The organism is Flaviflexus sp. (assembly GCF_052087705.1).
Classification (GTDB): Bacteria; Actinomycetota; Actinomycetes; order Actinomycetales; family Actinomycetaceae; genus Flaviflexus; species Flaviflexus ciconiae.
The window spans coordinates 1-114,143 of sequence record NZ_JBQCYC010000007.1 but is presented as its reverse complement, the minus strand read 5'-3'; the positions used below and the strand labels follow the sequence as shown (position 1 = coordinate 114,143).

107 protein-coding genes, 2 tRNA genes and 3 pseudogenes are annotated in these 114,143 nt (G+C 59.6%); 43 read left to right on the top strand and 69 right to left on the bottom strand.

Annotated features, from left to right (window positions below; translation table 11 throughout):
- Nucleotides 1-65: 65 nt before the first annotated feature.
- From ACTHUY_RS05540 to ACTHUY_RS05500, 9 genes and pseudogenes are all read right to left on the bottom strand, one after another.
- Entirely contained in the window at nt 66-329 is a 264-nt protein-coding gene (locus ACTHUY_RS05540; RefSeq protein ID WP_441678034.1) for a HepT-like ribonuclease domain-containing protein, read from the bottom strand.
- A gap of 86 nt (nt 330-415) precedes the next feature.
- Nucleotides 416-574, bottom strand: coding sequence for a hypothetical protein (locus tag ACTHUY_RS05535; RefSeq protein ID WP_441678058.1), 159 nt, complete (start codon nt 572-574; stop codon nt 416-418).
- Nucleotides 501-839, bottom strand: coding sequence for a helix-turn-helix domain-containing protein (locus ACTHUY_RS05530; protein WP_441678032.1), 339 nt, complete (start codon nt 837-839; stop codon nt 501-503). The genes ACTHUY_RS05535 and ACTHUY_RS05530 overlap by 74 nt, the downstream gene beginning before the upstream one ends.
- A 748-nt stretch (nt 840-1,587) precedes the next feature.
- Nucleotides 1,588-2,376: an AraC family transcriptional regulator gene (locus ACTHUY_RS05525; protein ID WP_441678031.1), complete on the bottom strand. Its 789-nt coding sequence runs from the start codon at nt 2,374-2,376 to the stop codon at nt 1,588-1,590.
- 750 nt (nt 2,377-3,126) lie between these two features.
- The gene (locus ACTHUY_RS05520) at nt 3,127-3,381 is read right to left on the bottom strand and encodes a HigA family addiction module antitoxin (protein ID WP_441678052.1); all 255 of its coding nucleotides are present in this window, start codon (nt 3,379-3,381) and stop codon (nt 3,127-3,129) included.
- A 203-nt stretch (nt 3,382-3,584) separates the two neighbouring features.
- A complete protein-coding gene (locus ACTHUY_RS05515; RefSeq protein ID WP_441678029.1) occupies nt 3,585-4,064 on the bottom strand; it encodes a type II toxin-antitoxin system prevent-host-death family antitoxin in 480 nt (159 codons plus the stop codon).
- 217 nt (nt 4,065-4,281) lie between these two features.
- Nucleotides 4,282-4,485 (bottom strand): HepT-like ribonuclease domain-containing protein, encoded by a 204-nt coding sequence (locus ACTHUY_RS05510; protein ID WP_441678028.1) that lies wholly within the window; start codon nt 4,483-4,485, stop codon nt 4,282-4,284.
- A gap of 152 nt (nt 4,486-4,637) precedes the next feature.
- Nucleotides 4,638-4,967 (bottom strand): nucleotidyltransferase family protein, encoded by a 330-nt coding sequence (locus ACTHUY_RS05505; protein ID WP_441678027.1) that lies wholly within the window; start codon nt 4,965-4,967, stop codon nt 4,638-4,640.
- 135 nt (nt 4,968-5,102) lie between these two features.
- A pseudogene (locus ACTHUY_RS05500) lies at nt 5,103-5,238 on the bottom strand (IS3 family transposase); the annotation flags it as partial.
- A gap of 266 nt (nt 5,239-5,504) precedes the next feature.
- On the opposite strand from ACTHUY_RS05500, the gene ACTHUY_RS05495 reads away from it, so the two are divergent.
- Both ACTHUY_RS05495 and ACTHUY_RS05490 read left to right on the top strand, forming a co-directional pair.
- A complete protein-coding gene (locus ACTHUY_RS05495; RefSeq protein ID WP_013161556.1) occupies nt 5,505-6,062 on the top strand; it encodes a winged helix-turn-helix domain-containing protein in 558 nt (185 codons plus the stop codon).
- The gene (locus ACTHUY_RS05490) at nt 6,059-6,931 is read left to right on the top strand and encodes a M23 family metallopeptidase (protein ID WP_441678024.1); all 873 of its coding nucleotides are present in this window, start codon (nt 6,059-6,061) and stop codon (nt 6,929-6,931) included. Before ACTHUY_RS05495 ends, ACTHUY_RS05490 begins: the two co-directional genes overlap by 4 nt.
- 105 nt (nt 6,932-7,036) lie before the next feature.
- On the opposite strand, the gene ACTHUY_RS05485 is transcribed toward ACTHUY_RS05490, so the two are convergent.
- The 3 genes from ACTHUY_RS05485 to ACTHUY_RS05475 all read right to left on the bottom strand — a co-directional run bounded on the left by ACTHUY_RS05485 (nt 7,037) and on the right by ACTHUY_RS05475 (nt 9,772).
- Nucleotides 7,037-7,555 (bottom strand): hypothetical protein, encoded by a 519-nt coding sequence (locus tag ACTHUY_RS05485; RefSeq protein ID WP_013161559.1) that lies wholly within the window; start codon nt 7,553-7,555, stop codon nt 7,037-7,039.
- A gap of 34 nt (nt 7,556-7,589) precedes the next feature.
- Nucleotides 7,590-8,669, bottom strand: a complete 1,080-nt coding sequence (gene ychF, locus ACTHUY_RS05480) for a redox-regulated ATPase YchF (RefSeq protein ID WP_441678022.1) — start codon at nt 8,667-8,669, stop codon at nt 7,590-7,592.
- A 131-nt stretch (nt 8,670-8,800) separates the two neighbouring features.
- Nucleotides 8,801-9,772: a hypothetical protein gene (locus ACTHUY_RS05475; protein ID WP_441678020.1), complete on the bottom strand. Its 972-nt coding sequence runs from the start codon at nt 9,770-9,772 to the stop codon at nt 8,801-8,803.
- A 142-nt stretch (nt 9,773-9,914) separates the two neighbouring features.
- On the opposite strand from ACTHUY_RS05475, the gene ACTHUY_RS05470 reads away from it, so the two are divergent.
- On the top strand, nt 9,915-11,123 hold the full coding sequence (locus tag ACTHUY_RS05470) for a DNA recombination protein RmuC (protein WP_441678018.1): 1,209 nt from the start codon (nt 9,915-9,917) through the stop codon (nt 11,121-11,123).
- Between the two features lie 183 nt (nt 11,124-11,306).
- Here the strand turns inward: ACTHUY_RS05470 and ACTHUY_RS05465 are convergent, their stop codons facing one another.
- A complete protein-coding gene (locus tag ACTHUY_RS05465) occupies nt 11,307-12,344 on the bottom strand; it encodes a 4-hydroxy-3-methylbut-2-enyl diphosphate reductase (RefSeq protein WP_441678050.1) in 1,038 nt (345 codons plus the stop codon).
- Between the two features lie 237 nt (nt 12,345-12,581).
- On the opposite strand from ACTHUY_RS05465, the gene xseA reads away from it, so the two are divergent.
- From xseA to ACTHUY_RS05450, 3 genes are read left to right on the top strand one after another with little or no spacing between them, the layout of a single operon-like run.
- The gene (gene xseA / locus ACTHUY_RS05460; protein WP_441675703.1) at nt 12,582-13,847 is read left to right on the top strand and encodes an exodeoxyribonuclease VII large subunit; all 1,266 of its coding nucleotides are present in this window, start codon (nt 12,582-12,584) and stop codon (nt 13,845-13,847) included.
- Complete coding sequence (locus ACTHUY_RS05455) at nt 13,828-14,079, top strand: exodeoxyribonuclease VII small subunit (protein WP_126704813.1); 252 nt, start codon at nt 13,828-13,830, stop codon at nt 14,077-14,079. The genes xseA and ACTHUY_RS05455 overlap by 20 nt, the downstream gene beginning before the upstream one ends.
- Nucleotides 14,076-15,032, top strand: a complete 957-nt coding sequence (locus ACTHUY_RS05450) for a PfkB family carbohydrate kinase (protein WP_441678017.1) — start codon at nt 14,076-14,078, stop codon at nt 15,030-15,032. The genes ACTHUY_RS05455 and ACTHUY_RS05450 overlap by 4 nt, the downstream gene beginning before the upstream one ends.
- A gap of 280 nt (nt 15,033-15,312) precedes the next feature.
- Here the strand turns inward: ACTHUY_RS05450 and ACTHUY_RS05445 are convergent, their stop codons facing one another.
- Nucleotides 15,313-16,116 carry an isoprenyl transferase gene (locus tag ACTHUY_RS05445; protein WP_441655025.1) on the bottom strand — a complete coding sequence of 268 codons (804 nt, stop codon included), beginning with the start codon at nt 16,114-16,116 and terminating at the stop codon, nt 15,313-15,315.
- A gap of 35 nt (nt 16,117-16,151) precedes the next feature.
- Here ACTHUY_RS05445 and trhA point away from each other — a divergent pair, with 35 nt between their 5' ends.
- Both trhA and ACTHUY_RS05435 read left to right on the top strand, forming a co-directional pair.
- Entirely contained in the window at nt 16,152-16,865 is a 714-nt protein-coding gene (gene trhA / locus ACTHUY_RS05440; RefSeq protein ID WP_441678016.1) for a PAQR family membrane homeostasis protein TrhA, read from the top strand.
- 221 nt (nt 16,866-17,086) lie between these two features.
- Complete coding sequence (locus ACTHUY_RS05435) at nt 17,087-18,274, top strand: PPK2 family polyphosphate kinase (protein WP_441678014.1); 1,188 nt, start codon at nt 17,087-17,089, stop codon at nt 18,272-18,274.
- Nucleotides 18,275-18,389: 115 nt separating this feature from the next.
- Here the strand turns inward: ACTHUY_RS05435 and ACTHUY_RS05430 are convergent, their stop codons facing one another.
- A complete protein-coding gene (locus ACTHUY_RS05430; RefSeq protein ID WP_441678013.1) occupies nt 18,390-18,731 on the bottom strand; it encodes a hypothetical protein in 342 nt (113 codons plus the stop codon).
- The gene (gene mca / locus ACTHUY_RS05425) at nt 18,731-19,594 is read right to left on the bottom strand and encodes a mycothiol conjugate amidase Mca (RefSeq protein WP_441678011.1); all 864 of its coding nucleotides are present in this window, start codon (nt 19,592-19,594) and stop codon (nt 18,731-18,733) included. Before mca ends, ACTHUY_RS05430 begins: the two co-directional genes overlap by 1 nt.
- A 97-nt stretch (nt 19,595-19,691) precedes the next feature.
- Here mca and ACTHUY_RS05420 point away from each other — a divergent pair, with 97 nt between their 5' ends.
- The 3 genes from ACTHUY_RS05420 to ACTHUY_RS05410 all read left to right on the top strand — a co-directional run bounded on the left by ACTHUY_RS05420 (nt 19,692) and on the right by ACTHUY_RS05410 (nt 21,179).
- Nucleotides 19,692-20,084: a DUF4307 domain-containing protein gene (locus tag ACTHUY_RS05420; protein ID WP_441655033.1), complete on the top strand. Its 393-nt coding sequence runs from the start codon at nt 19,692-19,694 to the stop codon at nt 20,082-20,084.
- A gap of 92 nt (nt 20,085-20,176) precedes the next feature.
- Complete coding sequence (greA, locus tag ACTHUY_RS05415) at nt 20,177-20,659, top strand: transcription elongation factor GreA (RefSeq protein WP_126704805.1); 483 nt, start codon at nt 20,177-20,179, stop codon at nt 20,657-20,659.
- A gap of 196 nt (nt 20,660-20,855) precedes the next feature.
- A complete protein-coding gene (locus ACTHUY_RS05410) occupies nt 20,856-21,179 on the top strand; it encodes a hypothetical protein (RefSeq protein WP_126704804.1) in 324 nt (107 codons plus the stop codon).
- Between the two features lie 109 nt (nt 21,180-21,288).
- Here the strand turns inward: ACTHUY_RS05410 and ACTHUY_RS05405 are convergent, their stop codons facing one another.
- Entirely contained in the window at nt 21,289-22,710 is a 1,422-nt protein-coding gene (locus tag ACTHUY_RS05405) for an AI-2E family transporter (protein WP_441678010.1), read from the bottom strand.
- A 284-nt stretch (nt 22,711-22,994) separates the two neighbouring features.
- Between ACTHUY_RS05405 and msrA the strand changes: the two genes are divergently transcribed.
- Complete coding sequence (gene msrA / locus ACTHUY_RS05400; RefSeq protein WP_441678009.1) at nt 22,995-23,642, top strand: peptide-methionine (S)-S-oxide reductase MsrA; 648 nt, start codon at nt 22,995-22,997, stop codon at nt 23,640-23,642.
- Between the two features lie 81 nt (nt 23,643-23,723).
- The gene (locus ACTHUY_RS05395) at nt 23,724-24,128 is read left to right on the top strand and encodes an FKBP-type peptidyl-prolyl cis-trans isomerase (protein WP_126704801.1); all 405 of its coding nucleotides are present in this window, start codon (nt 23,724-23,726) and stop codon (nt 24,126-24,128) included.
- A gap of 173 nt (nt 24,129-24,301) precedes the next feature.
- Here the strand turns inward: ACTHUY_RS05395 and ACTHUY_RS05390 are convergent, their stop codons facing one another.
- Nucleotides 24,302-25,273, bottom strand: coding sequence for a Bax inhibitor-1/YccA family protein (locus ACTHUY_RS05390; protein ID WP_441655017.1), 972 nt, complete (start codon nt 25,271-25,273; stop codon nt 24,302-24,304).
- Between the two features lie 409 nt (nt 25,274-25,682).
- Here ACTHUY_RS05390 and ACTHUY_RS05385 point away from each other — a divergent pair, with 409 nt between their 5' ends.
- The 3 genes from ACTHUY_RS05385 to ACTHUY_RS05375 all read left to right on the top strand — a co-directional run bounded on the left by ACTHUY_RS05385 (nt 25,683) and on the right by ACTHUY_RS05375 (nt 28,112).
- Complete coding sequence (locus ACTHUY_RS05385; protein ID WP_441678007.1) at nt 25,683-26,180, top strand: copper chaperone PCu(A)C; 498 nt, start codon at nt 25,683-25,685, stop codon at nt 26,178-26,180.
- Complete coding sequence (locus ACTHUY_RS05380) at nt 26,177-27,391, top strand: Dyp-type peroxidase (protein WP_441678006.1); 1,215 nt, start codon at nt 26,177-26,179, stop codon at nt 27,389-27,391. The genes ACTHUY_RS05385 and ACTHUY_RS05380 overlap by 4 nt, the downstream gene beginning before the upstream one ends.
- A gap of 232 nt (nt 27,392-27,623) precedes the next feature.
- Nucleotides 27,624-28,112, top strand: a complete 489-nt coding sequence (locus ACTHUY_RS05375; protein WP_441655014.1) for a VOC family protein — start codon at nt 27,624-27,626, stop codon at nt 28,110-28,112.
- 171 nt (nt 28,113-28,283) lie between these two features.
- Here ACTHUY_RS05375 and ACTHUY_RS05370 read toward each other — a convergent pair.
- Nucleotides 28,284-28,357, bottom strand: a tRNA-Leu gene (locus ACTHUY_RS05370).
- A 111-nt stretch (nt 28,358-28,468) separates the two neighbouring features.
- Between ACTHUY_RS05370 and nhaA the strand changes: the two genes are divergently transcribed.
- The 3 genes from nhaA to ACTHUY_RS05355 all read left to right on the top strand — a co-directional run bounded on the left by nhaA (nt 28,469) and on the right by ACTHUY_RS05355 (nt 32,461).
- A complete protein-coding gene (gene nhaA / locus ACTHUY_RS05365) occupies nt 28,469-29,830 on the top strand; it encodes a Na+/H+ antiporter NhaA (RefSeq protein ID WP_441678004.1) in 1,362 nt (453 codons plus the stop codon).
- A gap of 247 nt (nt 29,831-30,077) precedes the next feature.
- A complete protein-coding gene (locus ACTHUY_RS05360) occupies nt 30,078-30,314 on the top strand; it encodes a heavy-metal-associated domain-containing protein (RefSeq protein ID WP_441655012.1) in 237 nt (78 codons plus the stop codon).
- Nucleotides 30,315-30,556: 242 nt separating this feature from the next.
- A complete protein-coding gene (locus ACTHUY_RS05355) occupies nt 30,557-32,461 on the top strand; it encodes a heavy metal translocating P-type ATPase (protein WP_441678001.1) in 1,905 nt (634 codons plus the stop codon).
- Nucleotides 32,462-32,672: 211 nt separating this feature from the next.
- On the opposite strand, the gene ACTHUY_RS05350 is transcribed toward ACTHUY_RS05355, so the two are convergent.
- The 11 genes from ACTHUY_RS05350 to ACTHUY_RS05300 all read right to left on the bottom strand — a co-directional run bounded on the left by ACTHUY_RS05350 (nt 32,673) and on the right by ACTHUY_RS05300 (nt 44,816).
- A complete protein-coding gene (locus ACTHUY_RS05350; protein WP_441675685.1) occupies nt 32,673-33,614 on the bottom strand; it encodes a Ppx/GppA phosphatase family protein in 942 nt (313 codons plus the stop codon).
- A gap of 153 nt (nt 33,615-33,767) precedes the next feature.
- Entirely contained in the window at nt 33,768-34,274 is a 507-nt protein-coding gene (locus ACTHUY_RS05345) for a DUF501 domain-containing protein (RefSeq protein ID WP_126704794.1), read from the bottom strand.
- Nucleotides 34,271-34,960, bottom strand: coding sequence for an FtsB family cell division protein (locus ACTHUY_RS05340; protein ID WP_441677999.1), 690 nt, complete (start codon nt 34,958-34,960; stop codon nt 34,271-34,273). The genes ACTHUY_RS05345 and ACTHUY_RS05340 overlap by 4 nt, the downstream gene beginning before the upstream one ends.
- A 92-nt stretch (nt 34,961-35,052) precedes the next feature.
- Nucleotides 35,053-36,333, bottom strand: coding sequence for a phosphopyruvate hydratase (gene eno, locus ACTHUY_RS05335; protein ID WP_441677997.1), 1,281 nt, complete (start codon nt 36,331-36,333; stop codon nt 35,053-35,055).
- Between the two features lie 539 nt (nt 36,334-36,872).
- Nucleotides 36,873-37,388, bottom strand: coding sequence for a hypothetical protein (locus ACTHUY_RS05330; protein WP_441677995.1), 516 nt, complete (start codon nt 37,386-37,388; stop codon nt 36,873-36,875).
- A gap of 50 nt (nt 37,389-37,438) precedes the next feature.
- The gene (gene mfd / locus ACTHUY_RS05325) at nt 37,439-41,008 is read right to left on the bottom strand and encodes a transcription-repair coupling factor (protein ID WP_441677994.1); all 3,570 of its coding nucleotides are present in this window, start codon (nt 41,006-41,008) and stop codon (nt 37,439-37,441) included.
- Entirely contained in the window at nt 41,008-41,586 is a 579-nt protein-coding gene (gene pth, locus ACTHUY_RS05320; RefSeq protein ID WP_441655006.1) for an aminoacyl-tRNA hydrolase, read from the bottom strand. Before pth ends, mfd begins: the two co-directional genes overlap by 1 nt.
- A gap of 54 nt (nt 41,587-41,640) precedes the next feature.
- Nucleotides 41,641-42,285, bottom strand: coding sequence for a 50S ribosomal protein L25/general stress protein Ctc (locus ACTHUY_RS05315; RefSeq protein WP_441677992.1), 645 nt, complete (start codon nt 42,283-42,285; stop codon nt 41,641-41,643).
- 400 nt (nt 42,286-42,685) lie between these two features.
- Nucleotides 42,686-43,666, bottom strand: a complete 981-nt coding sequence (locus ACTHUY_RS05310) for a ribose-phosphate diphosphokinase (RefSeq protein ID WP_441677990.1) — start codon at nt 43,664-43,666, stop codon at nt 42,686-42,688.
- A 12-nt stretch (nt 43,667-43,678) separates the two neighbouring features.
- On the bottom strand, nt 43,679-44,686 hold the full coding sequence (locus ACTHUY_RS05305; RefSeq protein ID WP_441678048.1) for an NTP transferase domain-containing protein: 1,008 nt from the start codon (nt 44,684-44,686) through the stop codon (nt 43,679-43,681).
- Nucleotides 44,687-44,742: 56 nt separating this feature from the next.
- Nucleotides 44,743-44,816, bottom strand: a tRNA-Gln gene (locus ACTHUY_RS05300).
- Nucleotides 44,817-44,895: 79 nt separating this feature from the next.
- Here ACTHUY_RS05300 and ACTHUY_RS05295 point away from each other — a divergent pair.
- The 3 genes from ACTHUY_RS05295 to ACTHUY_RS05285 all read left to right on the top strand — a co-directional run bounded on the left by ACTHUY_RS05295 (nt 44,896) and on the right by ACTHUY_RS05285 (nt 47,811).
- Nucleotides 44,896-45,591: a TetR/AcrR family transcriptional regulator gene (locus ACTHUY_RS05295; RefSeq protein ID WP_228201511.1), complete on the top strand. Its 696-nt coding sequence runs from the start codon at nt 44,896-44,898 to the stop codon at nt 45,589-45,591.
- A 133-nt stretch (nt 45,592-45,724) separates the two neighbouring features.
- Nucleotides 45,725-46,648, top strand: a complete 924-nt coding sequence (locus ACTHUY_RS05290) for an ABC transporter ATP-binding protein (RefSeq protein ID WP_441677988.1) — start codon at nt 45,725-45,727, stop codon at nt 46,646-46,648.
- Complete coding sequence (locus tag ACTHUY_RS05285) at nt 46,645-47,811, top strand: ABC transporter permease (RefSeq protein WP_441677986.1); 1,167 nt, start codon at nt 46,645-46,647, stop codon at nt 47,809-47,811. The genes ACTHUY_RS05290 and ACTHUY_RS05285 overlap by 4 nt, the downstream gene beginning before the upstream one ends.
- A 145-nt stretch (nt 47,812-47,956) precedes the next feature.
- Here ACTHUY_RS05285 and ACTHUY_RS05280 read toward each other — a convergent pair whose 3' ends face one another.
- The 10 genes from ACTHUY_RS05280 to metG all read right to left on the bottom strand — a co-directional run bounded on the left by ACTHUY_RS05280 (nt 47,957) and on the right by metG (nt 59,407).
- Nucleotides 47,957-48,337 carry a hypothetical protein gene (locus ACTHUY_RS05280; protein ID WP_441677984.1) on the bottom strand — a complete coding sequence of 127 codons (381 nt, stop codon included), beginning with the start codon at nt 48,335-48,337 and terminating at the stop codon, nt 47,957-47,959.
- 202 nt (nt 48,338-48,539) lie between these two features.
- On the bottom strand, nt 48,540-49,055 hold the full coding sequence (locus ACTHUY_RS05275; protein ID WP_441677982.1) for a MarR family winged helix-turn-helix transcriptional regulator: 516 nt from the start codon (nt 49,053-49,055) through the stop codon (nt 48,540-48,542).
- Between the two features lie 135 nt (nt 49,056-49,190).
- Nucleotides 49,191-50,438, bottom strand: a complete 1,248-nt coding sequence (locus ACTHUY_RS05270) for an arginine deiminase (RefSeq protein ID WP_441677980.1) — start codon at nt 50,436-50,438, stop codon at nt 49,191-49,193.
- Between the two features lie 177 nt (nt 50,439-50,615).
- The gene (locus tag ACTHUY_RS05265; protein ID WP_441677978.1) at nt 50,616-51,566 is read right to left on the bottom strand and encodes a hypothetical protein; all 951 of its coding nucleotides are present in this window, start codon (nt 51,564-51,566) and stop codon (nt 50,616-50,618) included.
- A 115-nt stretch (nt 51,567-51,681) separates the two neighbouring features.
- On the bottom strand, nt 51,682-53,484 hold the full coding sequence (locus ACTHUY_RS05260; RefSeq protein ID WP_441677976.1) for an ABC-F family ATP-binding cassette domain-containing protein: 1,803 nt from the start codon (nt 53,482-53,484) through the stop codon (nt 51,682-51,684).
- Nucleotides 53,484-54,368, bottom strand: a complete 885-nt coding sequence (locus ACTHUY_RS05255) for a 4-(cytidine 5'-diphospho)-2-C-methyl-D-erythritol kinase (RefSeq protein WP_441677974.1) — start codon at nt 54,366-54,368, stop codon at nt 53,484-53,486. The genes ACTHUY_RS05260 and ACTHUY_RS05255 overlap by 1 nt, the downstream gene beginning before the upstream one ends.
- A gap of 159 nt (nt 54,369-54,527) precedes the next feature.
- Nucleotides 54,528-55,394, bottom strand: a complete 867-nt coding sequence (gene rsmA, locus ACTHUY_RS05250) for a 16S rRNA (adenine(1518)-N(6)/adenine(1519)-N(6))-dimethyltransferase RsmA (RefSeq protein ID WP_441654996.1) — start codon at nt 55,392-55,394, stop codon at nt 54,528-54,530.
- Nucleotides 55,381-56,529 carry a G5 domain-containing protein gene (locus ACTHUY_RS05245; RefSeq protein WP_441677971.1) on the bottom strand — a complete coding sequence of 383 codons (1,149 nt, stop codon included), beginning with the start codon at nt 56,527-56,529 and terminating at the stop codon, nt 55,381-55,383. Before ACTHUY_RS05245 ends, rsmA begins: the two co-directional genes overlap by 14 nt.
- Nucleotides 56,530-56,690: 161 nt before the next feature.
- The gene (locus ACTHUY_RS05240) at nt 56,691-57,620 is read right to left on the bottom strand and encodes a TatD family hydrolase (protein WP_441677969.1); all 930 of its coding nucleotides are present in this window, start codon (nt 57,618-57,620) and stop codon (nt 56,691-56,693) included.
- Nucleotides 57,617-59,407, bottom strand: coding sequence for a methionine--tRNA ligase (gene metG / locus ACTHUY_RS05235; RefSeq protein WP_441677967.1), 1,791 nt, complete (start codon nt 59,405-59,407; stop codon nt 57,617-57,619). The genes ACTHUY_RS05240 and metG overlap by 4 nt, the downstream gene beginning before the upstream one ends.
- Nucleotides 59,408-59,499: 92 nt before the next feature.
- On the opposite strand from metG, the gene ACTHUY_RS05230 reads away from it, so the two are divergent.
- Entirely contained in the window at nt 59,500-60,129 is a 630-nt protein-coding gene (locus ACTHUY_RS05230; protein ID WP_126705068.1) for an isochorismatase family protein, read from the top strand.
- A 759-nt stretch (nt 60,130-60,888) separates the two neighbouring features.
- On the opposite strand, the gene rsmI is transcribed toward ACTHUY_RS05230, so the two are convergent.
- Nucleotides 60,889-61,731: a 16S rRNA (cytidine(1402)-2'-O)-methyltransferase gene (gene rsmI, locus ACTHUY_RS05225; RefSeq protein ID WP_441677965.1), complete on the bottom strand. Its 843-nt coding sequence runs from the start codon at nt 61,729-61,731 to the stop codon at nt 60,889-60,891.
- A gap of 119 nt (nt 61,732-61,850) precedes the next feature.
- Between rsmI and ACTHUY_RS05220 the strand changes: the two genes are divergently transcribed.
- Nucleotides 61,851-64,031 carry a dolichyl-phosphate-mannose--protein mannosyltransferase gene (locus ACTHUY_RS05220; RefSeq protein WP_441677963.1) on the top strand — a complete coding sequence of 727 codons (2,181 nt, stop codon included), beginning with the start codon at nt 61,851-61,853 and terminating at the stop codon, nt 64,029-64,031.
- A 180-nt stretch (nt 64,032-64,211) separates the two neighbouring features.
- Here the strand turns inward: ACTHUY_RS05220 and ACTHUY_RS05215 are convergent, their stop codons facing one another.
- The 7 genes from ACTHUY_RS05215 to ACTHUY_RS05185 form a co-directional block, all read right to left on the bottom strand.
- The gene (locus ACTHUY_RS05215) at nt 64,212-64,907 is read right to left on the bottom strand and encodes a molybdopterin dinucleotide binding domain-containing protein (RefSeq protein ID WP_441677961.1); all 696 of its coding nucleotides are present in this window, start codon (nt 64,905-64,907) and stop codon (nt 64,212-64,214) included.
- Nucleotides 64,908-64,910: 3 nt separating this feature from the next.
- Nucleotides 64,911-65,768, bottom strand: coding sequence for a molybdopterin-dependent oxidoreductase (locus ACTHUY_RS05210; RefSeq protein ID WP_441677960.1), 858 nt, complete (start codon nt 65,766-65,768; stop codon nt 64,911-64,913).
- A 340-nt stretch (nt 65,769-66,108) separates the two neighbouring features.
- Nucleotides 66,109-66,945: an SDR family oxidoreductase gene (locus ACTHUY_RS05205; RefSeq protein WP_441654987.1), complete on the bottom strand. Its 837-nt coding sequence runs from the start codon at nt 66,943-66,945 to the stop codon at nt 66,109-66,111.
- 4 nt (nt 66,946-66,949) lie between these two features.
- Nucleotides 66,950-68,488 carry a succinic semialdehyde dehydrogenase gene (locus tag ACTHUY_RS05200; protein WP_441654986.1) on the bottom strand — a complete coding sequence of 513 codons (1,539 nt, stop codon included), beginning with the start codon at nt 68,486-68,488 and terminating at the stop codon, nt 66,950-66,952.
- A gap of 135 nt (nt 68,489-68,623) precedes the next feature.
- Nucleotides 68,624-69,040, bottom strand: coding sequence for a VOC family protein (locus ACTHUY_RS05195; protein ID WP_441677958.1), 417 nt, complete (start codon nt 69,038-69,040; stop codon nt 68,624-68,626).
- Nucleotides 69,041-69,201: 161 nt separating this feature from the next.
- Nucleotides 69,202-69,630 carry a VOC family protein gene (locus tag ACTHUY_RS05190; RefSeq protein ID WP_441677956.1) on the bottom strand — a complete coding sequence of 143 codons (429 nt, stop codon included), beginning with the start codon at nt 69,628-69,630 and terminating at the stop codon, nt 69,202-69,204.
- 234 nt (nt 69,631-69,864) lie between these two features.
- A complete protein-coding gene (locus ACTHUY_RS05185; RefSeq protein ID WP_441675539.1) occupies nt 69,865-71,682 on the bottom strand; it encodes an ABC transporter ATP-binding protein in 1,818 nt (605 codons plus the stop codon).
- 72 nt (nt 71,683-71,754) lie between these two features.
- Here ACTHUY_RS05185 and ACTHUY_RS05180 point away from each other — a divergent pair, with 72 nt between their 5' ends.
- Complete coding sequence (locus ACTHUY_RS05180; RefSeq protein ID WP_126704770.1) at nt 71,755-72,177, top strand: MarR family winged helix-turn-helix transcriptional regulator; 423 nt, start codon at nt 71,755-71,757, stop codon at nt 72,175-72,177.
- Between the two features lie 252 nt (nt 72,178-72,429).
- Here ACTHUY_RS05180 and ACTHUY_RS05175 read toward each other — a convergent pair whose 3' ends face one another.
- Nucleotides 72,430-73,635 carry an amidohydrolase gene (locus tag ACTHUY_RS05175; protein WP_441677953.1) on the bottom strand — a complete coding sequence of 402 codons (1,206 nt, stop codon included), beginning with the start codon at nt 73,633-73,635 and terminating at the stop codon, nt 72,430-72,432.
- Between the two features lie 362 nt (nt 73,636-73,997).
- Between ACTHUY_RS05175 and ACTHUY_RS05170 the strand changes: the two genes are divergently transcribed.
- The 3 genes from ACTHUY_RS05170 to brnQ all read left to right on the top strand — a co-directional run bounded on the left by ACTHUY_RS05170 (nt 73,998) and on the right by brnQ (nt 77,149).
- Entirely contained in the window at nt 73,998-74,258 is a 261-nt protein-coding gene (locus ACTHUY_RS05170) for a DUF2249 domain-containing protein (RefSeq protein WP_441677951.1), read from the top strand.
- 42 nt (nt 74,259-74,300) lie between these two features.
- The gene (locus ACTHUY_RS05165) at nt 74,301-75,410 is read left to right on the top strand and encodes a cytochrome P450 (RefSeq protein WP_441654980.1); all 1,110 of its coding nucleotides are present in this window, start codon (nt 74,301-74,303) and stop codon (nt 75,408-75,410) included.
- 371 nt (nt 75,411-75,781) lie between these two features.
- The gene (gene brnQ / locus ACTHUY_RS05160) at nt 75,782-77,149 is read left to right on the top strand and encodes a branched-chain amino acid transport system II carrier protein (RefSeq protein ID WP_441677949.1); all 1,368 of its coding nucleotides are present in this window, start codon (nt 75,782-75,784) and stop codon (nt 77,147-77,149) included.
- A 131-nt stretch (nt 77,150-77,280) separates the two neighbouring features.
- Here the strand turns inward: brnQ and ACTHUY_RS05155 are convergent, their stop codons facing one another.
- Nucleotides 77,281-78,024 carry a PIG-L deacetylase family protein gene (locus tag ACTHUY_RS05155; RefSeq protein WP_441677947.1) on the bottom strand — a complete coding sequence of 248 codons (744 nt, stop codon included), beginning with the start codon at nt 78,022-78,024 and terminating at the stop codon, nt 77,281-77,283.
- Complete coding sequence (locus ACTHUY_RS05150; protein ID WP_441677945.1) at nt 78,021-79,277, bottom strand: glycosyltransferase; 1,257 nt, start codon at nt 79,275-79,277, stop codon at nt 78,021-78,023. Before ACTHUY_RS05150 ends, ACTHUY_RS05155 begins: the two co-directional genes overlap by 4 nt.
- 472 nt (nt 79,278-79,749) lie before the next feature.
- On the opposite strand from ACTHUY_RS05150, the gene ACTHUY_RS05145 reads away from it, so the two are divergent.
- From ACTHUY_RS05145 to ACTHUY_RS05135, 3 genes are all read left to right on the top strand, one after another.
- The gene (locus ACTHUY_RS05145; protein WP_441677943.1) at nt 79,750-80,400 is read left to right on the top strand and encodes an SDR family oxidoreductase; all 651 of its coding nucleotides are present in this window, start codon (nt 79,750-79,752) and stop codon (nt 80,398-80,400) included.
- 194 nt (nt 80,401-80,594) lie between these two features.
- Nucleotides 80,595-81,845: an FUSC family protein gene (locus tag ACTHUY_RS05140; protein ID WP_441677941.1), complete on the top strand. Its 1,251-nt coding sequence runs from the start codon at nt 80,595-80,597 to the stop codon at nt 81,843-81,845.
- An 81-nt stretch (nt 81,846-81,926) separates the two neighbouring features.
- Nucleotides 81,927-82,352 carry a hypothetical protein gene (locus ACTHUY_RS05135; RefSeq protein WP_441677939.1) on the top strand — a complete coding sequence of 142 codons (426 nt, stop codon included), beginning with the start codon at nt 81,927-81,929 and terminating at the stop codon, nt 82,350-82,352.
- Between the two features lie 395 nt (nt 82,353-82,747).
- Here the strand turns inward: ACTHUY_RS05135 and ACTHUY_RS05130 are convergent, their stop codons facing one another.
- A complete protein-coding gene (locus ACTHUY_RS05130) occupies nt 82,748-83,413 on the bottom strand; it encodes a DUF1801 domain-containing protein (protein ID WP_441677937.1) in 666 nt (221 codons plus the stop codon).
- A 24-nt stretch (nt 83,414-83,437) separates the two neighbouring features.
- Nucleotides 83,438-84,361 carry a VOC family protein gene (locus ACTHUY_RS05125; protein ID WP_441677935.1) on the bottom strand — a complete coding sequence of 308 codons (924 nt, stop codon included), beginning with the start codon at nt 84,359-84,361 and terminating at the stop codon, nt 83,438-83,440.
- A gap of 509 nt (nt 84,362-84,870) precedes the next feature.
- Between ACTHUY_RS05125 and ACTHUY_RS05120 the strand changes: the two genes are divergently transcribed.
- From ACTHUY_RS05120 to ACTHUY_RS05080, 9 genes and pseudogenes are all read left to right on the top strand, one after another.
- Complete coding sequence (locus tag ACTHUY_RS05120) at nt 84,871-85,302, top strand: Fur family transcriptional regulator (RefSeq protein WP_126704760.1); 432 nt, start codon at nt 84,871-84,873, stop codon at nt 85,300-85,302.
- Between the two features lie 26 nt (nt 85,303-85,328).
- Nucleotides 85,329-86,422: pseudogene (locus ACTHUY_RS05115) on the top strand (catalase); the annotation flags it as partial.
- Between the two features lie 9 nt (nt 86,423-86,431).
- The gene (locus ACTHUY_RS05110) at nt 86,432-86,830 is read left to right on the top strand and encodes a catalase-related domain-containing protein (RefSeq protein WP_441678047.1); all 399 of its coding nucleotides are present in this window, start codon (nt 86,432-86,434) and stop codon (nt 86,828-86,830) included.
- A 615-nt stretch (nt 86,831-87,445) separates the two neighbouring features.
- A pseudogene (locus ACTHUY_RS05105) lies at nt 87,446-87,742 on the top strand (transposase); the annotation flags it as partial.
- Complete coding sequence (locus ACTHUY_RS05100; RefSeq protein WP_441677933.1) at nt 87,672-88,502, top strand: AI-2E family transporter; 831 nt, start codon at nt 87,672-87,674, stop codon at nt 88,500-88,502. The pseudogene ACTHUY_RS05105 and the gene ACTHUY_RS05100, both read left to right, overlap by 71 nt.
- A gap of 201 nt (nt 88,503-88,703) precedes the next feature.
- Nucleotides 88,704-89,441 (top strand): ribose-5-phosphate isomerase RpiA, encoded by a 738-nt coding sequence (gene rpiA / locus ACTHUY_RS05095; protein ID WP_441677931.1) that lies wholly within the window; start codon nt 88,704-88,706, stop codon nt 89,439-89,441.
- Nucleotides 89,442-89,856: 415 nt separating this feature from the next.
- A complete protein-coding gene (locus ACTHUY_RS05090) occupies nt 89,857-90,537 on the top strand; it encodes an AIM24 family protein (RefSeq protein WP_126704756.1) in 681 nt (226 codons plus the stop codon).
- A 180-nt stretch (nt 90,538-90,717) separates the two neighbouring features.
- Nucleotides 90,718-90,840, top strand: a complete 123-nt coding sequence (locus tag ACTHUY_RS05085; protein WP_441677929.1) for a hypothetical protein — start codon at nt 90,718-90,720, stop codon at nt 90,838-90,840.
- A 280-nt stretch (nt 90,841-91,120) separates the two neighbouring features.
- Nucleotides 91,121-92,119: an NAD-dependent epimerase/dehydratase family protein gene (locus ACTHUY_RS05080; protein ID WP_441677927.1), complete on the top strand. Its 999-nt coding sequence runs from the start codon at nt 91,121-91,123 to the stop codon at nt 92,117-92,119.
- On the opposite strand, the gene ACTHUY_RS05075 is transcribed toward ACTHUY_RS05080, so the two are convergent.
- The 8 genes from ACTHUY_RS05075 to mvk all read right to left on the bottom strand — a co-directional run bounded on the left by ACTHUY_RS05075 (nt 92,094) and on the right by mvk (nt 101,673).
- On the bottom strand, nt 92,094-92,975 hold the full coding sequence (locus ACTHUY_RS05075) for an SDR family oxidoreductase (RefSeq protein ID WP_126704754.1): 882 nt from the start codon (nt 92,973-92,975) through the stop codon (nt 92,094-92,096). The genes ACTHUY_RS05080 and ACTHUY_RS05075 overlap by 26 nt on opposite strands.
- Nucleotides 92,976-93,191: 216 nt before the next feature.
- Nucleotides 93,192-94,904: a ubiquinone-dependent pyruvate dehydrogenase gene (gene poxB / locus ACTHUY_RS05070; protein ID WP_441677925.1), complete on the bottom strand. Its 1,713-nt coding sequence runs from the start codon at nt 94,902-94,904 to the stop codon at nt 93,192-93,194.
- A 293-nt stretch (nt 94,905-95,197) separates the two neighbouring features.
- Nucleotides 95,198-96,346: a hydroxymethylglutaryl-CoA synthase gene (locus ACTHUY_RS05065; protein ID WP_441677923.1), complete on the bottom strand. Its 1,149-nt coding sequence runs from the start codon at nt 96,344-96,346 to the stop codon at nt 95,198-95,200.
- Nucleotides 96,347-96,382: 36 nt separating this feature from the next.
- A complete protein-coding gene (locus tag ACTHUY_RS05060) occupies nt 96,383-97,438 on the bottom strand; it encodes a hydroxymethylglutaryl-CoA reductase (RefSeq protein WP_441677921.1) in 1,056 nt (351 codons plus the stop codon).
- A complete protein-coding gene (fni, locus tag ACTHUY_RS05055; RefSeq protein WP_441677919.1) occupies nt 97,435-98,532 on the bottom strand; it encodes a type 2 isopentenyl-diphosphate Delta-isomerase in 1,098 nt (365 codons plus the stop codon). The genes ACTHUY_RS05060 and fni overlap by 4 nt, the downstream gene beginning before the upstream one ends.
- Complete coding sequence (locus tag ACTHUY_RS05050; RefSeq protein WP_441677917.1) at nt 98,529-99,596, bottom strand: phosphomevalonate kinase; 1,068 nt, start codon at nt 99,594-99,596, stop codon at nt 98,529-98,531. The genes fni and ACTHUY_RS05050 overlap by 4 nt, the downstream gene beginning before the upstream one ends.
- A complete protein-coding gene (gene mvaD / locus ACTHUY_RS05045) occupies nt 99,593-100,576 on the bottom strand; it encodes a diphosphomevalonate decarboxylase (RefSeq protein ID WP_441677915.1) in 984 nt (327 codons plus the stop codon). The genes ACTHUY_RS05050 and mvaD overlap by 4 nt, the downstream gene beginning before the upstream one ends.
- Nucleotides 100,573-101,673, bottom strand: coding sequence for a mevalonate kinase (mvk, locus tag ACTHUY_RS05040; RefSeq protein ID WP_441677913.1), 1,101 nt, complete (start codon nt 101,671-101,673; stop codon nt 100,573-100,575). Before mvk ends, mvaD begins: the two co-directional genes overlap by 4 nt.
- 429 nt (nt 101,674-102,102) lie before the next feature.
- Between mvk and ACTHUY_RS05035 the strand changes: the two genes are divergently transcribed.
- Nucleotides 102,103-102,900: a trimeric intracellular cation channel family protein gene (locus ACTHUY_RS05035; RefSeq protein WP_441654961.1), complete on the top strand. Its 798-nt coding sequence runs from the start codon at nt 102,103-102,105 to the stop codon at nt 102,898-102,900.
- A gap of 177 nt (nt 102,901-103,077) precedes the next feature.
- Nucleotides 103,078-104,304, top strand: coding sequence for a winged helix-turn-helix domain-containing protein (locus ACTHUY_RS05030; protein WP_441677911.1), 1,227 nt, complete (start codon nt 103,078-103,080; stop codon nt 104,302-104,304).
- Here the strand turns inward: ACTHUY_RS05030 and ACTHUY_RS05025 are convergent.
- The gene (locus tag ACTHUY_RS05025) at nt 104,289-105,677 is read right to left on the bottom strand and encodes a hypothetical protein (RefSeq protein WP_441675545.1); all 1,389 of its coding nucleotides are present in this window, start codon (nt 105,675-105,677) and stop codon (nt 104,289-104,291) included. The genes ACTHUY_RS05030 and ACTHUY_RS05025 overlap by 16 nt on opposite strands.
- A 93-nt stretch (nt 105,678-105,770) precedes the next feature.
- Between ACTHUY_RS05025 and ACTHUY_RS05020 the strand changes: the two genes are divergently transcribed.
- The gene (locus ACTHUY_RS05020; RefSeq protein ID WP_441675547.1) at nt 105,771-106,301 is read left to right on the top strand and encodes a dihydrofolate reductase family protein; all 531 of its coding nucleotides are present in this window, start codon (nt 105,771-105,773) and stop codon (nt 106,299-106,301) included.
- A 178-nt stretch (nt 106,302-106,479) separates the two neighbouring features.
- On the opposite strand, the gene ACTHUY_RS05015 is transcribed toward ACTHUY_RS05020, so the two are convergent.
- From ACTHUY_RS05015 to ACTHUY_RS04985, 7 genes are all read right to left on the bottom strand, one after another.
- Nucleotides 106,480-107,532: an aldo/keto reductase gene (locus ACTHUY_RS05015; protein ID WP_441654957.1), complete on the bottom strand. Its 1,053-nt coding sequence runs from the start codon at nt 107,530-107,532 to the stop codon at nt 106,480-106,482.
- 151 nt (nt 107,533-107,683) lie between these two features.
- The gene (locus tag ACTHUY_RS05010; protein WP_441654956.1) at nt 107,684-108,202 is read right to left on the bottom strand and encodes an O-acetyl-ADP-ribose deacetylase; all 519 of its coding nucleotides are present in this window, start codon (nt 108,200-108,202) and stop codon (nt 107,684-107,686) included.
- A gap of 258 nt (nt 108,203-108,460) precedes the next feature.
- Entirely contained in the window at nt 108,461-110,194 is a 1,734-nt protein-coding gene (locus tag ACTHUY_RS05005; RefSeq protein WP_441654955.1) for a carbohydrate-binding domain-containing protein, read from the bottom strand.
- Complete coding sequence (locus ACTHUY_RS05000) at nt 110,191-110,946, bottom strand: VTC domain-containing protein (protein WP_441654954.1); 756 nt, start codon at nt 110,944-110,946, stop codon at nt 110,191-110,193. Before ACTHUY_RS05000 ends, ACTHUY_RS05005 begins: the two co-directional genes overlap by 4 nt.
- The gene (locus ACTHUY_RS04995; protein ID WP_441677909.1) at nt 110,943-111,533 is read right to left on the bottom strand and encodes a DUF4956 domain-containing protein; all 591 of its coding nucleotides are present in this window, start codon (nt 111,531-111,533) and stop codon (nt 110,943-110,945) included. The genes ACTHUY_RS05000 and ACTHUY_RS04995 overlap by 4 nt, the downstream gene beginning before the upstream one ends.
- A gap of 383 nt (nt 111,534-111,916) precedes the next feature.
- Nucleotides 111,917-112,618, bottom strand: coding sequence for a response regulator transcription factor (locus tag ACTHUY_RS04990; protein WP_441654952.1), 702 nt, complete (start codon nt 112,616-112,618; stop codon nt 111,917-111,919).
- Between the two features lie 11 nt (nt 112,619-112,629).
- Nucleotides 112,630-114,143: histidine kinase (locus tag ACTHUY_RS04985; protein WP_441677907.1), on the bottom strand; the 1,514-nt coding region annotated here is incomplete at its 5' end.

Here is a 114,143-nt window from a genome sequence, read left to right as displayed (position 1 = left end):
TCATCCGAATGGATTGGCGAGATACGATTATCGTCAGCCATCGCAACCAGAATATTCCTCTCCCATCAATTTCCACTTCGCCCCTTGGCCAACACTGACTGGATGTATTTCTGAATGGTCGGCAGGTCTACAACCATGGTGTCCCAGACCGCCTCATGGTCCGTGGCTCCGTAACGATGACCTACCCCGGCACTCATTCGTTTTATGAGAAACCACGGCACATTCGGATGCGCTTCCAACACTTCACTACTCAGCCGGGCCACATTATCTCCGATTTTGATGATCAGTGACTCCGCGGCAAGCCCCGGAACATTCGATACGTCATTCACATACCAATCGTGACCGCGGGAGACGAGTTCAGCACCGACCTGGCAGAGACGAACTATTTCCCGTAGCGCATATTCATCTCGATCTCTCATATTGCAACAGCCGTAGCGAGTATCTCGTGACCCTCGGGCAGGCCACCGTCAGAAACCACGTCCACCTCAACACCCAGCAGTTCACTGGCCTCTTCCGCGAACGCAGCAAGTGTCAGCAAGCCGATGCCATCGGCTCTGGTAATCAATAGATCCAAGTCGCTTCCCGGACTGTCGGCCCCCCCGAGCAGTTGAACCAAATATCCGGAGGTTACTGAGCCCAAATCGGTTGGCAAGCAACTCGAGTTCATCGTGATGAGAAGCCAGTACCTCACTCGGACGTGGTCGGGCTGCGGCACGCAGCCTCTCGATCATGTCGGCAGAAGCTCGTCGCCGCCCAGTTTCATAAGCTGCGATATTCGGCTGAGCGACGCCAGAACGCAATGACAATTCAACTTGACTGAGGCCAGCAGCCTCACGCAATTCACGAACCTCGTTACTCTTGACAGAAACATATCACGCGATATACACCAGCTGGCCAGAGGTTTTATTGAACGTCAAGCCGGCACTGATCCGCATTCACGCAGGCACCTGCCGCGAAACCTGTCAGAACAATGACGCCGGGTTCAGCGAGAAATACGTAGCTCTTCCATCAGGCCATTGAAGAGAATACAAGGACCCTTGCGAGCCTCCGCCACCCCGGATATCACCCTGATCCTCCAGCGCCTGAACATCGAGGGCGAAGAACTTGGGCGCCGCGATAACCGCGCGACGGCCAGCCCCGTGCGACGTCATCTCGACAGGGCCTCGCTACGCAACAGCGATATAGTCGCTCTGGTTACTACGGAGCTGGGACAAGCTTACGGAAGCCACACACCATGAGTAAGTCTTGTAAACTTTTGCACTGAAGCGGTCACCGAACAAGACGCACCCACCAATAGTTAAGCCGCGACATGGACGTTGAATTGGAACTCCATCAGCTGCCGGTAGTTATGCCCACGTCGGTGAACACACAACCAGTACCAGAACACCCACGCGTGGCAGTAGCATCTCGGAGGATGACAGAGCCACCTTGATCAACCGAACCTGCGCATCGCGACAAGTAGGCCGGTGACATGCGTGCCTTACGAGCGCTCGATCGGGAACCAAAGGTCACACGTGGCCGTACTGAGGTCCTCAGCACGCTCGAGAACAGCCACGATCGAATGGCCCGGCCGCAGTCGCCACGGGTTCAATGGCCCGGCCGCAGTCGCCACGGGTTCGACGGGAACCACTCAGTCGCGGACGTCGCGTGGGCCGCTTGGAGCGCAGCGGGATGCTCACCGGAGGTGCGGAAAACGACCCACGATCCCTCCTCTACCTCGATCGCATCAAGGTCATCTGGCACGTGCGAGCCAGCATTGACTGCGACACCGTGCAGGTATGTCAGTTCACTTCCCTCCGCGTAGTCAGGATCGACATCGGCACTCACCTGCAATAGACCTGCGGGCTCAGTATCACTGAGTTGCTTGAGGCGCTCGTGCTCAGTGGCAGGCAAGGAAGCGATGTGCTGTTGTATCCGGGGATTTACACCTTCGTGGATTAGCGGCACGCGCACAGCGTGACCAACCAGGAGGAAGGCGGGCTTTTCGACGATTCCGGCGTCCATTGGAATACTCCCTTCGATGGTCAGGTGGAACCTGATTTGCGGATAGTTACGAAGAGGGCCGCCGTTTCGACGAACCACGCCATGGCTCACGCCATGCACGGAGCGGAACGCTCGACCGAACGCCTCGGTTGATCCGTATCCATAGCGTACGGAGATCGTGAGAAAGTCGTCGTCACCGACCACGTCGGCAGCAGCGACTGTCATGCGCCGACGACGCACGTATTCTGACAACGGGATGCCAGCAAGTGACGCAAACATGCGACGAGTGTGATAGCTCGTCATTCCCATTGTCGACGCAAACGTTTCAATGTCGACGTCTTCTCCGATGCGCTCCTCGATCACATCGATGAGTCGGTTCAGGATTTCAATCAAGGTTGCTCCCTTCGCTTACCATCCTTCACTGTGCAGGAGTTCCGTGCATGATTACTCCGGTCATTTTCGATCGGATCCGCCACCCCATCCACTCAGAGAATTGGGGTGCAGAGTCAGCAATTAGACTCCTTGCGGTTCGGGATGTAAGAGGTGGTCGGCACTATACGCGGAGGCGGAGTTCGTCGCCTGATCACACCTAACGCGCGGACAGGCGGATACTGCTTCGCTTCGCGAACCACACCCACCAACTCAGGATCACGTTGCACAAACTTGTCGATCCTGCCAAGCGGTTGGCCGATGAAGAAGTGGAAAGCGGCCTCGATCGCGCTGAGCACGTCGCCGAGCCGGGTGCGAAGCTTGTGATCGCACTCGTAGAGAGCCACAACATGCGAGAGAGACACCCGCCGTTCGCGCCGCGTCGGCCTGGGTCAGGTCGAGTTCGACACGTCGATCACTTCGCTTACTCATGACACAAACAAACTGAGTACTCAGCAAGCAGTCAATAAATAAGTACCTGCGCGGCCTCAACGAATGGACCTCCCGACCTGACGATCAAGCGGGAATCTGCCCTCGATCGATTTTCGACACACAACTATCGCGGGGTGGTCAATTCATTCGTCTCGATGTGCGTCAAATCCGCGCCCCACGGCCAGTGATCATCGAACGACTCCAGCTAAAACAGCAAACACAGCCGGTGCATCATCTGACCGTTCTCGTCAGCACGGGCAACAACACCGATCATGACGGACGTCATTCAACTTCCAGCGGCGTGATCGTAACGATCTGCTCCCCCGCGAGATCTTCCGCGCATTCCAACTCGTAGCGGCTCTGCAGGTTCATCCAGAACTCCGCGGAAGTTCCAAAGTACTTCGAAAGGCGCAACGCAGTGTCTGCCGTGATGCCCCGCTTGCCGTGCACAATCTCGTTGATCTGACGCGGAGGCACACCGATCGACACGGCGAGCTTGTTCTGAGTGATCCCGAAGCCCTTGATGAAGTCCTCCATCAGGACCTCTCCCGGATGGATCGGGGGAATCTTGTCCGTGGCGGTCACCGATCTCTACCTCCCTGGTCCAGCATCGGCCCACACGAAGCAGACCGGCCACTTGCCATTTACGCTGATACTATGTTGCCCGGCCCGAGTACTGCCTGACCTTCGCCGAAACGCGCTCGAGCGTAACCGGCTGACCTCTCGGTGATGGCCGATCTTCAGCACAGGACGACAAGCCCATCATCTTGAATTTCATAGACGATCCGATAGTCACAGGCACGAATACGAAGCTCGCCGTCACCAACGCTCAGTCGCAGGCTTCCCGCCGGACGGGGATCCTCGGCAAGGCCTTGGGTGGCTACCTTCAGGCGTACGGCAACCTTGGGCTGAAGGGCGCGAAAGGCCCTCGCGGCTCCCCGCGTGATAACGATGCGATAGGTCACGTCAGCGTCGAAGCAGAGATCCAGATCTTCCATCAGGTCCTCGAACGGAATGCGTGGTTCCTTGCGCGCTTCCGCCGCCGCACGGATGTCAGCCTGATCCTCTAGCGTTTGCACAGCGCGGTCGAAGAACTCGGGCGACACGACAACAGCGCGGCGGCCAGTCCCACGCGACGTAATCTCGACGGGCTCGCGCTGCGCAACGGCGATGTAGTCACTCTGGTTGTTGCGGAACTGGGACAAGGTCACGGAAGTCATGCATCAAGAGTGCAACTTGTACAAGTTGTACTCTTGCAGGCTCCGAATAGCACGCACCCACCAATGGTAGAGCCGCGAACTACACGTTGAAGCGGAACTCGGGAATCGCCACATCACGCATCTTGCCTCCCCTTCGTAACCAGCACAGATGGTGACCGAAAGCACCAGATGCTACAGATCAGCACCTTCGGAACTCTCGAGGAACCCGGCAGCAAGGTCACGAATTTGCACCCGATGCCAGTCCGTCCTGATATCGTTCCAGCACGTCGATGAGCGGTGGAAGGTGTAGCTCGACCACTTCCCGGACGACGGAGATGTCGACGCCGAAGTGCTGGTGGACGAGAATGTTCCGGAAGCCGCGGATCTGTACCCAAGGGATCTCGGGGTGCGCCTCGGTGATCTCCGCGGGCAGATGATTCACCGCTTCTCAGATGATCTGCAGGTTCCGCTCGATCGCGTCCTCAGCCATGTCGACGATGTCTCGAGCGTCCGAGTCCCCAACTGCGGCGATGTAGCGATATCACCGTCGAACGGCATCCATAATGTCGACGATCCGTTGCTCAGTGCTCCGACTCATAGCGGAATCGCGTCGTCCAGCGCGGTCTGCGAGACCGAGTCCTTCAGCAACTGCACCGGGAAGACGTCGAGGCCGGAGCGACCGAACAGCGCACGGCTCTCCTCCATGAGTCCCGATGCCCGCATGAGGAGATTCCCGTCGTCGGGGTCCATCTCGACCAGGATATCGATGTCGCTGTCGGCATCGGCGGTGCCGCGGGCCACGGAGCCGAAGAGTCTCGGGCGCGATGCGCCATACTTCGTCAGCAACTCCTCGAACTCCGCCCGGCGCATCTCGATGAGCTCGCGCAGGGCGAGCGTCTCCGGAGTCGCCGCAGCATCCGTCATGGGTCAATGATACCGAGAGACTCCCTAATCACCAGGTCAGATATTGAAGCGGAACTCCACCGCGTTCCGATGGATAGAACCATCTGGGTGCACATCGGCGCGACGGGACCAATGAACGGGCAAGCGCAGCTGGGTCTAGGCCACTAGGTTGAGGCTCGGGTTCATGAGGGGCTCGTACTCGATGGGCCAACCGACCCAGGCGGGCCCGCCGGCGGCGTCGGTAGGTCCGCTCGATCCAGGTGATGATCGCGGTTCGCAGCTCTTCACGAGTTTCCCCGCCGCCCGCAAGGCCGACCCGACAGACCCCCTGTGGATCACCGCCATGACCCAGGCCAGCAATGCGCGGGAGCGAAATCCCGGTCAAGCACTGCCTACGAGAACGTCCTCGCCCTTCATGCCCGCCCTGGGGCGCAGAGGGACCTTCGCACGTTGAAGCGGACTCCACCGAAATCCGTCACCCAGAGGTCGCCTACTCGCCCCCGCGGCAGGTCCGTAGTGCGATTTTACAGTATTCCGTAATTCTGGAACTATGTATCCATGACGACACCGGACGCACCTGACTCACTGGCCAGTCGAGTAGCTGCACTCGAGAAGCGGATGGTCGCGGTCGAGGCACACGCCACCCCCGCCGCTGGTGACACTGGAAATACGAACGGCGCGCAAGGCAGTTCACCAAGCACACAAGATCACCTCTGGGCCCTTCGCGGCCTGAAGCAGTACGAGGATGACAGCGAGGGCGGCACCGTCATGCTCGTGGGCTCCGTCGAGCTTCCGGGCAGCGGCCCCGTCTCCTGGCAGATCGGAGCGCACGCCGACGAGCTCCTTTCCGACGAGTGGGACACGGTCACTGCTGTGCTGGACGCACTGGCGCACCCCATCCGCCTGCGCATCCTCAAAGAGGTGCTCACCGGGGAGAACAGCACCGCACGCGAACTTGCAGAACTGGAGTCCATGGGGTCGACCGGGCAGGTCTATCACCACCTTCGCGCCCTCACCTCGGCCGGGTGGTTGAGGCCGGGCTCCGGGGGCAGACACACGGTGCCGGCCGAACGAGTCGTCCCCCTGCTCACCACCCTTCTGGGGGCGCGCCGATGATGCGCATGCTCAAGGCGGCTTCCCCCTGGCTCCTTCGAGCCTTCGTCCTGCTCGTGGCGCTGAGCGTCGTCATCGAGGTCCCCGTGTGGCTCGTGTTCGCGCCGCTGGGCCTGGCGATCGCAGTCCCTTCTCCACGTGCAGACGACGAGTCTCCCCAGACCATGCATGCTCCCGTGACGGGCCGCTGGGTCGCCATCAACAGCCCGGCGACGAAGGTCCCCAGCCACGGCGTTCGCACGCTCGGTCAGGCATTCGCAGTCGACATCCTGCAGGCATCAGACTCTCCCCGCGAAAGCGCCCCCGGCTGGCAATGGAGACAGGCCGAGCCCCAGGAGTTCCCAAGCTTCGGGGAGCCTGTCCTGGCAGCGGGCTCCGGCACCGTGATCGCTGCCCATGACGGCAAGCGTGACCATCGCGCCCGGAACACCTGGCCCGGCCTGATCTACATGATGTCGCTCGAGGCCTTCGGTCGAGAGTTGGCCGGGCACCGCTCCATCATCGGCAATCACGTGATCCTCGACCATAGCGACGGCACGTTCAGCATGTACGCCCACCTCAAGCACGGATCTGCAGCCGTGTGCGTCGGGCAGAAAGTCCGGGCCGGCGATGTCCTGGGAGCGGTCGGGAACACCGGGAATACCAGCGAACCCCATCTCCACTTCCAGCTGATGGACCGGCCCCAAGCGGCCATGGCCGCCGGCCTGCCGTTCCGGTGGTCCCCGCTCACGATCGAGCCGGATCCCGATCCCCACTGGGCTCCGAAGAAACCTGTCGCAGAGACGGTCGAGGGTCTCCCCGCGACAGGGCAGATCTTCCGCACCCCGGAGTCCGGCGTCATGCCCCAACCCAAGCGCGAGGCCAGTTGTTGACGCGAACACTCCCCCATGCCGCCCGACCAGCTCGCGCCCAACAGCTCTGACCAGCTCTTCTACAAATTGAATCTCCATTCGACCTCATTGCGTTGGGAATAGGCGTCACAGATCGATCGCAACGAAGCCTGGGTCACGCCGCCACTGAGGCCCGGTCGGAGCTGGCGGACGTTGCCTCGCGAGCAGCCGCTCCCCCACGGCGCGGAGTGTCTCGTCATAGGACGCCGCTTGGAAGGTGAATTCCAAGGGGTCCCCGATGGCGTCGTACGGCTCATCACTGAGGCTGTCATCCCATCCGAACTCGCTCCATCGCACCACTGACCCGGATCGTTCGATGTTGACCGTCAGCGCCCCACAGCCCAGGTCGCCGCACTCGCGACACACGTACAGCTCCACCCGGCCACCAGGAAGACTGTCCTGTAGCCCTAGGGACAAGGACGCTATCCAGCCAATCCCGGCTTCCAGATCCCATCCAGACCGCAACGGAGTGGAAGTCCACCCCAGCAAATCTTCACCGATCGAAGCGCGCAGGGATGAGCCGTTCACGACGAGGTCGAGATACTGGGAACGAGGCCGATTCCCGTCCAGCGGCAGCGTCGACTCGACGAAGTTCAGATGGTCCACGAGACAACGATAGGCATCTGAAATCCCTAGTCAACTAATTATTGAAGCGGAATTCCACCACGTCGCCGTCTTGCATAACGTATTCCTTGCCCTCCATGCGGACCTTACCTGCAGCCTTGGCTTCCTGCATGGATCCGAGCTCGACGAGATCGTCGTAGGACACGATTTCGGCCTTGATGAAGCCTCGTTCGAAGTCGGTGTGGATAACGCCTGCGGCCTGAGGAGCGGTCCAGCCCTTCTTGATGGTCCAGGCCCTGGTCTCTTTCTCGCCTGCCGTCAGGTAGGTCTGAAGGCCAAGGGTTTCGAAGCCGACGCGGGCCAGCTTGTCGAGACCGGCTTCTTCCTGGCCGGTTTCTTCGAGCATTTCTGCTGCTTCCTCTTCTGAAAGTTCAACAAGCTCGGACTCGAACTTCGCATCGAGGAAGATCGCTTCGGCGGGGGCAACCAGATCGCTGAGATCCTTCTGCATCTTCTCATCAGCCAGACCTTCATCGTCGGTGTTGAAGACGTAAATGAAGGGCTTAGCTGTCATGAGCTGGAAGCTCTTGATGATCTCGGGATCAAAACGGTCCATGACCGAGTTGATGGTCTTGCCCTCTTCAAGAAACTTGAGGGCCTCCTGGGCGGTGTCCAGGTACTCCTTCGGGGTCTTCTTGCCCTTAACTTCTTTGTCGAGGCGAGGGATCTGCTTCTCCAGCGTCTGCATGTCCGCAAGCAGGAGCTCGGTCGTGATGGTCTCGATGTCAGAGGCCGGATCGACCTTGCCATCGACGTGAGTGACATCGGGGTCGGAGAAGGCGCGGGTCACCTGGCAGATAGCATCCGCTTCGCGAATGTTTGCGAGGAACTGGTTGCCGAGGCCTTCACCTTCGGATGCTCCGCGGACGATGCCGGCAATGTCAACGAAGGAGACGGTGGCAGGAATGATCTTACGAGCATTGAAGATCTCGGAAAGAACATTGAGTCGCGGGTCCGGGAGCGGAACGACTCCCACGTTGGGCTCGATCGTCGCGAACGGGTAGTTCGCCGCGAGAACGGTCGCGCGAGTCAGCGCGTTGAACAGGGTCGACTTGCCGACATTAGGGAGACCGGCGATTCCAATTGTTAGTGCCACGGTTGACCATTCTAGTAGATGAGACGCTTCCTCACCGTAGCGGTCCCGTCACACATCCCACAGTCGTAGCCAAAGCAGGCCCTTCCGGCGACCCAGCCCGTTACTTGCTCCGAGCTACGACCGGTCTTTGTCTAAGACCTGTCATGTGGATAGTGCTGGGTACCTTGCGGGGGATGGTAGTTCGCAGTGTGTTCCTGACCCGGGTGGCGCTGACCTGGGCTCCCCTGCGCAGTTTGCTCGTGAACACCGAATCGAGGATCGGCATTCGGATCGTACCGGTGGTAGTTGAGTGCCGCCTGACTGTTCGGGACAACCTGGTAGGAGGCAACGTGGCTGTACGGGATCGTTGTGCTCGTGCCGGTCATCAGTGCTTTGAGGCGACCTATTCCCCAGAGAACGTAGCCTGCGATAAGGAAACCGGCAAGGAGCATGAGGACCGTCTGGAGGAAATCGGAGCTGGCGGGGTTGAGGAAGTTGTACATGGGGCCACCGCCACCTTCGCGTTCAGCATCCCACCAGTAGACAGCGAGGTAGGGAAGGATAAGCGCGGCCCACAGGAACGGAGTGGCCGGATGAAGTTTCTCTTGGTTCCGGCCCAGAAACACCCAGTCGATGGCGACCAGGATGGGAACAAGGAGATGTGCAAAGAGCCCTCGAAGATCCGGGTAGGTGCCATCAAGTAGGGCCGCGAAGATGATGCCGGTCATGACGGACATGAGGACCGCGAGGCCCCGGAACCACCCGTAGTTGCCCTCGGTCTTTCTTCTCAAGGAGCCCGGCAAGATAACCCTTAGAACCGACAGCCCGTAGGCAAGGGCAACGATCACCACCGAGAATGTGGTGAAGTAGATGGCCTGATCAAACGCGGATTCCCACGAGCCTCCCCCACGGTTGTAGGCATTGTGCACCATCGCGTAGGCAGACCACCCCGCCATGCCAGCAATGACGATCCGCAGGATCAGCGTCATGCCAAAGATCGGAGGCGAGGTCGGAACATGGATTGAATCGAACTCGGAAACCGGCGCAGCAAGCGCAACGGGCCGGTCTTCCTGACCAAACGAGGGCACGTCCCTCGGGTCCTGATGGGTATTGCTGTGCGACATGCTTCTTCCTTCCCGCCTGCCAGCGTACCCACCTTGACGCCATACAACCCAGCGAATTCACTCTGCACCACCGCACTAACGGCGCGCTCCTTTCGGAGTTTTGCTCGCGGTTCTGCCCGGTGGCTTTGGCACAGTTGGGTGCATGGAGATCTCGGTTCCCCTTCTACTTGTTCTGATCCTCGTCGTTCTCGCGCTCGGGGTTTGGCTTGGCTACCTTATTGGCGCTGCCCGTACATCCTTGCGTTCGGCCGATGATCGGGTGACGATTGCCCAGCTCACCGCACGTGCCGAGCGGCTCGAGGAGGAGAACAACGGCCTGATTGACAGGGCGGGCCGCGACCAGAACCTTCTCCAGGCCTTCTCCCCTATCTCTGCACGGCTGGCCGACATGTCAACCAAGGTGGGGCAACTCGAGAAAGCTCAGGTTGCTGCTGCAAGTAGGCTTGGCCAGCAACTCAGCACAACCAGCGAGGCCTCCAAAGATCTGCTCAACGTCACCTCATCACTCCGGAGCGCTCTGACATCGACGAGCGCACGCGGCGTGTGGGGTGAGGCCGAGCTCGAGCGGATCGTCTCCTCAGCCGGGATGCTCCCGCACGTCCACTTTGATACACAGGCCTCTATCGAATCTAACGGCACCCGCCAGCGTCCCGACATGCTGATCTATCTCCCGGGCGATGGCACGATTGCGGTCGACGCGAAGGTACCCCTTAGCGCTTACCTCAGGGCAGCGGAGCTTTCCGACGATGATCCTGCGGAACGCGAGGAACGCAAACGACTACTCCAGGATCATGCGAAGGCGGTTCGTGCCCACGTTCTTGCTCTTTCCAAGCGGGACTACCCCAGCCAGTTTGAGCATTCCCCAAAGATTACGATCATGTTTATGCCTACCGAGTCGCTACTATCGGAAGCGGTTCATGCGAATCCGAATCTTTTAGATGAGGCGGCACGCCTTGGCATTGCACTCACCTCACCCTCGTCGCTCCTGGCACTGCTACGTTCTGTCGCCGCCACCTGGTCATCATCTCGGGTGACCGAGGAAGCTTCCGAGGTTCTCGCTCTCGGCAAGGACCTCGTGAACCGGCTCGGTGACCTGAACAAGCACCTGAGTACGCTCGGCACAAACCTTTCCCGAACGGTCACCGCCTACAACCGGTCTATCGGCACACTTGAGAGCAGGCTTCTGGTCACGGCACGGAACTTCGAGTCGCTCCCCTCCGACCATCTCGAGGTTTCGCAGCTCGATAAGGACTCCGATCAGATCAGGTTAATCACCCGCAGTGAACTCCTTGGTGACGATGACCTCGGTGATGATCGGCACGAGCCGTTCGACCACCGTGCGGGTGCCTGAGCCAGTGCAAAGTATCGAGCCCTCAACCTTTGAATGCAGAGGCTAGAAGGCGCTCAATCATGTGCTCAGCACAGCACCGAGCCCCGCGTCGATCTACGATCTGTGCGTGGTTCACCAGCGCCTTGGCAGAACACTGGACCCGTGCCCGATGACGTGCTCGGGTACTAACCCCGGGCAGGGTCGCTATTTGCGGCGGGAGGGACGCGGCTTCTTGGGCCGGTCTACTTCGTAGCCCGCGGCCTTGAGATCGGCACGCAGATTCTTCGGCAACGTGAAGAAGACGTCCTCGGTTGCGGTCTTGAAAGTCTCAACATCGGTGAAGCCATTCTCGGCGAGCAGTTCGAGAACCTCGCGGACGAGGATCTCGGGAACTGAAGCACCCGACGTGAGGCCAACATTGGAGGCGCCTTCCAGCCAGGCGAGGTCAACCTGCTCGGCCTTGTCGACGCGGTAGGCGGCACCGGCTCCGGCTTCGAGGGCTACCTCGACGAGACGAACGGAGTTTGAGGAGTTGGCGGAGCCAACGACGATGACAACATCGGCATTGGGGCTGAGTTCCTTGACGGCTCCCTGCCGGTTCTGGGTTGCGTAGCAAATGTCATCCGACGGCGGGTCCTGGAGGTTCGGGAATTTCTTGCGAAGCAGGTTCACCGTCTCCATCGTCTCGTCGACAGACAATGTGGTCTGGGACAGCCAGATCACCCTGTCTGGATCTCTCACCTCAACAGCGTCGACATCTTCCGGCCCGTTGACAACCTGGATGTGGTCGGGAGCCTCTCCCTGCGTACCTTCAACTTCTTCGTGACCGTCGTGGCCGATCAGGAGAATGTCATAGTCGGAGTTCGCAAAACGGACCGCTTCCTTGTGAACCTTGGTGACCAGCGGGCACGTGGCATCGATCGTGTCGAGCTGACGCACGGCCGCTTCGGCGTGTACGGCTGGCGAGACACCGTGGGCCGAGAAGACGACGCGCGCACCTTCGGGCACCTCATCGGTTTCCGTCACGAAGATCGCACCGCGCTTGCTCAGGGTTTCGACAACAAACTTGTTGTGGACGATCTCCTTGCGCACATAGACCGGGGCCCCGTACAGCTCGAGTGCCTTCTCGACAGCGTCAACCGCTCTGTCAACACCGGCGCAATATCCACGTGGGGCAGCAAGCAGAACCTTCTTGCCCTCCGCATTGGGCGTCGAGGGAACATCGCCGGGGAATGCGGAGATCCCGGCAAGCGACGTTGGATTAGTGGAGGTGCTCACCCATCCAGGGTACGCGAGCATGTGACCTTCGGCCATGATCTTCGCCATGGTCCGAAATCTGCTCAATTGTCCGAATCCGCACATTATCAGTGTTATTCCAGAATTTCTCTTTTCACTCCTGTCCGACTTTGTCGTCTTTTGGTTACGTGGCCTGGGACCTAATTTGAATATCTCCCTGTTTGACATGGGAAACTACTAGTTATGAGCTCGCAGGTTGTCATTCCATCTGACTTGCCGCAACTGGCTGCCGAAACCACTGCAGACCGGCCGTGGCCTCTTGCCCTGCTCTCAGCCAAAATTTCCGAGTACGTTGCCCGGATGTCTGCCATGTGGGTGGAGGGCGAAGTCCTCCAGTACACGCCACGTGGATCGTCCCGCGTGCAGTTCTTTACGCTCCGTGACCTTGAAGAGCAGGTCTCTGTTAACTGCAAGGCGTGGACGAACGTTGTTCCGGACGAGTTCGCGGAAGGCTCCCGGGTTGTTTTGCGGGTGAAGCCCGACTACTGGGTTGGCAATGGCTCCCTCTCCCTGCAGGTCGCAGAGATCCGGTTCGCCGGGGTCGGTGATCTCCTTGCGAGGCTCGAAGCGCTCCGGAAGAAGCTGGCGAGCGAGGGTCTGTTCTCTCCCGACAAGAAGCTTCCGCTCCCGTTCCTGCCCAGGCGTATCGGGCTTATTTGTGGGTCAAACGCAAAGGCGAAGGACGACGTCATCGTCAACGCTCAGGCACGGTGGCCCGAAGTCGACTTTGAGATCCGCGAGGTAAAGGTCCAGGGCCCATCGAGCCCTGGGCAGGTCAGGGAAGCACTGACTGAGCTCGATGCTATGGAAGGCGTTGACGTTATTGTCATTGCCCGCGGCGGCGGGTCCGTTGAGGACCTCATGCCGTTCTCCGATGAGGGGCTGGTGCGCGCCGTTGTCGCTGCCCGCACTCCCGTTGTCACGGCAATTGGTCACGAGGGCGACCGTCCCATCGTTGACGATGCTGCAGACTATCGAGCATCCACCCCGACGGATGCCGCGAAAAGGATCGTTCCCGACGTTGCGGAGGAACGGAAGATCCTCCTGGAAGGTCTGCGTCGCGGCCGCATGGCAATCGATAGGCAACTGTCCACTGCGCAGTCCGAACTGGAATCAATCATGACCCGCCCGGTTCTTGCGAATCCGCAATCAATCATTGAGACGCGGGAAGATGAGCTCAACCGTGCCGCCGAACGGCTGACGGAACTCATGGATAGGAAGATTACCGATGCCGCCACTGCGCTCGACGCGCTACGCAGGCACCTTCGGTCTCTGTCACCACAGTCCATTCTCGACCGCGGATATGCGGTCCTGCGCACCCCGGACGCGGTGGTGCGCGATACCGAAAGTGTTGAGACGGGCGACCGGCTCGAGGCTCTGTTGGCCTCGGGTCGCCTCGGTCTCGAAGTCATAGCGAAAAGGAGCGGTGATGACCGAGAAGAAGTCTAATGAGGACGTTGCTGGACTGAGCTATGAGGATGCTCGCCAGCAGCTCATTGAGATCGTGACGCGGCTCGAACAGGGAACCGGTTCGCTCGAGGAATCGATTACGGCCTGGGAGCGGGGCGAGGCCCTCGCCAGACGCTGCCAGCAGTGGCTTGACGGGGCGCGGGCGCGCCTTCAGGCCGCTCAGGTTGGTAAGAGCGTCCCGGCTGACTCAGCAGAGGAAGATGAGGAATGACGTGCTTGGTTGTTGGCGAGTCTCTCGTCGACGTTTTCACAACTGAGGAAGGGGTCGTTGAACTCCCCGGCGGTGCACCGTACAACGTGGCCCGCGGGCTCGGCATGCTTGGCCGAAGGGCCTATCTGGCAACCGATCTCGGTAGCGGCGACCGCGCCGAATTGCTTGCATCCACTCTCGCAGCATCAAAGACGAAACTGTGGCCCGGAAGCAGAAGCACAAACCCAACATCCGTTGCCTACCCCACGATCGAGGAGGATGGCTCCCCCACCTACGAATTCGATCTGCACTTCACCCCGCCCACGCCGCCCCAGGGCGGCACGGAGGAAGCAGCGGAGCTCGTCAAGGTCTCACCCAACATCCTCCACACCGGCTCGCTCGCAGTTCATCTTGCGCCCGAAGCCATCAAGGCTTGGATCAACGCGCTGTCGGCGGTCTCCACGATCTCGTATGACCCGAACTACCGCGAATCCATGGGCCCCCACGACGAGGTTCTTACGCGTACCGAAGAGTTCATTGGACTGTCCGACGTTGTCAAGGCTTCCCGGGCTGACATTACCGGCCTGTATCCGGGACTGTCCGAGCAGGCGGTGATCACAAAATGGCTGAGCATGGGCCCCCAGCTTGTTGCCATCACCGGCGGTAAGGATGGAGCCATTCTCGCTACCGAGAACCTCCGGATCGGATCTTCTGCCTCGAGGGTTAAGGCCGTGGACAAGGTTGGGGCAGGCGATGCTTTCATGTCGGCCCTTATCGATGCTCTGGGTCGGACCAGCATGCTCGGAGCGGGCTCAGCCGAATCCAGGCGGTTGCTGTCAGAACGCCAGCTCAAGACAATTGCGGGCTATGCGAACGCTGGTGGCGCTATCGCTGTCAGCCGCCGCGGAGCTGTCGCACCAACGCGGGACGAGCTTCTCGACTTCGTCTCGTCCTACTCGATCGGCGACGTCTAGGGCCCTCCCGGATAGCTCCGGTCTACCTTCTCAGCCTTTCCCCGACTCGGTTCATCTCTGCCCGGCGGGGAAAGCTATTAGAGCGGCGTCGGCGCCGGTGCAGAGTTACTCATAGCCTGAGTGACGAGTCGTCAGCTGCCGGGCAGGTAGGAACGCGGCGCCCGGTCACGGAGCTAACGACCGCGAGCGCAGTCCCCCGCTGATACGACGGGCTGCTGGTCACGTCATGTCGGTGGCTATTGACCGCCGTATATGGTGCTATTCACCGCCGCGTACGGGGTTACTTGCCCCGCCTGCGGTCGCGTGCTTCGTAGTCGCGAAGTGCACGGAGGAAGTCTGTTCTGCGGAAATCCGGCCAGTAGGCTTCGCAGAAGTAATATTCGGAGTGAACGGTTTGCCAGGGCATGAAGCCCGATAGACGCTGTTCGCCGGATGTTCTGATGACCAGGTCGGGGTCGGGCTGTCCACGGGTGTAGAGGTGTGCTTCGATCTCCTCATCGGAGACGGCGGCAGCGATCTGTTCAGGTTCGAGGCCTTCCTCGGCTTTCGCGAGGATGAATTCCCTGACGGCTTCGGTGATCTCACTCCTCCCGCCATACCCCACCGCAACATTGACGAGGGCACCATTGCTATCGGTCGTTGATTCGATTGCGGTGACGAGACGCTCCTGGTGTTCCTCACTCAGGACCTTGAGGTCACCCACGTGGTGTAGTCTCCAGTGGCCGACGTGCGCGAGAGACTCGACGGTGGAGACGATGATCTCAACAAGATCATCGATTTCTTTGGCATCTCGCTTCATGTTTTCCGTTGACAGGAGCCAGAGGGTGACGAGTTCGATCCCTGCCTCGTCGCACCAGCTGAGGAATTCGCTGATCTTGTCGGCACCCTTGCGGTGGCCGTGCGCAGCGGACGCACCAATGGTTTTTGCCCAGCGGCGATTGCCGTCAAGAATCACGCCGACGTGACGGGGCAGCCGGTTCCGTTCAAGCGAATGGGACACCCTCTGTTCGTAGACAGAATAGAGAATGTCTTTAATTGAGTCCTTAACTGACACCTGTGCCGGCTCCCTTCGGAAACTATTCATAGGTTACAGTGCCTTCATGAGGTTAGGCTTAGGTTATGACGTCGGTTGATCACGTACCCCCTCACGAGCCCGAGACATCTTCGGAGCGGCCCAGCTACCGGGAGTTACGCCAGCAGTCCGGTAAACCGGCTGCCCGCGGTGTTCTTCACCTCGTTGCCACACCCCTTGCTGTTGCCTTCTGCGTTGTCCTCATTGTGTTTGCGGAGTCCGCCGCCGAAGTTATCGGTGCCGTGGTATTTCTCATTGCCTCACTCGTCCTGTTCGGGTTCTCCGCCCTCTATCACCTGGGCAACTGGTCCCCGAAGGCCCTGACGATCCTGCGGAAGATCGACCACGCCAACATCTTTGTTCTGATCGCCGGAACCTATACGCCGATTACGATCTCGCTTCTCGAAGGGAGCTCCCTCGTTACCTGCCTGAGCCTCGTGTGGGGTGGCGCCATCATTGGCTCGATCATGCACATGTCGTGGGTGGACTTCCCCCGCTGGCTCTACGTGCTTCTCTACATTGCCGTGGGCTGGGTGGCGATCTGGTACCTGCCGGAGATTTGGCAGGCAGGGACCCCCGCAATCGTTCTTCTTATCATTGCTGGCGGTGTCGTCTACACGGTCGGTGCCGTCTTCTATGCGACAAAGTGGCCGAACCCGTGGCCGCGCCACTTTGGTTTCCACGAGTTCTTCCACCTGTGCACGGTGCTTGCCTACGCATGCCATGCTGTTGCCATTGCCCTTGCATACGCCGCCTCCTAACGATTAAACAGCGCGCACGCGCTGCCACATACTCTGTCCCGCCGGCTAGCTCCTTGTCGGCGGGACAGGTTTTTCTCTACCAAGCACCCCACGTCTCAACGCCGAACACTGCTCGGTTCTCTATGCCAGTGGCTCCTTGTCATGCTGCGAGCTCTCCCTTGCGCTTACTCGTCCGATAGACTCGGAAAATCCTAATTATGTCCCACATCACGGAGGATGACATGAGTAAGAAGCTTTGGGAAACCGCACCCCATCTGGCACTGCGAGCGGGTGCCAACTTTGATCTTGCTGGTCTTGACCGGTCAAGCACGCCCGGGTTCGACGGCGACAAGGATGATGGGAAGGACCGCATGGAGGAGCGCGCGGAGCTGCTCAACGAACTCCAGGAGCGGCTCTTTGCGGCCGGCAAGCATGGCGCCAAAGAATCCGTTCTTCTTGTGATCCAGGGCCTCGACACCGCCGGGAAGGGCGGAATTGTGCGCCACGTCATGGGCATGGTTGACCCGCAGGGTGTCGCCATGGCGTCGTTTGGAGTACCCACCAAAGAAGAGCTCTCCCACCATTACCTGTGGCGGGTCCGAAGGGAACTACCCGAGCCCGGCAAAATCGGTGTCTTCGACCGTTCGCACTACGAGGATGTTCTCGTGGCTCGTGTCGACGAGCTCGTTGAGGAAGACGTGTGGCGCAAGCGTTACGACGAAATCAACAGGTTCGAGAAGAAAATCGTCGACTCCGGAACAACAATCATCAAGGTTGCCCTCATGTGCTCCAAGGAAGAGCAGGCTGGCCGGATACTTGAGCGGATCGAACGTCCCGACAAGAGGTGGAAGCACAATCCTGGCGACCTTGATACTCGCGCAAAGTGGGACGACTATCAGGAGGCCTACCAGGACGTTTTCCGCCTCACCTCCACCGACTACGCCCCCTGGTACGTTGTTCCGGCCGACAAGAAATGGTACTCACGCGTCGCCGTCACGGAGCTTCTCACGCAGGCCCTTATCGACATTGATCCGCAGTGGCCCAAGCCCCGCTGGCACGTCGATGTTCAAAAGCGGCGTCTCTTTGAAACCGTTGACCCGGACATCGTTGACGAGCTCGAGCAGGCCGTTGCCGAACAGGTGGCGGATGCCGAAGATGATCACGGCGACTACCTGAAGACCAAGGAGAAGGTCGCGGAGCTCGCCACTGTCGATGATGGAGATAGGGCACCGACGGTGGAAGAATCCGAGGAAGACGAGGCGCTCAGTAACGTCCGCACGATGGCTGCCGCATCCACCGGTGTCGGCAAAGGCGCCAAGGATCAAGACAAGGACAACAAGTCTAAGAAGTCCAAGAAAGACAAGAAGTCCAAAAAGTCGAAGAAGGATAAGAAGTCGAAAAAGAAGAAGGGTAAAGGCGCCAAGAACTAGCTGGCTCGAGTTTATCTGCAACTCGATTAAAGCTCGTTCAAGTAGAGGGTGGGGCGGAGCTCAACGGCTCCGCCCCACCCTCTACCAGTCGTAGTTTCGTTACCGTCCGGCGCAGTTAACCTGTTGGGCTTTCAGTGCCATTTCCAGTCCCGGACGGGCTCGAGGCGACACTGTCAGAATCCTGCTCCTTGGTCGCGTCCGGAGCAGAACTGCCCTTAGCTGCATTCTTCACCGCTGAATCCTCGGTGTTGCGAGCCGCCGATCGTTCTTCGTTCTGCGCATTGTGCTTAATACGGCGCAGGGAACGGTTCATTGCCCACATGAGGAATGCGAGGAAAATTCCGATGAAGAAGAACCCGAGAAGGAATCCTTCAACTCCCGGGGTTGCTTCCCACGGTTCGGTAGGAATATCTGCCGGGCTGGTTGGTTCGGGCTCAATGAGCCTGTCGATGCGCATTACTCCTCGATCCTTGCAAACAGATCAGTTTCGATCCCGTCTGGCATACCCACCTCAGAGTGGGCGAGCTCGAACTCTTCCCAGGGCCACACTTCAGCTTCAATGTCGCGCGGCACCGCCATGAACATCCCCTCAGGATCAATCTGGGTGGCGTGAGCAAGGAGCGCCCTATCGCGCTGGGGGAAGTATTTGGCGATCTCGATACGAGCATCCACTCGTCTCATCGGGGCCCGGCCCCGGCGATCCAGCCAGCCCCGGTACGGCGACTCAATTCCGGCACTCTCAAGCGTTTCGTGCAACGTCTTGAACCGCTCAGGGTTGAACCCCACGTCGTAGTAGACCTTGGACACTGTCCAGGGCTCCCCAGCTTCCGGGAACTGCTCAGGATCGGCCGCGGCCTTGACAGCAGCGATTGAGATCTCGTGTGTACGAATGTGGTCCGGGTGCGGATATCCGCCGAGCTCGTTGTACGTGGTGAGAACCTGGGGGCGGAATTCCCGGATCTGGGCAACAAGGCGCTCGATCGGTTCCTCAATCGGAACGGTGGCAAACGAACCTTCGGGAAGCGGCGGAAGCGGGTCACCCTCGGGCAATCCCGAATCAATAAAGCCGAGCCAGTGATGCTCGACGCCAAGGGCTTCGGCAGCATTCGCCATTTCCTGGACCCGCACTTCGTGCATGTTCTCTTCGACATCGGTACGGCCCACAAGGCGGGGGTTGAGTATGGAGCCTCGCTCGCCACCCGTACAGGTCACGACACGCACCCTGCCAAGAGTGGCGTAATGGGCCATTGTTGCGGCACCCTTTGACGATTCGTCATCGGGGTGGGCGTGAACGGCCATGAGCCTCGGTTCAAACGACACTGGTCCTCAGTCCCTCCAAGAATTATGTTCTTGTCCGATAGTACTGAGATAATCGATGTCAAGACTAATTACTTCCCGAAAGGCGTAAGCCGTGACGATGGCCGACCTACCTGATGAGATGAAAGACCGCTACGGTCTTAACCGCAGTCCCGCCAAGATCATCGGTTACCTGCTCGTTGCTTTTGCCGTCGTCATTGCCGCTGTCGCCATCGCCATGCAGTTCATTGGCCGCGGACCCACAATTGAGTTACACAACACCGGACACACAGTTCAATCGAACTCCGAGGTTCTTATCACGTACACGGTTCACGGCGAAGCCGGTGTGGAACTCGAATGCTCGGCAACGGCAGTCAACGATGATTTCGCAGAAGTCGGCGCCAAGGAATGGACGTGGACAATGGAAAAGGATACCGAAACTCGGGCCCTTACCCTGGCCACCTCCGAGCGCGCAGCATCCGGCTCGATCGAATACTGCTCCCGGGTCCCCTAGGAGTCTGCAGGTTACACCTGCTAACATGTGCCTTTAGGCATGCCGCAGAGAGCGGCATATTTTTTATATTCTTATCGCACCAAGGAGACAAGATGGCTGAAACGCAGACCACGTGGCTGTCGCAGGAAAGCTTTGATCGCCTCTCCGCGGAGCTTCGCGACCTCGAGACTCGCGGTCGCGAGGAAGTCGCGGAACGGATCGAGTCGGCACGCTCGGAAGGGGACCTCCGGGAGAACGGCGGATATCAGGCCGCTCGTGAGGAGCAGTCAAAGATGGAGGGGCGGATCGTTGAGCTGACGATCCTCCTCCGCGACGCCCAGGTCGGCGAAGGCAACGTCGACACGTCGAAGGTTGGCCCCGGTGTTGTGGTAACCGCCGAGATCAACGGTAAGGAACAGAAGTTCCTTCTCGGCTCCCGCCAGGCTGCTGCGGACCTTGACATCAATGTCTTCCCAGAGGCCGCTCCCCTGGGCGTAGCAATCATGGGAGCATCGGTAGGCGACGAACGCACCTACCAGGCACCCAACGGCAAGGACATGACGGTCAAGATCATCAGCCTCGAAGCACTCCGCTAAAACGGGTAGCTATCTGACTTCTTGAGTGCGGCGGTAACCATTTCGGTTGCCGCCGCTCTCTCGTATCCGGATAATACTCAGTTTCCTCGAAAGTATGAATAACGTGGTCACGCATCCTGCCCGACTACAATCAGCGGGGTTCCCTCCCCAGCAGTCCCCGTCCGTGACACACTGAGCAAAAGGAGGGTAAGTTTCCATGTTGGATGTTCTTGTTTTCTACGTGCCGATTGACGACACCAAGTCGGTTCTCAGAGACCTGTTTGAGACTGGCGCCGGAGTTGTTGGCGAGTACCGGGAATGCGCGTTCGTGTCTCGTGGGATGGGCCAGTTCCGTCCGGTCGACTCTGCGAATCCGACAATTGGTTCTGTTGGCGCGCTCGAGCACGTACCCGAGAACAGGGTCGAAATCAGCTTCCCCCGCGAAATTCAAAAGCACGTCCTCGAAACTCTTTACGCAAGCCACCCCTATGAGGAACCCACCTATCACGTGATCCGGAATGCGGCCCACGACCACGATTAACTCGCAAGTCCCAACAGACGTCTCCGCCCGCGTGGCAAACACGGGCGGAGATAGGTGGATGATTCTTGAGGCGGCGAAGCGGCTTAGCTAAGCCGCTTGAGGGGCGCCCCTAAGCATCGTCATTCTGGCGTTCAACCTCATCGTGATCGGGGCCGGTTTCCTCGCCGACATGGGATGACGAATCATCCGAGTTATTGCCGTTGCCCAGTTCGGCAGCGACTCGCTCCCGGTTCCTGGCTTGAGCTTTCTGCACCTTCTTCGCAAGCTTCGCGTCGCTTGCAACGAAATATTCGTCGAGGGCTTCGGGCGGTCCGCCCGGCCTGTTCGGGTCGTAGTTGAGTTCGGGATACATGTCACGGCCCACAAGATAGTTGATGACGACATTGACGACGGCAACGATCGGCACTGCAAAGAGAGCACCGAAGATACCTGCGACGGACGATCCGGCAGCGACTGCGACGACGACCACGACGGGGTGGAGGGAAAGCTTGCTGCCCTGCAGGAACGGCTGGAGGACATTGCCTTCGATTTGCTGCACCAGGAGAACACCGAGAAGCATAAGGATCGCATCCGCAACGCCCTGATCGACGAGGGCCACGAGTGTAGCAATCGCACCGGTGACAAAAGCACCAACGATCGGGATAAACGAACCGACGAAGACAAGAACGCCGATGGGGAACCAGAGCGGAACACCGAGTATTGCGGCAACGGCGGCAATACCGACGGCGTCGATAAAGGCCACCTGGATCTGGGTTCTCGTGTACGCACCGATTGTGTACCAGGCCCGAATACCGGCCTCGTTCACGTCATTGCGTGCCCGTGCAGGGAATAGACGAACGACATAGAACCACATCTTGCGACCGTCTTTGAGGAAGAAGAACATCGTGAAGAGCGCGAGGATCAGGCCGGTGAAGAACGAGACGAGCGATCCGGTGGCGCTAACGACACCGCCGGCGATAACGGAGGCATTCTCGGAGAGCTGGGACTGGATCTCATCGACGTACTGGTTGATCACCGTCGAGTCGAGACCGAGCGGGCTTTCGGCAAGCCAGTCAAGCAGTTCATTGAAGCCATCCGCGGCCTTGTCGGTCAGGTCGGAGAAGCCCGAAGCGATCGATGCTCCTGCGCCGCCTACGAGGGTGCCAACAATAACAAGGAACGAGATGAGAGTAACAACTGCGGCCAATGTTCTCGGCATACGCAGCTTCGACCTACAGAACCTTATGATTGGCTCCGTGAGGACCGTGAGCAGGATCGCGATAAGGATCGCCAGGAGAATGACGCTAAAGAACGTAAGAACACGGCCAATGACCGCGAGTGCAAGCGCAACAAGGATGATCCGCCATGACCAGCTGGCCGCAGCTTTGAGGGCCCAGGGCACGGAGCTACCGCCTTCTTGGTCCTCCGGGACCTCCTGACGAGACTGGAAAGCAGTATCTGTCCGCTGGACGGGGCCCTGTGACAGTCGCTTCCGTCGCTCGAGGGCGCGTTGCTTAATGGTTCGCTTGTCGTCACCGGTTGATTGCGGCATTGCTCCCTCTCAGTTCACTGCGTCTCATTGTAATGCCGACCATTCCATTCTTCTCAGCGGATTCATCTGATAGTGGCAATTACGGGACCTAGCTCTACTAGCTGACCGTTGGTCTTGTCAGACTAGCCCCATATTCCAGCCTCATCATCTTGCCGTATCCGTACTCGGGTCCGATGACCAACAATAGGCACTCCTCGTTGCTCCGTGGAGATTGTCTCCCACCCGCCATTCCATTGTGGGCGAGATTCCTTGAGTCTGCCCTTCGGAGGGTGGACAATTCAGGCATGGGTTTTCTTCAATTTGGCCAGCCACCAACAATCACGGCGGATAACGCACTGCCGGGGCGTAGCGTACCTGTACTCCCCAATCCGGCGCCGCACACGGTTCTTGGCACCCCCATTGATGGGCCGGTTCCAGACGGCATGGAAGAGGCTTTCCTCGCACTCGGTTGCTACTGGGGTGCGGAGAAGATCTTCTGGGAGCTCGGCGCCTACACCACCTCCGTTGGTTTCATGGGTGGGTTCACGGAGAACCCGACGTACATGGAGGTGTGCACCGGGATGACCGGGCACACCGAGACCGTTCGAGTCGTGTTTGATCCGAACAAGATCTCCTACGGCGAGATCCTCCAGGCATTCTTTGAATCCCACGACCCCACGACTCTGAACCGTCAGGGTAATGACCGCGGCACCCAGTACCGTTCCGCGATCTTCGCTTCGACCGACGAGCAGTATGAGACTGCTCTGCGTACTCGTGAGCTCTACCAGGAGATCCTCGACGGGGCCGGTCGGGACACGATTGTCACGGAGGTCAACAAGCCTGGCCAGACGTACTTCCTGGCCGAGGATGATCACCAGCAGTACCTGGACAAGAATCCGTTCGGCTACAACTGCCACGCCCGCACAGGCTTAGCGTGCCCCGTCGCTAGGTAACGCCAACTAGCCACGCTCAGATCCGTCTGGTGAAGTGTGCCAGACTTGTTTCGTTCATCCATTTCCATCGAAAGGTTACCCATGGCTGTTGAACTTCCCGCCGCCTCCGGCTCGTTTGGCGAAGAGCCCGTCCTCGAGTTCCCGACAGAGCAGGCTCCCGCTGGACTCCACGTCAAGGTTCTTGAAGAGGGCACCGGCCCCGTCGTGAACCCCGGTCGCGAGATCGAGGTCAACTACCACGGGCAGGTCTGGAACGGCGGACTATTCGACTCCTCCTACAAGCGTGGCGACACCACGAACTTCCCGATCGGCGTTGGCATGGTCATCAAGGGCTGGGACGAGACGCTGGTCGGTAAGACCGTTGGCTCCCGCCTTATCGTCTCGATCCCGCCGGAGAAGGGCTACGGCGCCCGTGGCGTCCCCCAGGCAGGTATTGGCGGCACCGACACGCTCGTCTTCGTTGTCGACATCGTCGGCGTCAAATAGAACGAACCTGCTGACACCGGCTACCACTAGGTCAAGGCACCTTTGCTGAGTCCGCTGACGCCAGCCAACAGGTAGCTCTAAGGTAGGCTCTCGTAACTACTGATGAGTGGGCCCCCGGTTTGAAACCGGGGGCCCACTCATTCACTGCTGTGTCCGCATCACGCGGCTCAGTGTTAGTCCTGGTTGAGGATGGCAATCAGGCGGAGGATCTCAAGGTAGATCCAGAGGATCGTCATAACGATGCCGATGGCTGCGGTCCACGCGAAGGAGCGGGGTGCACGGTTGGCAACGGCGATCTGGGCGACCTCGAAGTCATTGATCAGCATGTACGAGGCGACGAGAATCATGACAACGCCGAGGATGACACCCAGCGGGATACCCATAACTTCGGCGGAACGCATACCCCAGGGAGCGTCGATAACGCCGGTCCAGGAGAGGGCAAGGTTGGCGAGCGAGAAGACAATTCCAGCAAGCGCAACCGTGATGGCGATCTTCATGCCCTTGGCGGTGGTCCTGACGAGGCCCGTCGAGTGCAGGAACCAGCAGACCGCAACAACGGCGGCAGTGGCAAGAACGGCCTGAATGGCAGTTCCGGGAATCATGAGTTCAATGACACCGGTCAGCGTTCCCAGGCAGACGCCTTCGAGGGCCGCATAGCCAATGGTGAGGCCCGGCCCAAGCTGACGCTTGAAAGCCATGACCATGCCGAGAGCAAATGCTGCGAGCGACGAACCGACCGCGATGCCCATGGCGAGGCCGTAACCGCTGGCATTAATGTCGGCGGGGACGAAGAACATCCAGGAAAGGACAGCCGTGAGGACGGTGACACCGAGGAGGATGCCGACCTTCATCATGACGTCTTCGTTGGTCAGGGCCGGCTCGCCATTAGCGGCGCGGTTGACGTCCTGTCCGCCGAAGGCGGTCTGTTCGTACTGCTGGTCGTATTGCGGCTGACCATAGCCCTGCTGTGCGTACTGCTGTTGGCCGTACTGCTGGTTGTACTGGCCGTACGACTGATCAGCCTGCGGGGCGTAGCCCTGCTGGTTCTGGTCACCGCCGGGCTGGTAGCCCGGCATCGCCGGGTACCCGGCGGGGGTGCGCTGCTCCGTGAAGTACGGGTTGCGCGACATAATCGGATTGCTCATGTGCAATTCCTCCAAGATCTAAGTTGGCACTGCCAGCAGTCTATACAAGTCACCTGGTCATTCCCAGAACGTCCATAGCATTTCGTTGAGGGGCGAACTACCCAATCCAGCCTCTCATCAGCATCGCGTTGCACTCGTGAGGAAACTGAGGAAACCAATCCCGCTCGTCAACCCAGGGTTCGTTAACTTGGGGTGAACATCCGCTCCGCTTACGAGATACGGATATCGGACTCGTCATGAGGGGGTATTTCCTTCCTGACTCCGAAATATCTGATTCGAGTCCGCCCAGCATATCGATATAATTCAGCCAGGAGAAGGAAGATTGCCACGACGACACCGCGGACAGTGTTGCCCGGCAGTGGGCCAACCTCGTACTTTTCCTACTTCCCGAGAAGGAGTTAACTGAACCATGTCAAGAACGCTGATGTTCACCGCGGCTCTCACTGCCGCACTCGCTCTTACTTCCTGCTCCAATGGCGACGCAGACACCGAAGCATCGGCGGGCGCTACCGATCAGATCGAGGTTGTCGATGCCTGGGTGAAGGCCGGCGATGAGAACATGACGAGTGCCTTTGGGATCATTTCCCATTCGCAGAGCGAACCAATCGTTATCACCTCAGTCACTTCCGACAACTCGGAGACCGTGGAGATGCACGAGATGGTGATGGGACCTGACGGCACGATGAGCATGCAGGAGATTTCCGGCGGCTTCACGATTGAGCCCGAAGAGGAGCTTGTCCTTGAGCCCGGCGGTCATCACCTCATGCTTGTCGGATTGACCGACCCAGTTATTGCGGGGGATGCCGTGACATTCGTCGTCACGCTCGACGATGGTTCCACCTTCGAGTTTGAGGCAATCGGTAAGGAATACACGGGAGCAAACGAGACCTATCACGACTCGCAATGAAGAATAACGAACTGACTGATCAGCCAAGGAACCTCTCTCGGCGCGGGCTACTGTTGGGTGGCGCAGCCGGTCTTGGGGCCGCGGCAGCTATCGGCATTGATCGTGCCGTCAGCACCAGCCCATCATCGACTCAACCCGCTACGCACGGGGAACAGACGGAACCGTTCTACGGTACCCACCAGGCCGGCATTGCCACCGCACCGCAGGCGCATGCCACGTTCTACGGATTCGACCTGCTCGATGACGTGGACCGGGACGGTCTGCGGCGAATGATGAGGTTACTGACCGATGATGGTGCGCGGCTGACTCAGGGCAGGGCCGCTCTCGCGGACTCAGAACCGGAACTCGCCGAAGTCCCGGCACGGCTCACCATCACCTTCGGATTCGGACCCGAGTTTGTTCGCCGAGCCGATCCGAGCGCCGTCCCGCCCTGGCTAAAGCCTCTTCCCGAGTTCACAATCGACCGGCTCGAGCCTTCGTGGTCCGATGGTGATTTCCTCATCCAAGTTGCCGCTGACGATCCCCTGACTGTCTCGCACGCTTCCAGGATGCTCCTCAAGGATGTTCGCACCTTCGCATCACTGCGATGGACGCAGAAGGGTTTCCGGCGGGCCCACGGTTCCGAGAAGGTTGGGCTCACAATGAGGAACTTATTTGGCCAGCTCGATGGCACGGTTAATCCAGCTCCGGGAACCGAAGAGTTTGACCGGGTGGTGTGGTCGCAGGATGGTTGGCTCACGGGCGGAACCGGTCTTGTTATCCGCCGTATCGACATGGATTTGGAGGGGTGGGATGAGATAGATCGCCCCGGCAGGGAACAGTCGGTCGGGCGCACCATGGGTACGGGCGCTCCCCTCACGGGTGGTGCGGAGTTGGACGAACCGGACTTCGAGGCCGTGAACGAGTTCGGTTTTCCCATCATCGCCGACTACGCCCACGTCCGCAGGGCCCGCAGCGGCAATCCCGACGAGGTCATTTTTCGCCGCGCCTACAACTATGAGGGAGAACAGGATACGGCCACGGCTTCAAACGCTGGGCAAGTCTTTGCCGCCTTCCAAGCAGATGTGGACAAACAGTTCGTCCCGATCCAGCAGCGTCTCGACGAGCTCGACATGCTCAACCTTTGGACCACGCCGGTTGGTTCCTCCGTTTTCGCAATCCCACCCGGATGCTCCGAAGGTGGCTACATTGGCGAAACATTGCTCGATTAGGGGCGCGCCCGTAAGGCAGAGTGAACGGCTTCCCGCTATCGCCGGGTAGGCGCCGGGGCAGACCCTGAAGACACGGTGCCGGTCACGTGGGTCCTCAACTCCGGCTGCCCTGCCCTTCTATGGAGGAGCATGGCTGCTCGCAACAGTACTGGCCCGGGCTGGCTTCTCCGCATCACTGTCTCCGACGTGGCCTGCCTGGTAGCGTTCACCCCATCCGAACAGAGGGGACATCATGCTCACATGGTTCGCGTACGAGTTCACCGATGACATCACGGCTTCCCGTGCGTTCTATCTTGATCTGATCGGCATGGAGGCAGTGTGGGATGAAGAAGATTCTTTCGCCTTTGTTCACGGCTCAGTCCAGGTTCTCTTCTCGCAAGCGGGCCCCCAATTTCACGATGACGAGCATGGCGAGACGGCACGCGGTCACGTAGCGCATTGTGCGACGGGGTGGGCGTTCCAGCCCGGCTGGGGTCATGGCCAGGTCCCGCTCGAGCAGGAGACAGCGCGCATGCGCTCCTCATCGATTGCGCTTTCACCCGACCAGTTCCTCAAGGCGGTACAACGAGTATCTGACGCTGGCTTCCCCCACCACTTCGACGAGCCCCGCTGGGTGGGCTACTGGTCGTTCCCCGTTCAAGACCCGGATGGCACGACCGTGGAACTTACCGATTCCACGACCGGAGAAGACGCACGGCACCCGGGACTGGCCCAGAGGTAACACCCACCGGCACACTCCGCTCAGAGCCATGGTTGCCAACCCGTTGCCACGGTGTGACTGGCTCAACAACACGCATTACTCGGCCTTTGGCCCCGCATAACTGCAATGCTTTGCAATCCTTGACAACACGTGGCCATTTCTAAGACTTTGCCGGTTCCGCGCAGTTTTCTGTACCCCCGATGGGACTCGAACCCATACTGAATCGATTTTAAGTCGACTGCCTCTGCCGATTGGGCTACGGGGGCCTCGTCCTTATTATGCCGAACCATGACGATATTCTCAGAATCGTGGGGACCGCTGAGGGGTAAAGTTAGACCTATACACGATCAACGCGGAGCACCGTTTGGAGAAGTAACGTGGCCACCACCAATCCGATCAGCTGGTACAAGAAGAAGCTGCATTCCGAGACCTTTGCCGGCAGTGTCCTTATGCTCGGCGCAGTCACCGCTCTTATTTGGGCTAACTCACCGTGGCGAGAAACGTATGCCACGATCTCGAGCACCACGGTGGGCCCCTCTGCGCTTCACTTGGACCTGTCGCTCGCGGCCTGGGCTTCTGACGGTTTGCTCGCAATCTTCTTCTTTGTCATTGGACTCGAGCTAAAAACCGAGTTCATTACCGGCAGCCTGCGGGACATGAAGCAGGCTCTTGTCCCCATGATCGCGGCAGTCTGCGGCATGATCGGACCGATCCTTGTTTACGTCGCAGTCATCACCATTTCTGGAAGCGACGTTTATGACGGATGGGCAATCCCCGTCGCCACCGATATTGCTTTCGCTCTCGCTGTCCTTGGCCTGTTCGGTAAGGGGCTTCCCACGGCAGCCCGCACCTTCCTTCTTACTCTTGCCGTTGTTGACGATCTCCTTGGCATCACCATCATCGCGGTCTTCTTCACGAGCGGGATCTCGTTCTTGTGGATGGCGGTATCTTTTGTGGCGATCGCGATCTTCGCGGTTCTTGTTAACAAGCGGATCGTCCACTGGTGGATGCTGTGGCCGTTGGCTCTTATCGCCTGGGGCACGATGCACGCCTCGGGCGTTCATGCCACCATTGCTGGTGTCCTTCTCGGCCTCTCGGTTCCCGCACTCGCAAAGGGCTCGGAGAAGAAGCCACTGACCGAATACTTTGGTGAAAAGATCGACTTCACCTCGTCCGGCATTGTTCTCCCCATTTTCGCGTTCTTCGCGGCTGGCGTGAATGTGGTCGACTCCGGTGGTGTCCTCGACATGTTCACCCATCCGGTTGCGATCGCCGTCTACCTTGCACTTCCGCTCGGCAAGTTCCTCGGGATCTGGGGCGGCACTGCACTGCTCACCAAGATCTTCAGACTGCGCCTCGGCAAGGGACTTCATCTTCCCGATGTTGGCGCAGTATCCGTCATTACGGGTGTCGGCTTTACCGTATCCCTCCTTATCGCACAGCTGTCGTTCGCACCCGACCATCCGGCCGCCGGCTACGCCCGCGTTGCCGTCATCATCGGCTCTGTCATCTCCGCAATCCTTGGTGGCATCGCCCTGCGCATGAGGGCGAAGGCGCACCGCGGCGACGAGCCGAGCGAGTACGATGCAACCTCGGACAATATTCGTCTTGATGGCAAGCCGAACTTCGATCCAATCGCCCAGGCGGACCCAACCGAACGCGATGCCACATCCGACGATATTCGCCTCGACGGTAGGCCAAACACCGACCCGGACACCGGCTCACAACCGACCCGGTAGAGGTCCCAAACGCTCCTCTGAGCCAAACGTCAACGCGGTGAGCCCCCGATTAACCTCGGGGGCTCACCTCTTTCCTCAAACAGCATTTTCTTTCTTTAACGGCACCCAGACATGGCCGGCCAGGAATACCACCACGGCTTCGTGTCCATCGCTTGATCCAGGTCAAGGAACGAACCGTGCACTTTCCATAAAGTCATGGTTAATCAAGCCGGGTAGAAACCCAGCCCGGAGATAGGAAAATTGCACCATGACCACCGCAGCTAAGAACAAGACCACCACTCTCCGTTCCGACGAGTTCTCATGCCCGTCCTGCGTGAGCAAGATCGAGACGAAGCTCAACGGACTAGAAGGCGTGTCGAAGGCAGAGGTCAAGTTCTCCTCGGGCCGCATCATTGTCGACCACAACCCGGACGCCGTTGGCGTTCGCGACCTCGTCAATGCTGTTGCCGAGGTTGGCTACACGGCCAAGCCCTCGGCCATCTAAACCACAGACCGCCAAGCGGGCCTCCCATACCGGGTGGCCCGCTCTTCTGTTGAGCAAAGCGTCATTGGACCGAGAAGCAGCGCTCCCTCCGTGATATCACCGGTAGCCACAAGCAGGACAATTCCTTGCAATCTAGGGTGAAAAGTCCTCGGTGCTCGGGTTGATCCAGGTCAAGGAGATGGGAAACGGAAACTCATAGCTTAGGTAGTAACAAGGCAGTTTCAAACGAATTGAAGGACACAATGAAATCACTGTGGAAGACATGGGGAGTGGTCATCGTATCTGGCCTCCTCATCATCGTTGCTCTTATCGCGGGGGCCGATATTACTGGTCAGGACACCGAGTCGTTTGGTACGCCCGGTATCCTCATGATTGTGGCAACGGTTGTTGCCGGCTACCAGATCGCCTGGTCCGCTATTCAGGCTCTCCGCATCAAGATGGTGTCCATTGACCTGCTTGTGTCAGTCGCCGCCATCGGCGCCATGATCCTGCAGAACTGGTGGGAAGCCGCCGCTGTCACCTTCCTGTTCGCACTCGGTAACGCACTGGAGAAGGCCACTCTCAACAAGACGAGGCAGGCGCTCAGCGACCTGGTTGATGCTGCCCCGGAAACCGCAACGAAGCTGAATGCCGATGGCACCACGGAAACTGTGGAGCTGTGGGAGCTTGAGCCCGGCGACACGGTGATCGTCAAGAACGGCGAGCAGGTACCGGTTGATGGCACGGTTATTAGCGGTAACGGCGGTGTCGACGAAGCGCAGATCACCGGTGAATCCGTCCCTGCCGAGAAGTCTGCCGGTTCTCAGGTGTTTGCGGGAACCTGGCTGAGGGCAGGTCTGCTCCGTATCGAAGCCGTGGGCATTGGTTCTGACTCCACGCTTGCAAAGATCATCCACCGCGTCGAGGACGCTCAGGATGACAAGGCAAAGACGCAGACCTTCATGGAGAAGTTCTCCGCCTGGTACACCCCGGGCGTCATGATTTTCGCTCTCATCATCGGTCTGGTCACCCAGAACGTTGAGCTTGCTCTGACCCTCCTTGTCATCGGTTGCCCCGGCGCTCTCGTTATCTCGATCCCGGTCTCGATCGTTGCCGGCATCGGACGCGCCGCGAAGGACGGCGTCCTCATCAAGGGCGGCGAATACTTGGAGACCGCTGCCAGGGTCGACACCGTTGTTGTTGATAAGACGGGCACCCTGACGAACGGTAGGCCGGAGCTCACGGATGTTGAATCGCTGGACCCTGCCTACACGCAAGACGACATTCTTCTCCTTGCGGCACGCGCTGAAACTGCCTCCGAGCACCCCCTTGCCGACGCAATTATCCGCGGCGCCAAGAACCGCGGCCTGGTCGTCGAGCCGGTTGAACTGGCCGAGCCGATTGCCGGCCAGGGTATCCGGGCCGACGTTGATGGTCGAGTCGTTGCCGTTGGCTCCGCAAAACTTCTTAACGACGTCGCGGACCAATCACGAATCCTGGAACTGAACGAGCGCGGCCGCACCGCAATGTTCGTGGGCCTCGATGGTCGCGCTATCGGTATCGTCGCAGTCGCCGACACGGTGAGGGACGACGCTCTGGTTGCGGTGAAGGAGCTGCAGGACAAGGGCATCAGGGTTGTCATGGCAACGGGCGATGCTCAGCGAGTAGCCGACAACGTGGCGAAGCAGCTCGGAGTGGATGAGGTACGTGCTGAGCTCATGCCGGAAGACAAGCTCACGATCGTCAAGGAACTCCAGGCCTCTGGACGCACGGTGGCCATGGTCGGTGACGGTGTGAACGACACCCCGGCTCTGGCAACGGCCAATGTTGGTGTGGCCATGGGTGCAGCCGGCTCCCCCGCCGCGATCGAAACAGCGGACCTGGCTCTCATGGCAGACCGTCTGCCCCGCCTCCCCTACGCCTTCGGCCTTGCCAAGCGAACGGCCGTTACCATGCGCCTCAACATCACAGTCGCACTCGTTGTTGTTGCCCTGCTCCTTCTCGGAGTACTGCTCGGCGGAGTGACCATGTCGATCGGCATGCTGGTCCACGAAGCCTCCGTGCTTCTCGTCATCGCCATCGCCATGATGCTCCTCCGCCCCACCCTGAAGGAAGACGCGGTCACTGCGGCACCGGCTGACGTCACAAGCGAGAAGATCACCAGCTAGAAGCAAGGCAAAGCCAGGCTGATCGCTTCTAGAAGGGCTCCCCGGGGTCACCGAACCAAAAGGTTCGTGTGGGCCGGGGAGCCCTTATCTCCGGGGAACAATTCAAGCGCACGTGCTTATAACGAAAGGAGACAAGACGAGACTCCCGAGAACAATCCCCACCACCCAAGGTGCAACCGGGGAGAGAGCCCCGGCTACTCTGCGGCAAAACCTACGAGAGTGCCCCTGCCGCCCACAGGGCGATCCCGTCCAGAATGTCGTGCTCTGAGGTGGTGACGACCGGGAGTGACACCATGTCTTCCTGGCACCTCTTGACGACTTCCGACCACACGAGGGCACCGGAGGCGATCACGTCAACACGGCCCGGGTGCATGTAGCCCTCGGCGGCACGTTCGTCCCTGGTTGCGGTCATGAGCCACGTGCAGGCCTCGAGGACCTGGTCGACCGTGAGCTCTGTTCCATCGATTGCATCGGGATCATAGGTGGGAAGACCGAGCGCACGTGCCGTCACCGTCGTTACCGTGCCAGCAAGGCCGATGAGGCGGGTTGCGCGGCGCAGGTCAACATGTTTGGTGGCCTCATCAAGTGCGGCCCGAATATCAACGCGTGCCGCCTCGATCTGTTGTTCCGTGGGCGGGTCGGTTTGGAGGTGTCGTTCCTGCATGCGGACACATCCAACGTTCATTGACCACGCGCCGATAACGCCTTCTGCCTTCGAGCCAAGGACGATCTCGGTGGATCCTCCCCCGAGATCAACAACGGCTACGGGGTCAGAGATGTCGATCACGGAGGCAGCACCGAAGAACGACAGCTGAGCCTCGCGGTCACCAGAAACTACTTCCGGGGTGACCCCAAGACGGGAACGGATGCCGTCGATAAAGAGCTCGCGGTTCTCAGCATCGCGGGTTGCCGAGGTGGCAACGAACTTGATTGCTTGAACTCCGTGCTCTTCGCACAGTGCCGCATAACGTTCGGTGGCCGCAAAGGTACGCTCCAGCGCCTCCTCGGCAAACTTCCCGGTCGTATCGACACCCTGGCCGAGCCGAACGACCTCCATGGCACGAACAACGTCAACAAGGGGCTTACCTGGCTCCACATCCGCAATCAGGAGGCGAATAGAGTTGGTTCCACAATCAATACCGGCAACTTTCACTCCTCAAGAGTGCCACGATCCCCGGTCCGTTTCGAGCCTGAAATCGTGATGTTTCTCCGTTGCGACCAGCACATCCGCCCAGCCCCGTTGTTCCGCGCCCTGTGCAGCTCGAGTGCCGCGCCGGTCATGCTCGGCTTGCTCGGTCAGGCTCTGTCAGTTCTCGTCAGACTCTGCGTCATCCGCACACGTGCAGGTATCTTCGGTCCATTCGATCATCGACAGGGCAATGTCGCCGATGGGGTTGATACCGGGGCCAACGGCGAGGCTGTGGCCAACGAGAGCATGGAGGCACTTGACGCGGGTCGGCATGCCGCCCGCGGAGATACCGGCAATCTCCTCGACTTCACCGTGGCGGTTCCTGCGCTCGAGGTAGTCTTCGTGGGCGGCCCGGTAGGATTCGGCAAGTTCCTCGTCGGTTTCGAGGCGCGCAGTCAGTTCAGCCATGAGCCCGCTTCCCTCGAGGCGGGAAACTTCGAGGACGATCTGCGGGTGAGTGAGGTAGAAGAGCGTAGGGAACGGGGATCCATCCTCGAGTCGCGGAGCGGTCTCAACGACGGTGGGTTCTCCACATCCACATCGGGCGGCGACGCCGATGACTCCGCGTGGCACGCGCTCAAGCTGCCTGCGAAGCGATTCAATGTCCTTCTCGGATACGCTCACTCGGTTTCTCCTGTTTCTCCGGGCGAGACCGGATCTGTCGGATCGACGATTTCAGATCCGCCTGCCGAACTATATCCCGCAACACTCACGGAATCCCACATGGTCGTGAACCACGGGGTCGCGGCACGCCTGTTGTATTCGAGTTCGACCGCCAGAGCATTCCGTTCGTCCTCCGCAGTACCCTCTTCGGGGTCTTCCACCGTGTAGAGGACCTCACCGGGTTTGACGTAGCCGAGTCGTTCCCGCGCCTGCGCCTGGACGTACTCGTCGTCGTTCCAGAGCAGACGCTCATTCTCCAGGGAGTCGATGTGTGCGCGGGCTTCCTCAACGGACCGGTTGAGCTCGCGGATCTGCTGTTGCTGGTCAAGATAGTTCGTCAGCGTCGGCGTGACGATAATAACGGCGAGCACCGCCATGAGAACCACGGACATGAGGCGCAGGCTAACGGCCCGGGCCCTGCCGGAGTCGCCACCGAGAATGATGGACCGCTTGACGCGTTCCTTCGGCTTGAGCCGCGGCTTGTTCTCTTCGCCCTTGCCCGACCCAGTGGATTTACTGGTCTTGGCCGGCTTACCGGGCTTTTGTGGGCGGGGGCTTGGTCGACCTGAGGGTGATGCCCCGGTGGTTCGGCGATATGCACCCGGCCGTGTTGGGCCGCGCGAAGCTCCTGGGCGTCGTGAACTCATGGTTCCAATAGTAAGTCCGGCCCCGCGGGTTTTCCCGCAGGGCCGGACTCTGTGTCGCTTATTTCGCGTTTACTAACTTATGCCAGCAGGGCTCAGTAGCCCGCGCGCGGGAAGGCGTTGTGTCCCGCGTAGGCAGCTGCGTCACCGAGGCCGTACTCGATGCGGAGCAGCTGGTTGTACTTGTTGACGCGCTCGCCACGTGCCGGTGCGCCGGTCTTGATCTGACCGGAGTTGGTGGCCACAGCAAGGTCGGCAATGGTCGTGTCCTCGGTCTCGCCGGAGCGGTGCGAGGTCATCGACTTGAAGCCGGCGCGGTGTGCGGAATCGACTGCGTCGAAGGTCTCGGTGAGGGTACCGATCTGGTTGACCTTGACGAGGAGCGCATTGGCGGCACCCATCTTGATGCCCTTGTTGAGACGCTCGGGGTTGGTGACGAACAGGTCGTCGCCAACAATCTGAACACGGTCACCAATCTGGGTGGTCAGCGCGGTCCAGTCGTCCCACTCGTCTTCGGACAGCGGGTCCTCGATGGAGACCAGCGGGTAGTCGGCAACGAGCTTCTCGTAGTAAGCAATCATCTCTTCAGTCGTCTTCTGACCACCTTCGAAGGCGTACTTGCCGTCCTTGAAGAACTCGGTCGAGGCAACGTCGAGAGCAAGGGCGATGTCCTTGCCGGGCTCGAGACCAGCCTTGCCGATTGCTTCGACAATGAGGTCGAGAGCAGCTGCGTTGGACTCAAGGTTCGGGGCGAAGCCACCCTCGTCACCGAGGCCGGTGGCGAGACCGCGCTCCTGGAGGACGGCCTTGAGGGCGTGGTAGACCTGGGCGCCCCAGCGGAGGGCCTCCTTGAAGGTCGGTGCGCCTACGGGAGCAATCATGAACTCCTGGATGTCAACGTTGGAGTCGGCGTGCGATCCACCGTTGAGGATGTTCATCATCGGGACGGGCAGAACGTGTGCGTTCGGGCCGCCCAGGTAACGGTAGAGGGGAAGGCCGGCGGACTCTGCTGCGGCCTTGGCAACGGCAAGCGAAACACCGAGGATGGCGTTCGCACCGATCTTTCCCTTGTTCGGTGTTCCATCGAGATCGATCATGGTCTGGTCGAGAACACGCTGCTCATCGGCTTCGAGGCCAACGACCTCGGGTTCGATAACTTCGATCACCGCGTTCACGGCGTCCTCGACGCCCTTACCCAGGTAGCGACCCTTATCACCGTCGCGGCGCTCGACAGCCTCGAAGGCGCCGGTGGAAGCTCCGGAGGGAACCTGTGCGACGGCGTAAACACCGTCATCAAGCTGGACCTCGACCTCAACGGTCGGGTTGCCGCGGGAATCGAGAATTTCGCGGGCGTTCAGTGCCTCAATAATGGCCACTGGGACTCCTTCACAAGATAGACATGCGGTCGTATAACCAACATTCATTCTAGTCCGTCTTTGCCCATTTTGAACCGGGACTTTACTACCGATCAGAATTCATCAAGGAAAGATGAACGTCGGTGCACAATCGCGCCTGCCTCACCGGGTGGCAATATCCTCCAACCAGTCCGCCCCAGTATCACCTTCGAAGACAGTTCGACGCTCCTACCAGCACGAACACTCCCCCAGCACCCAGCCCCCGTGGGCCCCTCGGAGATTTCATTCAAGCCAGACAGGCGGCATTCTTCCGGGAAGTAAGGAAGGCCGTTCACGCTTGGCAAAAGTTGCCACCGGCTTCCGGGTACTCGGTGGCATATGCGTTTATCCAACTGTCAGCGAACGCCTCGATAACGGAAGAAGGGGTCTCTCGACCAGCCCGCGGTTCGTTTTCCGCTCGGTACTGGCACGACGTTCGGATACTGCTGTGGCCGCGCCAAGAGGCACGGCCACGCTCTGCTGAATTGGTTCTCAGGAAGTAAATTCTTGATGGGGTTTGTTCAGAGTCCCGGGAGTGTTTGTTCTGTCGAGGGGACCTGCCACTCGTATTCGGTGCCCACGAGGGAGCCGATCTCGCTATCCCATTCACCGAAGCGCGGGTTGACATCAACGTCGGCTTCCAGGAGGGAAGTTGAAACCTCCTGGAGCTCTTCCATCGTGAGGAGCAGGCTGGCGTTAGCCTGGTCGAGGGCAATATAGGTAGCGACCTCTTCGATGGTTTCGGAGTACTCCGGGTTGTCGTCACGACCGAGAAGAACTTCAGTCTGCTCCTGGATATCGGCGAGCCCGTCGTACTCGCCGGCCTCTGCCACGTCGCTCGTCACTTCAGCAACGATGAGGAGGTTGAGGACATCTGCGGACTCCCAGTCGATGCCGTAGTCACGAAGGTAGGACTGTGTTTCCGACAGTTCCTCGATCGTGATCTCTTCGCCGTTGACGGTTGCGGCCGCCGACGGGTCGTTCGAGCATGCGGCTAGGAGCAGTCCTGCCCCTGCCAGTGCGACAAGCTTCTTCACTTTTCCTCCAGGTGTTGACTAATAAGTATCTTAAGACTTGTTTCTGGATTTCACCGGGTCTGCAGACCCGGGTCGTTACCGCCGCGTCCTGCGCTATCGGGTAGGAACACTGCGCGAAGCAGGTCATCGAACCATTCACCGAATTCTTCGTTCATAACCGGCTCGGGCGCAGCGCCAAGGCGGGCCTGTTCCTTGACTGGCATAGGTACCAGTACAGAACGAACGGCAGGCTTGTGAACGGTGCGCGGGTGGAGGCGCTTGAGACGTGCCTCCCGGGAATCCGGCAGGGCAACCGGATAGAGCCTCAGGTATTCTCCCTGAACAACGGCGTCTTCGAGCTTCGCTACCCTCATTGCTTCCCGGATCCGGGCTATGAGGAACATGCGCTCAACCGCGGGTGGGATCGGACCGTAGCGGTCGACGAGTTCTTCGCGGATCTGGTCTCGTTCCTCTTCGCTCGTCGAGTTCGCAACCTTCGCGTAGATATCGAGGCGCAGGCCTTCCTGCGGAACATAGTTGTTGGGGACGGTACCTTCGATAGGGATATCGAGTTTGATGGGAGCCGGTTCCGGCTCTTCAACTTTCCCGCCGGTCAGCATTGCCTGCATGTTCTCGACCTGCTCGGAGATCATGCGAACATACAGGTCGAAGCCAACACCTGCGATGTGGCCGGATTGTTCGCCACCGAGCAAGTTGCCTGCGCCGCGAATCTCAAGGTCCTTCATGGCGACCTGGATTCCCGAACCGAGCTGGGTGTGGGAGGCGATGGTGCGGAGCCTCGCCACCGCGGTTTCTGTCATTGCCTTGTCCGGCGGGTACAGGAAGTAGGCGTAGGCGCGCTCGCGACCGCGACCAACGCGCCCCCTCAGCTGGTGTAGCTGGGACAGGCCAAGCTTTTCGGCATTATCGACAATCAGCGTGTTGGCGTTGGAGATGTCGAGGCCGGTTTCAATGATTGTCGTACAGACAAGCACGTCGATTTCGCGGTCCCAGAACTGCTGGATGATCGTCTCGAGCTGGCGTTCGGACATTTTGCCGTGAGCAACACCGACCTTTGCCTCGGGAACAAGTTCCTCAATTTTCTTGGCCTGGGCACGGATCGACTGGACACGGTTGTGGACGTAGAAGACCTGGCCGTCGCGGAGCAGTTCGCGCCGGATGGCGGCGGTGATCTGCTTGTCTTCTGCTGCGCCGACGTAGGTGAGGATCGGGTGACGTTCTTCGGGTGGGGTTGCCAGAGTCGACATTTCCCGGATTCCCGTCACCGCCATCTCCAACGTTCGCGGGATCGGGGTTGCCGACATGGATAGCACGTCAACGTTTGCTCGCAACTGGGTGAGCGTTTCCTTGTGTTCAACACCGAAGCGCTGTTCCTCGTCAATGATGACAAGGCCAAGGTCCTTAAACTTGATTGACCCGGTGAGCAAGCGGTGGGTTCCGACAACAACGTCGACGCTGCCGTCCTCGATTCCCATCTTCACTTCTTCCGACTCTTCGTCGGACTGGAAGCGAGACAGGCCTGCCACGTTGACCGGGAATCCTGCATACCGCTCCTGGAAGGTCTCCAGGTGCTGGGAAACGAGCAGGGTTGTCGGCACGAGAACTGCAACCTGCTTGGAGTCCTGAACGGCCTTGAACGCTGCTCGGATCGCGATCTCGGTTTTGCCGTAGCCAACGTCGCCGGAGATGAGGCGGTCCATGGGAGTCTCGGACTCCATGTCCTTTTTCACCTCGTCGATCGTTACCAGCTGATCGGGGGTTTCCTGGTAGGCAAAGGCGTCCTCGAGTTCCCGTTGCCAGGGAGTGTCGGGAGAGAATGCGTAACCCTTGGTGGCCTTGCGCGTGGCATAGAGCCGGACCAGCTCACCGGCAATAGCCTCGGTGGCCTTCCGTGCCTTCGCCTTCGTCTTCGCCCAGTCGGCCCCTCCCATTTTCGACACCGAGGGTGCCTCGGAGCCGGAGTACCGAGAAACAAGGTCAAGGGAGTCGGTGGGGATCCACAGCTGATCCCCGGGCATACCCCTCTTCGACGGGGCGTATTCAACGACAAGGTATTCGCGCTTCGCACCGTCGGTACCGTCAATATCCCGCGAATCCATGCGGAGGAACTTGCCGACACCGTGGTGGTCGTGAACGATGTAGTCGCCGGGCTTGAGCTGGAGCGGATCGACACCGGCCCGCCTGCGGCTCGGCATCTTCCGCATATCCTTTGTCGACGAGCCGCCACGGCCCGTGATGTCGGAAGCGGCAAGAACTGCGAGTTTTATACCCGAGGCAATAAAACCGGTAGAGATCGGCCCGGCAGTCACCGTGACCATACCGGGAATTGGCTTCTCCAGCTCCGTCACGAACTCGGCGGCGATGTCCCGCTCGCCAAGCTCGGAGGCAATGCGGCGGCCAAGGCCTCCGCCTTCGACGACGATAATCGGCCACCAGCCCTGCTTGGCTAGCATCCCCATCTCCAACAACGCAGCGTCAACATCGCCGTGGAAGGTGCGGGGTTCGCGAGCGTCCACCGACTTCTTGGTCGAATCAATTTCGCTGTCACCCGTGAACCCGCCGAAGGTCCACCAGGACATTCCGGCACGCTGAATCGCAGAAGCGACCGCGGGTAGTTCCAGGAACGATGCGTCGGAAACGGTCAGGGGAACGTCGCCGCCCGCGGCGGCAGACGACCATGCTGCCGCCAAGAACTCTTCTGTTGTCGCAACGAGGTCCTCGCTGCGGGAGTAAACGCGTTCGGGCTCAACCACAATAACGCGGGAGGCAGGGTCGAACAGTTCGTGGACGGGCTGCATGCCGCCCGCGAGGATCGGGGCAAGGGATTCCATTCCCTCAACCGGAATGCCCTCGGCGATCTTCTCCAGCATGTCCCGGGCCCCGGGCAACTGATCTGCCGCCGTGCGGGCACGCGCACGAACGTCGTCATCGAGCAGGATTTCCCGGCAGGGCGGGGCGTACATTTCGCCCACGGTTTCGAGCGATCGCTGGTCCGCTACCGCGAAAGAACGGATTTCGTCGACTTCGTCGCCGAAGAATTCAATGCGGACGGGGTGTGCCTCCGTGGGCGGAAAAACATCGAGGATTCCGCCGCGGATCGCAAACTGTCCGCGGGACTCCACCATGTCGACACGAATATACGCAGCATCAACAAGGCCCTGTGCGAGGGCCTCAAGTTCAATTTCGTCCCCGGTGCGCACGCGCACGGGTGCCATTTCACCCAGGCCCTTGACGATCGGCTGGAGGAGCGCACGGATCGGGACGACAACGACGGAGAGTTTGCCGAACTCTTCCGGGTGGGCGAGCCTGCGAAGAACGGAGAGTCTGGTCGCTACCGTGTCGGCGCGGGGTGAGAGCCGCTCGTGCGGGAGGGTCTCCCAGGAGGGGAAGAACTCAACTTCGTCACGGGGCAGGTAGGCGGCAAGAGCGCCAACGAGCTCTTCACCGTCTCTTCCCGTCGGGGTGACTACAACGATGGGTCTCTCGCCATCTTCAGCAAGCAGTGCGAGGGATCCAGGAATGAGGCCGAGTGGCATGCCAACGTCGAGGCGCTTATCCCGGGAAAGGGGAAGCCCCGCCAGAGTCTCATCGTGACGGAGCCTATCGAGGATGGATTTCATCAGCTCGTATGCAAGTCTGCTTGGGCGGCAGCAAAGCCGCGGGAAAGAACATCCTCAACAACGTCGGCTGCCTTCGCAACCGTGACGCCATACTCGGTTTTTGCGGTACCCGTGATCTGGCTGAGCACGTAGTCGGCGGCGTCCTGCTGGCCGGGCGGCCTGCCCACGCCGATGCGGAGGCGTTGATAGTTCTTGGTGCCAATGGCGGATGAGATGGACTTGAGGCCGTTGTGGCCGCCCTCCCCACCGCCGTCCTTGAGTCGGAGCGTGTGCTCGGTGATGTCCAGATCGTCGTGAATGACGAGCAGGTCGGAGGGCTCAATCTTGAAATACTGGAGGAGACCCTTGACAGGCCCACCAGATACGTTCATGTAGCTGTCGCAGACAGCAAGAACGAAGCCGCCTTCACCGACGGGGGCGGATGCGAGCCGTCCCGTCATGAGGTAGGTGCGGGAGCGGTGCGCCGACAGCTTGCCCTGGGAGCGCGCAACGAGTTCGTCGATGACAAGATGGCCGACGTTATGTCTCGTGTTCGCATACTTCGGCCCGGGATTTCCCAGTCCAACGATTGCCTTCATACCTGCTCCCATGAGGAGCGCCCGGGTTTTGCACCCGGGCGCTGTCTCAGTAAGTTACTCGGAATCCTTCTCGGTGTTCTCAGCCGGTGCCTCATCCTCGGTCTCGGCGGACTGCTCAGCGGCCAGCGCTGCGTCAGCCTCTTCGATCGAGGTGTCGACCTGCGGGACGTTAACGGAAACGACGAGGTCTTCCGGATCCATGTCGGTGGTGACACCCTCGGGGAAGTCAATGGTGCCGATACGGATCTGGGTGCCCTCTTCCTTGCCCTCGACGTCGATCTCGATCGACTCGGGGATCGAGGTCGCATCGGCAAGGATGACCAGCGACAGAAGATCGGTGGTGACGACTGTGCCGGGGGCCGGCTCGCCAACAACGGTAACCGGAACGGTAACCTCGACCTTTTCGCCCTTGCGGACGCCGATGAGGTCAACGTGCTCGATGTCCCAGGTCATCGGGTGATGCTGGATGTCACGGACGAGAGCAAGCTGGTTCTTGCCGTTGATCTTGAGGGTGACGAGGGCGTTCGCGTTGTAGCGAACAGCCAGGAACGTCTCGTGTGCGTCGAGAGCAATGTGAATGGTCTCGTCGCCTGCCCCGTAGAGGACTGCGGGGATCTTGCCAGCGCGGCGGAGTCGGCGGGCAGCGCCCTTACCGAAGTCCTCGCGGGTTTCGTTTGTCAGCTTTACTGAATCAACCATGATGTCTCCTAGTGTTCGGCACGCCGAGGCGTGCATGAGCCTCGAAAGCCACGTGCCGGATGACACCTGGACCGCGTCGATAACGGAGTGCGGCATAGCCGCCTCCCTCGCCGAGGCAACCACAACATAGTAGCGCACCGGCCCAGAACCCCGAAAGGCACCCCGCAATGACACCGCTCACGTAGTACTCCCAGCCAGGGCAAATGCGGTTATGCGACCAATTACCCCGATCCTGGTGCGGCCGATGAAGCCTCTTAACAGGCAGCGGACCGGGGAGAGTCACGGCCCCGAAATTCGGAGGCCATGACGTTACTACCTACTTGCAAACTCCCTGTGCTGCGTCATCTGCACAGTGGTCGCGGGCTGTCTACGCGTGTGCGGCGAAAGCGATCGATGCCTATTAGATCGCGCCGTCGAAAAGGCTCGTGACCGAGCCATCATCGAAGACCTCGCGGATTGCGCGGGCGAGAACCGGGGCAATCGGGAGGACGGTGAGCTCCTTGAAGCGCTTCTCCCGTTCGATCGGAACCGTATCGGTCACGATGACTTCGCGGGCACCCGAGTCGGATAGTCGCTTGACCGCGGGATCGGAGAGGACGCCGTGGGTGGCTGCCACAATAACCTCGGCGGCTCCTGCCTCGTGGAGAACGCGAACGGCTTCGGTGATCGTTCCGCCGGTGTCGATGAGGTCGTCAACGAGGACACAGGTGCGGCCCTCAACATCACCAACAACGCGGTTGGCAACGGCCTGGTTCGGGCGGGAAATATCGCGGGTCTTGTGCACGAAGGCAAGCGGAGTGCCACCAAGGCGGTCGGCCCACTGCTCGGCCACGCGGATACGACCAGCATCCGGCGAAACAACCGCGGTTTTCTGGGGATTGATGCGGGTGCGGACATATTCGACCAGGGTGGGCATGGCCCAAAGGTGGTCGACGGGGCCGTCAAAGAAGCCCTGCGCCTGAGCGGCATGGAGATCGACGCTCATAATCCGGTCGGCGCCGGCCTGCTTGTACAGGTCGGAGATCAGGCGGGCAGAGATCGGCTCGCGGCCGCGGTGCTTCTTGTCCTGACGCGCGTAGGGGTAGAAGGGAGAAACAACGGTGATCCTCTTCGCGGAGGCGCGCTTGAGTGCGTCAACCATGATGAGGGACTCCATGAGCCACTTGTTGACCGGCGGGGTGTGAGTCTGGAGGACGAACGCATCGGCACCGCGCACGGACTCGTCGAAGCGGACGTAGATCTCACCGTTTGCGAAGTCGTAGGCGGTTACCGGGAGCAGCTCCGTGTCCAGGGACTCCGCCACCTCCGACGCGAGTGCCGGGTGGGAGCGGCCGCTTGCGATCACAAGATGCTTGGCTCCGGTGGAGTGAATACCTGTCATGACTGTCCGTCCTTACTTTGCGCTGTCAGTGACTGAAATGGTGGTGTCTGAAAGATCTGCGAAAGCAACTGACGCATCGGGCCCCACCGTAACGTTGTGGAGGCGCACGTGCGGGCCCACGACGGCACCCTTGGCCACCGTGGTGGTGCCGGTCAGATAGCTACCGGGAAGAACGCGGCTATCGGGCTCGAATGCCACATCGACATCGATCCAGGTCGAACCGGGATCGACAACCGTGGTTCCTGCTCTCATGGCCTTCACCAGTAGCCTGCGGTTCTTTTCGGCTGCGAGCACAGAGAGCTGAACGCGGTCGTTCACGCCCTCAACAGTCATCGAATCGCCAATGAAGGAACCGACCGGGAGACCCTGCTTGTAGGCGGCCTCAACCACGTCGGTCAGGTACATCTCGCCCTGCGCGTTGTCGGTTCCGAGCGAACCGAGCGAATCCCGCAGAAACGCAGCATCAAAAATGTACATGGAAGCATTAATTTCGTCGATCAAGAGCTGCTCGGGAAGCGCATCCTTGTGCTCAACGATGGAAGAGATATTGCCGTCCTGGTCTCGGACAATCCTGCCGTATCCGTGCGGATCGGGAACGCGCGTCGTCAGAACGGTGACGGTGTTGCCCTCGTGCTCCGCAAGCAGGGCGAGCAGGGTGTCACCATCGAGGAGCGGAGTATCGGCAACCGTCACGAGAACGGGGCCTTCGAGGTCCACTGGTAGCGCCTCCATGGCGCACCAGACGGCTCTGCCCGTTCCCGGTACATCGTCCTGGTCGGCAATGATCGCATTCGGGGCGAGCGCGGTCACGTGGCTAGCAACGCGTTCGCGCTCGTGCCGGACAACGACAACAAGGTCTTCGGGGTCCAGTGCCGAAGTCGCGTGAAGGACGTGGCCTACGAGGCTACGTCCGGCTACTTCGTGGAGTACTTTCGGGGTCTCTGACTTCATTCGCGTGCCGGCACCTGCGGCCAGTACGATCGCGGTCGGACGTTGGCTGTTGTTCACGGTCTTCTCCATCACGCTCCCAGCCTACGACGGATCGGCGCCGAATAGCGCCTGAACCGCCAGTTCTGTGGCTCCGCCCTCAGGGTTCGAACCTGAACTAAGGGCTTCAAAGGCCCCTGTGCTGCCATTACACCAGGGCGGACCGCACGCCCTTTAGTCTGCCAGTTATTAATGCTCAGTGACAAAGCGATACGGCCCGCGCGGCATGGAATACTGGTCACATGACCGAGCACACCGCACCCCGTAAAGTCCGAATGTCACGATCCGAGAGGCGGCTCCAGCTCATCGAGATCGCGCGCGCCAGCTTCGCACAACGCGGCTACGACGCCACCTCGATCGAAGAAATCACGATAGCCGCGGGTGTTTCTAAGCCTGTCCTCTACGAACATTTTGGTGGCAAGGAGGGCCTCTACCAGGTGATCGTCGACCGGGAAATCACCCTCCTCATGTCGACCTTGGCAGAGTCTCTGCCCGATGGCGTTTCGCCTCGGAAGGCACTCGAGCACACCACGGTTGCTCTCCTCGACTATCTTGAAACAAACCCGGATGGCTACCGACTGCTCGCCCACCAGTCCCCCGACGGGGTTTCAACGGGCGTGTTCTCCCCCGTTATCGGAGAAGTCACCGAGCACCTCACGGCTCTCCTTGCTTCCATGTTTGAACGCCTCGGGTTCGAAGCGACCAGCACGCCCCTCTACGGCCAGTTGCTCGGTGGCGCCGTCGCCCAGATCGGGATGTGGTGGATCTCCGAGAAGGAAGCCGCCGAGAACGGCGAACCCGTCTCACCGCTCACTAAAGAAGACGTGGCCGCGCACACCGTCAACCTGCTGTGGAACGGTATCCACAACCTCGAGCTCAAGCCCCGGCCGATTGGATGGCCGGACGAGGGCGAAAAGATCGTGCCCGCCGAATCCTGAGTAACGCAAAGCGCCGATACCACGAGGTGGACTTATCACCGACTGGCTCGTCTCATCACGCCGCAGACACGCGATTCGGGTAAATTGTTGATTGTTTACAACACCCCAGTCCCCGACTCCAATTGGAACCCCTATGCTCGTCATCGAGGATCTGTATAAATCTTACGGAACCGTCAAAGCCCTGGACGGAATGTCGTTCCAGGTTCATCCCGGAGAGATGTTCGGCTTCGTTGGCTCGAACGGTGCCGGCAAAACCACCGCCATGCGAATCATCCTTGGTGTTCTGGCATCCGATTCCGGCTCGGTCACCTGGAACGACCGCAAGGTCGACTTCGCGACCCGCAAGGAAATCGGGTACATGCCGGAGGAACGCGGTCTATATCCGCGCATGAAAGTGGGCGAGCAACTCATCTACTTGGCTCAGCTTCACGGCGACCCGGTCGACAAGGCGACGTCCGACATGGAGTACTGGACCGAGAAGCTGGGGATTGCCCATCACCGTGACGATCTCGTTCAGACCCTGTCGCTCGGTAACCAGCAACGTGTTCAGCTCGCAGCCGCTCTCGTGTCCGAACCGAAGCTCATGGTTCTTGACGAGCCCTTCTCGGGCCTAGATCCCGTTGCGGTTGACGTTATGAGTGAGGTCCTTCGGGAAAAGACACGCGAGGGCGTCCCCGTGATCTTCTCTTCCCACCAGCTCGACCTTGTTGAGCGGCTCTGCGACCGCGTTGGCATCGTCTCCCAGGGAGCGATGGTCTCCGTGGGCACCATTGACGAACTGCGCCACACGGACACCCCCGAGTACATCCTCGTCACGCACGCGGACTCCCGGACCAGCTTCGACCATCTCGGGGTGAAGGTTCCCGAGCAACGCATCGAGGGCGACCGGATGAAAAGGCGCATCGTCACACCGGAAGGCTTCGACGGTCAGTCGATCCTCCGCACCGCTCTAGCGGATGGTCCCGTGTACGAGTTCAGTCCCCGCCGCCCACATCTCGAAGAACTCTTCCGAGATGTCGTATCCACCGCCCCCGACGCCGAAAAGGACAACCGATGAGCCCGATCTTCCTCGTGGCACGCCGCGAGTTCATTGCCCAGACCCGCTCCAAGGCACTCATCATTTCGACTGTGGTGATGGCGGTGCTGATCCTCGCCGCCGGTGTCCTCGGCAGGTTCCTCCTCGAGCCAGACGACACCCCCGACCAGATTGTCGCCACCGTTGGCGTCACCAACTCGGCTTCCCCGCTGACTGAAGACCTGGAGGCCGCTGGCCTCACCGTCATTGACGTCCAAGGCCCTGCCGAGGACATCCTCACCGCAAATGAGGACCTAAATGCGGTTATTGCCGCGGAGCCGAGCAGGCCCCAGATCTTTGCTCTCGACGGCGCTCAGCATCTTGACTTCATTACCGAAGCAACCGAATCCGCGGCCGGAAGCTACGTCCTGACCGACACGTTCGGGGACCAGGCAACACCGGAAGCTAAAGCATATTTAGCTGACGCACAGAACCTTTCAGTGGAGACCTTTAGCGCCAACGAGTTCGATCCAATCGTCTTTATTGTCGGCCTCATAACCGTTTCTCTCGTCTACGGCGTCATCGTCATGGGCGTATCCATGCTGGCGACGGGCGTGGTTGAAGAGAAATCGTCACGTGTTGTCGAAATCCTGCTTGCCACGATCAAGCCCAGGGACCTGCTCATGGGTAAGTTCCTCGGCATTGGCGGCGCGATCTTCTTGATGGTGGCGGTCTATACGGCCGCGATAGTGGGGGCCGGGGCAATCGCCGGCATTCTCCCCGACATCAACATCACCACGTATGTTCCGATGCTTCTCCTCTGGGTTGTTCTCGGCTACATCATCTACGCCTCGATTACCGGCGGCCTCGCAGCAACGGTGTCGCGTCAGGAAGACATTGGTGCGATCACGACCCCGATCATTTTCCTGTCGATCGTGCCGTTCTACTTCGCCATGTTCTACGTGCCGAACAGCCCGGACTCGACGCTCACTCAGATCATCGGCTTCATACCGTTCTTCAGCCCGTTCATCTTGCCGATCCGTTCAGCTTTCACCGAGGTCCCCATGTCGGATGTTCTCATCTCCGTTGGCATCTGCCTCGTCACGATCCCAATCCTGGCAACACTGGCAGGAAAGATCTACGAACGCTCTATCCTGCACACCGGTACCCGCATGAAGCTCACCGAGGTGTTCAAGAAGAGCTAAGATCACGGGAAAAGTCCCAGATTGAGTGATCTTCAAGTGGCTGCTCTCGTCATTGGGGGAGGCTGGATATCCAGTCTCCCCCAACCTAATTTTTCCGGACCTTAGCCACGAATGAGAACTATGCTGACCTCACTTTCAACAGAATCTACTTCCGCCACAAGGCCCAGCGTGGTTTAGTTTTCCCGATCTCCATGGAAGCCTCTTCCAAGGGTTGGGTAGCGCTTGTGTTTGTAGCGGCTTCGGGGTTCTCCCTCGCCTCTCTTGCTTGAGCTCGGGCTGCCTCACGTTCGACGATAAGACGTTCAAGAGTGTCTGCTTCAGCCTGCGCTCGTTCTTCTTCAGTCATGTCGCCACCCCACCGTTCACCGGTGATGGGACTCCCCATTCTCTGGGAATGAAACTGGGAGATAGCAACCGAAACTTTCTTCGTGAGGTTCGGATGCTGGTAGATCTCTCCCCACTTCTCAGGGTGTTCTTTGGCGAGGCTAATGAGCTCGTCTTCTGACAGGTTCGGGTCAAGAGCCATGATCATCCAATCTGAGCAACATACTGCCGGGAGGGTGTAAGTAGTGTCACACTACCTGTCCAGAACAAACACGAGGTACGGACCTGGCGGGAATGCAGTGTCTATCCGAAGAGAGTACGGGGTGTCCACCCGATAAGAAGGGTGGCTAAACCTGTGCAAGTCAGGCATTCAGTCTCGATCGATGGCCTGGACCTGTTCCTCGTTAGGAGCCGGTCCCACCAAATGGCAGGAGGAGGTCGCGGAGTATCCGGCTGATCTCTCGGCGGTCCTTCATGGGAATCGGCTCCAGCATTGCCTCTTCACTCTCGAGAAGATCAGCCATGGCTCGGTCAGACCGCTCAATTCCGAGCGGTGTGGCACGCACGTACTTAACGCGACGGTCCTTAGAGTCCTGATGCCTGATGGCGTGGCCGCGTTCCACCATCGTATTAATCCGGTGGGTTAGCGTCCCTGAGGCGACGAGGAGTTCTGACATGAACTGGGAGGGCTGAGCCTGGTACGGCTCCCCCTGCCTCCGCAGCAGGGACAGCATCTCGAATTCCCACACATCGAGGCCGTGTGCGGCGAATGCTTCTCGGCGAAACTTGTCGAGGTGACGGTTGAGTCGGAGGAGGCGCGAGAAGATCTCAAGGGGTGAAGAATCAAGGTCCCCGCGCTCGCGTTGCCACGCTGCAACGATCTCATCAACTTCGTCAGTCTTCCTGACATTGTCATCCATTCGCCCAGTTTACTCGAAATCGAGATAAATGCTCAGCGGCGATGTCGATCCCTGTTCTCTACCCCGCTCAGTCGCCGGAAAGAAAGAACTGAATGCACAGAATCGTCTTGGAGACTAGGCGTGAGGGGGTGGGCGCTAGTCAAGCGGATCCCTGCTAATTGGACATGTCATGCAGTGTCCGCCGCCGCGGCCACGCCCCAGCTCGGCACCAACGATCGGGATGACTTCAACTCCAGCGTTCCGCAGGGCCGCGTTCGTGAGGGTGTTACGGTCGTACGTGTACACAACCCCGGGTTTAAGGGCAACGGCGTTATTGCCGGAATCCCACTGCTGACGTTCGGAGGCATAAACATTGCCCGCGGTTTCGACGTAGCGGAGCTTCTTCAGTCCCATGGAGCGTGCAACAACATCAACGAAGTTAGCTTCTTGTCCGCAGTCTTCCACTTCGAAGCCAGGGCTCTTGTCGGAGGGCCGGATGACGAAGGGATGGACGGAGTTAATGATGTTCGGGTGCAGGGTCACGAGGTCCCGGTCGGCAAACGTGAAAACCGTATCGAGGTGCATGGCAGCGCGTAGCCGTGGCATTCCGGCAACAACAACTTCGGTCGCGGCTCCTTTATCGAAGAGGGCTTTCGCTAGCTGGGTAATGCCTTGGCGGGAGGTTCGTTCGGACATGCCAATGAGGACGACACCGTTCCCCACCGGCATAACATCCCCACCTTCGAGAGTGGCCTTACCCCAGTCTTCTTCGGGATCGCCCCACCAGACCGCCGAGTCCTTGTATTCGGGGTGGAAGGAGTAAATGGCCTTCATGAGCAACGTTTCTTCTTTACGTGCGGGCCAGTAAAGCGGATTCAGGGTCAGCCCTCCATAGACCCAGCAGGTTGTGTCCCTCGTAAAGAGCGTGTTCGGCAGGGGTGCCAGAAGGTATTCGCGGGAGTCCGGCGATTCTCTTGCAAGAGCAAGTGACTCTGTCCGATAGTCCTCCGGCAGATCCTCGGTAGAGAAACCTCCGATGAGGTATTCGGCAAGTTTTTTCTCTGCCAACGTGTCAAGGAAAGCCCGCGTCCCGTCGACAAGTCCGATACCGACCTGATTTGGTATGACCTTGCGATCCATGAGCCAGGTACGAGCCTCCGGTATTGCCATGGTCTCAGCAAGAAGGTCATGGAGCTCGACGACCTCAACTCCGTTGCCGGTTAGAGAGTCAACGAAGTCCCGGTGGTCCCGCTGCGCCGCCTCGACCCACAAAACATCATCGAAGAGAAGATCATCAGAGTTCGACGGGGTCAGCCGCTCGTGTGCAAGCCCCGGCCGACACACAAGGACCTTGCGTAGCTGGCCCACTTCGGAGTGAACGCCGTGGGTGATCTTCGAGGTCATGCTGTTTCCTTCCGTGCGGGATTCGCAACGTGTGGTCTCGGACGCCGGTGGTCATCGACGGGTGTTGACCTTTCGATAATAGTTACTTCGCCGAGCTGCGCCAGTTGGCGAAGAGACCCGTGGGGAGAGAACCCATGGCGATAGCCGGAACTGTCATGCTGTTAGCAATATTGGGTCTCAGGGGTGCCCGTTGAGGATCGACGTCCCAAGGTGTGCGAGGTATGCGTGGCCGGTTGCCGTCCAGCCCTCCACCGTTGGGTGGAGAATCTCGGCAATATTCCCGTCCGAGTGAATCCACGGTTCCACTCCCGCAAGCCCGTGTCCGTCCCACACGTCGGTCACCGCATCAACGTAGTAGAACCGACCATGAGTTTCATTCAGGTCGTCAGCCATGGTTTCTAGGCCCGTCTCCCAACGCACCTGCAGGTCTTCGATCTCGCCGGATACGTCGTAGGAGCCTACGGTCAGATCACCCTCGAGCAGGCGGGGGTACGGAACGAGGTGAACTCGTGCATGCGGGTTGATTTCCTTCAATGCAACAAGCGCAACCCGTTCGGATTCAAGAATGCCGTCCAGTCGCTCTTCTGCATCTTCCACGGCAGTCCGACACAGAGCTTCATCTTCTTGGATTAAGCATGCGGAAGCTACGGACACAAAACCGAGATCGTTACCGCCGATTGTCACGAACACATCGGTGGCATCCCCCAAGGCTTGGATCTGTGGGTCAAGGGTCACCGAGCACAGTGCCGTAAACCCGGAATCAGTCTGCTCTATTGTGAAGTCTGTCTGAGCACCATCCATACCAACACCGCACTGTGCAAGTAGCGAGGCGATCCGGGCAGCGGATCCGAATCCCTCGGGATCCGATATATCCCGCCTCATATCCGAGATCATTCTCGGCTCAGTCAAGTGATGGGTCCATGCACCGTTACAAGATGCGTTGATGGCATCCACTCCAAAGAACTCAGCGGCCACCTCACTCGCTGCATCATTTGACCTCATGCACAGAGTATCGCTGTAGGACCCTGCACCATTGCCCGACGCATAGGAATCACCGATCGCAACGGGCCGTATTTCTTCACCGCTCGCAAGCAGGAACCCAGCAAGGAGAATACCTGCAATACTCACGCGACAGCGCCCCCTGCTGCTCTGTCGGCGATTGATTCACAAGCAGATTTAGGAGAGCGTCCACGACCGCAGATGAGCGAACAAACAGCGCTCCACTGTGAGGAGCTCAAGGAAACTATTCTGCCTGTTCGGCGGCCCAGAGCCATTCTTCTTCCAGCTGGTCGATCCGGTCCTGGATGCGCCGAGCATCCTCGGTGAGCTTCCCGAGCTTTTCAAAATCGAGGGAGGCCTGGACCATGTCCTCTTGGACCTTGGTGAGGTTCGCACGTTCCTTCGTCAACTGTCGTTCCACCCGTGCCATGGTTTTCTTGGCTGTGCGGGCAATCGCAGCATCGGAAACGACCGGGGTGTCGGCCGACACGGCGGCTCCGTCAACAACGGTCTGTGCGGCACGGAGAGCCAGGTATTCGTCGACGCCTCCAGGCAGGTCACGTACACGCCCTTCGAGAATGGCCACCTGACGGTCTGTGATTCGTTCAAGCAGGTACCGGTCGTGGGAGACAACGATGAGTGTGCCCGGCCAACCGTCCAGCAGGTCCTCGATCGCTGACAGAGTATCGGTATCGAGGTCGTTTGTTGGCTCATCCATGAGCAACACGTTGGGGCTTCCCATGAGGAGCCTGATCAGTTGGAGCCTGCGTCGCTCGCCACCCGACAGTCTCGACACTTCGGTCCACGCACGTTCCCGGGTGAAGCCAAGTCGTTCAACCAACTGACCCGCCGACATGTCCTTGCCAGCGACTTCAATGGACGTGGCGATCATGGACACGGATTCAACAACGCGTTTGTCGGCAACCTGATCCAGTTCGGTCGTGTGCTGGGACAGTTCCGCCATCTCAACCGTCTTGCCTCGCTTGACCCTGCCCTCGGTCGGCTCGAGCCTGCCTGCAAGCAACCCGAGGAGGGTGGACTTGCCGGAGCCGTTGGCACCAACAATTCCGAGCCGCTCCCCCGGCGCTAAGCGCAGCGTCGTGGTGTCGAGGACGGGTTTATCACCGTATGCGAAGGAAACATCCTCGAGGTCGATGACATCTTTACCGAGCCGGGCGGTTGCCATTTTCTCGAGATGGATGGAGTCGCGCGGCGGCGGTTCGTCCGCAATCAGGTCGTTGGCAGCGTCAATGCGGAACTTGGGTTTGGAGGTGCGGGCGGGGGCTCCCCTGCGGAGCCAAGCCAGTTCCTTGCGGAGCAGGTTGGCTCGCTTAGCTTCCGCCTGGTTACGCATTCTTTCTCGCTCTGCGCGGGCCAGAATGTACGCGGCGTACCCGCCCTCGTACTGTTCGACATGACCGGGTTGTGGATTGCGTCCACCGGCACCATCGTGACCGGGCACGACTTCCCACATGCGGTCGCAGACAGCGTCAAGGAACCAGCGATCGTGCGTGACCGTAACAAGGGCGCCCTTGCCCCTGCCGAAGCGGTCGTTGAGGTACCGGTGCAGGTAGTCGACACCGTCGACATCAAGATGGTTTGTGGGCTCATCGAGAATAACGAGATCAGCATCCGCAGTCAGGACGGCGGCGAGGGAAACTCGCCTTCGCTGACCGCCCGAAAGCTCGTCAACGCTTCGGTCGAGATCAACATCGGGAATAAGCCCGGCATGGAGTTCCCGGATCGCGCGCTCGGAAGCCCACTCGTGCTCAGAAGCGGTGCCGTGAATGGCTTCGCGGACCGATTGTCCTTCGAGATCATCACGTTGGGAGAGGATGGCGATCCGCAGGCCACCGGAATGGGTAACCCTGCCGCCTTGCGGTTCGAGGTCACCGGTGATGAGACGCAGGAGAGTGGATTTGCCACCGCCGTTCGGGCCGACAACGCCCACGCGGGCACCGTCATCCAGGCCGAGGGTTATTCCCCCAAGAATGGGACGGGAACCGAGGGTGACTCCAACATCTTCTAGTGACAGAAGGTGCGCCATTAGCTGCTCCTTACAATGTGTGTACCGGCCGCCGGACCATCCGCACGAACCGTTTTCAACCCGTCGTTACGGAGCTGACCGGCAAGAACATCTGCCTCGTTGTCGCTCGCGCACAGAACACCAATGGTAGGGCCGGACCCTGAAAGAACAGTGGCAACCCCAGCATGTTCAATCCTGCGGAAAGTATCGGCAATATCGGGCCTCATGGCAAAGGCAGGTTCGGCCAGGTCATTGACGAGAAGTCCCTCAAGATCGGAAATGGCAGAAGAACCAAGAGCCTCGACAAGTTCATCGACCGGGGCCGCTTTGTGCGGATCGGGATGCAGCCGGTCGTACTCGCGGAACACGGCGGGCGTGGACAGCCCCTCCCCATCCATCACCAGCACCCAGGATTGAAAGGCACCGGGACGGATCGGAACGAGCTCTTCTCCGCGCGACGTGCCGAGGGCAAGCCCCCCGAGCAGACTGAAGGGAACATCTGAGCCCAGCTCCGCACCAAGGTCGTGCAGTTCTCCCGCGCTCAATCCGAGTTCCCACAGTTCGTTGAGGGCAACAAGGGTTGCGGCAGCGTTCGCGCTCCCACCCGCGAGACCGCCAGCGACCGGGATGGACTTGTCTATCGAGATTGCAGCGCATGCGTCACTGCCGGTTCGTTCTTTGAGGAGCCGGGCGGCTCGGTACACGAGGTTATCCTCGTCGACGTCGAGAGGGACTCCGTGGATCTCAAGACTGAATTCATCAGCTGCGCTGGCTGTCAGTTCGTCCCTTAGATCAAGCGCACAAAACACGGTGGCGAGGGGATGGAAGCCATCTGGACGCGGGCTCCCCACTCTTAACGCCATATTGATCTTGGCAGGAGCCTGGACAGTCACGGAATTCAGCACTATGCCAGGATACTCGCGGTAACGCGCGCTCACCGAATAATGACGACTGTGCACGGAACCAATCCGGAAGAAGCGGACGAACAAAAGCAAAAGTCCGGAGCACGTGGCCCGGACTATCATGCCTATTCTTAATTTCTATCTTTCGTCTCGGGCTTGCTTCTACGCCTGCGAGGCTTCGACGATTGCAACGAAGTCCTCGATCATCAGCTTCTCGCCCCGCAGGGCCGGGTCGATTCCTGCGGAGCGGAGGATCTCTTCGGCACGTGCCGGGCTTCCCGCCCAGGATGCGAGGGACTGGCGCAGGGTCTTGCGTCGCTGGGCGAATGCACCGTCGATGACCTTGAAGACCAGTTCGCGATCAGCATCGGGCTCTTGCCTACGATCAAAGCGCACGAGTGCGGAGTCAACGTTCGGGACAGGCCAGAAGACACTCCGGGAAATCAGGGGGCCGCGGGCCGCTTCCGCGTACCAGGCAGCCTTGACCGAGGGGACACCGTAGACCCGGGATCCCGGCTTGGCTGCCAGTCGTTCGGCCACTTCCAGCTGGACCATGACATCGACGATGTGGAGACTGGGAAGGTGCTCGAGGGCCGTGAGGATCGCGGGGACCGCGACGTTGTATGGCAGGTTTGCCACGAGGTGCGTGGGCACGAAGGTGTCGAGCTCCGGCGGGACCGCCAGCTCATTGTCGGCCAGCTGTAAGGCATCGAACTGGGCGACTGCGAAACGTTCGGGACGGTCGTGCCGGGCGCTCACGGTTTCCGGGAGCGCTGCGGCGAGTTTCGGGTCGATCTCGACGGCAGACACGAAGGCCCCCGCCTCAAGAAGGGCGAGGGTGAGGGATCCGAGGCCGGGCCCTATTTCTAGGACCCTGTCGCCTTCGGATACGCCGGCGTGGGACACGATCTTGCGGACCGTGCCCCCATCGCCAACGAAATTCTGTCCGAGTGTCTTGGTTGGACGGATGCCAAGCTTGTTGCTTAACTCCCGGATATCACTCGGGGTGAGGAGACTAGTACCAGCCAACGCTGTACGAGTGGTTCAGTGCACCGCAGGGCGTGCCGTAGCGGCCCTGGATGTAGTCGAGGCCCCAGGCAATCTGCGTTGCCGGGTTCGTGCGCCAGTCAGCACCGTGCGACGCCATCTTCGAGCCCGGGAGGGACTGCGGAATGCCGTAGGCACCGGATGACGGGTTCTGTGCGAGGTGGTTCCAGCCGGACTCGCGCTGCCAGAGGGTCTCGAGGCACTGGAACTGAGAGTTGTTCCAACCCTTGTTCGCAACCATCTGCTGTGCGATGCCCTTGTTACCGCCCTTGTTGACAACAACGGGTTGCGACTGTGCCGGCTCGGGCTCCGGGGCCGCCTGGGTCTGTGCCGGGGCGGACTGGGTCTGAGTCTCGGTTGTGGCGGCGGGCGCTTCAGCAACGGGCTCCGGCTCGGGCTCGGGCTCGGGCTCGGGTTCCTTGGTGCCGACTGCAATGACACGGTCGACCCGCTCGGACACGGTGACGTTAATTGTTTCCTCGCGAGAGTCCTCGACACCGTCGACGTACTTGACGCGGAAGGTCGTGCGGGTAACGCCGTCCTGACCTTCGGCCGTCACTTTCTCGGTGCCCTTCTCAAGGGTGGAGTCATTCTCGCGGACGGTCTCGAACTCGTCCGTGTTCTCCTCAACAACCTCTTCGAAGGTCACGCGCTTCACGGTGACGCGTTCGTTGGCAACAACAGGATCGCTCAGTTCAACATTGACGATGTCATCCTCGCCAACGGTGATTCCGTTCTCGGAGAGAACCTGGCCCCACGTGTCAGCCTCGGTGTTGACGAGCTGCGCGGTGCCGTCGGCAACGATGATGGCATCAACGGAAAGATCGGGCTCAGCCGTATCGATCTGCATGGGTGCGGTAAAGGAAGCGGCCTGCGCCGTGGGAACGGCGGGCTCAGCAGTCATGGCAACCGCGGAAAGGGCGGTTGCGGCCGCAAGGGCGGCAACGGCGCCATAGCGGCGCGAGCTCACGGTGGAGCTGGAAGTCTTGCTCGCATGCGAGCTGGAAGTCTTAACGGCGTCTCCACCGGCCCAGGCAGCAACAGCCGGCAGCTGGGTCTCACTCGGTGCCTGCGGGACGGCAGGAGCCTGGTTCGGTTTGCGGGAGTGTCGTCCCATTTCTTAACCTCATCAGTCTGGATGTTCTGAATACTTGATCGAGTGTAATCAAATCTTGCTCGATTGTAATCAAAACGTGACCTAGTCTTCGAAGGAAGAGACCGGCCAGAGTCAGACAATAAGCACTCTTACATCTGCACGACAGAGACTTTTCGTTGAAATCACGCGAAATAGACGGAGTTCGTGGTGTTCACAAGCGTGGTGCAGAGTGTGTCTAGCGCCACACTCCGAATCTTGGCAAGATAACGCACCGTGAGGTTGATGAGATAGGGAGCGTTGGGCCGACCGCGGTAGGGGTGTGGGGTGAGGTAGGGGGCGTCGGTCTCGACGAGAATGAGCTCGGCGGGAAGAACTTGGGCCGCTTTCCTCAGGTCCTCGTTCTTGGGGAACGTGACCGTTCCCGCGAAGGAGGCGTACCAGCCGTGCTCGGCAAGGATCTCCGCGAGCGCCCTGTCGCCCGAGAAACAGTGAAAGACGGTGCGGTCCGGGGCTCCCTCTTCGAGGAGAATGCGGACTGTGTCTTCGTGGGCTTCCCGGTCGTGGATCTGCATGGGCAGGCCGAGACGCTTGGCGAGGGCAATGTGTGCACGGAAGGATTCAGCCTGAGCCGCTCGTCCTTTTTCTCCGGTGCGGAAGTAGTCGAGGCCGGTCTCCCCGATCGCCACGATCCCGTGAGCGGTCGCCAGCTCCTCAACGAGGTTGATGGCTGCGTCGAGGTCGTAGTTCTCGTGATAGTCCTTGGCAACATGTTCGAGCCCGTCGGGTCCAATCTCCCGCACCCCAGCGTGCATGGCTGCTTCATTGGGGTGGATGGCGATAGCGGCGGAGAACTCCGGATGCTGATCGGCGAGGTCGATGACGTCTTGAAGGTCTGGGACCTCACAGCCGACGGTGATGGCATGGGAAATCCCCGACTGCTTCATACCCTCCAGCTGCCCCTCGATCAGGAGCGGGTAGCGGGGCTCGCCATCCTCGGAGCGATTCTGCACCCGCCCTGGCCGATCGGTTCCCACGTGGGTGTGGTTGTCGATAACCGGGAGGGGCAGTGGCTCGGGGATGGGAGGGAAGAGGGAACGGTCTTTGCGGCTCACTGGAGGTCCAGGCGGGCCAGCTCTTCGTCGACGACCTCGGGGTCGAGCTTGACGAAGACGGGCTTCGGCTTGCTGATCGGAGTACCCACGGTCACCGGGACGGACTCCCAGGGACGCAGGTTTGAGTAGTCACCGGTGATGATCGGGTAGGCACCGCCACCGTCAAGGTCCTCAGCTTCCTCCATGCGGGGCATGGGGGCGATGTCGCCGGAACCGCCAATGACTTTGTCGATGGCATTGGACGAGTGCGGGAGGAACACCGACATCATCGTGTTGATATCGGAAACGGACTGGATCAGGGTGTGGAGGATCGTGGCGAGACGCTCGCGCTCCTCGGGCGCCTTGAGCTTGAACGGCTCGGTGCGGGACACGTAGGCATTGGCTTCGCCAATGATGCGCATGACCTCCGCGAGCGCCGAGCGCTGGTGATGGTTCTCGATGGCGCCGCCGACGGTTTCGAAGCCCTTGCGGACCTCGGCAAGAAGCTCGTTGTCGATGTCTTCGAGCTGGCCGGGCTCGGGGATCTCACCGAAGTTCTTCGCGATCATGGCCGCGGTGCGGTTGACGAGGTTACCCCAGCCTGCCACCAGTTCGGAGTTGTTGCGGCGAACGAACTCGGCCCAGGTGAAGTCGGAGTCTGAGGTCTCGGGGCCGGCGATCGAGATGAAGTAGCGTAGCGCGTCCGGCTGGTAGCGGGACAGCACGTCGCGAACGAAGATCGTGATCTTGCGGGACGAGGAGAACTTCCGTCCCTCCATGGTCAAGAACTCGGAGGCAACGACCTGGGTGGGAAGGTTGAGCTTGCCGTAGGAGCCCGGCTCGCCACCCTTGTCGCCTTCGCCGTTGTAGCCAAGCAGCTCGGCGGGCCAGATTTGGCTGTGGAAGACGATGTTGTCCTTACCCATGAAGTAGTAGGACAGCGCCTCGGGGTCATTCCACCAGTCGCGCCAACGCTCCGGGTCGCCGATGCGGCGTGCCCACTCGATGGAGGCGGACAGGTAGCCGACGACGGCGTCGAACCAGACGTAGAGGCGCTTGTTCGGCTTGTCTTCCCATCCGGGTACCGGGATACCCCAATCGATGTCGCGGGTCATGGCACGCGGGCGAATGTCTTCGAGCAGGTGCTGGGAGAACTTGATGACGTTGGTGCGCCACAGACCGGACTTTTCGCGGTTGTCGAGCCAGCGCCCAAGCTCCTTGGCGAGTGCCGGGAGGTCCAGGAAGTAGTGGTCGGTTTCGACAAAGTCGGGGGTTTCACCGTTGATCTTCGACCGGGGATTGATTAGCTCGGTCGGGTCCAGCTGATTACCGCAGTTGTCGCACTGGTCGCCGCGCGCACCATCGTAGGAGCAGTGTGGGCAGGTGCCCTCAATGTAACGGTCGGGCAGGGTTCGGCCCGTCGTGGGAGAGACGGCACCCGAGGTGGTCTCCACCAGCATGTAGCCGTTGTCGCGGACAGTCTCAAACATCGACTGCACAACCGCATAGTGGTTGCGAGTGGTTGTCCGCGTAAACAGGTCGTACGACAGGCCGAGCGCTACCAGGTCTTCCACGATGGTCCGGTTGTTGCGGTCGGCAAGGACCTGGGGCTCAATGCCTTCCTGGTCGGCGGCCACGAGGATCGGGGTGCCGTGCTCATCGGTTCCCGACACCATGAGCACGTCGTGCCCCGCCATGCGCATGTAGCGCGAAAAGACATCGGAGGGCACACCGAAACCGGCAACGTGGCCGATGTGACGGGGGCCGTTAGCGTAGGGCCAGGCAACAGCGGATAGTACTCGTGACATAGTCACTAGGTTAATGCCTAACCTCGTCTCGTCGGAATCTTGAGCCAATTGTGCCGGTCACGACTAGGATGTGGGGCATGAGCGACACGTATATGGACGGAACGGAACCCGAGGACGACGACACCCTCGCAGCCCTCCTGATTAAGCCCCACCGAGCCCTGATCCTCGTCGACGTACAGCCCACATTCTGCGAAGGCGGTGCCCTCGCAGTGGAAGGCGGCAACGAGGTCGCCCGCAAGATCGGCGAGTTCGTCAAGGTGAACCGCGGCAACTACGGGATCGTGGTCTCCACACAGGACTGGCACATCGAACCCGGCGACCACTTCTCCGACAACCCCGACTTCGTCGACACCTGGCCTCCCCACGGCGTGGCTGGCACCGAAGAAGCAGAACTGCACCCTGCTGTTGCCGGACTATCGGAAGAGTCCGTCAAGAAGGGCCAGTACGCTGCCGCGTACTCCGGTTTCGAGGGGAAGACGGAAGATGGTCGTTCCCTTCTCGACGTTCTTAAAATGTCCGAGGTGACAAGCATCGACATCGTGGGACTCGCAGAATCCCACTGCGTTAAGGACACGGCACTGGACGCTCGGGCTCTCTACGAGGAAGTCCGCGTCTTCTCGGACCTCACCGCCCCCGTCAGCGAAGAACTCGGCCAAAAGGCCCGCACCATCATGGAAGGCGCCGGCATCATCCAGCTCGAATCACGTAACGCCTGGCTCTAAACCACCCGCCAGCCACATCGCCCTCGCACCATCCACTTTGGGACCGTAGCGGGGGCGATGTGATTTCGACAGAGCAAAGCAGTTGATGTCCCCATTGGCCTACGCAGACCCGCACAAACCGTGCCGACCAGCACGAGTCACCGCGCGAGAAGAAGTAGCACGGACCAGAAGAGGTAGCGCAGACCAGAAGAAGCAGTACTGATCTGGAGATGTTGCGCAGATCCGGCGGGCCCGAATAAGGAACGCGGGTTTGAGCCGCAGTCTCAAGCAACGCACCCCATCGCCCCCGGCTGGGGAACGAACTCCCGCGGCGGGCCTATGCCGCCACGGAACCGACTTCCCGGCAGCGACCTAAGGAGGGCGGGGAGCACGAAACGCACTCCCCGCCTGTGATCCAACGGGGGCCACTCCAATCAGATCACAGCTCGATCAAACGAGCAGATTAAGTATAAGCGGATATGCTTTAGCAACCCATACTGATTCTTGGTCTAAATGGTCTCAATTGGGCAACAATTACAACTATAAGTCGAGTAAACCTTGAATTGCCGCCAACTTTGCCTATTTAGCACGCTCATCTTACAAAGCCACCAGGCGGTCAGAAATCTACCATGCGGACACGGCGAAGGTGGAAGGTGCTCACCCACCGGCGGTAGGCAGCTAACGCGCGTTCACCTCGCCAGCGTTCAGCACAGCGCCGTGTGAGTATCACCCGTTGTCACCGGGAGCAGAGCCCTTCACCGCTACAGCGCCGCGTCCGGCCTAGAGGTCTTCGTCGCGCTTAGCAAGCGCGGCTTCGTAGAGTTCTTTCTTTCGCACTCCGGTACGGGCTGAGATGTAGGCGGCTGCGGCTTTCATGCGCATGCCGGAATCCGCTAGGACAAGAACGTCGTCGACGTGGTCGTCGGGGCTGGGCTCCCGGTAGGGGGCGCCGCTCACAACGATCGTGATCTCACCCTTAAGACCGCTAGCCGCCCATTCCGCCAGCTCGTCAAGCGAGCCTCGCTTCACTTCCTCATAGGTTTTGGTGAGTTCGCGGCACACGGCGGCCTCGCGGTCAGCGCCAAACTGCTCCGCCATGATCGCCAGGGTGTCGCCGACTCTATGCGGGGATTCAAAGAACACCATGGTTCGTATCTCATCCGCCAAAACAGAGAACACTCGTGCCCGATCCCCGTCCTTCCGGGGCGCAAACCCTTCGAAGCTGAAACGGTCGGTGGGGATGCCGGAGATCGCGAGCGCGGTCAGCACTGCCGACGCACCCGGGATCACCGTGACGGGCACGTCTTCTTCGTGGGCTTCGTGAACAAGTTTGTATCCGGGATCCGACACGGTTGGCATGCCGGCGTCGGAGACAACGAGGACTTCCATGCCTGCGCGAGCAGCATCCAGGAGCTCGTCGATCCGTTCGGATTCGTTGTGGTCGTGGAAGGCGAGAACCTTGGCGGTTATGGGAATCTCGAGCCTGCCAGCAAGATTAAGTAATCGTCTCGTGTCCTCGGCCGCGATGATGTCGGCCGTTTCCAGCATCTGCCTAAGCCTGGGAGTCGCATCCCCAGCATCGCCGATCGGTGTTGCTGCCACGTAGATTTTGCCGTCACTCACACTCCAACTATCTACCATTAGCCCCGCTCGGGCCACCCTGTTACGAGAAGTGAACGTAGACTTCTAGGGTGGCATTGAAGAAGACACGCGCGTGGAAGAGGCGGCCAAGGGGCCGCCGCTTGAGCGAACGGCAGTCCAGAGCCTGGGAGAGCGAACTCCGTAGCAGGCTGGGTCTACCCACCTCAACGCTCCCCGCCCAAATCAGGCTGTGGGGCTGGATCGCCACCGCAGTCACCGGCTTCATCGCTCTCGTGACGCGTTTCTGGGGGCTTTCCCATCCCCATCAGATGGTGTTCGACGAAACCTACTACGTTAAAGCAGGATACTCTTTCGTCGTTCACGGTTATGAACGGAACTGGGTTGGTGAAAACGCCGACGAGATGTTCGTTCAGGGCACGGATGCTGCTGCGGAGCTTGCGGCCGACTATGTTGTTCATCCGCCCCTCGGGAAATGGTTAATCGGATTCGGGCAAGCAATATTTGGAACCGACAACGGGTTCGGGTGGCGGTTCACTACGGCGGTCGCCGGGATCATCGGCGTCATGCTCCTCACCCGCATAGCGCTCCGCATGTTCCGCTCCGTCCCCCTCGCTTTCCTCGCGGGCTTCTTCATGGCGATCGACGGTGTCGGCATCGTCCTGTCGAGGACCGGGATCCTCGACAACCTGCTTGCCACCTTTGTGATGGCCGGGTTCTGGGCCGTTCTAAGAGACAGGGACGCAACGAGAGCGAAACTCGCGCACAGGGTTGCGCACGGTCCAGTATCCAAGAGCGGGAAGCCCCTCTCCTATCTTGGCCCCATCATTCTGTGGCGACCGTGGCTCCTCCTGGCAGGTCTTCTGATCGGTATGGGATGTGGGGTGAAGTGGTCCGCCGCCTATGCCCTTGCCGTTTTCGGGATCCTCGTCTTCTGCTGGGACACTGCCGCCCGCAAGGAGCTCGGCGTGAAGGGCTGGTTCGCCTCCGGTATCGTCACCGGCGGCGTTCCCGCATTCCTCTCGTTTATCCCGATCGCTCTCGTTACCTACGTGGGTTCCTGGACCTCCTGGTTCCTTGACCCCCGCGGATACAAGCGGGGTTGGGCCGAGAGTCAACGTCTTATCGGCGAGGAAGTCCCCTTCGAAAGCCTTGGCGACCCCATTGCTGAACTCATCGAGTATCACCGACAAATGTGGGAATTTCACACGGGACTGAGCTCCGAACACACCTATATGTCGCAACCCTGGGACTGGATCCTCCAGCTCAGGCCCGTCAACTTCTATTGGCCCCCCGAAGAAAAACTGGTCCAGGACTGCGGCGCCGAGCGTTGCGTCCAAGCCATCTCCTCCGTCGGCAACCCCGGTATCTGGTGGCTGGCGGCAGCATCCCTCATTCTCGTCCTCTGGTACGCGATCAGGAAGGGCGACTGGCGGGCCTGGGCAATCCTCGCTGGCTATGGCGCCATGTACCTGCCGTGGTTCAACTACATTGGCCGCACCGTCTACCAGTTCTATTCCGTCGCCTTCCTGCCCTACGTTGTTCTCGCCCTCATCTTCGCGCTTGCCTGGGTAACAGACATGCTTGGCGAACCCTCCCTCGCCGCAATACGCAAGGCGGCAGCCAAACGCCGAAAGAAGGAACTCGACGAGGACTGGAGCCTTGCCATGCCCGGCGAGGGCAAGCACGCACAGGACGACGAAGAGTACCCGCTAGACAGGTACCGAACTGACACCCCGCAGGATCCCGACGACCCGGACTTGGACGGCAGCCCGGACATCGACTGGCCTAACCGAGAGGACTTCACCCTCGGAGCCGATGACACGACCACAGCACCAACCGGTCAAGGCCTCGAGAACCTCGACCCAGAAGCCATTGCGCATCTAGTCGCTGAGGACGATATCGATGGCGGGAGCACCGAGGTCACTGAAGGTCAGGACGGTACGAAACCGTCCGATGACAAAGCGGATTCTCATCACGGAAACCCCGTGAATGCGCAACCTTCTGCCAATGTCGCGGGTTCAGAAGATGAAAACGGCACGGCCCTAAGCTCCCGTGCTGAGCGCATCGCGACAGAGAATAGTGGCCTCGCCGATTCCATTGACCCCGACATGGATCCGATTGAGCGGGCAGTCCTTCTCGAGCATGGTCCGGACCCGCTCCCCTACACGCTTCTCCCCGCAAGGAAGAAGGACTGGGTGGTTCTCGGAGTAACAGCGGGCCTGACGCTCGCCCTGTCGATCTTCTGGTGGCCCTTGTGGACCGGAATGACGATCCCATACGACTTCTGGAAGATGCACATCTGGCTGCCGGGTTGGTCCTGATCCCGCGGGTGACGACGCCACAGACTGACCACTTGTCACCTAGTAGCATTGCTAACGCGACTTGAGGCCGCCTCTACAAGGCGGCCTCAAGCTCCATGCCAAACCCTGTCGGGTCATCCCCTCAGCGTCCCTATCGGAGTTTGACAACGTCTTCCCTATCGGGGCCCGACAATGTCTTCTCTATCGGGGTTTGACATCAACCATGGACGAGTTCAGTGTCTGCGCGAGGGAGATCGGATCAACCTTCACGGGGGTGAGGATACTTGCGGTCTCCTTTTCGTTGACCACACCGAAGCCCGTCACAAGGCTGACGATCCCCGGCATGGTCCTCTCGGTTACGATTGCCCTGGCTTCCACTTCGCCGCGGTCGTTGTAGACATACACGTCGTCTTCGTGCTTGATGCCACGGGCTTCAGCGTCACGCGGGTGAAGCTGAACAACCTGCCGGTCCCAGATTTCAGTCAGGTACTGCTGGTGCAGGTAGCTCGAGTTCACCTGGTTAAAGTTCCGTCGGTTCACGAACTGAAGCGGGTATTTCTTCGCCAGTTCCCTATCAACCCATGGTGCTTCGACAGGCTCTTGATATTCGAGCACCGGCTCAAAACCCTTGTCTTGCAGGTAGGTCGAAAAGAACTCGATCCGCCCGGACGGCGTATTGAACTTCTTGTCTCCGAATGGAATCCACTTCTCGGGAGCCACACTGACCGGGCCCTTCTCCAGTTCTTCCAGGGTGACACCGGTGGGTTCGAGAACGTTGCGGATGAGGTCGTCTTCCGGCTTGTCGAAGTCCTCACCCAAGCCAAGGCGGTTCGCAAGCTGCGTGAGAATCCAGTGGTCACTCTTCGATTCGAACAGCGGATCGATCGCTTTCTCCAAGCTTCACGAGGAAGGGGCATTGGAGTAGGTCTTGAGGTACTCCTCGTCGTAAACCTTCTCATCAATGATGGCCTTCATCATCCCCAGAACAAACGAAGAGTCGGCGCCCGGACGAATCGGGATATACGTAACCGAATGCGCCGCAGCCTCGCTATAGCGCGGGTCAATCGTGATGAGCTTTGCGCCGTTCTTGCGGTGGGCTTCGATAAAGTTCTTGAAGTAGACCTGGTTCGAAACAGCGGGGTTATCGCCCCAGGCAATGAACAGCTTCGTGGGAATCCACTCGTCGCGGAACTCCGAGCGGTTACCACCGAGAACTGCGTTGAATCCTTCGGTTGCTGCCGGGCAGCAGAGCGACGATACGGTGGGTGTGGATCCGCCGAACCGGTTCCAGAACGCCGCCCACAGGCCACTGACACCGGTTGAAAGCGAAGACCAGTTGCCCGTACCACCATAGGCGAGGAATGCCTCGTTACCGCTCTCTGCCCTGATCTCTTCCATCTTCCCAGCGACGGTGTCGAGAGCTTCGTCCCAGGAAATTCTCTCCCATTCTCCCGCCCCGCGTTCGCCAACGCGCTTCAGCGGGTACTGGAGACGGTGCGGGCTGTACAGCTGGTTGATTCGGGAGGTTCCGCGAGCGCAGGCCCTGATGTGGAAATCAGGATCCGCGGTCACGCGCTTCACGTTGCCACCTTCGACCTGCACGAGCATGGCGCAGTGCAGACACTCGGGAGTGTTGGCGGTACGGAACACCTTCGTGTTTCCAGAGGTGCTCGCAGCTTCCGAAGTCGCGTCCTTCAAGCCAAAGCCAACACCACCGGCAACGGCCGCCGCGCCACCCGCCACTGCCGACCACTTCATAAACGATCAACGCGTCGGACCGCTCTGCTGCTCATTAACTGGTGGTTCAATATCAATGCTCATTTTATTGCCGCTCCTTCACTCAGCGCGGGAGGCCACAATGCCCCCTTAAGTCAGGTTCAGGGTATTTGCGCCGGTAATCCCGGAATTGGCACCAAAATCCCCAAGCATTTCCGAGAGCATTCTCAAACAGCACAAATCGGGCAAAAACGCAATTCCGCGAGGCAGAATATGCGCCAGCGCAGATTAATCGTCCATCCGCAGTAACGAACAGCGCGCGGACTGGGAGATGTCGGGAGATGCCTCCGATCGGGTTGAGTTCGGTAGGTATCAGATTGGGCTACTGGCTGTCTCCCCGTTTTCCGGCGTGGCCGACAAACTCATCCATCGTCGAGTGGATACCGAACAGGTCGGTCACCCTGTCTAAGACAGGCACGGGCAGGCATTTCAGGAGCCTGATGGTTGCCGCAAAGCGCGGCATAACAAGTGACTGGTTTCCGGCCTCGATAGCATCGAGGATCCGGGCGGCCACTTCCTCGGTGTCGAGGATGGGAAGGAGCGCCGAGACCCGGGATTTCACACCATCAAACATTCGGGTGTTCGTGTAGTAAGGGTGGACGATCAGGGTGTGGAGCGGGTTGCCGTGGTGCCGAAGCTCAGCCCGTAGCGACTCGGTAAATCCCACTGCCGCAAACTTCGAGGCCGAGTAGTCGGTTTGTCGGGCAACGCCGAGGAGACCGGCGGCGGAGGCAATGGTTGTGACCGATCCTTTGCCGCGTTCGATCATGCCGGGAAGGAACACTCGCGTGGTGCGGTAGAGGGCGAGCGCATTAATGTCGAACGTACGAGCGATCTCTTCCTCGGTGAGGTCAAGGAAGTCCTTGCCCGTGACGATCCCAGCGTTGTTGATGAGAACATCGACCCTGCCGTGTTCAGCTAGGACCCTCTTACCGACAGCGGCGACGTCGTCGGGATCCGTGAGGTCCACGCGATAGTACGTGGCATCCGCTCCGAAGGAGCGGATCTCGGAGGCGGCAATCTCGCCGCCCTCCTCATCAATGTCCCACACGATGACGTGCTTGGCGCCGCGGTGCGCGGCACCTTCCGCCATTTCTTTCCCAATACCGGAGGCGGCTCCGGTGATGAGGACGACTGCTCCACCGAGCGGTGTACGCATGCGACTACTTGCCATATTTGATGAACACCTTCATGATTCGTGACCAGGTTTTTTCGCCAACACCGCTCGGTGCTTGGACGGGGAGAACGAGCGAGGTCGCGACGTTCTGAGTCTCCGTATATTTCAGGAGCCCTTCCTTGCCGTGCCTGCGGCCCATACCGGAGGACTTCATTCCTCCCATGGGTGCATGCAGTGATGCCCAGGCGGCAATATAACCGTCGTTGACGTTAACCGTGCCGGCCTGGATTCTCGATGCGATCCTCGCTCCCCTACGGGAGGACGACCACACTGAGGCGTTGAGTCCGTACTCGCTGTCGTTCGCACAATCAATGGCTTCTTCCGCGTCCTTCACCCGGAAGAGGGAGACGACGGGACCGAAGGTCTCTTCGCGGGCCACGGTCATTTCGTCGGTGACGCCCGTGAGAACCGTTGGGGCATAGGCGGTGGGCGCCACCTTCGGGAGGGCCTTGCCGCCGGTGAGAACGGTCGCGCCTTGAGAAACGGCGTCGTCGACATGACGGGTGACGGTTTCGAGCTGCTGCGTTGAGATCAGCGGGCCCATCCCGGTCTTCCAGGAATGGTTCGCGCCAACCTTGACCTTTTTCATGGCGCGCGTGAAGGCCGGCACAAACCTGTCCCAGATCCCGTCCTCCACATAGATCCGTTCGATCGAGATGCAGAGCTGGCCGGAGTTTGAGGTGACGGCCTTGACCGCGCCGCGTACGGCGCGTGCCAGCGGAGCATCCTCGAGAACAATCAGCGGGTTCTTACCACCGAGTTCGGCAGAGAACGGCACAAGCTTCTCCCCCGCTTGAGCAGCCAGGTTGCGCCCGGTCTTCGTGGAGCCTGTGAACATCACGTAGTCAGAGCCTTCGATCAGCGGCGCACCGAGCTTCGGTCCGGGACCTGGCACCACCTGGAACAGGTCGGCTTCCAGGCCCGCTTCCTCGAGGAGCTTCTTGGCCGCGAGCGCGCACAGCACCGTGTTCGAGTCTGGCTTGAGGACAACGGCGTTGCCGGCCAAAAGAGCCGCAATCCCATCGGAGACCGCCAGAGTTAACGGGTAGTTCCACGGTGCAATAACGGCAACGACGCCACGCGGGTGATGGTTAACCCTTGTTCTTGTCAGCACCGGTAGCACGCCCGGCACCTTCTCGGGCTTCAACCAGCCCGGCCCCTTCTTGGCATAAAAGGAGGCTGTCATTGCCACGTCGGAGATCTCTTCGAAGGCATGGGACCGGGCCTTACCGTTCTCGCCCTGGATCAGGTCGAGGAGCTCCTTCTCGTACTTCCACACGAGAGCGGTGAACGTCTCGAGGATCTTGGCCCGTTCGGCCGGTTCCTTTTCGACCCAACGAGACTGGGCAGCGCGAGCTCTTGTGAGGGCAAGTTCAACGTCGACGGATTCGCAGATCGGGTAGGTGCCAACCTCGATGCCATCAAGCGGGGAAACGATCGGGGCTCCCGGGCGCGACGATCGCGTGGTTACCCACAGTGCGGGGTCACCAAGTAGCTTCTTGGAAGCGGCGCTTAGTCTGTTCATGGGATCCTCCTCGGCCCCACACTAGCGCAAGTAAGGGTCGAGATAATCGCTCAATAGCCCCTCCGCAATACGCTCTTCGCACGAGGGTTCAATGCAGGCACACCTCGTTGTTGCTCGGTCACCGGGCGGACTTCGTTAGTTCAGGCAGAACTCGTTACCCTCGGGGTCGGCCATGACCAGGTAGCCGGGGTTGTCACCGTCCGGTTCCCAGCGTTTGATGCGAGTAGCGCCGTAGTCGGAGAGTTCATCGGCGCGCGCTGCCAGCACCGCCATCCGCTTTTCTCCCTCGAGGCCGGGTGCCGTCAGTACGTCCAGGTGGAGCCGGTTCTTGACCCTCTTGGACTCGGTCTCCTTTTGGAAGGAGATGCGGATGCCGGTGCCGTCCTTGGGGACGATGGCGACGGCGTCCTGCCAGGGACGGTAGCCTGCCCTGTCGGAGGCAGGCGCCGCCTTCGCCTCGCGCGGCGTTTCCCTCGTGTATTTGAGGGCCGTCGCCCAGAAGTCCGCCAGCAAAGCCGGATTGTGGGCATCGAAAGTCAGCTGAACCTGCATGACACAACGCTCTCCTCGGCAGGCCCAATCCGCTAGGTGCTGAGCACCAGTCTCAACGAGAAATGCTTCCATCCCGCTAGCGAGACTGCGCCCTGCGACACGACATCGACGACAAAGACCTCAGGCCGACGCGGTCAACGGGTATCCTGTTTTCTTTCGTTTCAGTCCAGGCAGAACTCGTTGCCCTCGGGATCGGCGAGAACGATGTGTCCGCGGGTGAAGTTATCGGGTTCGAAACGCTTGAGACGGGCTGCACCGATGGCAATGAGTTCCATTGCTCGATCCTCCAGCGCCGCCATGCGTTCGTCACCATTGAGGTGCGTGGCTACGCGAACGTCGAGATGGATACGGTTCTTCGCGGTCTTCGATTCGGGTACTTTCTGGAAGAAAACTCGGGGGCCGTTCCTGTCTTTCGGGACAAGAGCATCCGCCCCATCCCACTGCTCCTCGGGGACACCGGCGTCCTCCAGGAACTCTTGCCACGTATCGAAGCCTGCCGGGGGTTCATCTCTTTTATAGTCGAGGACCTCCTGCCAGAAATCTGCCAGGGCCCGCGGATCATCGGCATCGAATGTCACTTGGATTTCCATGACATCAAGGTATCCGCAGTCTCCTTCATGCGATAGTAGACAGCCCTCTGCTGGTCTTATGTGCAGGAAAAGGCCTAGGTACATGACAGAAGGTCCCTCCCGTACACTTCCCCGGCTCCCGGACAGCACAGCCTCCGTGGGCCCAGGGAAGCTCAAACGCAAGGTCCCACCGATGTTTCTCTCGACCGGTCCGCGCCCGCGACCCTGGATTTGCCCGACCACTTACCGCTTGGACTAGGCAACCTTCTCAGTTGCGGCTTCGAGTAGCGCATAGTGGCCGCCACGTTCGAGCAGTTCGTCGTGCGTTCCTGCCTCAATGATCCGCCCCTCATCAAGGACAACAATGTTGTCGGACTCCCGAACGGTGGAGAGCCGGTGGGCAATCGTCACGGTTGTTCTTCCGTGGGACAGGTTATCAATACCCTCCTGGACGAAGCGTTCCGTCTCGTTGTCGAGGGCGGATGTTGCTTCATCGAGGATGAGGATTTCAGGGTCGCGTAGAACGGTGCGGGCAATGGCAATGCGCTGTTGCTCACCGCCGGAGAATCGGAAGCCACGCGCACCAACAATTGTGTCGAGTCCCTGTGGCAGGGATGCAATAAGGGCGTCGATGCGGGCGATGCCGAGGGCTTCCCACAGCTCCTCATCGCTCGCATTCTCCTTCGCAAGCCTGAGATTCTCTCTAATCGTGTCGTGGATCAGGTACGTCTCCTGGGAGACAATGCCAATCCGGCGAGCACGCTCAGCCGAGTTCATGTGGCGCAGGTCCACTCCGCCGATTCGGATCGAACCGGACGACGGATCAACGAGCCGTGACAGGAGTGAGGCAAGGGTGGACTTACCCGAGCCGGTGTGGCCAACCAGTGCCACGGAGGACCCGGCGGGAACCACCAGGTTGATGTTGGAGACGGCAGGCCGTTCCGCGTTGGGGTAGCTGTAGGTGACCGAATCAAACACAATCGACGAGTCGCCAGGTGTCGGCGTCGGAGCATTCTCTTCCGGTTCTGCCAACTCGGGTTCGAGGTCGAGGTATTCGAAGATTCGGGAGAACAGCGCCATTGCCGAGATCCACTGGGCGCCAATATCCAACAGACCGGTGAGGGGGCGGAAGATCTGCGACTGGAGCGTCGTGAACGCGATAAGGGTTCCGATGGAGATGGTGGTGGAGGGCAAGCCAGCAACGAGGTAAACGAGAGCGGGGATGATCGCGAAGATGATCTGCATGGAAGCCATGCGCCACCGCCCCGCCATCTGAGAATTCAGTTCGAGATCGATGAGTTCTTCGGAGACGTCCGAGAAGGCCTTCTCGTTACGGGATTCCAGGCCGAGTGTCTTGGTTAGTCTCATGCCGGAAACCGAGAGCGTCTCGGTGATCGTGGACTGCATGATCGCCATTTTCTTCTGCTGCTCGATCGTAATCGCCTTACGCGTGTGGGCGACCTTTCGGGTCAGCCAGATCGAAGGCGGCAGAACAATGAGCGAAAGGAGCGACAGCGTAGGACTGAGGGCGATCATGGCGGCAATGGTGGCTACCGAGATCGTCAGGTTCGAGGCAATCGAGGTTGCCGTTGAGGTGACGATGGATTTCATGCCGGCAATGTCGTTGGTCAGCCTGGACTGAATCTCTCCGCCCTTGGTGCGGGTAAAGAACCCGAGGGACTGCCGCTGCAGATTCGTGTAGACCCGCACGCGGAGCGAGTGCATGATCCGCTGGCCAACCTTGGCACTCATCCAGGTTTGAATCACGCCGATCGCCTGGGTGACGATCGCGATAAGGATCATCCCGGCAACCAGCCAAACAAGAAGGGAAACGTCGCTTTGCGGGATTGCCTCGTCCACAACGGTCCTCACAAGGAAGGGCTGAACAACAGTCAGGCCCGAGACGGAAACGATAAGGACAACAACGAGAGCGAGCTGCCACTTGTGCGGCTTGAAAAGCCGAATAACCCTCCCGTAGGAAACGGGATTCTCTTCAAGCCGGGCCTTATCCGCAGGATCAACCTTCTGAGGCCCCCTCATCCCTCCCGGACCCATGTGCATATTGACACTCATAGAGCCTCCTTTTCGTTTACTGAGGTTACTTCACTATGAGGTTAACTCGCCAGTTCATGATATTATTCCCGTATGAGCGAAACTACAGCACCAACGGGCACCGAGCTGGCTGACATGATCGGCTCCGTAGCCCGCTACATCCGTCACCACTCCCGCGGAATCCCGCCCCATCAGCACCGCGCCCTGAAGATGATTGCGAAAGAGCCTATCCGCCCAGCCCGCCTCGCAGAACAGCTCCACATCACACCGCGGGCCGTCACCGATGTCGTTGACGCCCTCGTCGACAAGGAGCTCATTCACACGGAGGCCGACCCGAATGATCGCAGGGCCAAGATCCTCCAAATCAACGAATCCGGCAGCACGCTCCTCACCGAGCTTGAGGAGAAGCGCACGGCAGTGGCGGACGAGTATTTCTCAGCCCTCACGGACGACCAGAAGGTACAGCTTAAGGAGCTCCTAAGCGCCCTTCCCGACCGGATCGCAAAAGGGAACTAGTCGCCCAACTTCCGCACCGACACCCCTGCGAGCAACCCCTACGCGCGATCGGCTCACTAAACCTCATCGGTCCGCTAGCGGGGGTATTGCCAATGATCGCCCAGCAAGACTCACCCGAACCACCGAGGCTCCTCACGTGAACCACCGAGGCTCCTCACCCAACCAGAGCCAACAATTCAACGAATCAAAATTCAAAGGCTAACGATTTGGCGGGTCGAGACTTCCCTCCCGGCCCGGACCGTAGCATCGCGGTTACTTGCCAAGCCAGGCCATCGACGCCGCAATGATGGCTTCCGCGCCGGTGTCGATGGACGAGATCTCGGGAGCGAAGAACGGGGAATGGTTCGGAACCCCCTTTCCTTCCTTGAATCCGCCGATTACCCAGTAGCAGGAGGGGACGCCGAGAGCATCGGGAAGGATCGTGAAGTCTTCCGATCCTGACATGGCGCCAACAACAATGCTGCGGTCACCAAAGCGATGATCGAACGCATCCTGAACTCGATCCGTCACATCTTCGTCGTTAACGGTGAGCGGGAACCGGTCGTAATACTCGAACTCGGGCGGCCGGGGCGAACCGGAAGCATCACACTCGGCACGAACAATCCGCTCTATTGCAGCGTGAATCTGCTTTTCCACCGCATCATCGAAAGCGCGGGTGTTAATAAGTAGGGTTGCGGTCTCGGGAATGACATTGGACTTGGAGCCGGACCGGATTGCTCCGACGGTGACGACTGCGGATTCGGCGGGCGATATCTCACGGGACACGATGGCTTGAAGGCGGAGAACAATCGCGGAGGCGAGAACAACGGGGTCAACTCCAGCATGAGGCATCGAACCGTGACTTCCAGAGCCGTGCACGGTGACCTTGATAGAGGCGGCTGCCGCCATGAACTCCCCCGCCCTGGTGCCGACCGTTCCCACGGGAAGGGTCGACATGACGTGCTGGGCGAGGAACACATCCGGCTTCGGCATCGCTTCCGCGAGGCCGTCCTCCACCATGGCGCGGGCGCCCTCGGCGGTTTCCTCGGCGGGCTGGAATACCGCAACGAAGGTTCCCGACCAGTCATCCTTTGACTCAACGAGAGCTTCGAGGGCACCAAGAAGGGAAACGATGTGCACATCGTGCCCGCAGGCATGCATGAGGCCGACAGTCTCACCATCGGCGCTTGTCGTGGTTGCCGTAGACGCATAGTCCTTCCCGGACTTTTCCGCCACCGGCAACCCGTCAATATCGGCACGGAATGCCACAACGGGACCGTCGCCGTTCTTCAGGACCGCGACAAGGCCGGTTCCCCCGACTGCAGTGGGATCTAACCCAAGAGCGCGCAGCCGCTCCGCTATAAGGGAGGATGTCTCGCTCTCCTGGAGCGACAGCTCCGGGATCTGATGAAAACGTTTATAGAGCTCGACTCGGTCTTCTCTTGTTCTTTCGAGCGTGCGATCACATTCGGTCGACATTCACCCTCCTAGGAACGCATCCTGTCTACGACCGTCAATCAGAACTGGCACCAGCACCCACGAGCGGATCGAAAGCAGAATCCCACGAGCGGATTAAATGGAGAGTCCGTGAAGAATCTTTTGAGGATGCCACACGCCCCTCCCTGCGAGGGTGCCACAGGGCTCGCCCCGCTGGCGGGGTCTGGCCGAGCCGGCCGGCATGACCGGGCCGACCAAACCCTGTGAACGGTGGCCGACGATTGACAACCGAGCGACAGCCCCATCCGCCCTGCGACGTGCGGCACAACCATTCAATTAATTATTAACAGTTTTCTCGTGTAAATTGGTGGGTGTAACGCACCCCTCGTTTTCAGGAGAATGCCATGTCGCATGAATGCCAGTGCAACAACGACGACACTGTCGAGGAGACTCTCGACGTTCTGGAGATCCCCCACACGGTCCGCCACGCCGCAATCCTGGGCGCCCTTGCCGCTCTTCCGGTCAAAGGCTCTCTTCTGCTCAAGGCCCCTCACATGCCCAACCCGCTTCTTAGCGAGGTCAAGGATCTGGAGGGCGAGTTCAACCACGAGGTTGTGAAGGACGGTCCTGAGCACTGGCTGGTCCGCCTACGTCGTGCGGCCTGACGAATCTGACAAACAGGTGGTCTACATCTCTATAGTGAATCTATGACTGACGCCAGAACTCTTGGCGATACGAGCCTCCGCCGCTGCCCTGTCACCCATGACGATTCGTCGTGGACAGTGTGGGGTAACGAGGAGGCTCGTCTCGTTGCAAACGATCCAGAGACTTTCTCCAGCCACGTATCGAAGCACCTGAACGTGCCGAATGGCATGGATGGGGATGAGCACCGCAGGTTCCGGACCGTCATTGAACGCTACCTATCAGACGACGTCATTGTCCCGCTCTACCCCAGCTTCGAAGAACTTGCCACCGAGATTTACGCATCGATGGGAGATGCGTTCAACGCGAATGACTTTGGCCGGCTGGTCGCGGTGCGTTGCCAGAGCCAGTGGCTCAAGTGGCCCGCCTCGCACGAGAACGATCTACTGGAGTGGATTACCGAGAATCAGGCCGCCACCCGCTCCGGCGACAGGAAGCGCACCAAAGCTGTCGCGGAAGCCTTCACCGACATTGTTCGCAGAATCGTCACCACCCACGAGGATGACGAGAGCCCGACAGCGAAGCTCAGACATGACACGGTCGAAGAGAACGGGGAACAACGTCCGCTGGCTAAGGAGGAGATTGTTTCGATTCTCCGCAACTGGACCTCGGGCGATCTCGGATCGATCGCCTACTCGATTGGCATTGTCGCCCACTTCCTGGCCACCCACCACCAGATTGCGGCTGACTTGCGCCGCTACGACGAGCAGGGGAACACGGACGCTCTTGACCGCGCGCTCGACGAGATTCTTCGAATCGATGACCCCTTTATTTCAAACCGCCGCAAGACCACGAAGCAGGTCACGATTGCCGGGCAGGAGATCCCGGCCGGCGAAAAGGTTGTCATCCACTGGACCGCCGCAAACAGGGATCCCCGAGCGGTCGGGTACCCCGATGCGTACAACCCCGAAGGCAATGCGGCACACAATCTCGTCTACGGCTCCGGGCCTCACGTGTGCCCGGGTCGCACTCTTTCCACCCTGGAGCTCAGGGCCGCTCTTGTAGCGCTCCTGCGCGGGGGCGATCTCGTCCTGACCGGCGAGGCACCCCGCGAGGAGAATCCCGTTGGTGGCTTCTCCTCAGTACCCGTCCGGCGCACAGCCACCAACCACTAACCACCACCAATAGGGCGCAAGCCTCCGTCTGACGAACGGGAGCGTTGCACCGACACTGGGAAGGAAGAGCCCGCGGCACCAGCCGCGGGCTCGACCCATCCAACTCACACCCGTTCGCGCCATCCATCCCTTCTATCGCTTGTCTCATGGACCGGTCGTTACGTCCCCGGCTGATCGTTTTGCCTCTTGGACCGATCATTATCTCCTTGCCCCTTGACCGACCGTCCTCCAATTGCCTCAGCATCAGGTGCCCCGCGCGGTGAGTTCAGGCACGAACCCCAGTTTCTTGTGTTCACTATGGTGGACGTCCTATGAGAAGCGGATGGGGCCGGGGGTAGCATCGACTGGTCACTCGTCTTTAAGCAGGTACTATGCCCAAAACCCAGTCGAAGCTCGTTACCATCATCGTCACGGGCCTAGCGCTCTTCTCCATGTATTTCGGAGCAGGCAACCTTATCTTCCCGGTCATGATCGGCATGACAGGAGGCAACAATACTGCCCTCATCATCACGGGCTTCCTCATGACGGGAGTGGCGCTTCCCGTTCTTGGCATGATCGCCGCATCCACGCAGGAACGCGGCGAGCCGGATGGCATCGCGTCCAGGATTGGACGAATACCGGGCCTGGCCTTCACGGTCGCAATTTTCCTTTCCACGGGCATGCTCTACGCAATCCCCCGGGTGGCAACCGTGAGCTACGAGATGACGGTCGTGCCGCACATTGCTGACGGAACCGAATCCGATTCTCTGCACCTGCTGGTTTACTCGATCGTTTTCTTTGCAGCCGTTGGGGCTATTGCCCTGAATCCCGGCAAAATCATCGCTCGTCTCGGCACATACCTGACACCAACGCTTCTTGTTGTTCTCGCGGTTCTCATCATCACTGTCGTTGTGACCATGGATCCGGTTTCCGTGGAGCCGAGCCCCGACTATGCGAGCAATCCCCTCCCCACGGGCCTTCTCGAGGGGTACTACACGATGGACGCGATTGCCTCGCTCGTGTTCTCGGTCATTATTCTCCGTTCCCTGACTCGCCACGGCTTCTCAACCCGCAGGAAGCTCATCTTGGGATCGACCCTGTCGGCATTCGTTGCCGGCATCGGCCTCTGCCTCATCTACCTCGGGCTGGCAGCGGTTGGCACGCGAATTGCCGGACATGGCTTCACCGATGGTGCCGCCGGTCTTGCCTACGCGGCAGAAGCCGGCCTTGGCCCAATTGGACAGACGGTCTTCTCCGCCGTCACGATCCTCGCCTGCCTGACCACAGCTGTCGGCCTTATCGGTTCTTCAAGCCAGTACTTCCGCAAGCTATTCCCGAAGATCAGCCACAAAGCTATGGTCGCCGTCCAGTGCCTCGTCGCCCTGGCTCTTGCGAATCTGGGCCTGGAGAAAATCCTGGAAATTGTCACCCCGATTAACCAGCTTCTCTACCCCATCGCCATCTGCCTCATTGCCGTGGCCCTTCTCGATATCTTCCTGCCCGGCAAGCTCTACTGGACGTACCGGCTCTCGGCCTGGACCGCCATCATCGTCGCGATCCCCGAGGCGCTCTGGGCAACAAACCTTGAGACCTTCGTATTCCTCCGCGAATACATCGACATGATCCCCCTCGGCGAGGTGAACATGGCATGGGCCATTCCCGCTCTTGTTGCCGGAGCAGTCGGCCTCATCGCCGACTTCTCCCAGGGCCGCCTGAGGCCCAGTAAGACCCAGGCTCAGGTCCCGGCCTGGGCCGACTAGGAATCCCCCTGCCCTCAGCGACGCGAGCATACTCGGCAGCTTTCTCCCCCCGGGTAGGAGTGAGCCCGGCTGTTGTCGGCCGGGCTCACACGTTTTCTACCTTTGCGAAGCTTATCTCGGGTGCGTTACCGCTAGCCTGCGTAGCGTCGGATCCCGACGGCGGTGGAGAAGTCGTCTCGCTGGCCGCCAACGTGCTCGATATGGTCGGGGTAGACGGTGAGCTGACTACGGTACATGGATAGTGCGTCGACGACGATATCGAGATACTGGGAGAGCTCGAGGTGTTCGAAACCCGGGTCGTTGGCGTCGGAAGCAACCTCGTAAAAATCGACCCCGGTCATTTCGGATGCCTTCAGGGCGATCTCGTGGGTACGGATGTGGTCGGGATGAGAATAGGAGCCCCGGCTGTCGTAGGACACGATTGCAGTTGGGGCGATGGCCTCAATGAGTGCAGCTAGGTCGCCAGCGGCTTCCGCAATGGTTGCGGAGCAGAGCGTGCCTTCTTCGAGGTTCTCTGCGAGGCCGGCGACGCCTTCATCGATCCAGACCATCCCGGAATCTGCATAGCGCCTCTCGCTAAGCCCCTCCTTTCGAGCGGGCACGTTCCCCAGCCAGTAGTGGCGGTCCACTCCAAGGGTCTTGACCGCGAGCGCCAGTTCCTGCTCGCGGTGGGCTGCGAGTTCATCGACGGTTGAGTCCAGGGGAATAACTCCTTGGACGATCTCTCCGCGCTCTCCTCGTGTTGCTGTAACAACGGTAGTTCTCAGGCCTTCGTTGTGGCAGGCTGCGAGTAGTGCACCGGTTTGAAGGGTCTCATCATCCGGGTGGGCATGGACGAAGAGGGGCGCCTTCCCAAAGATGTCCTCAAGTTTCATCCGGCTTCTCCTAGGTAGATGGCAGTGAGTTCCCGTGCAACATTGGCCCATCCACGGGTCAGGGCAAAGCGTCGTCCCGCCGCACCGAGTTCGGCCCTGCGGGCCGGGTCGTGCGCGAGCGATTCCATGGTGCGCGCCCATTCCGTTGGGTCACGCGAGTCAATAAGGTAGCCGGTCTGTTGATCGAGAACCGATTCGACCATGCCACCGGTCTTTGTGGCGATAACGGGAACGCCGCAGGCCGCGGCTTCAACGTTGATGATCCCGTATGTTTCGAGGTGGCTGGGGTTGATAAGGAAAAGCGAACGGCCGATGAGTTCAGCAAGCCCCTCGCGCGTCAGCGAGGGACGGAACTCCAGTTTCAAGCCGGTGCCAAGGTGGGTGACGAGCGTCCGGACCTCGTCCAGGTAGTCGTCATAGCCGGAGGCGGGCTCTCCCGAGATGATGAGCTTGGGTCGAGAATCGGGGTTCATGAGCGACAGAGCTCGCACAGCCAGGTCCGCTCCCTTGAGCGGGTGAATGCGACCGGCGAAAACAATGGTGGGTTCTGAAACCTTCGCGGGAATGTTCGCCCCGGATGGCTCAGCGCCTTTCACACGTTCCTGAACACCGTCGGCACGCGCTGAACTTGCACCACTGTTGCGGTGGCCTGCGTGACCAGGCTTCGTTTCCTTCTCGGAGATTGGAGCGAAGGTTACGTGGTCGACGCCGGGGGAGGCGACGGCGATGTTCGCAGGGTCCGCGTTGTATCGGGAAACAATGAGGTTCTTTTCAAACTCGCTGACCGCGATGATCAGATCCGATGTAGCTGCTATCTGCCGCTCCCCAACGATCCTGCCGGGAGATTCTGCTTTCTCTCCCGCTTCCCATCCTGCGCCCGCGGGCGCAGCCAGCGAATGGTAGCTCTGGATGTGGGGGATGGCATGACGATTGGCAACCGGAATTGCTGCCACGCCAGCAAACCAGTGGTGCGAGTGAATAATGTCGACCTGGCTGTGCTGAACCCAGGTATCGAGGGCGCTCTCGAACGGCTCGATCAGCCGTTCTGAATCCGACTTGGACACGGGCTCTCGTGGGCCCGCTTCAAGATAGTGGGCTGTTACGCCATCAAAAATTGGTTCGACCTCGGGAAGCTCCCGACGATCTTTGCGTGTGACGATATGGATTCGGTGCCCCAACCGGGCCAGTTCTTTCGCGGAGTTCAGCAGGTAAACGTTGAGACCGCCTGCCTCACCGGCCCCCGGTACTGCCATGGGATCAGTGTGGAGAGCGACGAGAGCAATTGTTAACCCGGACGCTTCATGAGCCACGGCGCACCCCCTTCACAGTGTCGACCACAAGTGTGCCAGCGTTATCCGCCAACCGCGACCATCCTGGACCAATGTCCCACAAATCTGGACGAAAAGGATGGGCACCATTGGAATCCAGTCTTCACAATACGCCGGTGCGGCATATTTCCCAATTGGCTAGGTCACTTCTGCGTAAACGCTCAACTATCCATCCATTGAATAGCGCCAGATTATTGAGGAATACCAGAGAGGGGTACCAAACTTTTGCGAGGCGCCGATTTCCCGCAGATGGCTGTGGCATCGCCAGCCGCAACGGAGTCCACCGCGTCCCGTTCAATCCAGGGAGAATCCTGGACTGCCGTGCCGGTTGGAGCCTTTTTTCTGGCACGTGCCGTGCGTGGCGTCTAGCCTGGAGGGAGTACCTGAGGAGGACAACATGTCGAAATATCTCATCATTGGCGGTCACGGCAAGGTCGCTCTGCTTGCTTCGGAGCTACTCGTTCACAACGGACACGCGGTCGCCTCGCTGATTCGCAATCCTGACCACCGCACCGGCGTGGAGGGAACCGGGGCGACGCCCCTTCTCCTCGATATTGAGCAAGCAAGCGAGGAAGACCTCACCCGCGCCATGGAAGGGATGGACGGGGTTGTCTGGTCCGCCGGTGCTGGCGGTGGCAATCCGGCACGCACCCGAGCGGTTGACTACGAGGCCGCGGTCCGGTCGATGGCAGCCGCCAAGGCCGCGGGCGTTTCCCGCTATGTCATGGTTTCGTACCTGAACTCGTCGCTCGACCACGGCGTCCCCGAGGATAACTCGTTCTACCACTACGCACAGGCGAAGGCGGAGGCCGACGAGCACTTGCGCGGCACCGGTCTCGACTACACGATCCTTGGCCCCGGCGCCCTGACCCTCGAGGAGCCCACCAACTCCATTACCGTGCGTGAAATCGGATACGAGGGACCGAGCGACACCTCGCGCGCCAACGTGGCACGGATGATCGTCGAGGTTCTTGCCTCCCCGAACGCTATTGGGAAGACCATCGGCTTCACGGATGGGGAGACCCCTATCGAAGGTCTCTTCTCCTAACGAAGGCCGCTAACGGAAGTCACCTCTTCTCACGGTGGCAGGCACTAAGCCGAACTCGACTACGGGGCTTAGCACCTGCCACCATTTCTTTTCCACGTTGACCTTCGCGATCCTGTCATCACCGTGAATTAACCCATCACCCGTGGCGGGAAGAGCGGGAACTCACCAAAAGCCTGGTTTTTGTTCGGGATAGTATGGGATGGATTCGGCGGTACAAGATTGCAAAATTTGGTGTCGATGACGCCGCGTTCAGCGAGCCGATTCCATCACCCAAACAGAACCTGTGGCGACAGCTTTTCACCTACCTGGCTCTGAGTGTCAGGTGGCCGGGTGCCGCTCGAGCGGCGCTTGCCCTTGGCATACCTGGCTTAATTGCCCTGCTTTTGGGCTTCGAGAACGAGATGCTCCTCATCGCCACCGGCGCATACGCCGTGATCTCGGGCGAAGGACATCCGTTCCGGTACCGGTGGAAGCCCATGGCAATCATCGGCGTCCTCCTCGTCGCGGGCGTCACCATGGGATCTTTCATCGGCCAGGAAGTCCAAGAACTTGTCTCAGAAACGGGAAACACGTGGTGGATTTCTATCACCGTGATCTTCTCATCGATTGTTGCGGCCATCCTGGTATTCGGGGCGAACTCACTTCGCATGACGGCGCCCGGCATCTTCTTTATTGTCATGGTGACCTCAAGCTCCCAGATGTCATCGGGGCTTGGTCTTATGCCCTGGCAGGTTGGCATGTGGGCAACGGTCGGCGCTGTCAGCGCCTGGATTCTCGGCATGCTCCCGGCACTCATTGACCCGCACGCACCAGAACGTCAAGCCGTTGAGAACCTTGAGAAGGCCGTTGAGAAGTACGAGAAGTCACCGAGCTATGCCGTACAGGAACGGCACGATGCTTCTTCGGCGCTCAATACTGCTTGGGTTGCCCTCGACGATGCTGGGATCATTAGCGGCGGCCGAGTGATCCGCAAATCCCAGTCCGATCTCGTGGCCCGGGCGCTGACGGCACAGAACCGCCTCGCGGCCCTGAACGAGGACGTGACGGGAGGGACGGAGTACGAGAACCTCTCCCCCACAGGCCCGAACCGCGTGGCTATCCCGCACAGGAGTCTCACCGCCCCGTACACGAACTATCGGTCAATCCACCGATACTCACACTCGACACTGACGGCACAGAAGGTCTTCTGGGCCTCAATCCTGTCCGGAATGATCTCCATAGCCTTTGGCCTGGGCCGGCCGGACTGGGCAATCGTCAGCGCTGTTCTTGTTCTCCAGTGGGGCCTCGAAAAGGTCCCAGGATCCGTCCGCGCCCTCCACCGCCTCCTCGGCTCAATTATCAGCCTCGGTATCTTCGCCCTCGTCTATATCACCCAGCCAGCTGCCTGGCCTCTCCTTCTCATTCTGGTGATATGTCAGTTCTATGCCGAGATCTTCGTCGTGTGAAACTATGCCCTCACGGTTATCTTCACGACCCCGCTCGCACTGCTACTCGGTGGCGGAGCCTCCGGGCCTCTCGGGCAGATCATGACATTCCGTATCCTCGAGGTGACAATCGCCGTCGCCATCTCCATCGCTTTCCTATGGGCGTCCTCGAACCGCATACAACGACTCCATCACCTCCGCCTGGCAGATCGTTGCTTCGATGCCATGGGTGACCTGATCGGCGTGCTCACCTTCCTGCCACCTTCGAAGGCCCTGGCCCGGCGCCGCGATCTCCAGTTCGAGCTCGTCGGCGAACATCGCGCCATTCTCTCCCTCAACAAGGATCACCACTCGACGGCAAAGGCAATATGGCGTGACCATCTCATGATCCAAAAGATCGGGTACGAGATTCTCGATGCGGCGACGCAGAAAAACGAGCAGAACCTTTCGGTCGCAGAAATCGACAAACGGGCTACCCGAATCAGGGCTGCCCACACCCATTACACACAATTCCTGAATGAGAGGTAGACAACAGCTGAAAAATTGGGGACCATAGTTGCGGGGCTCGCTTCGCAATGGCGGGGAGCGGGTCCTTCCCGCCCAAGGAGTGGCCACGAATCTTCCAAGAATCTTCAGCGATCGTCACGCGCCCCCGGCACCAAATTCGGCTCGATCACGCGCATAACTCAGCACGCAGCAGCTTCGCGAACGTGCGCCAATGAGCTCACCATTGCCTTCAAGCACCGACCAATTCAGCCCGCCCAACTAAGTCATGTCGTACCTGGCGAATTAGTGCACTGGCCTAGCCGCCGGGTGACAAACCGGCCTAACAGCCCGAGAACAAAAGGGAATGTGCGTGTCGCATGAAATCGATACAATGAAGGCAATGTGGGGCACACACGTGGCGGTTTTTGAGGGCGCCTCTAACAGTCCCCCGGCTCCGTTTCCCAGGAGTGCTTGATCAGCTCGGCAAGGATTGAGAGATCGATGTCCTCAAGCTTGTTGACGTAAACGCAGGAGACGGCGGTCTTGTGTTTACCGAGCTTGCCCAGGAGTTCCTCGCTGCGAGGGTGACCCTGGAGCCCGTAGAGGGATAGGGACGATTTGCGGGGGCTGAAGCCAACATGAAAGGTGTCGCCTTCGCGCCCGGTGGCGTACCTGTAGTGGACGGCTCCGTAGCCGACCATGCTCGGCCCCCACATGACACCCTGCTCGCCCGTGGCTTCAGAGAAGATCTTGAGCAGTTCCTTCCCCTGCTTGACGCGGGCGGGCCACTCGAGCGATTCGATCCACTCTTCCGGATCCTGTGAGGTTTGGGCGGTCTTGATATCGGCGGCATTCTCACCGGTATGTCCCTTGGTCCATGTTGATCCCTTCGCCTCGGGAATGTCTCCAACGAGTCCGCCAAGGCCCCTTTCCATGAGGGCGTCGTGGACTGTTCGCAAACCGGCTTTGCCGACCCCGTGGAGCTCGAGGAGCTCCCGGTAGTCGGCGCCGTTGAGTGATTCAAGATCTGTATAGCCCGCTAGCTTTACCGCATCCCGGAAGGGGCGCCCCACTCCGGGGATCTGGTCGAGAGGTGTTCCCATGGAAACAATCTAGCGGGCGGCGCGTCAGAGCGACAGCAGTTCATCCGTGGTAATTCCCGGGAGGGAAAGGCTGACCTGGGTGTTCCACGGATCCACGGTCACAACGGAGGTGCCACTATCCGTGTAGGAGATCTTCTTGTCCTTGAGACGAGCCACCAGAGCGTCAAGGTCTTCACGGCCAGGAACGGTGACTGCCACGTTACCGAGGCCCAGGCTGGCAGCACGCGGGCCGGAGCCTGCCGAGTTCCACGTGTTCATAGCAACGTGGTGGTGGTAGCCACCAGCCGAAGCGAAGAGTGCCTGGCTGCCGTAATCCAAAGTCGCTTCGAAGCCGAGGCCCTCGACGTAGAAATCGCGTGCGGTAGCGATGTCGCCAACCTGAAGGTGGACGTGGCCAACCTTGCCAACGGTCTTCGGGGCAGCATCGTAGATTTCCTGCGTCAGGTGGTTCTTAAGGAATTCATTCGGGTCGAGGTAAAGGGTTGCCATCTTGACCTGACCATTGACCCATTCCCACTGATCGCGCGGGCGGTCGATGTAGAGCTCGATGCCATTACCTTCGGGGTCGGTGAAATAGAAGGCCTCGGAAACAAGGTGATCACCGGCACCAACATACTGGCTACGGGGGTCCTGTGCGGCTCGGTACAGCGTGGCGGCAAGAGCACCGGGCGTATCGAACAGGAATGCCGTGTGGTAGAGACCGGGCTTCGACGGATCCACACCGGGAAGACCGGGAGTCGCAACGAGCCGCACGAAGGGCACGCCGTTGCGTCCCAGCACTCGGTGAACCTCGCGGCCGTGGGACTGCTCCTCGATCGGCTCAAGTGCAAGAGCCTTAGCGTAGTAGGAGGACATAAGCTCGAGATCCCCCACACGGAGAGTCACGGCATCCATGCCCGTCGCAGGGTTAAGAATGCGACCGTCTGCAAGTGTCGTTGTCGTCATCATTTTCTTCTTCCTCGAGCTACATGCCGAACCATGCATCTCGCAAGTTCTTCCCGAGCCTAAAGCCCAGTCATTTCCGTTTCAACTACACTCTAGAACTACATAGTTGAAACTGCAACTACTTGTTCTGTGAGGCCGCCAACCGGCAACTTGGCGCCAGCAACCGAACCCAACAACCAAGCCGGCCGGAACGAGAGCATTCTTCCCAGAGGACAATTCGAGCAGGCCCCAGCCCCACCGCGGAGCGTTCACCGCCACCTCCGAGACCGCCAACACTCGGAGAGCCGCGCCCGGAACGACCGCACTCCCTGCCGGCCGGACATCACAGATTTTCTTCTACAAAGCCTGACATCCCGTAACATCTCCTATAAACACGGAATTTTCTTGACGTACTTCAGGTTCGCGAAGGCGCTTGGCCTAGACTTACGCAAAGAGGATTCGCAGAAAACACGTCTTTCTTCGTAGAAAATCGTTTATTGGATTAATTCCAGTTTAGTAGTTAGGGTTGAGGTATGGCTTCCGACGAACACGTTACTGCCCTGCGTTCAGCAGGTCTTCGTGTTACGGCTCCGCGGCTGGCAGCCCTCGCTGTCATTACAGAGAACCGGCATTCCGATGCTGAGTTCATTGCCGGGGAGGTTCGAGAGCGCCTCGGATCAGTGTCAACGCAGGCCGTCTATGACGTCCTGCATGCGCTGACCGATTGCAATCTCGTTCGCAAGATCACGTTAGATGGACGCAAGTCACGTTACGAGATTCGGGTGGGCGACAATCACCACCACATGCTTTGTCGCAACTGCGGCCGAATCGAGAATGTGCCCTGCCATGTTGGCCAAGCTCCCTGCATGCTTCCCGAAGAAGATCACGGGTTCACAGTGGACGAGGCTGAAGTCATCTATCACGGTCTATGCCCGGACTGCCTGGAGGCCGCTCATGAAAACTAGCGCGCTACGAAAGATGATGGCTGACCATGACTCAATCCGATTTTACGAAGAAATCTACAACCGAAGCTGGTGCACCTCGCGAATCTGATGCTCATTCGCTGAGCGTCGGTGCTAACGGCCCCCTCCTCCTCCACGACGTCGCTCTTGTTGAGAAGCTTGCACGCTTCGACCGCGAGCGCGTTCCCGAGCGTAGCCCTCACGCGAAGGGCTCTGGCGCTTTCGGCACGTTCGAGGTTCTTGAGGATGTTTCCGCCTACACGAAGGCCGACTTCCTCCAGCCGGGCAAGAAGACCCAAATGCTGGCCCGTTTCTCGACGGTTGCTGGCGAGCTTGGCTCCCCTGACTCCTGGCGCGATGTACGCGGCTTTGCCCTGAAGTTCTACACCGAAGAGGGCAACTTCGACATGGTCGGCAACAATACGCCGGTCTTCTTTGTTCGCGATCCCATGAAGTTCCCTGACTTCATTCACTCGCAGAAGCGCATGCCCGACTCGGGCCTGCGTTCGAACAACATGCAGTGGGACTTCTGGACCCTCTCCCCCGAGTCGGCTCACCAGGTTGCGTACCTCATGGGTGACCGCGGCCTGCCCCGCACCTGGCGTCACATGAACGGCTACTCCTCGTTCACCTACATGTGGGTGAACGAGGCTGGCGAGAAGTTCTGGGTTGTCTACCACTTCCACACCGATCAGGGTGTTGAGAACATGACGAACGAGGAAGCTTCGAAGCTTGCTGGTGAGGATGCTGACTTCCACCGTCGCGACCTGTTCGACGCCATTGAGCGTGGCGAGTTCCCGTCCTGGACTCTGTCGGTCCAGATCATGCCGTACGAGGATGCGAAGACCTACCGCTTCAACCCGTTCGACCTGACGAAGACGATCTCGAAGAAGGACTACCCGCTTCACAAGGTTGGTCGCTTCACGCTGAACGAGAATCCGACGAACCACTTTGCACAGATCGAGCAGGCTGCCTTCTCCCCCGCGAACACCGTTCCGGGCACCGGCGTCTCCCCTGACAAGATGCTTTCTCCTACCCGGATGCTCAGCGTCACCGCATCGGCACGAACTACAACCAGATTCCGGTTAATCAGCCGATCACCGCGACGAACTCGTACGACAAGGAGGGTGCGATGCAGTACCACCACACGGGCAACGCTCCCGTGTACGCACCGAACTCGTACGGTCGCGCCTATCAGGACACTCAGGGCCCGGTCGAAAACGGCTGGGAAGCGGACGGCGAGATGGTTCGCTCCGCTTACTCCCTGCACGCCGAGGATGATGACTTCGGTCAGGCACACACCCTGGTCCGCGAGGTTTTCAACGACGAAGAGCGCGAACGCCTTGTTGAGACCGTTGTTGGCACCCTTATTCCCGACGTTGTCGAGCCCGTCCTTTCGAACGTCTTCCAGTACTGGAAGAACATCGACCAGGAGGTCGGCGAGCGCATCGAGAAGGGCTACTACGAGCAGTCCGGCACTCAGGTGCCCGGTGGCGATCCGATCGACGGCGAGCCCGAAGCAATTAGGTAAGCACCCTCCACGCTCGTGCAGTTCGTTCTGAACACAAGCAGATAGGCCTGCACGTGAGCGCGTAAGGCTGTCGGCACGCGGGGACCCTCGCAGGCGGGCAGCCAAGCAACAATGGGGCGGGGCTCTGGGACATTCTCCCGGGGCCCCGCCCTTTTGCTCTTATCCGGCTCAGCACCAATACCGGCCTGAACGGGCTCATTACCAGGCACAACGCGAGCACTCTGTCTTAATTGATCAGGTTCTGATCGCGTGGTTATGCCAGGCTTCTGGCATGATCGGTGACACGATCAGCATGTCTGCCCGGTACATGCCCGGCAGGTAGAACCTCAGGCACTACGTCGGGCAACCGGAAGCGGATTGTCGTGATTCTGCGTAAGAAGAGGAAACGGGCCACCGAGACACCGCCGCCGGTCCACCCGGCCGCCGTTCACTCCCCCACCGTGCAGCCGCACAACGTTCCCATCGCTTCTGACACTGCCCCCGGCGTTTCGAGTAGTGCTCCTTAGAGTGGTGTAGCCACATGGTGGTCGTGTGCGTTATTGCTGACACGAGCGCGGTCACCGTGGGATCCTTCGAGAAAGCTCACTAATTCTCACTCGAAAGGACATCGCCACGATGACCGCTCCTCATATTATCGACCCTGCAGGCCTGCTCCGCGAAGCCCTGGCCGAAGCATCTCCAGATCTCATGCGAGATCTGCTCCAAACCGTGATCAATGCTCTGCTCTCCGCCGACGCCGATGCCGTGGTCGGGGCGGAGTGGGGCAAACCCAGTCCCGACCGGCTCACCCAGCGCAACGGCTACCGCCACCGGCCCCTGGACACCCGGGTCGGCACAGTGGATGTTGCTGTCCCAAAACTGCGCTCGGGCACATATTTTCCCGACTGGCTGCTCGAGCGCAGAAAACAGTCCTTTACCGTGGGACTTTTCTGCTGAGGATGCGTCAGCGCAACTATCGGATCTTGTCGATACCGGGATTGCTTGGCTTCAGGACAATGCTGGGGAAATCTCTGCACAGGTCATGTCGAGTGCTTCCGCGATCGGCACGTTCATCATGATCGTTTCCCTTGCCGCTTTGGCCACCATTTTCTTCCTTATGTCGGGCGCTAAAATGTGGCTCTGGTTCCTCAACCAGCTTCCGGACAAGAACAGGGACGTTACCCACAGGGCGGCCAGTGCGGCCTGGTTGTCGTTCTCGGGTTACGCGCGCGGCACCGTGATCGTTGCTGTCCTTGACGGGGTCCTGGCTTTCATTCTGCTTCTGATCCTCCAGGTCCCTCTCGCAGCGCCGCTCGCTATCCTTGTCACCATCGGTGCTTTCATCCCGCTCTTCGGTGCCCCGATCGCCATGATCATCGCAACGATTGTTGCCTTCGCCGCCAACGGCCCGGTCACTGCGCTCATAGTTCTTCTCGGAGTTGCCCTGATCGGTCAGCTCGAAGGTGACGTGTTCCAGCCTCCTGTCATGGGCAAGCAAGTATCACTCCATCCGCTTGTTATCGCTATCGCTGTCCTGACAGGAACATTCCTCACCGGTCTTGTTGGCGCAATCATCGCCATCCCGATCCTGTCGTCACTCTGGGCGATGTACAAAGTAGTTCGCAGACAAGACCCTCCCAGGGAGAAACTGCCCGAAGCGAACGCAGAACAGCTCCTCGAGAAAGACAGTTGAGGAAACCCGCAGTCATACGGGCACCAAGGCATCAACTCGCTCCCGCCTTTCACGGAGGCTCGTCACGGGTGTGCTCAGGACAGCTTCCACACAGGGGACTGCTCTTTCGCATCGGACCCCGCCAGCGCCGTGGGACCAGGGGTCTCATCCGTTCCGCACACCTGTGGAGTATCGTTGTGGCAACGGAATGAAGGAGGGTCCATGGGGACTGATTCGAGAAATGAGCAGGCCAAGATCGCAGCGGGTGTCTATGCTGCTTCCCTTGTTGAGGACGGACAGAAGGTCGGCCTCGGTTCGGGTACCTCCGCCTGGCATTTCATCCGTTCACTAGCCAAGCGAATCGAAGAAGGCCTCGACATCATCGCCGTGCCCGCTTCGAAAGCAAGCCGCGATCTCGCACAGGAATTGAACGTCCCCCTTGTCGAGCTCGATGATATTGCTGGTCTCGATATCTGCATTGACGGTGCCGACGAAGTCGCTCCCGATGGGTCAATGATCAAGGGCGGCGGGGCAAACCTGCTGTGGGAGAAGATCATTGCGGTTAACTCCGCAAATATGCTGACCGTTGTTGACCCCTCCAAGATTGTCAAGACTCTTGGACAGTTCGCTCTCCCAATCGAGGTAACCCCGGCCTACTACGGCACAACGATCCGCAACATCCGCGAACTGCTAGCAGAAAAGGGCTGGGAAGCCGTCTCCGTCGAACGTCGGATGAATGGGGATAGCCCGGTTATTACCGACAACGACAACTACATTGTTGACGCGAAGCTCGAGACCATCACCGACCCCGCGGGCCTCGCCATCGCCCTCAACCAGATCCCCGGCGTCGTTGAAAACGGCCTGTTCCCAGCCATGTCCAAGGGCGTCATCGTCGGCAGGCCGGACGGCACTGCCGAGTTCCTCGAGATCGGCTTCGACCCGGCCGCAGCCAACGCCTGATCCCAATGCTTCATGTGGTGGGGCCGCGAGAACGAATGGCTTGCCTGCAGCCCCACCACATCTCGCACTTGTCGCCGTCCTTCATTCCATCCAGCTCCACTGGCCTATCTCCCATTTAGGCCCATCTCCCACTTGCCTCCCGCACCTCATTCCGGCCTCCCTCTGCGCTCTGCGGGAACAATCACGGAACAGTTACCGAACAAGGTCATGGCGAGCGGGACTGCGCCACACGCTTCCGGCATGACTCGGTCCTCAAGCGGCGCGCGCAATAGATCGTCGTTAGTTCTCTTCCCATGACAGAACGCCGATCTGCGTCTAGACTGGCTCTTATTCGTAACCCACATCACAAGTCACTTTGGTAGTGCTTCCACGCGGGTTTTCGTTTCCCGTTTTCTTCCCGTAGCAAGGACCCGTTATGAGATCAGCACTGTTCGATCAGCAAAATCAGGAGCGTCAAACCGAGGAGAGGTGGGCGCTCCAGTCCAGCAAGATGCTCCGTTGCCGACTTGTCCCGGGAGCTCCCGAGATTGTCGCAGCACAGGGCGCAATGGTCGCCTATCAGGGCAACATGGACTTCTCATACCAGGGGTCCGGTGGCGGCATGAAGATGCTGAAGAAGTTTGCGACAGGTGAGGGCGGGAACCTCATGAAGGTGAGAGGACAGGGCGAAGTGTTCCTAGCACGGGAGGCTCAGGACATTTTCCTCATCACGCTCGAAGGCGAAGCCCTTACTCTGAACTCGGCAAGCATGCTTGCCTACGACGATTCGCTCCGCTCCGACATTCGTTCCCTCGGCGGCGCAGGTCTCATGTCGGGCGGTCTCTTCAACTACTTCCTGGAAGGCCACGGCACGATCGCCGTCACAAGCGATGGTCCTCCCATGCTCCTTGACTGCTCCCAGCAGCCCACCTTCGTTGATCCCCAGGCAGCTATCTGCTGGTCCCCCAACCTCAGCCCATCCCTGAAGAATGATTTCAAGATGGGATCTCTCATCGGCAGGGGATCTGGAGAATCCTTTCAGCTGGGCTTCCACGGTCCCGGTTTCGTTGTTGTCCAGCCCTCCGAGGGCAGGCAGAACCAGAAAATGCTCGGTTAGACGCTCCACGACAGGCATAACAGACCACGCCAACACCCCACCGCGCAACGCCAATAAAGCACTGCAGAATGCACCCGGTCAGGTAAGTGTCCCTTTTTCCGTTAGCGGAATAAGAAACAATGCCAGCGGATAGGGCACTAGCGTTACCCGTAAGTAGCATCCAGAAAAGGAGAAGAATCCATGGGTGGAAAGCACGCCAAGCAGGATCACGATAAGGATCAGGATCTCGAGAAGAAGGCCTCGGAAGAAGTGCCCGCTGAGGGCGAGCGTACTGACGACGCCGAAGAGCAGCGCGAAGACTAACCTAACCGTTGAGGCCCGGGACTGACCTGTCCCGGGCCTCAATGCCCCCGCAACTTCACGCCCTACACCATCTGACTGCTTCCAGTAGGCAGGCGCAGCGCCTCCTTAAGCACGACCTGGCGTGGTGTTACTGCGCGACACGGCGCTACTTTATGACGTGGCGCTACTGCGCGATGTGGCCCTTCCAAGCGGACCGCTTGGTGCACGAGGTTCTTTCAGTACCTTCTCCCCCGCGGTTCCGTCATTTACTTGTTTTCCCTATCGATCAGCAAAGGCAACCATGACCCTTCTTGTCCTCGGAGGCACTGGATTCCTTTCCTCCGTTCTTGCCCGCACCGCCCTTGAGAATGGCATCGAGGTGGTGTGTGCGGCTCGCGGGATAAGCGGCATGCCCCCGGAAGGTACCCGCTTTGTTCGCTGGGACCGAGAAGACGCGATGCCGGAGGAGCTTGCCACCATCTCCCCCGACGTGGTCGTCGACGTCTCGTCCAAGCCCGGGCACGTGAGAGAAGCAGTGGGTGCTTTCCCGGATTCTCGCTGGATCTATCTTTCGTCGATCTCTGCCTATGCTGACTTCTCTTCACCGGGCGGATCTCCCGCAAACACCCCTCTGCTGAAGCCTGCCGGCAATCCTGACGAGGTTGACATGGAGAACTACGGCGCCTGCAAGGTTGCATGCGAGAATGCCGTCGCCGAGATATCGAATCGCGTCATTATTCGCCCCGGCCTGATTTCGGGCCCCGGGGATCAAAGCAACCGGTTTACGCATTGGCCTACGAGACTTGCCCAGGCATCTGCCGATAGGAAGCCGTATCTAGCGCCAACCCCTCCCACGGATCTGGTCCAGTGGGTTGATGTTCGGGATCTCGCCGAATGGATCATCGACCTTGCACAGAATTCGGTGACAGGCACATTCGACGCAGTCGGTCAGGCAGCTGAACGTGGGGAGTTCCTTGTTGCTCTAACCCAACTATTCGATCCGGCGCCGGAACCGCTCTGGGTTGGCCCAGAAGACCTTACCGAGAATGAGATCCGCCCCTGGGCGGGCCCACGATCTCTTCCCATGTGGATCCCGGACCAATCGATGGTGGGGATGATGGCGAGAGACCATGAGCCGGCCGCAGAGGCGGGACTGAAAACGAGGAGCCTGCGAGAAACCGCGAAGGATACGCTCGACTGGTATCTCAACCACGGCACCCCGCTTGGACTAAGCCGCGAGGATGAACTTGTCGTGGTCGAGAACGTATTTGCTGCTAGGGAGCTAGCTTCCCACCAGTAACCGAGAGGGACTCACCAACGACGTACGAGGCCTCATCGCTTGCCAGGAAGACATAGGCCCCTGCGAGCTCAGCAGGCTGTCCGGCCCTACCGAGCGGAGTGTTCTGGCCGAAGGATTCGATCTTTTCCTGGGGCTGACCGTGCGAGGGCTGCAGCGGCGTCCATATCGGCCCCGGGATTACGGAGTTCACTCGGATCCCCTCAGGTGCCAGCTGCTGGGCGAGGCCCTTCGCCAGATTGTTCATGGCTGCCTTCGTCATCGCGTAGTCCAGCAATGTATCCGACGGATCGTATGCCTGGATCGATGAGGTGAAAATGATGGAGGAGCCTGGCTCCAGGTGTGCCAGTGCTGCCTTCGTCACCCGGAAGGAGCTGTAGATGTTTGACTTCATGACACGGTCAAAGTCATCTTCGGGAATGTTCTCCAAGCCGTCGTGCCACAGCTGACGGCTCGCATTGTTGACGAGGATGTCGAGACCGCCGAACTCCTCAACGGTCTTGGCAACAATGTGCTGACACTGCTCAAGATCGCAGAGATCGCCCGGGAGCGCGAGAGCTTTCCTGCCCGCTTCCTCAATCGCCGCAATCACCCGGTCAGCGTCCGCTTGTTCCTCCGGCAGATAGGAAATAGCAACATCGGCGCCCTCCCTCGCATAGGCGACAGCAACGGCCGATCCGATCCCGGAGTCACCACCGGTAATCAGAGCCTTCCTGCCTTCCAGCCGACCGCGTCCCACATAGGAGTCCAAGCCAATATCGGCCTGCGGCTCAAGCTTCTGATCAAGCCCCGGGTCCTTCTGGGTCTGTCGGGGCGGCGAGATCTTCGGGTAGAGATGACGGGGATCGTTGAGAGCCATAATGATTATTCCAATCTGGTTGTCTAGGTTCTAGATGAATGTCTCGGTTGCAGATAGCTAATATTCCGAATAAAAAGTGCGGGTCTTTAGAGTGCTGGTGCGGGGTGGGGAGCTCGTAGGGTTTGAGTACGATCCGCGCGTCCGGCACGCCCAGTCCAATCGCATCCGACTCGCGAGTGCGCGCTCGCCGCAGTGGCAACGCCTTATCGGGCGTGCTTAGAAGAACCTGCGGAGGTTGGCTTTGGCGAGGTCGACGAGCTCGTCTCCCCTGCCGTTAAGGACGGTGCGCAACGCATAGAGCGTGAAGCCTTTGACCTGCTCCAGTTCGATCGAGGGCGGGAGAGTCAGTTCCTGTCGCTCGGTTGTCACATCCAGGATTGCCGGACCATCATGCGCCAGGAACTCCTTAACAGCACCCGGCAGGTCTTTCGACTTTTCGACTGTGAAGCCCTTGAGCCCCACGGCCTCCGCGAGCGCCGCAAAGCTGGGGTTCTCCAGGTCCGTGCCGAACGTGACAACTCCCGCGGCCTTCATTTCCAGCTCAACGAAGTTGAGGGAAGAGTTGTTATAGACAACGATCTTCACCGGCATGTCGTACTGCTTGAGCGTCAGAAGGTCACCAAGGAGCATGGCGAGGCCGCCGTCTCCCGCGAGCGCTACGACCTGACGGTCGGGATGGGATGCTTGGATACCGATTGCTTGGGGCATGGCGTTGGCCATGGAGCCGTGGCTGAAGGATCCAATGAGCCTTCTCTTACCGTTCATGGTCAGGTGCCGGCTTGCCATAACGACGGGCGAACCAACATCTGGAATGAAGACAGCATCATCGTCCGCCGCTTCGTCAATCAGCTTGGTCAGGTACTGGGGATGGATGGTTTGACGAGAGGGCGAGGCAAGATCATCGAAGTCTTTCTTCGTCTTCTCGTAATGCTTGAGCATCTTGTCCAGATGCTTCGACGACTTCCTCTTGGTGAGGTGCGGGAGAAGAGTTTCAATCGTTTCCTTCACCCCACCGATAAGTGGGATATCAACGCGTGTGCGCCGACCGATCTGTTCCCCGCGAATATCGACCTGAATGATCGTGGCATCCTCGGGAAAGAACTGCTGGTACGGGAAGTCGGTTCCCAACATGAGAAGCGTCTGCGCGGATTCAAGTGCCCGATATCCGGATTCGAAACCGAGTAGCCCCGACATTCCCACGTCGTAGGGATTGTCGTACTCGATGAACTCCTTGCCCCTGAGGGCATGCACGATCGGGGCTTGGAGGCGCCCCGCTATTTCAACAAGTTCATTGTGGGCACCTTCAACTCCTGCCCCCGCGAGGATTGTGACCCGGTCACAGTCATTAAGCGCTTCGGCAGCTTTGAGTAGTTGCGCCTGATCGGGATAGGTGGAGGACGGGTAGTGCCGGATAACCTCCGGCTCGGCCTCAATCTCGGTGAGGAGAGTGTCCCCTGAAATCACGAGAACGGCCACGCCGCTCTTTGAGAGCGCTTCCCTCATGGCGATCCGCAGGAGCCTCGGCATCTGCTTCGCATTCGATACATGCTCGACATAGACGGAGCATTCTTCAAAGAGTGACTGCGGATGTGTTTCCTGGAAGTAGCCGGAACCAATCTCGTCGGAGGGAATGTGGGAGGCAATGACCAGCATCGGCACTCTTGAGCGCTGAGCATCAAATACTCCGTTGATGAGGTGGAGATTGCCTGGACCGCAACTCCCAGCACACACGGTCAATTCACCGGTTGTCGCCGCTTCCGCCGCGGCAGCAAATGCTGCCGTTTCTTCGTGACGCACGTGGATCCAATCAAGGTCGCTCTCGCGAATGGCATCAGTGAACCCGTTGAGGGAGTCGCCAGCAAGTCCGTAGACTCGCCGCACCCCGCTTGCGTTCAGTGTGTCGACAATGTTCTGGGCAATGGTCGGCATGTGTCCTCCCGCGGGGCGCGTTATTGTTCAGTTGCTCCAGGTGCACGCGAATATCCAAGAAGTTAGCGGACGTCCGCGAACGAGCCTGCGTGTTCCCCCAACCTACGGAACAAACCCCTGCAAAAACAGGTTTAGTACAAAGTGCTTTCAGCCTCCACCCAGGTAAAACAGCTGGTTGTGGGGATGGAGTCGCATGACTCAACTTCACGAAGGCGGGAGACATGACAGTAGACGCTAGGCAATAAGAAACCCCGACAGTTCATACTGCCGGGGTCCCTCGGTTGCGTTAGTTCTTAACGAGCCTCGTACTGGCGTACGCGGTCGGTGACGCCGGTGAAGCGGAACGGTGCGTCCGTGACGGTGGCGGGCTCGTAGTTTTCGGACTCGCCGACGTAAGCGTTGTGGAGGTTGCGGTACTGCTCGAAGGTGATCTCTTCGCGGGAATCGAGGGATTCTGCGACATTCTCCGGGTGGAGGTGCTCGGTGTAGCCAGGCTGCACAACGGCGGTGAAGAACTCAGCAACAGAGCCGGAGCCGTAGGAGAACAGGCCGAGGCGCTTGCCTGCGAGATTCTCGTTGCCGTGTAGCTGGGCGGCGAGGCCAAAGTAAAGGGAAGCAGTGTAGGAGTTGCCGATCCTCCGGTTGTAGGTCATCGACTCTTCGATGAGCTCGGAACCGAGCTCCACGCCGACGTGCTCCGCAAGCTTGGTATGTGCCTTCCTCGCCATCTTCGTGAACGGCTGATGGTGCATGAAGCGATGAATGTCGGAAACATTGAGGTCACGGCGGGCCGCAAGATCATCCCAGGCACCGATCGTTGCATCGAGGTAGGCATCGAGAGACAGCTTGCCTTCGACGAATGGGGTGGACGAGTCGTTCGGCCGCCAAAAGTCATTCACATCGGCAGTGAACACACCGGACTGGGGCTCGATAACAACAAGGTTCGGGTCGGCCGCAACCAGCATGGCAACGGCACCGGCTCCCTGGGTCGGTTCACCACCGGAGTCGACCGCGTAGCGGGCGACGTCAGAAGTAATGACGAGCACCTGGTCCTCGGGGTACCGCGCAACGTGGTTGACGGCGGTTTGGAGGGCTGCGGTGCCGGAGTAGCAGGCCTGCTTGAACTCGACGGTGCGGACCGCGGTCGGGAGGCCCAGGAGACCGTGCACAAACACGCCTGCGGCCTTGGACTGGTCGATGCCGGTCTCGGTGGCGAACAGGACCATGCGAATCTTTGACGGATCGTTACGGTCCAGCAGTCGCTTCGCGGCGTGGGCTCCCATGGTCACGACGTCCTCGTCGGGGGCCGGGACGGAGAACTCGTCTTGGCCGAGGCCGAGCTGGTACTTGGCCGGGTCCACTCCGAGTGCTTCCGCCATGGAGTCAAGCTTGAGGACGTAATGCGTGGTTGCGACGTCGAGGTCGTGGATTCCGATATTCACGGATTTTCTCCTTTGCTGCGCCAGAAGAGAGCTGGCCTAGTTCTGTCCCCGTTCGAGGGAGACGTGGGCTGCCATGAGCTCACCCGGATTGGTCTGTGCTGCCAGCAGGGACAGTTCCCCACATAGGACGGTGCCCGCAATGATGGCGGCGAGTCGCCTCGAGTTTTCACCCGGTTCGCGGTCTTCCCGCAAGCCGAGCCGCTCCATGGCGACGTTCACGTGCTCGAGATGCTTACCGTTGCCGACGGTGCCAACAATGAGGTGGGGCAGGGAGCACGCGAAGTACAGGCCCTCCTCACGGTTCTCGGCATAGGTCAGGCCCTGAGAGCCTTCCACAATGTTTGCCGCGTCCTGTCCCGTTGCCAGGTAGAACGCGAGAAGCATGTTGGCGAAGTGGGCGTTCGAGGAACGCAGGGCACCCGCGATAGTCGATCCCACGTAGTTCTTGCGAACAACGAGGTCTGTCACCTTATCGGCCGTGGTCTTTAGTGTCGAGGAAACAATGTCGTGGGGAATGAGAATGTCGGCTTGGACGGCACGGCCACGGCCGAGCGCACCGTTGATCCCGGTGGGCTTCTTATCGGTGCAGAAGTTAGCGGAAATCGAACCGTAACCGAGGCCCAGATCCCAGGACAGGATTGTCGACATGAGTGCGTCAGAGGCCTGGGTCGCCATGTTGTGTCCCGAAGCATCGCCCGTGCTAAAGGCGAAGCGGACGAACAGCAGGTTGCCAACGATCTCGGGATGGATTTCAATGAGACGAGCATAGCGGGAACCCGCCGACACAACGGCGGCAAGTTCATCAAAGCGTGCTTCGATCTCGGTCTGTGCACGGTAGGCGTGTGCCGCGTCGCGAGCGGTGAAGAGGACGGAGCGGGTCATGCGCTCGTCGACAACGGTGGCGACAATGCCATTCTCGACGAGGCGGGAGACCTTAGCGCCACGACCAACCGAAGGCCACAGCGGGGTTTCGTAGGTGGCGAGCGGAACGTCGATGTCACCGGTGACGGCGTTACCGGTGAACCGGATTGGACCGACCCAGCGGGTCGGGATCTGGGTCATCGTCGTCTCCGAGTACGTTGACTTGCTCATCTGTCCTCCTGGCTCCGCCGAGCAAGGGCCGCTCGGTCGATTCCTCGCACATCCGCGAAGTCGCGGGACTGCCCGCCAATAAGAATGTCAGTGTATTCCATTGCGGCCGGGCTCGCGGCTCCGACCAACGCCATCATCTCTCCCACGCGCGTACTCCAGGTCTCCAGAACGGACGTCATCGCGTCCGCTCCTTCGTTCAGCGCAACCTTCAGGAACGTACCGGCGACGCCAACGGCGCGAGCGCCGAGAGCTAGGGAAATCATGATGTCGAGCGGGTGGCGCACACCGCCGGAAGACAGCACGGCGAAGCCCGGATCCGCGCCCGGCCCGACAAGGCCGGCCGCTCGAGCATCGAGCAGGCACTGCACTGCGGAGCCGCCGAAGCCGTTCAGGTACGAGTAGTCGTCGTGTCCCCCGTCGCGGCGGTGGTTCTCGATCTTGCCGAAATCTGTTCCGCCCTTGCCGGCCACGTCGACGATGGTGACGCCAGCGTCTCTCAGCTTCAGTATGGTCTTTGCGGACAGGCCAGCGCCCACCTCTTTGACCATGAGCGGGACGTCGATGGAAGACGCTATGGATTCGATAAGCCCGAGCCAGGAAGAGAACTCTCTATCCCCCTCGGGCATAACGGTCTCCTGGACCGCGTTCACGTGGAGTTGAAGCCCGTCTGCGGACAGCAGGTCGATTGCCCGCTTTGCGTCGTCAACGCTACGGCCCGCACCGATGTTGGCAAAGACAATGCCGTCCGGGTTCTCCTCGCGGATCACCGTGAAGGAGGGAGCGGTTTGCGGGTAGTCGAGGGCAATGCCAACGGAGCCGGACGCCATGGTGATCCCCGTGCGGGACGCGGCAATCGCCAGGTTCCGGTTAATGATCATTGCCGTGTCCGTGCCGCCGGTCATGCCGTTCACGTACAGGGGTGCCGGATAGGTCCAGGGACCAACCTGAGCGCTCAGATCAACCTGGTCACGGTTAATACCATCGAGGGCGTGGTGGATGAAGGAAATATCGTCGTAGTCGCGGCGCGGCAACGGGTTGTCCTGCTGCTCGGAGGCGAGACGGATGTGGTCATCCTTGCGGGAAGAAACAATCATGACAGCTCCTCCACCATGAGATTGAGTGGCCGAATACCGTTGCTTGACCATTCTTCCAGCATGCTGTCAACCGGCAGATCCGAGTCGATCAGTGCAATGCCGCAGTCGCCGCCGCCGGCGCCGGAAGGCTTGCCGGTAGCTCCGTAGCGTTCTGCGATATCGCAGAGCAGGGAAAGCTTGTCCGTTTCGATGAGAATTCCAGACGACGCTTCAAGGTCAAGGAGGTTTTGGCGGGCAATCATAAGAAGGTTGGTGACGCCCTCAAGATCATCGGCCTGAAGTGCGGAGACCAGCTGACCAACGCAGCGCTTTGACGACTGGAGGAACGTCTCGTAGTCAGGGCTGTCCTTCGGGCTCGCCTTCTTGACGGAACCAACGAGAGCAGCGGTCGAGGCCGGGGACCCAGTCCACCCCACCTGGAGGGAGATGCTGGGCGGGGTGTGCAGTCGGCGTACGGCAAACGGCCTCCAGCCGTCTGCCTCAAGTGATTCAGTGACCGAATGTGTTTCTGCGAACGAGCGCAACGATTCGCGGTCCGGTGAGGAGTAGGCAATCCAGCCGCCGTAGGTGGAGGCCGCAATATCCCCACCGGACGCCCGGGGCGAGATCTCGATCGTGGCAAGCAGGGCGAGCTTGAAGCGTTCGAGGTCGGTGAGCGCAAGCCCATAGAAGGTGTTCATGGCGGAAACGGTTGCGACAACGACCGCTGCGGAGGAGCCGAGGCCGAACTTCTGGCCGTCAGCATCATCGAGTTCCGACTCAATGGAAAGATCAAAGTAGGCGGGGGCGACGCCCCGCTCCGCGCGGATCCTCTCGACGGTCGAGATAACGCTAATGACGTAGTCGACCTGGCTCTCCACGACGACCTGGCCGGAGGTGTCCCTCCGCCACTCCACCGGCATACCGTACTCCGAAGAGTGGATTCGGCCGCGGTTTTCAGACTCGGTGAGGGTCACGGTAATAAAGCGGTTGACGGCTACGAGAACCGCGGGATATCCGGGTTCCACAACGGCGTATTCGCCGGCAATGAAGAGCTTGCCGGGGGCTTTGGCTACAACGGTCACGGAGCATCGTCCCCGACGAGGTGGGCTCCCCTGCCGGGGCGGAGGACCTTCGCCTCCCCATCCTTCGTCAGGTCCCGCAGGCGCTCGGAGACGACCTCGGCATGTTCGGGCCGGGTGATCGCAAAAACATTCGGCCCAGCATCAGCCGTTCCGTAGGTTTCGATACCGCCGGCACGAAGCTGTGCAATTCTGTCAAATACCTCAAGGCTGGTGGGGTTGAGGTAACGAATCGACGGTCGGGAAGCCGCGATAACGGCATGCATTCTCATCGCGTGCGTCTCGGCGATCTCACCAACGAGCGTGAAGTCACTGTCCTTGCAGGCACCGATCATTTCCTTCAGGATCTCCTCGGTCGAGGTCACCCAGGCGGGGTAGAATGGCGAGGTAGTGGCGGTAGCCACCATGCCCTTGCGGGAGGAGACGGCCTTCTGGCCGGTTGCCACGGGAACAGCAATCATTGCCATGTCGGGCGCCGGGATCTCTTCCGCGTAGGACGACTGATCGTCCCCGGCGTGCCAGACCGCGAAGCGGTCAACCAGGGACCGGGAAGCGGAGCCGGAGCCGCGGCGAGCGAGACGGGAGAGGTCGCGGATGGAAAGCTCAAGGCCGTAGGCGGACGATGCTGCGACCGCGAGTGCAGCGAAGCCGGAAGCGGAGGATGCCATGCCGGCGGCGGTGGGGCCGTCGTTGACGGAAACAACCCGCGCGTTCTGATCGGCAGTGTCCAGGCCAGCGGTGCGAGCGAAGTTGCGAACGAGGTCCAGGAAGGCGATAACGCGGGATGCTCCCGCTTCGCCCTGCTCGGCGCCGTTGAGGCTAAAAGAGTCAGTCTCGTCGAGCGTCACGGTCGTCGTTGTCGCGAAGTCGTCGAGAGTCATGGACATGGATCCGGCCGCGGGAAGGATAAGATCCTCGTTGGCTTTGCCCCAGTATTTGACGAGGGCAATATTTGGATAGGCCCGTGCGGTCGCCTGTGTCACGCATTCTCCTGGTTGTCGAAGAGGGCCTCGAGGCCCGTCTCTTGATCATATTCGTCCGCGAGATCAGAAGGTACGAGGGATGTCTTCCATCCCCTCGTGGCACCCGCTTCGGTAAAGTCCTCGATCAGAGCCGAGGCATGATCCTGATCCTTCGCAAGCGCAAGAACGCATCCGCCTAGCCCCGATCCGGTGAGTTTCGCACCGAGAGCATCGCCCTTGTGCGCGGCCTCAATCAGAGCATCGAGAGCGGGGGCGGATACTCCGAGGCGGACAAGCTGTTCCTGGCCTTCATACATGTGCGTGCCAAGCTTGTTCTCGTCGCCGGTTCCGAGCGCTTCGATCGAGGACTCGGCAAGATCGGCAAGGGATTCGATGATCGAGTCAACGTAGCGGGGTGTCTGCTCCCGGAGCATGCGGACGCCGTTGACGGCGGCCGAAGTGGAACCGGATGTGCCGGTGTCAGCAATGACGAACGTGAGGGGCTTGGCCACTTCCACGTCGGTGGGGTTGCCCTTTTGGAAACGAACCGGGGTGAGCGACCGCACGGCGTGAGCATCGAGACCCGATGAGGTTCCGTGGGCAACGTTCTCGGCAATCTGAACGAGGTTGAAGGTCTCCTCGGCCGAAAGGGTCACGCCGGCCGCATTACTGACTGCCCGGACCATTGCGGCAGACACGGCCGCGGAGGAACCAAGTCCGCGTTCCAGCGGGATCGTTGAGGAAATAACCACCTCGCAGCTCTCTATGTTGAGACCAACCTGCTCGGCGGTGGCACGAAGAGCCGTGATCACGGGCTTGAGTTGCCTGGGCGCCTTCGAAATATGACCCGTGTACAGATCCGAGGTGATCGTTGCGGACGCTGAAGTGCGAACCGAGGCCGCGGTCTGCAGATCGAGAAGCGGCAAGGCTACCGCCGGGGCGCCGTAGACCACGGAGTGCTCTCCCATGAGGATCGCTTTGCCGTGGGCGCTTCCCAGCCCGCCGTGGGAAACTCCGCGTAGCGCCCGCCCTGCCCCCAAAGACAGATGGTCGCCGAAGGTCGGGTCCGCCTCCGGGGGTGTCTTGACGTTAATGTCGTTTGAATCGGGTTTCTGCATGCTCACTTCGCGTGCCCGGATGCCGGGGTTCGGCAAGAAGACACTTTTCCTAGTATTAGAAACTATTTAAAGTTACACAATTTAGGTTAGCTTGACCATGCAGTGCTTCACTCGCAGTTGTAGTGTGAAACGCAGATGATTGTACTCACACGATTCACTCTGTTCCCCGTGGAATAATTCGGGACTGGCCAGTAACCGGGGATTATTCCCTCACAGGCAATTGTATTATTTGTCCGAAAAACTGGCAGTTCCGGGATTCCGCGGCAGGTGTGTCTTGACCTCGATTAGGAAAAGACAGCGTTGGAATAAGCCTCCAAATCGCGCCAAGACTGCGCGTGCCATTCGTCTCTAGGATGGGACACCTTTCTTTCTTAAACTTAGGTGGGCCATTTTCCGGCTCGTCCATGATCTTTCGACAAGGAGTTAGGCGTGCTCTTAACTGTCCTCTTCATCATCGGCATCACGGCCGAGGCGATGACAGGTGCCCTGGCTGCCGGTCGACAGAAAATGGACCTGTTCGGTGTCACCATGGTGGCGTGCGTGACGGCTCTCGGTGGCGGCTCGGTCCGAGACATGTTGCTTGGCCACTATCCGCTCGTCTGGGTGGAGAACCCGCACTACCTGGTTATCGTTGCGGCGGCCGCGATCATCACTGTCTTCACATCGTCACTCATGAAGTACTTCCGGGTGCTGTTCCTCGTGCTCGACTCGGTCGGCCTGTCCGTCTTCACCGTGTTCGGCGTGCGAGTGGCGTTAGAGATGGGCCACGGACTTGTTGTTGCCCTCGTTGCCGCTCTCATTACGGGGATTATGGGCGGAATTTTGCGCGACATTCTGTGTAACCGCATCCCCCTTGTTTTCCACAAGGAGCTCTACGCTTCCGTTGTTCCCCCGGGTGTATTCGTGTATCTGGGCCTTCGAGAACTCGGTGTCCACGAGGACATCACGATCATCAGTTCACTACTGACCGTCTTCATCCTTCGTATCCTCGCCATCTACTTCAAGCTTTCCCTGCCGGTCTTTGACTACCAGGAGAAGGAATACAAGCGTCAAGAACGCACGAGGCTCTGGCACTTCCCGAGGGCCGCTAAGCCCATTTCCTACAACTTCACGAATACCCTGAAGAACAAGGCCAAGAAAAAGAAGGCCGAAAAGGAAAAGAAGGGCAAGAGCCTCGCTGAAGAGATCATCGAGATTGAGGACGCTGAGAACCGCCCAGACGAATAGTCTGGACTCGTGCCCCTCACAGGCATGCACACGGTGTTTCGAGCATGTGGCTCAGCCTGTAGATTTCACCTAAGAGCCTCAGACCGACTGATCGAGACGAGCCCCCGCCACACAATTCGGATAACGCGAGCACGACAGGGTCAGCACAGGCGTGACAGGGCCAGCAAAGGAGTAGTCGTGAGGAAACTGAGTATTGCCCAGGCCCGCCGGATAGCTATCCGCGCCCAGCATCTCGACCGAACAAAGCCCGCGAAGACCCGTGCCGATGTTGCGAACATGGTGGACCGCATGGGAGTGCTCCAGATCGACACGGTCAATATCCTGACCCGCGCCCACTACCTGCCCCTCTATTCCCGTTTCGGTCCCTACGACACGTCACTGCTTGACGAAGCTGGCACGAAGCCGCCTCGTCTTATCCACGAACAGTGGGGCCACGAAGCCAGTTTCGTCCCACCTAGAACGCATCGCCTACTTGCCGGGTTTGGGAGGCGATGGGGGTCGGGTTATGCACTCGATGAACATCCGGGAGCGGCTCCCCTGAAAGAACGGGTTGTTGAAAGGATCGCCAAGTCCCCCGCCACTTCCCAGCAGGTCTCGACCTGGCTCCAAGGCCAGGTGCTCACACCGGCTGAAACGGAGCTTATTAAGGGCGGAATGAGGGGCCTGTGGTCGCGTAACTCAGTGAAGGTTGTTCTAGAGAACCTCTACGACGAGGACGTCCTAGCAAGTGCTGGTCGCACCCACCACTTCCACCGAATCTACGGCCTCACAGAAAAGACCCTTCACCCGTCTGTAGCAAACCTGCCTCCCTCTCCGCGGGAGGAGGCAATCAGGGAACTCACCAAAATCTCTCTCGACAAGGTCGGGATCGGTAATCCCGCCACGATTGCGGACTTCTTCCGGCTCCGGCAGCTCGACGTTCGGCCCGTCCTCGACGACCTAGTGAAAGCCGACAAGGCGGAGTGGGTGGAGGTGCCAGGAATGAAAGACGCAATCATTCCAACATCGACCGCCATTCCACGTTCCGTGGAAGGCACGACCTTCCTTTCGCCCTTTGATCCCCTGATTTTTGAACGCGATAGGGCACTCGCACTGTTCGGACTGCACTATCGGATCGGGATCTACACTCCCGTCAATCAAAGAACCCGCGGCTACTACTCCCTGCCGCTCCTCCAAGACGCGACAATCCCCGCACGCGTCGACCTGGCATTCAACCGCAAAACACAGACTCTCCAAGTCACCGGGGCTTGGTACGAGCCCGGCTACGAACTCGAAAGCACCGACCGGGCACTCGGCAGTGAGCTGGAGCGCATGGCGGGGTGGCTGGGAGCCACTCGCATCACCGTCACCGATGACGCACCCGGAGAAGCCATTAACGGAATCAAATCTCAGTTAAATAGCTGATCCTCAGGACCCTCGTTACCACCCAGCGCAGTTTCATCATCTTCCAGGTTCTCACCATGTCGATTAGAGACCCGCTCCCAGAGGAGATCACCGACGTTTGATTGCTCCCAGATTTCTGACTCCCCAACGAAGATTCCTTCGCCGTTCAACCAGAAGGTTTCCCCGGGGCCCCAGCCAGCGATCATGCTTGCGTTGTCCCCAACGTCTATTGCCCGTGTCGCTGAGGTGAGGTAACCGCGGACGGAAAGCTTCACGCCATCCCCCTCGCGGGCAACATTACGCCAGTTCGGGATAATCCACGTCACATCGAGACCGGTAACGCGAAACCAGTCGTGACGCACCTCTGCCGTGATATCGAGCGGGAACCTCTTGCTCAGTTCTGCCCAGTCCTCAGCATTCTCGATAACAAGTACCCGCTTCTCGGGCACAGTCAGTTCCCTTATCTCGGCACGAGTAGAGATGGGACCGTCCTCGGTGCAAGAGAAAGCCGCAGGATCCCCATCCACCGTTTCCCCGTTACTTACCAACAGGCCCCGGGGCGGTGTCGACCACCAGTGACCGCTCCAGTTCGCAGTCGGATCATCCGGTCGTTCCCTTGTTGCGCTCTCGGTCCTTGCCACCGTTGATTTCAGCCATGCGTCAAGAACCTGTTCGGATGGCTTCACAACGCATTGGCTATCGATTTCGTCAATCAGCCATGTCGCGGCAAGTTCTACTCCCCCACCTGCCAGCATCTCGAAATCGAGACCCAGCAATTCAAGCATTTCTTCTGAATCACGGAGCGCATCAGCCACAACAGGATCGGAAAGGATGATGTCGATCATGTCGGGTTCTTGCCAGTACCGTGCCGAGATAACGGACTCCGCGAGCGCCTGGACGAGATCGCTCATCGGGATTTTTTCCTCGCCAAGACGTTTCGAGGCTTCTCGAATGAGCACGGCAACTTTCGCCGAGGTCACGAGGTCACGTACCGGAGGAACACCTTCCTTCCAGTGAGGTACCGGGTTGAAGCTCTGACCGGAAGTATACCCGGCGGCAGGAGCATGGGCAGCCCATCCTGGTTTAAGTCCGAAGCGGAAAGAGCCGGACCTGTGCCAGGGGCCTCTCGAGCGTGCCATCCACTTCTTCCGGATCCTCCCAATGAGCCTGCCAGTGTTGCCTTTTCTCTTCGATGCACCTGCCTCCTCCCCAGTCCATTCGAAGGTTGCTACCGCGTGAGAGCCATCATCTCTTGTAAGCCGGATACTCAGGTCCCACATGGCAGAGACGAGCGAATTCTCGTTGTACTCGCCGTTTTCCCGTTGTTCAGCGCGAGCAAGGAGCTCATAGAGGAAGCGGCGGCCTCGCGGTCCGTTAACAAGCCTGGATGTCATGGAGCCGCCTTGCTCTTCTCGTACATAGCTGGGAGTGAAGAAAGTTTAGCCCAAGCCTATAGAACGTTCTTGCATCAGGAGTAGGGTCGGGTAATGACGGTCCATTACTACACTTCATCCAGCCTCGACGGTTTCATCGCAACCGCCGATCATTCTCTGGGCTGGCTGCTCAAGCAGGATTTCGATGAAGACGGCCCCATGAACTACACCGAGTTCATGAAAGATATCGGGGTTCTCGTCATGGGGTCCTCAACATACGAATGGCTTCTCGCCGAGAGTGAGTCATGGCCGTACGAACAACCGGCCTTCGTTCTCACGAGCCGAGAACTCCCTGTTCCCACCGGTTCCAATATTCGCTTCCGCCAGGGCAACGTCCGCGACCTTTTCGACGAAATTGTCACGGTAGCGAACGGCAAGGACGCCTGGGTCATGGGTGGTGGCGATCTTGCCGGGCAGTTTGCCGACGAGAACCTCCTCGACGAGGTATGGGTGCAGTTCGCACCGGCCACCCTCGGCTCCGGTCAGCCCCTGTTGCCGCGAGCACTCGACGTGGAACTTCTCGAGGTCGCTCAGAACCGGGGGTTCGTGTGTGGGCACTACCGGGTGCTCAAGTCAGAAAACTGACGCACCAACTCCAATACCGACGTAACGTTGAAAACATGTCGAAGGTCGCCCCAAAACCAGCACGAGTCGTCTATCGAAGCGCCACCTCTGCGGTTCATATACTTCACCCGTGGCTACGGGATGTCTCCTGAAGCCACGGGTGAATGAATGAGCTTGGCAAGAGCCGAGACGCGCTTACTTAGCGGGAAGCGGTAGCTCCCCACCACTGGTTGATACCGGAGTTGACCGCATGCTCGTCGATTGCCGACAGTTCCTCGTCTGTGAAGTCGAGATTCTTCACGGATTTCACGGTGTCTTCCAGCTGCTCGACCGAGGAGGCACCGATGAGTGCGGTGGTGAGTGAGACCTTGCCCTGGTCGCGAAGAACCCACGCCACCGCCATCTGAGCCAGGGTCTGCCCGCGGCCCTCAGCAATGTCGTTGAGGGCCCGCACGTGGTCGAGGGTTTCCTCGGTGAAGAAGTCTTCGTTGACCTTGCCCGACGCGAGGCGGGAACCTTCGGGTACGCCGTTCAGGTACTTGTCGGTAAGGATGCCCTGGGCCATGGCCGAGAAGCCAATCACTCCCATGCCCTCTTCAGCGGCCGCTTCCAGGAGCGAGGGCTTCCCTTCTTCAATCCAGCGGTTGAGCATCGAGTAGGAGGGCTGGTGGATCGCGAGAGGAGTGCCGAGATCCCTCATGATCGCGGCTGCTTCCTTCGTGGCCTCTGCCGAGTATGACGAGATACCAGCATAGAGCGCCTTGCCGGAGGTCACTGCCTGGTGGAGTGCCAGCATCGACTCCTCAACGGGAGTATCCGGGTCGGGGCGGTGGTGGTAGAAGATATCGACGTGATCGGTTCCGAGCCTTTGCAGGGACTCATCGAGCGAGGTCAGCAAGTATTTTCGGGAGCCACCAAAGCCGTGCGGACCGTCCCACATGTTCCATCCTGCCTTGGTGGAGAGGATGAGCTCGTGACGGAAGGGCGCCAGGTCCTTCGTGAGGATCCTGCCGAAGTTCTCCTCGGCACTTCCTGCGGGCGGACCGTAATTGTTGGCAAGGTCGAAGTGGAACACCCCAAGATCGAAGGCTTTACGGGCAATGTCCCGCTGGGTCTGGAACGGGCGATCATCACCGAAGTTGTGCCACAGTCCCAGGGCAATGGCGGGGAGCTGAAGACCGGTGTCTCCGCAGTGACGGAACGGGATCTCGTCGTATCGATTGGGCGAGGGCTGGTATGGAATATGGCTCATGGCACCATAATTCCACGGATCCTCTCCCCCAGCATCACACAACAGATTCCTACCAGATAGGAGTCAGGTTCCGACCCGGGCAGAGTCTCAGCATTCATCTAACCGACCTACGCAAACTCGTAAATCAGCCCAGCCGATGAAAAAGTCGAGACTATCCGACTGTGAGACCAAGCTTCTCGGCTTCAGTCCGCAGAACATTGACCATGTCGTCACTGAACGCCGCGAAGACTATCTTCTCCACATCCGTTTCTTGCGCCGAGGTTGTTTCCAATGCAGCCGCCGCGGCGTCCTCTACCGGCCATCCATAAACTCCTGCACTGATGATGGGAGAGGCAATGCTCTTCACCCCAAGCTCATCAGCAACTTCGAGGGAGCGCCGATAGCAGGACACGAGGAGGCTACGGTCCGTTTGACCTGCGGAATAGTTCGGCCCAACCGTATGGATGACCCAGGTTGAGGGCATCTTTCCGGCCGTTGTCCATCCAGCATCCCCGGTCGCAAGTCCGTCCGGGAAGCGCTTAATACAGTCCTCAAGAATCTCGGGGCCACCAGCACGGTGAATGGCGCCGTCAACGCCTCCCCCACCTCTCATGCGGTTGTTTGCCGCGTTGACGACAGCATCGACGTCGAGCGTGGTGATGTCTGCGCGGACAATCTCTATCTGTGCCATGGTCAGCCTTCCTCTCTCGCTCTCGTTCCCCGTGAAGTACAACTGGGGATTCGAGCGCCATAGATGCGTGATCTCTGTTTGCTCATCCTAATGGCGCAGACTGAGCGCCGCGGGACCCCGCGAGAATGAAAGGCCCCGGTCATTTGTGCATTGCCTTGTGGGGCTAGAGGCCTGACCGGAGATCTATCGCACCCAATCTAGTCAAAGGACGGATGTATTCAATCCCTATTCCAACAGGCTGGTTGCGATGGTTTACTTTCAGATTGTTGAAGCGTCAGTCTCCTCGGACTGTGCCGAACTGGATGACTGGTCTTCTTCCTGTTCATCGGTTGGGGACTGCGGGAACTGGCGGTCCTGCATCTCACCCGGTCCGCTTGGCATTTGACCACCACCAGGCATCTGGCCTCCGCCACCGCCCGGCATCTGACCATCACCTCCCGGCATCTGGCCGCCTCCCACGCCGTTCATGCCGCCTTCACCGGCAGTGACGGTTCCGACCTGGGTGCCGTCGACGGTAACGATGTAGGACTGTCCCATTTCCATTCCGTCCACGGAGAGGACTGCGTTCTCGGTGGCCTTTTGGACGGTGAAGGAAAAGAGTTCCTCGCCGTCTGTCGAAGTTACTGCAACGGCCTGGCCCCGGGTTGCGTTAACCGTTGCACTCACCCAGCCCTGAGCTGAGTCAGCACTTGGCGTTGCCGCCATGCCGGCAGCTCCGCCTGCGAAGAGGGTTCCTCCGCTGATCGTGAAGGTGGAGGCCACGTCAATTGCTCCATTGCCGGAGTTGGTCGGACCCTCCACGATCAGGGTTCCGCCTGTCATGTCCGCGACGCCGTTGGAGTCGAAGCCGTCACCACCAGCATCAAGGTGGATCTCGCCGCCACTGATGTAAACCTCGACGCCTTCGGATACCGCCATGGGGTTCATGGAATCCGTGCTGTCACCCGTGGAGCCGTTGATGCCATCATCGGTGGATGTCACATCGACCGTGCCACCGTAAACGGCAACGATCGTTCCTTCGAGACCCTCGTAGCTTTGCGCAATGGTGAGCTCATCCGTGTCGATTGCCAGGACACCATCAGCGTGTATACCGTCATCGGTTGCGCTGATGTTGACGGTGGAGGGACCGACAAGGATTGTTTGCGCATTGGCACCGTCTTCATCGGACTGGATGTTGAGCGTTCCGCCGAGGAGCGCAATGTAGCCAACGGTCGCGTCATCAGTATTGTCGGCCTTAAGGGCATGCCCACCGGAGGTAACGTTCATGGAACCTCCCTGGACGGCGAGATAGTCCTTGCCGCGAATGCCATCATCGACTGCCTCTACTTCGATGGTTCCGGACTCGATAACGAGGCCGTCCTTGGAGGAGATCCCGTCGTTGTACTGGCCTATGACCGTGAGCGTCCCTTCTCCGGTGATCGACAGATCGGAGGCACTAAACAGGGTAGCGTTTGGAGCATTGTCGCTCGTATCGGAGTAGGTCTCCGAGTCGGTGAGCGTGTTCTCGCTACCGTCGGCAAGGCTGATCGTGACTTCGTCACCGGACGTAACCGCGAGCGCAGATCCGTCTGTTGCAGAAATATCGACTCCATCAAGAATGATCGTGATCTTCTCAGTATCCGTCACGGCAACCGTGACGGTTCCGCTGTACTCACCGGTCAGCAGGTACGTACCACCGGCCGCGATGGTGACCGTGCCGTCGCCAACTTCTACGCCATCAACGTCTTCCTTCACCCTGGTGCCGTCGAGGGTGAGTGTCGTTGCGGAATCAGCATCGACCTCGTCGACGGAATGCGCTTCCTTGAGGGAGGCCATGGCGTCATCAATGCTAGCGGGAAGGTCGGCTGAGATCGTCGATCCGCTTGTGGTTGTTCCGGCCGAGGAGGTGGCTTCCGCACCCGCACTTCCACCTTCTTCTGCGGTAGAGGATGAGCAGGCGGCTAGGAGGACGGCGAGCGATGCTGCGGTCATGGTTTTCACCAGGTTGTTCATGAGTTCTTACTTCCAATCAGTTGTCGTAGTGTTCTGCTCCATTTCTCGGGTGGCAGGCCGGGCACTGTCGCCGCCATGCCAACCCCGTACTTGGACATCTTGAGGGCACGGTGTCCGTGACGGTGGAGCTGTCGATCAAGGGAGGTGAGCCGGGCACCGGCTTTGGTTTCGATGATCGCGAAACGATCAAGGATGACGTGACCGGTGGGTGATTCGCAGACAAGGTTGAAATCGATCGTGGCCCTGGCATTTCCTTCCGCCATGAGAACCGTTGACCTCCGGTAGGAAGTGCGCAGGCTCGGCCGGAGCTCTTCCACCCGGCAGAGCACTCCCGCTCCCGCGAGGACCTGGGAGATAAAGGAGTGCGCTTCTTCGGCGGGTTCGGTGCCACACCAGGGGCGACGCACCTTGTGCGTCATTCCCCGACCGTCTTTCCACTTCACCTCAAGGAACTCATCCCCACTTTCGTACCTCCTGGTCCGCACCTTGTAGCGGCGCCTGCGGCACCGCCCCGCGCGGTGATAGGACTCAAAGTCCGGGGTATCGAAGTACGTTGACACGTACTGTGTCGATCTCGCCCCGGCGACATCGAGCACGGACGGTCCCGGCACTGAGGCAATAATCTCGGGGATGTCATCCGCTCGAACAAGGTACTTCCGGTCGACTCGAATAAGCCGTTCCGCGAAAGTATTCAGCTCGTCGAGCCCAATAGCGGGCAGGGCAGCCGACCATTCCAGATCCACGGCGGTCATGCCACGACTCCGACACTCTGGTGTGCGGAGCCTTCCTTGATTTGTACGCGAACGGTTGTCGAGTCCTTGACGAAATCGATTTCTTCGATGGAGACGTCGACAATCCGTCCGGAGCAAAACGATGCAACATAGTCACGTAGCTCCCCCTCATCAGCAATCGCCCGGTCAAGAACCATGGAGCGGCGGCGTACGGGGTAGAGATGACGGGAGTCAACAATTGCGATAACAATGAGGATCAGCGCAATGAGCCCAATCTGCTTCGGCGAGACATCGGCAAGGCCGGCGATCAGGCCGATGGCGAGAGCCGCGAAGTAATAGGCGACCTCCCGCTGAGTCAGCTCTTCGGAGCGGAGACGAATAATCGAGAGGACACCAAACAGCCCTAGCCCGAGACCCGCCGCCACAGCGGATGCTGCGAGAGTATCGGCCACCGCAAGGACGCCAATGTTTACCGTCATGTACGCCAGTGCCATATCCGCGCGTCGGTGCCTCGGGAAGTAAATCCCGAACACCAGGATGGTGATGGCGACAATGTCAACGGCAATGGGCAAGTATTCGTTCACGGCGTTCTCCTCGTGATCAGTCAATGTTTCTGACTTATTGACCCACCACCACCTGGGACGAGACCGCACCTCAGCTGAGAATAAACTGAAAATTTGACCCCGAGTAAACCGCATCACACTACGGAAAAGTCCGACCTACCAACCTGCCAGAACCACAAAAATGAGGCTCGACACTCACCTCGCCAACCACCCCAAAGAAGCCCACTTCCACAGGTCAGAGGTCTGTTCAGCACCTATTGCCGTGAGCGAAACTGTTCACCTTTTGTTCACTTTTCGAAGGCCGCTAGCAAGTCTGACCTTGCCCCATTCTTGGAACGAAAACTCAAAATGAGAACCCCGCTAGACGCCCAGGATTCATTCAGTGAGTATTCAGATTAGGAGCGTTGAAGCCGCAGTCGCGCCATAGGTTAGCCGCCGCGGGTGAAGTCCGGATATCCGGGAGCAAGGCTAGCGAGAGTGATCGTGACTGCGATAAGAACGCGGTTGTCGACACCAAGCTTCTGCTGAATTGACGCGAGATGAGTCTTCACGGTCGAAAGCGACACGAACAGAGAGTCCGCGATCTCCGTATTCGATTGACCTGCCGCGGCCAGCTTGGCGATGTCGCGCTCGCGGGCCGTGAGGGACAGGAATTGCTTGGCAGCGTTAACGACTTCCGGTTTTGTTGCCCAGACACGAATGAACTCAACGAGTTGACGGGACGTTCTGGGTGAGAGCGCACCCTCCCCCATGGCAACGTTCTTGACGGCGCCAACAAGCTCTTTCGGGCCCTCGGTTTTCAAGAGGAAACCGTTCGCTCCTGCTTCTGCAGCACGGACCGGTTCATTTTCCGAATCGAAGGTCGTGAGAACAATGACCTCGGGAGGGTTCGGCAGGGACCGGATCCTCCGGGTGGCTTCAATCCCGTCCATCTTCGGCATCCGAATGTCCATGAGGATCACGTCGGGACTGTAGGCATGGACGGCGTCGATTGCCGCTAGCCCGTTGTTTGCTTTGCCAACAACCTCGATCTCACCGACACTTCCGACCTTGAAGATTGTTTCGATGGCATCGAGCATGAGTGGCTCGTCGTCGACGAGGAGGAGCTTGATGGGGCGGTCACCATTCACAAGGACCGATTCTACTCGGCTGCACTCCCCTTCTCCCACGGAAGCCAAGCATCAACCCTGAACTCGCCATCTTCTTCGGTGACAAGAACCCACCCGCCCATGGCAAGGGCCCGTTCCCTGATTCCGGTCAAGCCGCCGACTCTAGCTCCACCCTCACGAGTTGTTAGAGCAGATTCACCGCTTTGCGGTACAGATGTAGACGATGCTGAATCCTGAGGATCGTGTGGAGTGAGTGCAAAACCATCGGCGGGACCAGAGTTCAAACCCGCTCCTTTCACACCTCCAGTGACGGGATTCGCTACGGAGATGTTGAGTCCCTGGCCGGGGCCACCCTTAACTTTGACGCGAACGATCTCGCCCGGGGCATGCTTGATTGCGTTGGTCAGTAACTCCTGCACAATCCGATAGGTTGACTTCGTGAGTAGCCCTAAGGCTTTTTCCGGATCGGTCACGAACACGGAAGACGAGACTGGGTGGCCGGCTCCGAGGACGTTCTCGATGACATCGGCCAGGTCTGTCATCTCGTAGTTGTCATAATCGAAAGTGTCGGTCCGTTTAGCAGGATTCCTCATGACGTGAACAAGGCCCCGGAGTTCATCCACGGCCTGCTGGGCTTCCTGCCTTACCTGAACCGCTTTGTCTTTCAGCTCATCATCTTGCGCCAACATCTCCAATACACCTGCGTGGAGTGAGACGAGGGAGAGCCTGTGTCCGACAGTATCGTGAATATCCCGGGCCATGATTTCCCGTTCTTCCTTGCGGCTCAGCTCGTACTCCATTTCCTCCGAAGCCCGAGATCTTTCCTCCAGCTCTTCGGAAGTTTGTTCGAGCCGCACCGAGGTCTCCTCAAGTCGCTCCGATGTCTGGCCAAGCTGGTGCTCTTTCTCCTCAAGCTGCACGTCTCTCTGCTTGAGTTGCCCAACCTGCTCAAAGAGTCTTCCTTCGGTTTCCTCTAAAGCATCTCGTAAGGCCTCCCAGTAGCCGAGGCCGATGGGTAGCAGGAAGGTAATGAGGAATATTGAGATAAGGGACGTGATGCTTATCGGACCCCCACCATCGGTGTCATCCACGTTCATAAGGCTGCGAAGGATTGACGTGTCCGCTGATTGACCCAGCAGATCCCTCGCCATGGTCACGATCAGGCTAACTCCGTAGAACCCCGACATGTAGATGCCATCTTTGGCGGGCTGGGTGCGGATATATCTGGGAAGCACAATGGCAAGTACCGGGCCTACCGGGAAGACAAGTTGGAGCGCTGCAAGGATATGCCCTGTCCTGCGAGGATTCTGCCTGCGTTGCGTGAAGAGATAGCAGGCGTAGATGGCCGCTGCCATAGCGATGACGGAATAGAACGTGCCGACCCCATTGAGCCAACCGTTCGGGTGCCGTTCTTCAACTCCCACCAAGTAGAAGGCGGGAGCTCCGATTGTCATGAACCAGGCAATGGGAATGAGGACAAAGCTCTTGACCCAGCCCAACCGGCTACGGGGCCCCAGATCCTTCGCACCACTATTCATGAAGCCAT

Excerpts from the sequence above, each read along its gene's own strand:
- ACTHUY_RS05520 (WP_441678052.1), bottom strand. The coding sequence starts at position 3,381 with ATGGAGGACTTCATCAAGGGCTTCGGGATCACTCAGAACAAGCTCGCC.
- ACTHUY_RS05515 (WP_441678029.1), bottom strand. The coding sequence starts at position 4,064 with ATGACTTCCGTGACCTTGTCCCAGTTCCGCAACAACCAGAGTGACTAC.
- ACTHUY_RS05505 (WP_441678027.1), bottom strand. The coding sequence starts at position 4,967 with ATGACGGATGCTGCGGCGACTCCGGAGACGCTCGCCCTGCGCGAGCTC.
- ACTHUY_RS05495 (WP_013161556.1), top strand. The coding sequence starts at position 5,505 with ATGACGACACCGGACGCACCTGACTCACTGGCCAGTCGAGTAGCTGCA.
- ACTHUY_RS05490 (WP_441678024.1), top strand. The coding sequence starts at position 6,059 with ATGATGCGCATGCTCAAGGCGGCTTCCCCCTGGCTCCTTCGAGCCTTC.
- ACTHUY_RS05475 (WP_441678020.1), bottom strand. The coding sequence starts at position 9,772 with ATGTCGCACAGCAATACCCATCAGGACCCGAGGGACGTGCCCTCGTTT.
- ACTHUY_RS05470 (WP_441678018.1), top strand. The coding sequence starts at position 9,915 with ATGGAGATCTCGGTTCCCCTTCTACTTGTTCTGATCCTCGTCGTTCTC.
- xseA (WP_441675703.1), top strand. The coding sequence starts at position 12,582 with ATGAGCTCGCAGGTTGTCATTCCATCTGACTTGCCGCAACTGGCTGCC.
- ACTHUY_RS05455 (WP_126704813.1), top strand. The coding sequence starts at position 13,828 with ATGACCGAGAAGAAGTCTAATGAGGACGTTGCTGGACTGAGCTATGAG.
- ACTHUY_RS05450 (WP_441678017.1), top strand. The coding sequence starts at position 14,076 with ATGACGTGCTTGGTTGTTGGCGAGTCTCTCGTCGACGTTTTCACAACT.
- ACTHUY_RS05445 (WP_441655025.1), bottom strand. The coding sequence starts at position 16,116 with ATGAATAGTTTCCGAAGGGAGCCGGCACAGGTGTCAGTTAAGGACTCA.
- trhA (WP_441678016.1), top strand. The coding sequence starts at position 16,152 with ATGACGTCGGTTGATCACGTACCCCCTCACGAGCCCGAGACATCTTCG.
- ACTHUY_RS05435 (WP_441678014.1), top strand. The coding sequence starts at position 17,087 with ATGAGTAAGAAGCTTTGGGAAACCGCACCCCATCTGGCACTGCGAGCG.
- ACTHUY_RS05430 (WP_441678013.1), bottom strand. The coding sequence starts at position 18,731 with ATGCGCATCGACAGGCTCATTGAGCCCGAACCAACCAGCCCGGCAGAT.
- ACTHUY_RS05420 (WP_441655033.1), top strand. The coding sequence starts at position 19,692 with ATGGCCGACCTACCTGATGAGATGAAAGACCGCTACGGTCTTAACCGC.
- greA (WP_126704805.1), top strand. The coding sequence starts at position 20,177 with ATGGCTGAAACGCAGACCACGTGGCTGTCGCAGGAAAGCTTTGATCGC.
- ACTHUY_RS05410 (WP_126704804.1), top strand. The coding sequence starts at position 20,856 with ATGTTGGATGTTCTTGTTTTCTACGTGCCGATTGACGACACCAAGTCG.
- ACTHUY_RS05405 (WP_441678010.1), bottom strand. The coding sequence starts at position 22,710 with ATGCCGCAATCAACCGGTGACGACAAGCGAACCATTAAGCAACGCGCC.
- msrA (WP_441678009.1), top strand. The coding sequence starts at position 22,995 with ATGGGTTTTCTTCAATTTGGCCAGCCACCAACAATCACGGCGGATAAC.
- ACTHUY_RS05395 (WP_126704801.1), top strand. The coding sequence starts at position 23,724 with ATGGCTGTTGAACTTCCCGCCGCCTCCGGCTCGTTTGGCGAAGAGCCC.
- ACTHUY_RS05390 (WP_441655017.1), bottom strand. The coding sequence starts at position 25,273 with ATGAGCAATCCGATTATGTCGCGCAACCCGTACTTCACGGAGCAGCGC.
- ACTHUY_RS05385 (WP_441678007.1), top strand. The coding sequence starts at position 25,683 with ATGTCAAGAACGCTGATGTTCACCGCGGCTCTCACTGCCGCACTCGCT.
- ACTHUY_RS05380 (WP_441678006.1), top strand. The coding sequence starts at position 26,177 with ATGAAGAATAACGAACTGACTGATCAGCCAAGGAACCTCTCTCGGCGC.
- ACTHUY_RS05375 (WP_441655014.1), top strand. The coding sequence starts at position 27,624 with ATGCTCACATGGTTCGCGTACGAGTTCACCGATGACATCACGGCTTCC.
- ACTHUY_RS05360 (WP_441655012.1), top strand. The coding sequence starts at position 30,078 with ATGACCACCGCAGCTAAGAACAAGACCACCACTCTCCGTTCCGACGAG.
- ACTHUY_RS05355 (WP_441678001.1), top strand. The coding sequence starts at position 30,557 with ATGAAATCACTGTGGAAGACATGGGGAGTGGTCATCGTATCTGGCCTC.
- ACTHUY_RS05340 (WP_441677999.1), bottom strand. The coding sequence starts at position 34,960 with ATGAGTTCACGACGCCCAGGAGCTTCGCGCGGCCCAACACGGCCGGGT.
- mfd (WP_441677994.1), bottom strand. The coding sequence starts at position 41,008 with ATGAAATCCATCCTCGATAGGCTCCGTCACGATGAGACTCTGGCGGGG.
- pth (WP_441655006.1), bottom strand. The coding sequence starts at position 41,586 with ATGAAGGCAATCGTTGGACTGGGAAATCCCGGGCCGAAGTATGCGAAC.
- ACTHUY_RS05315 (WP_441677992.1), bottom strand. The coding sequence starts at position 42,285 with ATGGTTGATTCAGTAAAGCTGACAAACGAAACCCGCGAGGACTTCGGT.
- ACTHUY_RS05310 (WP_441677990.1), bottom strand. The coding sequence starts at position 43,666 with ATGACAGGTATTCACTCCACCGGAGCCAAGCATCTTGTGATCGCAAGC.
- ACTHUY_RS05305 (WP_441678048.1), bottom strand. The coding sequence starts at position 44,686 with ATGGAGAAGACCGTGAACAACAGCCAACGTCCGACCGCGATCGTACTG.
- ACTHUY_RS05295 (WP_228201511.1), top strand. The coding sequence starts at position 44,896 with ATGACCGAGCACACCGCACCCCGTAAAGTCCGAATGTCACGATCCGAG.
- ACTHUY_RS05290 (WP_441677988.1), top strand. The coding sequence starts at position 45,725 with ATGCTCGTCATCGAGGATCTGTATAAATCTTACGGAACCGTCAAAGCC.
- ACTHUY_RS05285 (WP_441677986.1), top strand. The coding sequence starts at position 46,645 with ATGAGCCCGATCTTCCTCGTGGCACGCCGCGAGTTCATTGCCCAGACC.
- ACTHUY_RS05280 (WP_441677984.1), bottom strand. The coding sequence starts at position 48,337 with ATGGCTCTTGACCCGAACCTGTCAGAAGACGAGCTCATTAGCCTCGCC.
- ACTHUY_RS05275 (WP_441677982.1), bottom strand. The coding sequence starts at position 49,055 with ATGGATGACAATGTCAGGAAGACTGACGAAGTTGATGAGATCGTTGCA.
- ACTHUY_RS05270 (WP_441677980.1), bottom strand. The coding sequence starts at position 50,438 with ATGACCTCGAAGATCACCCACGGCGTTCACTCCGAAGTGGGCCAGCTA.
- ACTHUY_RS05260 (WP_441677976.1), bottom strand. The coding sequence starts at position 53,484 with ATGGCGCACCTTCTGTCACTAGAAGATGTTGGAGTCACCCTCGGTTCC.
- ACTHUY_RS05245 (WP_441677971.1), bottom strand. The coding sequence starts at position 56,529 with ATGGGACGACACTCCCGCAAACCGAACCAGGCTCCTGCCGTCCCGCAG.
- metG (WP_441677967.1), bottom strand. The coding sequence starts at position 59,407 with ATGTCACGAGTACTATCCGCTGTTGCCTGGCCCTACGCTAACGGCCCC.
- ACTHUY_RS05230 (WP_126705068.1), top strand. The coding sequence starts at position 59,500 with ATGGACGGAACGGAACCCGAGGACGACGACACCCTCGCAGCCCTCCTG.
- ACTHUY_RS05210 (WP_441677960.1), bottom strand. The coding sequence starts at position 65,768 with ATGAAGTGGTCGGCAGTGGCGGGTGGCGCGGCGGCCGTTGCCGGTGGT.
- ACTHUY_RS05205 (WP_441654987.1), bottom strand. The coding sequence starts at position 66,945 with ATGCGTACACCGCTCGGTGGAGCAGTCGTCCTCATCACCGGAGCCGCC.
- ACTHUY_RS05200 (WP_441654986.1), bottom strand. The coding sequence starts at position 68,488 with ATGAACAGACTAAGCGCCGCTTCCAAGAAGCTACTTGGTGACCCCGCA.
- ACTHUY_RS05195 (WP_441677958.1), bottom strand. The coding sequence starts at position 69,040 with ATGCAGGTTCAGCTGACTTTCGATGCCCACAATCCGGCTTTGCTGGCG.
- ACTHUY_RS05190 (WP_441677956.1), bottom strand. The coding sequence starts at position 69,630 with ATGGAAATCCAAGTGACATTCGATGCCGATGATCCGCGGGCCCTGGCA.
- ACTHUY_RS05185 (WP_441675539.1), bottom strand. The coding sequence starts at position 71,682 with ATGAGTGTCAATATGCACATGGGTCCGGGAGGGATGAGGGGGCCTCAG.
- ACTHUY_RS05180 (WP_126704770.1), top strand. The coding sequence starts at position 71,755 with ATGAGCGAAACTACAGCACCAACGGGCACCGAGCTGGCTGACATGATC.
- ACTHUY_RS05175 (WP_441677953.1), bottom strand. The coding sequence starts at position 73,635 with ATGTCGACCGAATGTGATCGCACGCTCGAAAGAACAAGAGAAGACCGA.
- ACTHUY_RS05170 (WP_441677951.1), top strand. The coding sequence starts at position 73,998 with ATGTCGCATGAATGCCAGTGCAACAACGACGACACTGTCGAGGAGACT.
- ACTHUY_RS05165 (WP_441654980.1), top strand. The coding sequence starts at position 74,301 with ATGACTGACGCCAGAACTCTTGGCGATACGAGCCTCCGCCGCTGCCCT.
- brnQ (WP_441677949.1), top strand. The coding sequence starts at position 75,782 with ATGCCCAAAACCCAGTCGAAGCTCGTTACCATCATCGTCACGGGCCTA.
- ACTHUY_RS05155 (WP_441677947.1), bottom strand. The coding sequence starts at position 78,024 with ATGAAACTTGAGGACATCTTTGGGAAGGCGCCCCTCTTCGTCCATGCC.
- ACTHUY_RS05150 (WP_441677945.1), bottom strand. The coding sequence starts at position 79,277 with ATGGCAGTACCGGGGGCCGGTGAGGCAGGCGGTCTCAACGTTTACCTG.
- ACTHUY_RS05145 (WP_441677943.1), top strand. The coding sequence starts at position 79,750 with ATGTCGAAATATCTCATCATTGGCGGTCACGGCAAGGTCGCTCTGCTT.
- ACTHUY_RS05140 (WP_441677941.1), top strand. The coding sequence starts at position 80,595 with ATGGGATGGATTCGGCGGTACAAGATTGCAAAATTTGGTGTCGATGAC.
- ACTHUY_RS05135 (WP_441677939.1), top strand. The coding sequence starts at position 81,927 with ATGACATTCCGTATCCTCGAGGTGACAATCGCCGTCGCCATCTCCATC.
- ACTHUY_RS05130 (WP_441677937.1), bottom strand. The coding sequence starts at position 83,413 with ATGGGAACACCTCTCGACCAGATCCCCGGAGTGGGGCGCCCCTTCCGG.
- ACTHUY_RS05125 (WP_441677935.1), bottom strand. The coding sequence starts at position 84,361 with ATGATGACGACAACGACACTTGCAGACGGTCGCATTCTTAACCCTGCG.
- ACTHUY_RS05120 (WP_126704760.1), top strand. The coding sequence starts at position 84,871 with ATGGCTTCCGACGAACACGTTACTGCCCTGCGTTCAGCAGGTCTTCGT.
- ACTHUY_RS05110 (WP_441678047.1), top strand. The coding sequence starts at position 86,432 with ATGCAGTACCACCACACGGGCAACGCTCCCGTGTACGCACCGAACTCG.
- ACTHUY_RS05100 (WP_441677933.1), top strand. The coding sequence starts at position 87,672 with ATGTTGCTGTCCCAAAACTGCGCTCGGGCACATATTTTCCCGACTGGC.
- rpiA (WP_441677931.1), top strand. The coding sequence starts at position 88,704 with ATGGGGACTGATTCGAGAAATGAGCAGGCCAAGATCGCAGCGGGTGTC.
- ACTHUY_RS05090 (WP_126704756.1), top strand. The coding sequence starts at position 89,857 with ATGAGATCAGCACTGTTCGATCAGCAAAATCAGGAGCGTCAAACCGAG.
- ACTHUY_RS05085 (WP_441677929.1), top strand. The coding sequence starts at position 90,718 with ATGGGTGGAAAGCACGCCAAGCAGGATCACGATAAGGATCAGGATCTC.
- ACTHUY_RS05080 (WP_441677927.1), top strand. The coding sequence starts at position 91,121 with ATGACCCTTCTTGTCCTCGGAGGCACTGGATTCCTTTCCTCCGTTCTT.
- ACTHUY_RS05075 (WP_126704754.1), bottom strand. The coding sequence starts at position 92,975 with ATGGCTCTCAACGATCCCCGTCATCTCTACCCGAAGATCTCGCCGCCC.
- poxB (WP_441677925.1), bottom strand. The coding sequence starts at position 94,904 with ATGCCGACCATTGCCCAGAACATTGTCGACACACTGAACGCAAGCGGG.
- ACTHUY_RS05060 (WP_441677921.1), bottom strand. The coding sequence starts at position 97,438 with ATGAGCAAGTCAACGTACTCGGAGACGACGATGACCCAGATCCCGACC.
- fni (WP_441677919.1), bottom strand. The coding sequence starts at position 98,532 with ATGATTGTTTCTTCCCGCAAGGATGACCACATCCGTCTCGCCTCCGAG.
- mvk (WP_441677913.1), bottom strand. The coding sequence starts at position 101,673 with ATGCAGAAACCCGATTCAAACGACATTAACGTCAAGACACCCCCGGAG.
- ACTHUY_RS05025 (WP_441675545.1), bottom strand. The coding sequence starts at position 105,677 with ATGACATCCAGGCTTGTTAACGGACCGCGAGGCCGCCGCTTCCTCTAT.
- ACTHUY_RS05020 (WP_441675547.1), top strand. The coding sequence starts at position 105,771 with ATGACGGTCCATTACTACACTTCATCCAGCCTCGACGGTTTCATCGCA.
- ACTHUY_RS05015 (WP_441654957.1), bottom strand. The coding sequence starts at position 107,532 with ATGAGCCATATTCCATACCAGCCCTCGCCCAATCGATACGACGAGATC.
- ACTHUY_RS05010 (WP_441654956.1), bottom strand. The coding sequence starts at position 108,202 with ATGGCACAGATAGAGATTGTCCGCGCAGACATCACCACGCTCGACGTC.
- ACTHUY_RS05005 (WP_441654955.1), bottom strand. The coding sequence starts at position 110,194 with ATGAACAACCTGGTGAAAACCATGACCGCAGCATCGCTCGCCGTCCTC.
- ACTHUY_RS05000 (WP_441654954.1), bottom strand. The coding sequence starts at position 110,946 with ATGACCGCCGTGGATCTGGAATGGTCGGCTGCCCTGCCCGCTATTGGG.